The organism is Stenotrophomonas sp. 71799_Sma, assembly GCF_056482505.1.
The window spans coordinates 1,680,174-1,792,440 of the sequence record NZ_CM151202.1 but is presented as its reverse complement, the minus strand read 5'-3'; the positions used below and the strand labels follow the sequence as shown (position 1 = coordinate 1,792,440).

At 66.1% G+C, this 112,267-nt stretch carries 104 protein-coding genes and 5 tRNA genes (2 of these 109 only partly in view); 43 read left to right on the top strand and 66 right to left on the bottom strand.

Features of this window, described 5'->3' with window-relative positions:
• From ACZK4Z_RS08355 to ACZK4Z_RS08320, 8 genes are all read right to left on the bottom strand, one after another.
• On the bottom strand, positions 1-1,133 hold the 5' portion of the coding sequence (locus ACZK4Z_RS08355) for a lipoprotein-releasing ABC transporter permease subunit (RefSeq protein ID WP_125895117.1). It extends 109 nt beyond the left edge of the window; the window shows 1,133 of its 1,242 coding nt (coding positions 1-1,133); it begins with the start codon at positions 1,131-1,133; the stop codon falls past the left edge of the window.
• Between the two features lie 23 nt (positions 1,134-1,156).
• Positions 1,157-1,606, bottom strand: coding sequence for a hypothetical protein (locus ACZK4Z_RS08350; protein WP_125895115.1), 450 nt, complete (start codon positions 1,604-1,606; stop codon positions 1,157-1,159).
• A complete protein-coding gene (locus tag ACZK4Z_RS08345; RefSeq protein WP_005409080.1) occupies positions 1,557-1,805 on the bottom strand; it encodes an FAD assembly factor SdhE in 249 nt (82 codons plus the stop codon). The genes ACZK4Z_RS08350 and ACZK4Z_RS08345 overlap by 50 nt, the downstream gene beginning before the upstream one ends.
• A 98-nt stretch (positions 1,806-1,903) precedes the next feature.
• Complete coding sequence (locus ACZK4Z_RS08340; RefSeq protein ID WP_005409079.1) at positions 1,904-2,689, bottom strand: succinate dehydrogenase iron-sulfur subunit; 786 nt, start codon at positions 2,687-2,689, stop codon at positions 1,904-1,906.
• 66 nt (positions 2,690-2,755) lie between these two features.
• Positions 2,756-4,546: a succinate dehydrogenase flavoprotein subunit gene (gene sdhA / locus ACZK4Z_RS08335; protein WP_125895113.1), complete on the bottom strand. Its 1,791-nt coding sequence runs from the start codon at positions 4,544-4,546 to the stop codon at positions 2,756-2,758.
• 31 nt (positions 4,547-4,577) lie between these two features.
• Entirely contained in the window at positions 4,578-4,964 is a 387-nt protein-coding gene (gene sdhD / locus ACZK4Z_RS08330; RefSeq protein ID WP_032128865.1) for a succinate dehydrogenase, hydrophobic membrane anchor protein, read from the bottom strand.
• Positions 4,961-5,353, bottom strand: a complete 393-nt coding sequence (sdhC, locus tag ACZK4Z_RS08325; RefSeq protein ID WP_024958620.1) for a succinate dehydrogenase, cytochrome b556 subunit — start codon at positions 5,351-5,353, stop codon at positions 4,961-4,963. The genes sdhD and sdhC overlap by 4 nt, the downstream gene beginning before the upstream one ends.
• Before the next feature lie 56 nt (positions 5,354-5,409).
• Positions 5,410-5,580 (bottom strand): DUF1674 domain-containing protein, encoded by a 171-nt coding sequence (locus tag ACZK4Z_RS08320; RefSeq protein WP_005409075.1) that lies wholly within the window; start codon positions 5,578-5,580, stop codon positions 5,410-5,412.
• A 39-nt stretch (positions 5,581-5,619) separates the two neighbouring features.
• On the opposite strand from ACZK4Z_RS08320, the gene ygfZ reads away from it, so the two are divergent.
• Positions 5,620-6,495 carry a CAF17-like 4Fe-4S cluster assembly/insertion protein YgfZ gene (ygfZ, locus tag ACZK4Z_RS08315; protein ID WP_125895112.1) on the top strand — a complete coding sequence of 292 codons (876 nt, stop codon included), beginning with the start codon at positions 5,620-5,622 and terminating at the stop codon, positions 6,493-6,495.
• A gap of 88 nt (positions 6,496-6,583) precedes the next feature.
• On the opposite strand, the gene ACZK4Z_RS08310 is transcribed toward ygfZ, so the two are convergent.
• Positions 6,584-7,666, bottom strand: coding sequence for an ABC transporter ATP-binding protein (locus ACZK4Z_RS08310; RefSeq protein ID WP_125895703.1), 1,083 nt, complete (start codon positions 7,664-7,666; stop codon positions 6,584-6,586).
• Between the two features lie 352 nt (positions 7,667-8,018).
• Here ACZK4Z_RS08310 and zwf point away from each other — a divergent pair, with 352 nt between their 5' ends.
• The 5 genes from zwf to eda all read left to right on the top strand — a co-directional run bounded on the left by zwf (position 8,019) and on the right by eda (position 14,021).
• On the top strand, positions 8,019-9,455 hold the full coding sequence (zwf, locus tag ACZK4Z_RS08305) for a glucose-6-phosphate dehydrogenase (RefSeq protein ID WP_010484333.1): 1,437 nt from the start codon (positions 8,019-8,021) through the stop codon (positions 9,453-9,455).
• Entirely contained in the window at positions 9,452-10,459 is a 1,008-nt protein-coding gene (gene glk, locus ACZK4Z_RS08300; protein ID WP_049400948.1) for a glucokinase, read from the top strand. The genes zwf and glk overlap by 4 nt, the downstream gene beginning before the upstream one ends.
• Positions 10,456-11,181 carry a 6-phosphogluconolactonase gene (gene pgl, locus ACZK4Z_RS08295; protein WP_125895702.1) on the top strand — a complete coding sequence of 242 codons (726 nt, stop codon included), beginning with the start codon at positions 10,456-10,458 and terminating at the stop codon, positions 11,179-11,181. The genes glk and pgl overlap by 4 nt, the downstream gene beginning before the upstream one ends.
• A gap of 58 nt (positions 11,182-11,239) precedes the next feature.
• Positions 11,240-13,156, top strand: coding sequence for a phosphogluconate dehydratase (edd, locus tag ACZK4Z_RS08290; RefSeq protein WP_125895701.1), 1,917 nt, complete (start codon positions 11,240-11,242; stop codon positions 13,154-13,156).
• Positions 13,157-13,361: 205 nt separating this feature from the next.
• Positions 13,362-14,021 (top strand): bifunctional 4-hydroxy-2-oxoglutarate aldolase/2-dehydro-3-deoxy-phosphogluconate aldolase, encoded by a 660-nt coding sequence (gene eda / locus ACZK4Z_RS08285; protein WP_032128859.1) that lies wholly within the window; start codon positions 13,362-13,364, stop codon positions 14,019-14,021.
• A gap of 330 nt (positions 14,022-14,351) precedes the next feature.
• Here the strand turns inward: eda and ACZK4Z_RS08280 are convergent, their stop codons facing one another.
• The 3 genes from ACZK4Z_RS08280 to ispG all read right to left on the bottom strand — a co-directional run bounded on the left by ACZK4Z_RS08280 (position 14,352) and on the right by ispG (position 17,196).
• Complete coding sequence (locus tag ACZK4Z_RS08280; RefSeq protein WP_004153112.1) at positions 14,352-14,999, bottom strand: response regulator; 648 nt, start codon at positions 14,997-14,999, stop codon at positions 14,352-14,354.
• A 201-nt stretch (positions 15,000-15,200) separates the two neighbouring features.
• On the bottom strand, positions 15,201-15,950 hold the full coding sequence (locus ACZK4Z_RS08275; protein ID WP_032128858.1) for a phosphatase PAP2 family protein: 750 nt from the start codon (positions 15,948-15,950) through the stop codon (positions 15,201-15,203).
• Positions 15,931-17,196 carry a flavodoxin-dependent (E)-4-hydroxy-3-methylbut-2-enyl-diphosphate synthase gene (ispG, locus tag ACZK4Z_RS08270; protein WP_032128857.1) on the bottom strand — a complete coding sequence of 422 codons (1,266 nt, stop codon included), beginning with the start codon at positions 17,194-17,196 and terminating at the stop codon, positions 15,931-15,933. Before ispG ends, ACZK4Z_RS08275 begins: the two co-directional genes overlap by 20 nt.
• Before the next feature lie 114 nt (positions 17,197-17,310).
• Here ispG and ACZK4Z_RS08265 point away from each other — a divergent pair, with 114 nt between their 5' ends.
• Together ACZK4Z_RS08265 and ACZK4Z_RS08260 are read left to right on the top strand one after the other, a co-directional pair.
• Entirely contained in the window at positions 17,311-18,537 is a 1,227-nt protein-coding gene (locus tag ACZK4Z_RS08265; protein WP_094000016.1) for an ATP-binding protein, read from the top strand.
• Entirely contained in the window at positions 18,534-19,103 is a 570-nt protein-coding gene (locus ACZK4Z_RS08260; protein ID WP_012510702.1) for a response regulator transcription factor, read from the top strand. The genes ACZK4Z_RS08265 and ACZK4Z_RS08260 overlap by 4 nt, the downstream gene beginning before the upstream one ends.
• Before the next feature lie 18 nt (positions 19,104-19,121).
• Here the strand turns inward: ACZK4Z_RS08260 and ACZK4Z_RS08255 are convergent, their stop codons facing one another.
• From ACZK4Z_RS08255 to pcnB, 9 genes are all read right to left on the bottom strand, one after another.
• Entirely contained in the window at positions 19,122-22,019 is a 2,898-nt protein-coding gene (locus ACZK4Z_RS08255; RefSeq protein ID WP_125895699.1) for a type 2 lanthipeptide synthetase LanM family protein, read from the bottom strand.
• 80 nt (positions 22,020-22,099) lie between these two features.
• A complete protein-coding gene (locus tag ACZK4Z_RS08250; protein ID WP_049400943.1) occupies positions 22,100-22,306 on the bottom strand; it encodes a DUF6229 family protein in 207 nt (68 codons plus the stop codon).
• A gap of 316 nt (positions 22,307-22,622) precedes the next feature.
• The gene (pgi, locus tag ACZK4Z_RS08245) at positions 22,623-24,137 is read right to left on the bottom strand and encodes a glucose-6-phosphate isomerase (protein ID WP_478451358.1); all 1,515 of its coding nucleotides are present in this window, start codon (positions 24,135-24,137) and stop codon (positions 22,623-22,625) included.
• The gene (gene panD, locus ACZK4Z_RS08240; protein WP_032128853.1) at positions 24,134-24,514 is read right to left on the bottom strand and encodes an aspartate 1-decarboxylase; all 381 of its coding nucleotides are present in this window, start codon (positions 24,512-24,514) and stop codon (positions 24,134-24,136) included. The genes pgi and panD overlap by 4 nt, the downstream gene beginning before the upstream one ends.
• Before the next feature lie 87 nt (positions 24,515-24,601).
• Positions 24,602-25,099, bottom strand: coding sequence for a hypothetical protein (locus tag ACZK4Z_RS08235; RefSeq protein ID WP_049400941.1), 498 nt, complete (start codon positions 25,097-25,099; stop codon positions 24,602-24,604).
• Positions 25,100-25,165: 66 nt separating this feature from the next.
• Positions 25,166-26,005 carry a pantoate--beta-alanine ligase gene (gene panC, locus ACZK4Z_RS08230; RefSeq protein ID WP_346486844.1) on the bottom strand — a complete coding sequence of 280 codons (840 nt, stop codon included), beginning with the start codon at positions 26,003-26,005 and terminating at the stop codon, positions 25,166-25,168.
• Positions 26,002-26,817, bottom strand: a complete 816-nt coding sequence (gene panB / locus ACZK4Z_RS08225; protein ID WP_005416119.1) for a 3-methyl-2-oxobutanoate hydroxymethyltransferase — start codon at positions 26,815-26,817, stop codon at positions 26,002-26,004. The genes panC and panB overlap by 4 nt, the downstream gene beginning before the upstream one ends.
• Positions 26,818-26,851: 34 nt before the next feature.
• Positions 26,852-27,337: a 2-amino-4-hydroxy-6-hydroxymethyldihydropteridine diphosphokinase gene (folK, locus tag ACZK4Z_RS08220; RefSeq protein WP_478445667.1), complete on the bottom strand. Its 486-nt coding sequence runs from the start codon at positions 27,335-27,337 to the stop codon at positions 26,852-26,854.
• A 3-nt stretch (positions 27,338-27,340) separates the two neighbouring features.
• On the bottom strand, positions 27,341-28,720 hold the full coding sequence (gene pcnB, locus ACZK4Z_RS08215) for a polynucleotide adenylyltransferase PcnB (RefSeq protein ID WP_032128849.1): 1,380 nt from the start codon (positions 28,718-28,720) through the stop codon (positions 27,341-27,343).
• Positions 28,721-28,772: 52 nt separating this feature from the next.
• On the opposite strand from pcnB, the gene ACZK4Z_RS08210 reads away from it, so the two are divergent.
• A tRNA-Glu gene (locus tag ACZK4Z_RS08210) sits at positions 28,773-28,847 on the top strand.
• Between the two features lie 378 nt (positions 28,848-29,225).
• Here the strand turns inward: ACZK4Z_RS08210 and ACZK4Z_RS08205 are convergent.
• Positions 29,226-30,650 carry a sugar porter family MFS transporter gene (locus ACZK4Z_RS08205; RefSeq protein ID WP_125895933.1) on the bottom strand — a complete coding sequence of 475 codons (1,425 nt, stop codon included), beginning with the start codon at positions 30,648-30,650 and terminating at the stop codon, positions 29,226-29,228.
• Between the two features lie 192 nt (positions 30,651-30,842).
• On the opposite strand from ACZK4Z_RS08205, the gene fdxA reads away from it, so the two are divergent.
• Positions 30,843-31,166 (top strand): ferredoxin FdxA, encoded by a 324-nt coding sequence (gene fdxA / locus ACZK4Z_RS08200; protein ID WP_004153066.1) that lies wholly within the window; start codon positions 30,843-30,845, stop codon positions 31,164-31,166.
• 197 nt (positions 31,167-31,363) lie between these two features.
• On the opposite strand, the gene ACZK4Z_RS08195 is transcribed toward fdxA, so the two are convergent.
• Positions 31,364-31,879, bottom strand: coding sequence for a hypothetical protein (locus ACZK4Z_RS08195; protein ID WP_006432432.1), 516 nt, complete (start codon positions 31,877-31,879; stop codon positions 31,364-31,366).
• A gap of 32 nt (positions 31,880-31,911) precedes the next feature.
• Positions 31,912-32,805: a 4-hydroxy-tetrahydrodipicolinate synthase gene (gene dapA / locus ACZK4Z_RS08190; RefSeq protein ID WP_049423505.1), complete on the bottom strand. Its 894-nt coding sequence runs from the start codon at positions 32,803-32,805 to the stop codon at positions 31,912-31,914.
• A 164-nt stretch (positions 32,806-32,969) separates the two neighbouring features.
• On the opposite strand from dapA, the gene ACZK4Z_RS08185 reads away from it, so the two are divergent.
• The 10 genes from ACZK4Z_RS08185 to ACZK4Z_RS08140 all read left to right on the top strand — a co-directional run bounded on the left by ACZK4Z_RS08185 (position 32,970) and on the right by ACZK4Z_RS08140 (position 38,877).
• Positions 32,970-33,530 (top strand): glycine cleavage system transcriptional repressor, encoded by a 561-nt coding sequence (locus ACZK4Z_RS08185; RefSeq protein ID WP_005409051.1) that lies wholly within the window; start codon positions 32,970-32,972, stop codon positions 33,528-33,530.
• A gap of 79 nt (positions 33,531-33,609) precedes the next feature.
• A complete protein-coding gene (locus tag ACZK4Z_RS08180) occupies positions 33,610-34,089 on the top strand; it encodes a peroxiredoxin (RefSeq protein ID WP_032128846.1) in 480 nt (159 codons plus the stop codon).
• A gap of 84 nt (positions 34,090-34,173) precedes the next feature.
• A complete protein-coding gene (locus ACZK4Z_RS08175) occupies positions 34,174-35,574 on the top strand; it encodes a PhoH family protein (RefSeq protein ID WP_108764766.1) in 1,401 nt (466 codons plus the stop codon).
• The gene (locus ACZK4Z_RS08170) at positions 35,571-36,080 is read left to right on the top strand and encodes a hypothetical protein (RefSeq protein WP_313142211.1); all 510 of its coding nucleotides are present in this window, start codon (positions 35,571-35,573) and stop codon (positions 36,078-36,080) included. Before ACZK4Z_RS08175 ends, ACZK4Z_RS08170 begins: the two co-directional genes overlap by 4 nt.
• Positions 36,081-36,089: 9 nt before the next feature.
• Positions 36,090-36,758 carry a YoaK family protein gene (locus ACZK4Z_RS08165; protein WP_478451356.1) on the top strand — a complete coding sequence of 223 codons (669 nt, stop codon included), beginning with the start codon at positions 36,090-36,092 and terminating at the stop codon, positions 36,756-36,758.
• A 64-nt stretch (positions 36,759-36,822) separates the two neighbouring features.
• Positions 36,823-37,632, top strand: a complete 810-nt coding sequence (thiD, locus tag ACZK4Z_RS08160) for a bifunctional hydroxymethylpyrimidine kinase/phosphomethylpyrimidine kinase (RefSeq protein ID WP_049423499.1) — start codon at positions 36,823-36,825, stop codon at positions 37,630-37,632.
• Positions 37,629-38,555 carry an alpha/beta hydrolase family protein gene (locus ACZK4Z_RS08155; RefSeq protein ID WP_478451354.1) on the top strand — a complete coding sequence of 309 codons (927 nt, stop codon included), beginning with the start codon at positions 37,629-37,631 and terminating at the stop codon, positions 38,553-38,555. Before thiD ends, ACZK4Z_RS08155 begins: the two co-directional genes overlap by 4 nt.
• Positions 38,546-38,622: transfer RNA gene (locus ACZK4Z_RS08150), tRNA-Arg, on the top strand. Before ACZK4Z_RS08155 ends, ACZK4Z_RS08150 begins: the two co-directional genes overlap by 10 nt.
• A 69-nt stretch (positions 38,623-38,691) precedes the next feature.
• Positions 38,692-38,768, top strand: a tRNA-Arg gene (locus ACZK4Z_RS08145).
• Positions 38,769-38,800: 32 nt separating this feature from the next.
• A tRNA-Arg gene (locus ACZK4Z_RS08140) sits at positions 38,801-38,877 on the top strand.
• Positions 38,878-39,484: 607 nt separating this feature from the next.
• On the opposite strand, the gene ACZK4Z_RS08135 is transcribed toward ACZK4Z_RS08140, so the two are convergent.
• Positions 39,485-40,405: a LysR family transcriptional regulator gene (locus ACZK4Z_RS08135; protein ID WP_049461318.1), complete on the bottom strand. Its 921-nt coding sequence runs from the start codon at positions 40,403-40,405 to the stop codon at positions 39,485-39,487.
• 140 nt (positions 40,406-40,545) lie between these two features.
• On the opposite strand from ACZK4Z_RS08135, the gene ACZK4Z_RS08130 reads away from it, so the two are divergent.
• A complete protein-coding gene (locus ACZK4Z_RS08130) occupies positions 40,546-41,247 on the top strand; it encodes a pirin family protein (RefSeq protein ID WP_478451353.1) in 702 nt (233 codons plus the stop codon).
• A gap of 115 nt (positions 41,248-41,362) precedes the next feature.
• Here ACZK4Z_RS08130 and ACZK4Z_RS08125 read toward each other — a convergent pair whose 3' ends face one another.
• The gene (locus ACZK4Z_RS08125) at positions 41,363-43,567 is read right to left on the bottom strand and encodes a TonB-dependent siderophore receptor (protein WP_478451352.1); all 2,205 of its coding nucleotides are present in this window, start codon (positions 43,565-43,567) and stop codon (positions 41,363-41,365) included.
• Positions 43,568-43,720: 153 nt separating this feature from the next.
• Positions 43,721-44,416, bottom strand: a complete 696-nt coding sequence (locus ACZK4Z_RS08120; RefSeq protein WP_253146035.1) for an alpha/beta hydrolase — start codon at positions 44,414-44,416, stop codon at positions 43,721-43,723.
• Between the two features lie 184 nt (positions 44,417-44,600).
• Here ACZK4Z_RS08120 and ACZK4Z_RS08115 point away from each other — a divergent pair, with 184 nt between their 5' ends.
• Positions 44,601-45,740, top strand: coding sequence for an MFS transporter (locus ACZK4Z_RS08115; protein ID WP_253146036.1), 1,140 nt, complete (start codon positions 44,601-44,603; stop codon positions 45,738-45,740).
• Positions 45,741-45,823: 83 nt separating this feature from the next.
• On the opposite strand, the gene ACZK4Z_RS08110 is transcribed toward ACZK4Z_RS08115, so the two are convergent.
• On the bottom strand, positions 45,824-46,942 hold the full coding sequence (locus ACZK4Z_RS08110; protein ID WP_049400454.1) for an alpha/beta fold hydrolase: 1,119 nt from the start codon (positions 46,940-46,942) through the stop codon (positions 45,824-45,826).
• A gap of 183 nt (positions 46,943-47,125) precedes the next feature.
• Between ACZK4Z_RS08110 and ACZK4Z_RS08105 the strand changes: the two genes are divergently transcribed.
• Together ACZK4Z_RS08105 and ACZK4Z_RS08100 are read left to right on the top strand one after the other, a co-directional pair.
• Positions 47,126-48,472 carry a c-type cytochrome gene (locus ACZK4Z_RS08105; protein WP_180838742.1) on the top strand — a complete coding sequence of 449 codons (1,347 nt, stop codon included), beginning with the start codon at positions 47,126-47,128 and terminating at the stop codon, positions 48,470-48,472.
• Positions 48,469-49,395, top strand: a complete 927-nt coding sequence (locus ACZK4Z_RS08100) for a c-type cytochrome (protein ID WP_478451351.1) — start codon at positions 48,469-48,471, stop codon at positions 49,393-49,395. The genes ACZK4Z_RS08105 and ACZK4Z_RS08100 overlap by 4 nt, the downstream gene beginning before the upstream one ends.
• Before the next feature lie 12 nt (positions 49,396-49,407).
• Here ACZK4Z_RS08100 and ACZK4Z_RS08095 read toward each other — a convergent pair whose 3' ends face one another.
• Positions 49,408-50,937: an OmpA family protein gene (locus ACZK4Z_RS08095; protein ID WP_478451350.1), complete on the bottom strand. Its 1,530-nt coding sequence runs from the start codon at positions 50,935-50,937 to the stop codon at positions 49,408-49,410.
• Positions 50,938-51,087: 150 nt separating this feature from the next.
• On the opposite strand from ACZK4Z_RS08095, the gene ACZK4Z_RS08090 reads away from it, so the two are divergent.
• Complete coding sequence (locus ACZK4Z_RS08090) at positions 51,088-53,466, top strand: TonB-dependent receptor (RefSeq protein ID WP_478451348.1); 2,379 nt, start codon at positions 51,088-51,090, stop codon at positions 53,464-53,466.
• 8 nt (positions 53,467-53,474) lie between these two features.
• A complete protein-coding gene (locus tag ACZK4Z_RS08085; RefSeq protein ID WP_478451346.1) occupies positions 53,475-55,583 on the top strand; it encodes a phosphocholine-specific phospholipase C in 2,109 nt (702 codons plus the stop codon).
• Positions 55,584-55,696: 113 nt separating this feature from the next.
• Here ACZK4Z_RS08085 and ACZK4Z_RS08080 read toward each other — a convergent pair whose 3' ends face one another.
• The 4 genes from ACZK4Z_RS08080 to ACZK4Z_RS08065 all read right to left on the bottom strand — a co-directional run bounded on the left by ACZK4Z_RS08080 (position 55,697) and on the right by ACZK4Z_RS08065 (position 61,912).
• A complete protein-coding gene (locus ACZK4Z_RS08080) occupies positions 55,697-57,292 on the bottom strand; it encodes an alkaline phosphatase D family protein (protein WP_478451344.1) in 1,596 nt (531 codons plus the stop codon).
• A gap of 10 nt (positions 57,293-57,302) precedes the next feature.
• Positions 57,303-60,236: a TonB-dependent receptor gene (locus tag ACZK4Z_RS08075; protein WP_478451343.1), complete on the bottom strand. Its 2,934-nt coding sequence runs from the start codon at positions 60,234-60,236 to the stop codon at positions 57,303-57,305.
• A gap of 141 nt (positions 60,237-60,377) precedes the next feature.
• Positions 60,378-61,400, bottom strand: a complete 1,023-nt coding sequence (locus ACZK4Z_RS08070) for a FecR family protein (RefSeq protein ID WP_478451342.1) — start codon at positions 61,398-61,400, stop codon at positions 60,378-60,380.
• On the bottom strand, positions 61,397-61,912 hold the full coding sequence (locus ACZK4Z_RS08065; RefSeq protein WP_478451341.1) for an RNA polymerase sigma factor: 516 nt from the start codon (positions 61,910-61,912) through the stop codon (positions 61,397-61,399). The genes ACZK4Z_RS08070 and ACZK4Z_RS08065 overlap by 4 nt, the downstream gene beginning before the upstream one ends.
• Positions 61,913-62,050: 138 nt before the next feature.
• On the opposite strand from ACZK4Z_RS08065, the gene ACZK4Z_RS08060 reads away from it, so the two are divergent.
• Positions 62,051-62,350: a hypothetical protein gene (locus ACZK4Z_RS08060; RefSeq protein WP_088025618.1), complete on the top strand. Its 300-nt coding sequence runs from the start codon at positions 62,051-62,053 to the stop codon at positions 62,348-62,350.
• A gap of 244 nt (positions 62,351-62,594) precedes the next feature.
• On the top strand, positions 62,595-65,267 hold the full coding sequence (gene aceE / locus ACZK4Z_RS08055; protein WP_478451340.1) for a pyruvate dehydrogenase (acetyl-transferring), homodimeric type: 2,673 nt from the start codon (positions 62,595-62,597) through the stop codon (positions 65,265-65,267).
• A 51-nt stretch (positions 65,268-65,318) separates the two neighbouring features.
• On the opposite strand, the gene ACZK4Z_RS08050 is transcribed toward aceE, so the two are convergent.
• Complete coding sequence (locus ACZK4Z_RS08050; protein WP_121503747.1) at positions 65,319-65,801, bottom strand: LuxR family transcriptional regulator; 483 nt, start codon at positions 65,799-65,801, stop codon at positions 65,319-65,321.
• A gap of 189 nt (positions 65,802-65,990) precedes the next feature.
• Between ACZK4Z_RS08050 and ACZK4Z_RS08045 the strand changes: the two genes are divergently transcribed.
• The 4 genes from ACZK4Z_RS08045 to ACZK4Z_RS08030 all read left to right on the top strand — a co-directional run bounded on the left by ACZK4Z_RS08045 (position 65,991) and on the right by ACZK4Z_RS08030 (position 72,062).
• Positions 65,991-67,220 (top strand): MFS transporter, encoded by a 1,230-nt coding sequence (locus tag ACZK4Z_RS08045; protein ID WP_478451339.1) that lies wholly within the window; start codon positions 65,991-65,993, stop codon positions 67,218-67,220.
• On the top strand, positions 67,217-68,374 hold the full coding sequence (locus ACZK4Z_RS08040; protein ID WP_125895295.1) for an ROK family protein: 1,158 nt from the start codon (positions 67,217-67,219) through the stop codon (positions 68,372-68,374). Before ACZK4Z_RS08045 ends, ACZK4Z_RS08040 begins: the two co-directional genes overlap by 4 nt.
• A gap of 86 nt (positions 68,375-68,460) precedes the next feature.
• Entirely contained in the window at positions 68,461-70,956 is a 2,496-nt protein-coding gene (locus tag ACZK4Z_RS08035) for a TonB-dependent receptor (RefSeq protein ID WP_478451338.1), read from the top strand.
• Complete coding sequence (locus ACZK4Z_RS08030) at positions 70,956-72,062, top strand: YdcF family protein (protein ID WP_478451337.1); 1,107 nt, start codon at positions 70,956-70,958, stop codon at positions 72,060-72,062. Before ACZK4Z_RS08035 ends, ACZK4Z_RS08030 begins: the two co-directional genes overlap by 1 nt.
• 17 nt (positions 72,063-72,079) lie before the next feature.
• Here the strand turns inward: ACZK4Z_RS08030 and fauA are convergent, their stop codons facing one another.
• Both fauA and ACZK4Z_RS08020 read right to left on the bottom strand, forming a co-directional pair.
• Entirely contained in the window at positions 72,080-74,251 is a 2,172-nt protein-coding gene (fauA, locus tag ACZK4Z_RS08025; protein WP_478451336.1) for a TonB-dependent alcaligin siderophore receptor FauA, read from the bottom strand.
• A gap of 111 nt (positions 74,252-74,362) precedes the next feature.
• Entirely contained in the window at positions 74,363-75,301 is a 939-nt protein-coding gene (locus ACZK4Z_RS08020; protein WP_049422688.1) for a helix-turn-helix transcriptional regulator, read from the bottom strand.
• Positions 75,302-75,440: 139 nt separating this feature from the next.
• Here ACZK4Z_RS08020 and ACZK4Z_RS08015 point away from each other — a divergent pair, with 139 nt between their 5' ends.
• The 7 genes from ACZK4Z_RS08015 to hxsA all read left to right on the top strand — a co-directional run bounded on the left by ACZK4Z_RS08015 (position 75,441) and on the right by hxsA (position 82,888).
• Entirely contained in the window at positions 75,441-77,771 is a 2,331-nt protein-coding gene (locus tag ACZK4Z_RS08015) for a TonB-dependent receptor (protein WP_478451335.1), read from the top strand.
• 516 nt (positions 77,772-78,287) lie between these two features.
• On the top strand, positions 78,288-78,629 hold the full coding sequence (locus ACZK4Z_RS08010; protein WP_478451334.1) for a hypothetical protein: 342 nt from the start codon (positions 78,288-78,290) through the stop codon (positions 78,627-78,629).
• 151 nt (positions 78,630-78,780) lie between these two features.
• Complete coding sequence (locus ACZK4Z_RS08005) at positions 78,781-79,158, top strand: DNA-binding protein (RefSeq protein ID WP_478451332.1); 378 nt, start codon at positions 78,781-78,783, stop codon at positions 79,156-79,158.
• A 120-nt stretch (positions 79,159-79,278) separates the two neighbouring features.
• Positions 79,279-79,584, top strand: coding sequence for a hypothetical protein (locus ACZK4Z_RS08000; RefSeq protein ID WP_478451331.1), 306 nt, complete (start codon positions 79,279-79,281; stop codon positions 79,582-79,584).
• Positions 79,585-79,645: 61 nt separating this feature from the next.
• Positions 79,646-81,067, top strand: a complete 1,422-nt coding sequence (hxsB, locus tag ACZK4Z_RS07995; protein ID WP_478451330.1) for a His-Xaa-Ser system radical SAM maturase HxsB — start codon at positions 79,646-79,648, stop codon at positions 81,065-81,067.
• Positions 81,054-82,241, top strand: coding sequence for a His-Xaa-Ser system radical SAM maturase HxsC (hxsC, locus tag ACZK4Z_RS07990; RefSeq protein ID WP_197616351.1), 1,188 nt, complete (start codon positions 81,054-81,056; stop codon positions 82,239-82,241). Before hxsB ends, hxsC begins: the two co-directional genes overlap by 14 nt.
• Positions 82,226-82,888, top strand: coding sequence for a His-Xaa-Ser repeat protein HxsA (gene hxsA, locus ACZK4Z_RS07985; RefSeq protein WP_197616349.1), 663 nt, complete (start codon positions 82,226-82,228; stop codon positions 82,886-82,888). Before hxsC ends, hxsA begins: the two co-directional genes overlap by 16 nt.
• Before the next feature lie 183 nt (positions 82,889-83,071).
• On the opposite strand, the gene ACZK4Z_RS07980 is transcribed toward hxsA, so the two are convergent.
• The 15 genes from ACZK4Z_RS07980 to rlmE form a co-directional block, all read right to left on the bottom strand.
• Positions 83,072-83,164: transfer RNA gene (locus tag ACZK4Z_RS07980), tRNA-Ser, on the bottom strand.
• Between the two features lie 78 nt (positions 83,165-83,242).
• Positions 83,243-83,446, bottom strand: a complete 204-nt coding sequence (gene csrA / locus ACZK4Z_RS07975) for a carbon storage regulator CsrA (RefSeq protein WP_004152909.1) — start codon at positions 83,444-83,446, stop codon at positions 83,243-83,245.
• 147 nt (positions 83,447-83,593) lie between these two features.
• On the bottom strand, positions 83,594-86,242 hold the full coding sequence (alaS, locus tag ACZK4Z_RS07970; RefSeq protein ID WP_478451329.1) for an alanine--tRNA ligase: 2,649 nt from the start codon (positions 86,240-86,242) through the stop codon (positions 83,594-83,596).
• A gap of 109 nt (positions 86,243-86,351) precedes the next feature.
• A complete protein-coding gene (gene recX / locus ACZK4Z_RS07965; RefSeq protein ID WP_014036760.1) occupies positions 86,352-86,843 on the bottom strand; it encodes a recombination regulator RecX in 492 nt (163 codons plus the stop codon).
• Between the two features lie 110 nt (positions 86,844-86,953).
• Positions 86,954-87,991, bottom strand: a complete 1,038-nt coding sequence (recA, locus tag ACZK4Z_RS07960) for a recombinase RecA (RefSeq protein ID WP_049449560.1) — start codon at positions 87,989-87,991, stop codon at positions 86,954-86,956.
• 204 nt (positions 87,992-88,195) lie between these two features.
• On the bottom strand, positions 88,196-88,831 hold the full coding sequence (gene lexA, locus ACZK4Z_RS07955) for a transcriptional repressor LexA (RefSeq protein ID WP_110711851.1): 636 nt from the start codon (positions 88,829-88,831) through the stop codon (positions 88,196-88,198).
• Positions 88,832-89,044: 213 nt separating this feature from the next.
• On the bottom strand, positions 89,045-90,727 hold the full coding sequence (gene ubiB / locus ACZK4Z_RS07950) for a 2-polyprenylphenol 6-hydroxylase (protein WP_478451539.1): 1,683 nt from the start codon (positions 90,725-90,727) through the stop codon (positions 89,045-89,047).
• Positions 90,728-90,761: 34 nt separating this feature from the next.
• Complete coding sequence (locus ACZK4Z_RS07945; protein WP_010484249.1) at positions 90,762-91,256, bottom strand: CinA family protein; 495 nt, start codon at positions 91,254-91,256, stop codon at positions 90,762-90,764.
• 122 nt (positions 91,257-91,378) lie between these two features.
• Complete coding sequence (gene hflX / locus ACZK4Z_RS07940) at positions 91,379-92,689, bottom strand: ribosome rescue GTPase HflX (protein ID WP_478451328.1); 1,311 nt, start codon at positions 92,687-92,689, stop codon at positions 91,379-91,381.
• Between the two features lie 14 nt (positions 92,690-92,703).
• A complete protein-coding gene (gene hfq, locus ACZK4Z_RS07935; protein ID WP_004152891.1) occupies positions 92,704-92,979 on the bottom strand; it encodes an RNA chaperone Hfq in 276 nt (91 codons plus the stop codon).
• 96 nt (positions 92,980-93,075) lie between these two features.
• Positions 93,076-94,029 (bottom strand): tRNA (adenosine(37)-N6)-dimethylallyltransferase MiaA, encoded by a 954-nt coding sequence (gene miaA, locus ACZK4Z_RS07930; protein WP_478451326.1) that lies wholly within the window; start codon positions 94,027-94,029, stop codon positions 93,076-93,078.
• Positions 94,029-94,925: a dihydropteroate synthase gene (folP, locus tag ACZK4Z_RS07925; protein WP_478451324.1), complete on the bottom strand. Its 897-nt coding sequence runs from the start codon at positions 94,923-94,925 to the stop codon at positions 94,029-94,031. Before folP ends, miaA begins: the two co-directional genes overlap by 1 nt.
• A gap of 615 nt (positions 94,926-95,540) precedes the next feature.
• A complete protein-coding gene (locus ACZK4Z_RS07920; RefSeq protein ID WP_121503759.1) occupies positions 95,541-95,726 on the bottom strand; it encodes a hypothetical protein in 186 nt (61 codons plus the stop codon).
• Positions 95,727-95,828: 102 nt separating this feature from the next.
• Entirely contained in the window at positions 95,829-97,763 is a 1,935-nt protein-coding gene (gene ftsH / locus ACZK4Z_RS07915) for an ATP-dependent zinc metalloprotease FtsH (protein WP_010485966.1), read from the bottom strand.
• A gap of 69 nt (positions 97,764-97,832) precedes the next feature.
• Positions 97,833-98,465: a 23S rRNA (uridine(2552)-2'-O)-methyltransferase RlmE gene (gene rlmE / locus ACZK4Z_RS07910; protein ID WP_005409014.1), complete on the bottom strand. Its 633-nt coding sequence runs from the start codon at positions 98,463-98,465 to the stop codon at positions 97,833-97,835.
• Between the two features lie 65 nt (positions 98,466-98,530).
• Between rlmE and yhbY the strand changes: the two genes are divergently transcribed.
• A complete protein-coding gene (gene yhbY, locus ACZK4Z_RS07905; RefSeq protein ID WP_004152868.1) occupies positions 98,531-98,836 on the top strand; it encodes a ribosome assembly RNA-binding protein YhbY in 306 nt (101 codons plus the stop codon).
• A gap of 13 nt (positions 98,837-98,849) precedes the next feature.
• Entirely contained in the window at positions 98,850-99,224 is a 375-nt protein-coding gene (locus ACZK4Z_RS07900) for an Mth938-like domain-containing protein (protein ID WP_012510659.1), read from the top strand.
• A 27-nt stretch (positions 99,225-99,251) separates the two neighbouring features.
• Here the strand turns inward: ACZK4Z_RS07900 and ACZK4Z_RS07895 are convergent, their stop codons facing one another.
• The 5 genes from ACZK4Z_RS07895 to surE all read right to left on the bottom strand — a co-directional run bounded on the left by ACZK4Z_RS07895 (position 99,252) and on the right by surE (position 102,783).
• Entirely contained in the window at positions 99,252-99,740 is a 489-nt protein-coding gene (locus ACZK4Z_RS07895; RefSeq protein ID WP_478451323.1) for a YqhG/Tai3 family protein, read from the bottom strand.
• A gap of 174 nt (positions 99,741-99,914) precedes the next feature.
• Positions 99,915-100,700, bottom strand: a complete 786-nt coding sequence (locus ACZK4Z_RS07890) for a peptidoglycan DD-metalloendopeptidase family protein (protein ID WP_032130122.1) — start codon at positions 100,698-100,700, stop codon at positions 99,915-99,917.
• On the bottom strand, positions 100,697-101,311 hold the full coding sequence (locus tag ACZK4Z_RS07885; RefSeq protein ID WP_014036746.1) for a YqaA family protein: 615 nt from the start codon (positions 101,309-101,311) through the stop codon (positions 100,697-100,699). Before ACZK4Z_RS07885 ends, ACZK4Z_RS07890 begins: the two co-directional genes overlap by 4 nt.
• A gap of 18 nt (positions 101,312-101,329) precedes the next feature.
• Positions 101,330-102,007: a protein-L-isoaspartate(D-aspartate) O-methyltransferase gene (locus tag ACZK4Z_RS07880; RefSeq protein ID WP_010485977.1), complete on the bottom strand. Its 678-nt coding sequence runs from the start codon at positions 102,005-102,007 to the stop codon at positions 101,330-101,332.
• The gene (gene surE / locus ACZK4Z_RS07875) at positions 102,004-102,783 is read right to left on the bottom strand and encodes a 5'/3'-nucleotidase SurE (RefSeq protein ID WP_478057073.1); all 780 of its coding nucleotides are present in this window, start codon (positions 102,781-102,783) and stop codon (positions 102,004-102,006) included. The genes ACZK4Z_RS07880 and surE overlap by 4 nt, the downstream gene beginning before the upstream one ends.
• 209 nt (positions 102,784-102,992) lie before the next feature.
• Between surE and ACZK4Z_RS07870 the strand changes: the two genes are divergently transcribed.
• Positions 102,993-103,532, top strand: a complete 540-nt coding sequence (locus ACZK4Z_RS07870; RefSeq protein ID WP_032130120.1) for a Smr/MutS family protein — start codon at positions 102,993-102,995, stop codon at positions 103,530-103,532.
• Between the two features lie 69 nt (positions 103,533-103,601).
• Here ACZK4Z_RS07870 and truD read toward each other — a convergent pair whose 3' ends face one another.
• The 10 genes from truD to ACZK4Z_RS07820 all read right to left on the bottom strand — a co-directional run bounded on the left by truD (position 103,602) and on the right by ACZK4Z_RS07820 (position 111,495).
• On the bottom strand, positions 103,602-104,633 hold the full coding sequence (gene truD, locus ACZK4Z_RS07865; protein ID WP_180837495.1) for a tRNA pseudouridine(13) synthase TruD: 1,032 nt from the start codon (positions 104,631-104,633) through the stop codon (positions 103,602-103,604).
• The gene (gene ispF, locus ACZK4Z_RS07860) at positions 104,630-105,127 is read right to left on the bottom strand and encodes a 2-C-methyl-D-erythritol 2,4-cyclodiphosphate synthase (protein WP_005409005.1); all 498 of its coding nucleotides are present in this window, start codon (positions 105,125-105,127) and stop codon (positions 104,630-104,632) included. The genes truD and ispF overlap by 4 nt, the downstream gene beginning before the upstream one ends.
• 34 nt (positions 105,128-105,161) lie before the next feature.
• Entirely contained in the window at positions 105,162-105,860 is a 699-nt protein-coding gene (gene ispD, locus ACZK4Z_RS07855; protein ID WP_478451321.1) for a 2-C-methyl-D-erythritol 4-phosphate cytidylyltransferase, read from the bottom strand.
• Positions 105,857-106,210 (bottom strand): cell division protein FtsB, encoded by a 354-nt coding sequence (gene ftsB, locus ACZK4Z_RS07850; RefSeq protein ID WP_032130117.1) that lies wholly within the window; start codon positions 106,208-106,210, stop codon positions 105,857-105,859. Before ftsB ends, ispD begins: the two co-directional genes overlap by 4 nt.
• Positions 106,211-106,214: 4 nt before the next feature.
• Positions 106,215-107,507 carry a phosphopyruvate hydratase gene (gene eno / locus ACZK4Z_RS07845; RefSeq protein ID WP_032130116.1) on the bottom strand — a complete coding sequence of 431 codons (1,293 nt, stop codon included), beginning with the start codon at positions 107,505-107,507 and terminating at the stop codon, positions 106,215-106,217.
• Between the two features lie 96 nt (positions 107,508-107,603).
• Positions 107,604-107,933, bottom strand: coding sequence for a hypothetical protein (locus ACZK4Z_RS07840; protein WP_049400376.1), 330 nt, complete (start codon positions 107,931-107,933; stop codon positions 107,604-107,606).
• A complete protein-coding gene (locus ACZK4Z_RS07835; protein ID WP_125895670.1) occupies positions 107,933-108,280 on the bottom strand; it encodes a hypothetical protein in 348 nt (115 codons plus the stop codon). The genes ACZK4Z_RS07840 and ACZK4Z_RS07835 overlap by 1 nt, the downstream gene beginning before the upstream one ends.
• Positions 108,277-109,107 (bottom strand): 3-deoxy-8-phosphooctulonate synthase, encoded by an 831-nt coding sequence (gene kdsA / locus ACZK4Z_RS07830; protein WP_014036736.1) that lies wholly within the window; start codon positions 109,105-109,107, stop codon positions 108,277-108,279. The genes ACZK4Z_RS07835 and kdsA overlap by 4 nt, the downstream gene beginning before the upstream one ends.
• An 89-nt stretch (positions 109,108-109,196) precedes the next feature.
• Complete coding sequence (locus tag ACZK4Z_RS07825; protein ID WP_032130113.1) at positions 109,197-110,861, bottom strand: CTP synthase; 1,665 nt, start codon at positions 110,859-110,861, stop codon at positions 109,197-109,199.
• A gap of 400 nt (positions 110,862-111,261) precedes the next feature.
• Positions 111,262-111,495, bottom strand: a complete 234-nt coding sequence (locus ACZK4Z_RS07820; RefSeq protein WP_478451319.1) for a hypothetical protein — start codon at positions 111,493-111,495, stop codon at positions 111,262-111,264.
• A gap of 172 nt (positions 111,496-111,667) precedes the next feature.
• On the opposite strand from ACZK4Z_RS07820, the gene parE reads away from it, so the two are divergent.
• A protein-coding gene (gene parE, locus ACZK4Z_RS07815) for a DNA topoisomerase IV subunit B (protein ID WP_019338185.1) crosses the window boundary here: on the top strand, positions 111,668-112,267 show its 5' portion. The gene runs 1,290 nt beyond the window's last position; 600 of the gene's 1,890 nt are visible here — the first part of the coding sequence; its start codon is at positions 111,668-111,670; its stop codon lies beyond the right edge, outside the window.

Here is a 112,267-nt window from a genome sequence, read left to right as displayed (position 1 = left end):
TCGCCGGTCTGCATGTCGGTCGGCAGGCCGGTGATGTAGTACACATCCTCCGGCATCAGCTTGACGTTGAACACGCTCTCGATGGCACCGAGGATGCGCTCCAGGTTGAGTGTGAGGGTGATGCCACCGATCAGGCCGGCCAGCGTGCCGAAGATGCCGATCAGCGAACCCTGGACCATGAACACCTGCATCACCCCGCCCGGGGTCAGGCCGAGCGTGCGCAGGATGGCGATGTCGGCCTGCTTGTCAGTGACCAGCATCACCTGCGAGGACACCAGGTTGAACGCGCCCATGGCGATGATCAGCGACAGCAGGATGCCCATCACCACCTTCTCCATGCGCAGCGAGTGGTAGAGGTTGGCGTTCTGCTGGGTCCAGTCACTCACGCGGTAAGCGCCGCCAAGGCTCTGCGCCAGATCCACGCCCACTTCCAGCGAACGGTCCATGTCGTGCAGTTTCAGCCGCACGCCGGTAGCACCATCGGAACGCAGCACGCGCTCCAGGTCCTTCATGTTGGCGAAGCCGACACCTCGGTCGACCTCGTTGTAGCCGGCCTCGAAGAGGCCGCTCACGGTAAAGCGTTTCATCCGTGGCACCGCACCGGCAGGCGTGCCCTGCACTTCGGCGAAGGTCACCAGCACCTGGTCGCCAACGTCCACGCCCAGCCAGATCGCCAGTTCCTTGCCCAGAAGCAGGTTGAAGCTGCCCGGCGTGAGGCTGCCATAGCTCCCCTTGGTGACCTTCTTGTCGATCACCGATACCTTCGGCTCCAGCGCCGGGTCGATGCCCTGGATGATCGCGCCCTGCACGCGCGGGCCGCTGATCATCGACTGGATCTCGATGTACGGCGCAGCACCGGCCACGCGCGGGTCCTTGCTGGCCACGTCGACTACGCGCATCCAGTCCGGCATCGGCTCGCCGTCACGGCTGATGGTGGTGTGCGCGGTCATCTGCAGCAGGCGGCTGCGGATTTCCTTCTGGAAACCGCTCATCACGGCCAAGGTGGTGATCAGCACCGTGACGCCGAGCGCGATGCCCAGGATCGATGCCATCGAGATGAAGGAGATGAAGCCGTTGCGGCGCTTGGCGCGCAGGTAGCGCAGGCCAATGGCCACGGGAATGGGTTTGAACATGCAGGCACGCCGGTCAATTCAGCTTATGGTGCCATCGACCGGGGCCTACGGGAAACGCCACGTGCGGCCACGGCCAGTCGCAGTTCACGTCGCTGCCCGGAATCGAGCACATCCGGCCAGAACAGCAGGCGCCGGCGGCGCCGATCCTCACGCCAGAGCAACAACAGCCATGGGCCACGCACGACCAGCTGGGGTGCATCGGCGTCCTGCCCGGCCACCTGCAGCGGCTCAGGTGGTAGCGGCAGAAGCACCTGCACGCGTGGCCTGCGCTGGCGCCAGGCCAGTTCGGCCAACCCGATGACCCAGGCCAGCACCACCGCGGGCATCAGCAGCCGTGAAGGCAGATCCGATGCACGCAGCAGCCAGGGCGCAGCCAGCAGCACCGCCAACTGGGCGGCAGCCTGCAGCCGCGAGGGGCGCCACTCAAGGCTTGAGGGCGAGGATCTTCTGCATGAGGGGGATCGCGTGCGCATGTGGACAGGCCTCATAGCCCATGAACCAGCGCCACAACTTATCGTCCTCGCAGTCGAGCAGGAACAGGAAAACCTCGCGCTCTTCGGTCGGCGCAGTGCTCCATTCGTGGTCCAGGTAGCGACCGAACAGCTGGTCCAGCTCACGCATGCCGCGGCGGCAACGCCAGCGCAGCTTCTTCAGCAGAACGTCTTCTTCCATCATGTTTCTCCAGATACAGCAAAGCCACGCATGGCGTGGCTCTACTGGGGTGGCACAGCCACGCGTGGCGTGGCTCTACCGGGTACAGCCAGGCCTGATCAGGCGCGGCGTTCCATCATCAGCTTCTTGATCTCGGCGATCGCCAGCGCCGGGTTCAGGCCCTTCGGGCAGGTCCGGGCGCAGTTCATGATGGTGTGGCAGCGGTACAGCTTGAACGGATCTTCCAGATCGTCCAGGCGCGCACCGGTGTCCTCATCGCGCGAGTCGATGATCCAGCGGTAGGCCTGCAGCAGGATCGCCGGGCCCAGGTAACGCTCGCCGTTCCACCAGTAGCTCGGGCAGCTGGTCGAGCAGCAGGCGCACAGGATGCACTCGTACAGGCCGTCCAGCTTCTTGCGGTCTTCCGGCGACTGCAGGCGCTCACGATCCGGCGGTGCCGGAGTCTGGGTGCGGATCCACGGCTTGATCGAGGCGTACTGCGCGTAGAAGTGGGTCAGGTCCGGAACCAGATCCTTGACCACGTTCATGTGCGGCAGCGGGTAGATCGGCACTTCCTTCTTGCCGCAGTCCGAGATGGCTCGGGTGCAGGCCAGGGTGTTGGTGCCGTCGATGTTCATCGCGCACGAACCACAGATACCTTCGCGGCAGGAGCGGCGGAAGGTCAGGGTCGGGTCGATCTCGTTCTTGATCTTGATCAGGGCGTCCAGGACCATCGGGCCACAGGCGTCCAGATCGACTTCATAGGTATCGGTGCGCGGGTTGCTGTCGTCGTCCGGACTCCAGCGGTAGATCTTGAAGGTGCGCACGTTCTTGCCGCCGTTCTTGACGGGGAAGTGCTTGCCCTTCGTGATCTTGGAATTCTTGGGGAGTGAAAACTCGGCCATGGCTGCTCTCGTTGGCTCAGGCGGCCCGCGCCCGTGGGCGCGGATTGCATGGTAGGCGGGGTCGGATCAGTACACGCGCGGCTTCGGCGGCACTACGGACACGTCGTCGGTCAACGTGTACATGTGCACCGGACGGTAGTCGAAGCTGCACTTGCCCTTCTCGTCGACGCTGACCAGGGTGTGCTTCTGCCAGTTGACGTCGTCGCGGTCCGGATAGTCCTCGTGCGCATGCGCGCCGCGGCTTTCCTTGCGCTGTTCGGCCGAGTTGATCGTCGCCACCGCGTTGAGCAGCAGGTTGTTCAGCTCGTAGGTCTCGATCAGGTCCGAGTTCCAGACCAGCGAACGGTCGGAGACCTTCACGTCCTGGAACGAGTCGAAGATCTTGTCCATCTTCTCGCAGCCTTCCTTCAGCGTCTCGCTGGTGCGGAAGACGGCCGCGTCGGCCTGCATGGTGCGCTGCATGCGATCGCGGATGACCGAGGTCGGGGTATCGCCGTTGGCGTGGCGCAGCTTGTCCAGCAGGCCCAGCGCCTTGTCGCAGGCATCGGCCGGCAGCGGCTTGTGCGACGCGCCCGGCTTGATGGTCTCGGCGCAGCGGTTGGCCACCGCACGACCGAACACCACCAGATCCAGCAGCGAATTCGAGCCCAGGCGGTTGGCGCCGTGCACGGACACGCAGGCGGCTTCACCGATGGCGTACAGGCCCGGCACCACGGCATCCGGGTTGTCGCCGACCTTGCGCACGACTTCGCCGTGATAGTTGGTCGGAATACCGCCCATGTTGTAGTGCACGGTCGGGATGACCGGGATCGGCTGCTTGTGCACGTCGACGCCGGCGAAGATGCGGGCGCTTTCTGCGATGCCCGGCAGCTTCTCGTCGATCACGCCCGGGCCGAGGTGGGTCAGGTCGAGCAGGATGTGGTCCTTGTGCTCGCCGACGCCGCGGCCTTCGCGGATCTCGATGGTCATCGAACGGCTGACCACGTCGCGCGAGGCCAGGTCCTTGTAGTGCGGCGCGTAGCGCTCCATGAAGCGCTCGCCGCTGCTGTTGCGCAGGATGCCGCCTTCACCGCGGACACCCTCGGTGATCAGGCAGCCGGCGCCATAGATGCCGGTCGGGTGGAACTGCACGAACTCCATGTCCTGCATGGCGATGCCGGCACGCATGGCCAGGCCGCCACCGTCGCCGGTGCAGGTGTGCGCCGAGGTGGCGCTGAAGTAGGCACGGCCGTAACCGCCGGTGGCCAGCACCACGCCCTGGGCGCGGAACAGGTGCAGGGTGCCGTCGGACATGTCCAGAGCCAGCACGCCGCGGCAGGCGCCTTCGTCATCGAAGATCAGGTCGAGTGCGAAGTACTCGATCATGAAGCGCGCGTCGTGCTTCAGCGACTGCTGGTACAGGGTGTGCAGCATCGCGTGGCCGGTACGGTCGGCCGCCGCGCAGGTACGCTGCGCCGCCGGGCCTTCGCCGTACTTGGTGGTCATGCCACCGAACGGACGCTGGTAGATCTTGCCTTCGGCGGTGCGCGAGAACGGCACGCCGTAGTGTTCGAGCTCGATGATGGCCGGGATGGCCTCACGGCACATGTATTCGATGGCGTCCTGGTCGCCCAGCCAGTCCGAACCCTTGATGGTGTCGAAGAAGTGGTAGCGCCAGTCGTCCTCGCCCATGTTGGCGAGTGCGGCCGAGATACCGCCCTGGGCGGCAACGGTATGCGAACGGGTCGGGAAGACCTTGGTCAGGCACACGGTCTGCAGGCCCTTGGCGGCCAGGCCGAACGTGGCGCGCAGGCCGGCGCCGCCGGCGCCCACCACGACCATGTCGTACTTGTGTTCGGTGATCTTGTAAGCGGACATCTAATCTGGATTCCTGTGTAGGTGCCTGGGCTCAGGCAACGCCGAGGGCGATGCGGCCCACCGCAAACACACTGACGATCATGCCGAGCACGGCGACGAACTTCACCGCGGTCTGCAGCACCAGGGCCAGCAGCGATTCGTGGATGTAATCTTCCAGCACGACCTGCATGCCGAGCTGCGCGTGCCAGAACATGGCGATCAGCAGGCCGATCAGCGGCACAGCGTTCCACGGCTTGGCCACGGCGGCGGCGGCGGTCGCGTAGTCCGAGCCCAGCAGGCCCAGCACGAAGACCAGGAACCAGATGCCCAGGGCCACCAGGGCGGCGGCGGTCAGGCGCTGGTGCACGAAGTGCTCGGTGCCGGTCTTGGCCGAACCGAGGCCGCGTACGCTCTTCAACGGGGTACGGAACTTGCTCACGCGGCACCTCCGAACATCACATAGGCCCACACCAGCAGGGTGATCACCAGGCTGCCGATGACCGACAGCCAGCTGCTGCGGATGAAGGCGGGGATGCTGAAGCCGATGGCGAAGTCCTGCACCACATGGCGGATGCCATTGCACAGGTGATAGGCGAACGACCATGTCCACGCGAACAGGAACACGCGGCCATACCAGGCCCCGGCGTGGCCGGTGAAGCAGTTCCAGGACTCGGGCCCCATCATCAGGGCCAGCAGGCCGGCGGCGATGATGAGGGCACCAACAGACAGAAAGACGCCAGTGGCTCGATGCAGGATCGAGGTGGCCATCTGAATCTGCCAGCGATACACCTGAAGGTGCGGGGAAAGTGGGCGTTGTCTGGTCGCCATTCGCTGGGCTCGTTGTCTCGGCTGGGCGGCACACGGCCGCGTTGGCTCAATGCTGATCAGAAATCGATGCAGCGTCCGTTTTTCTCCCAATCGCCATACCGCACCGGATCAAGTCCGCCGCGGCCGCCGAATTCCTCTGCTTTTTCCTGTTCCACGGGCACGGGTGCCGCGGGGACCAGCGGGGCTTCAGATTCGTCGTCGGGAGTGGGGGTTGTTTGGCCTATCATGTTCGGTCTCGCAACGCACAAATTTTAGACCTCGTTCACGTGCCTGACAACCTGCCCCCTGCTTTCGTCGGATATCCGCGCCTGCCCGGCCACCAGCTGCTGAGCCTGCAAGGCCCGGATGCAGCTGTCTTTGCCCACGCCCAGTTCAGCAGCGATGTCACCGCCCTGCCCCTGCAGCACTGGCAGTGGAGCGCCTGGCTGAGCGCCAAGGGCCGCACCCTGGCGGTGTTCCAGCTGCTTCGGCTAGCGGACGACCACGTGATGCTGGTGCTGGCCGACGGCGATGCCGATGCGATTGCGTCGCAACTGCAGCGCTTCGTGTTCCGCCGCAAGGTGAAGGTACTGGTGCGCAGCGATCTGGCCGTGGCCGGTGCGTTCACTGCGCCCGAAGCCGCCAGCGGCGCTGCGATTGCGCAGACCGCAGGTGACGGCTGGGAACTGGACCTGGGCAGCGACGCCTTGCCGCGGACCCTGCGCATTGGCAGCGCCGATGCCTTCGCCGCCGGCAGTGAAGCCGATGAGGCCGCTTTCGCACTGGCCTGGCGCCAGGCCGACCTGCGCTACGGCCTGCCCCGGCTGCAAGAAAGCCAGCGCGAAGTGTGGACCCCGCAGCAGCTGGGGTTGGACCGCCTGAACGGTTACAGCGTGAAGAAGGGCTGCTATCCCGGCCAGGAAATCGTCGCCCGCACCCACTTCCTCGGCAAGGCCAAGCGTGCGGTGCAGCTGCTGCATACCGCGGCACCGGCGCAGGCAGGCGATGGCGTGCAGCAGGACGGCGCAGCGCTGGGCACGATTGCCTGCGTGGCCGGCGACCTGGCACTGGCGGTGCTGCCGCTGGAGGCCAGCGACGCTGATCTGCAGGTGGGTGATGCCATCGCGCAGCGCATGCCGTTGCTGGATGGCCTGGCGCGCTGAATCCGGTGGATGCAAGGAATGGTAGTGCCGGCCGCTGGCTGGCAACCACGCATGGTTGAAGTTGCCGGCCAGCGGCCGGCACTACCCGTTACAGGCGCTCGCCGGTTTCCGGGTTGAAGAAGTGCAGGCCCTGCGGGTGGATCGCCACACGGATCTGCTCGCCCACCGCCGGCAGCGACTGCGGCGCTACGCGCATGGTCAGCGCATGCTGGCCACTGCTCAGGTTGACGAAGATCTCGTTACCGACCGGTTCGATGCCTTCAATGCGTGCGGCAAATGCATGCGCATCATCGGCACGGGCCGGCTGCAGGTGTTCCGGGCGCACGCCCACCGCGATCGGCTTCTGCAGCCACGCCGGATCGATCGTGGCCTGGCCCAGCGGTGCACGCCATTCGCCGTCGACCACGGTCACGCCGCCGGCATCGCCCTGCAGCGTGCCACGCAGCACGTTCATCGCCGGGCTGCCGAGGAAACCGGCCACGAACAGATTGGCCGGGCGGTCGTACAGCGCCATCGGCGTATCGATCTGCTGGATGATGCCGTCCTTCAGCACCACGATGCGCTGGCCCAGGGTCATCGCTTCGACCTGGTCGTGCGTCACGTAGATCATGGTGGTGCCCAGCTTGCGATGCAGCTGCGCGATCTCGGTACGCACGCTGTGGCGCAGCTTGGCGTCGAGGTTGGACAGCGGCTCGTCCAGCAGGAACACCGCCGGCTCGCGCACCAGTGCACGGCCCAGCGCAACACGCTGGCGCTGGCCACCGGACATCGCCTTGGGCAGCTTGTCCATCATCTCGGTCAGGCCCAGGGTCTGCGCTGCTTCGGCGATGCGCTTGTCGATGGTCGCCTTGTCATGCCCGCGCAGCTTCAGGCCGAAGGCCAGGTTCTCGGCCACGGTCATGTGCGGGTACAGCGCGTAGCTCTGGAACACCATGGCGATGTCGCGGTCCTTCGGCGCCACGTCGTTGACCACGCGATCACCGATGGTCAGCGTGCCGCCGCTGATCTCCTCCAGGCCAGCCACCATCCGCAGCAGGGTCGACTTGCCACAGCCGGACGGACCGACCAGCACCATCAGCTCGCCATCGGCGACCTCGAAGCTGGCGTCCTTCACCGCGACCTGGCCGTTGTCATAGACCTTGCGCACACCCTGCAACTGCACTTTTGCCATATCACCTATCCGGTCCGCCCGAAGCCGGGCTGTCTTTTGGGACTGCCTCGGCCCTCCCGATGGCAGTGATGATTGCGCGCCTGCCGCATGACGGCGAGCACTGCAATCGAATACAGTTGCCCATTCTGCCATGTAAACGTTTTCACGTGGCACTATCCGATGATCGGTGCGCACCGATCTGCGTCGGCGGTTGAACGAAGGTTCCGCCGAGGCAGTGGTTTCGAATGGAACGGTCTTCCGCTACCCCGGAGATCGCCCCTGACGAACCTCGGACAGGCAGTTGCGCGGATGTCCCCCGAACCCAGCCATGAAGCGATTGACAACGATGTCACCCGGATCTGAAACTCGAGCGATGCACGACACCCTCTTCCTGTTCGGTGCCACAGGTGATCTGGCCCAGCGCTACCTGTTCCCTTCGCTGCTTCGCCTGCTTGGCGACGGCCTGCTGCCGGAGGACTTCCGCATCCGTGCGCTGGCCCTGTCCGGGCATGACACCGAAGCCTTCCATGACATCCTGCGGCCGCGCCTGCAGCAGGCCATGCCGATGGCCACGCAGGACGACATCAGCGCCCTGCTGCGCCGCATCGACTATCGTTCGGTGGACCTGCGCGACGTCGACTCGGTTGCCGCCGCAGTCTCCGACCTGGTGCACCGCAAGTGCGTCAGCTACCTGGCCATTCCGCCGGGCCTGTACATCTCCACCTGCGAAGGCCTGGCCAAGGGTGGCGCCCTCGCCGCACCGGCACGCCTGATGCTGGAGAAGCCGATCGGCAGCGACAGCGAAAGCGCCGAGGAAATCATCAGCACCATCGGCCAGTGGATCGACGAGGATCGTGTGTTCCGCCTCGACCACTACCTGGGCAAGGCGGCGGTGCAGAACCTGATCGCGCTGCGCTTCGGCAACACGCTGCTGGAAGCGGTGTGGAACCGCAACTACATCGAATCGGTGCACATCCTGGTCGCCGAAAGCGAAGGCGTGGATGGCCGCGACGCCTACTACGCCCGCTCCGGCGCGCTGCGCGACATGGTGCAGAGCCATATCCTGCAGCTGCTGTGCATGGTGGCGATGGAGCCGCCGGCCTCGCTGGAAGCCGACCGCATCCGCGACGAGAAGGTCAAGGTGCTGCGCGCCCTGCGCCCGCTCGATGCCAAGCACGCCGCGCGTGACAGCATCCGTGGCCGCTACACCGCCGGTACCATCAACGGCCAGCCGGCCCAGGCCTACCAGCCGCCGGAAGGCAGCGACGTGGAGACCTTCGCCGGGGTCACCGCGCATATCGACAACTGGCGCTGGAGCGGCGTGCCGTTCCACCTGGTCACCGGCAAGCGCCTGCCCGAACGCACCACCCGCGTGGTGGTCACGCTGAAGCCGGTCACCCACTGGCTGTTCGAGCGCCCGCAGCGCGCGCAGGCCGCACCGAACCGCCTGGTGTTCCAGCTGCAGCCGCAGGAAAACATCGAACTGGGCCTGATGAGCAGCCTGGCCGGCCCGGAATGGGGCGCGCTGGAGCTGCATCCGCTGGAACTGGAACTGTCGGTGCCGACTGGCCTGCACCGCCGCATCGCCTACGAACGCCTGTTCCTGGATGCCTTCAACGGCAACCACACGCTGTTCGTGCGCGACGACGAAGTGCGCGCAGCGTGGGCCTGGATCGACAGCGTCGCCGACGCCTGGAAGGACGCCAAGCTGCCGCTGGAGCCCTACCCCGCCGGCCAATGGGGGCCGAGCAATGCCGGCGAGTTCCTGCCGCAGGGCGTGGACGCGCCGGACAGCGGAGCGTCGGCATGAGCGCCAGCTCGCAGCCGGTGCTGGTCGCCGACATCGGTGGCACCAATGCCCGCTTCGCCCTGGCTGACACTTCGCAGGACGCACCACTGCAGAAGGACAGCATCCGCGAGTACGCGGTGGCGGAGTTCCCGTCGCTGGGTGATGCCGCGCGCCACCATCTGGAACAGATCGGCGCCACGGCCAGCCGCGGCGTGTTCGCGGTGGCCGGTCGCGTCGACGGTGACGAAGCGCGCATCACCAACCACCCGTGGGTGATCTCGCGCAGCCGCACCGCCGCCATGCTCGGCTTCAACGAACTGCACCTGATCAACGACTTCGCCGCACAGGCGATGGCGATTTCGCTGCTGCAGCCCGATGACGTGGTCCAGGTCGGCGGTGCCGCCTGGGTGCCGGGCAAACCCGGCCAGCCGCGCAACTACGCGGTGATCGGGCCGGGTACGGGCCTGGGTGTCGGTGGCCTGATCCTGCGCCACGGCCGCTGCTACCCGCTGGAAACCGAAGGCGGCCATGTCAGCTTCCCGCCGGGAACCCCGGAGGAGATCCGCATCCTGGAGATCCTGTCCGAACAGTTCGGCCGCGTCTCCAACGAGCGCCTGATCTGCGGCCCTGGCCTGGTCAACATCCATCGCGCGGTGTGCGAGATGGCCGGTATCGACCCGGGCCAGCTGCAGCCGGTGGACGTGACCGCCCGCGCCCTGCATGGCGATCCGCAGGCGATGCGCACCGTCGATGTGTTCTGCGCCGTGTTCGGCGCCATTGCCGGCGACCTGGTGCTGACCCAGGGCGCGTGGGACGGCGTGTTCCTGACCGGCGGGCTGACCCCGAAGATGCTCGATTCGCTGCAGCACTCCGGGTTCCGCCAGCGCTTCGAACACAAGGGCCGCTTCTCTTCGATCATGGCGCGGGTGCCCTCGTTGGCCGTGATGCATCCCCACGCCGGACTGCTGGGCGCCGCCGCCTACGCCGCCGACGCCGAACGTGACGCACCTGGAGTTGCCGCATGAGCCCCACCACCTTCCACGACGACCGCATCGAGTTCATCCAGCACGGCGATGCCGATGGCTGGATCGAGGCGGTGGCCGCTGAGATGGCGCAGACCCTCAACCACGACATCAACGAAGTGGGCCGCGCCCGCATCCTGTTGTCTGGCGGCACCACGCCGGCACCGGTCTACCAGGCGCTGGCCGAACTGGACGTGCACTGGGACCGCGTGGAAGTGAGCCTGGCCGATGAGCGCTGGCTGTCGCCGCAGGATCGCGACAGCAATGCCTGGCTGGTGCGCGAGAATCTGCTCAAGCGCGCCGAAGGTGCGCATTTCGATCCACTGGTGCGCATCGGCAAGCCGCTTCCGGAATGCGTGTACACCGCCAACCTGCAGGCGCAGCACAGCCAACCGCCGAGCCTGGTGGCGCTGGGCATGGGCAACGACGGCCACACCGCCTCGCTGTTCCCCGGCTCGAAGGACCTGGCCCGCGCACTGGAAAGCACCCTGCCCTACGCGGCGCTGGATGCCACCGGCTGCCCGGGCGCGAACCAGTGGCCGCTGCGCATCACGCTGACCCCGCATGGCCTGCGCCAGTGCCGCCAGCGCCTGCTGCTGCTGCGCGGCAAGCAGAAGCTGCAGGTACTGCGCCAGGCGCTGGACAGCAATGACGCCCAGCATTACCCCATCCTCAATGCGATCAACCTGGACGGCGCGCGCCTGCGCGTCCACTGGGCTGATTGATGTTGGCGGCGGCGCCGTGCCGCCGCTTGCCTCTCGCCACCACGAACGCCGGTAGCCAATGAGCCTCCATCCGCAACTGCAAGCCATCACTGAGCGTGTCATCCGCCGCAGCGCCGCCTCACGCGCCGCCTACCTGGCCGCGATCGACGCCTCCCTGCGTGAAGGCCCGTTCCGCAGCCGCCTGAGCTGCGGCAACCTCGCCCACGGGTTCGCCGCCTGCGGCGGCACCGACAAGAGCCGCCTGCGCGGCGGCGTGACGCCGAACCTCGGCATCATCACCGCCTACAACGACATGCTGTCGGCGCACCAGCCGTTCGAGACCTATCCCGAGCAGATCCGCGAGATCGCCCGCGAGCTGGGCGCCACCGCACAGGTGGCCGGCGGCGTGCCGGCGATGTGCGACGGCGTCACCCAGGGCCGCGGCGGCATGGAACTGTCACTGTTCTCGCGCGATGTGATCGCGCAGGCCACCGCGATCGGGCTCAGCCACGATATGTTCGACACCACCGTCTACCTCGGTGTGTGCGACAAGATCGTGCCGGGCCTGCTGATCGGTGCGCTGGCCTTCGGCCATCTGCCGGCGGTGTTCGTGCCGGCCGGCCCGATGACCCCGGGCATCCCGAACAAGCAGAAGGCCGAAGTGCGCGAGCGCTACGCCGCCGGCGAGGCCACCCGCGAGGAACTGCTGGAAGCGGAATCGGCCTCTTACCACGGTGCGGGCACCTGCACCTTCTACGGCACCGCCAACTCCAACCAGGTGCTGCTGGAAGCGATGGGCGTGCAGCTGCCGGGCGCATCGTTCGTCAATCCAGGCACGCCGTTGCGCGACGCCCTCACCCGTGAAGCCACCGAGCGCGCGCTCGACATCACCGCACTGGGCGACGATTTCCGTCCGCTCGGCCGGATCATCGACGAGCGCGCGATCATCAATGCGGTCATTGCGCTGATGGCGACCGGCGGCTCGACCAACCACACCATCCACTGGATCGCGGTGGCACGCGCGGCTGGCATCGTGCTGACCTGGGACGACTTCGACGAGCTGTCGCAGCTGATTCCGCTGCTGGCCCGCGTCTACCCGAACGGCGAAGCCGACGTGAACCGCTTTGCAGCTGCCGGCGGCCCGGCCTTCGTGTTCGGCGAACTGATCAAGGCCGGCCTGATGCACGGCGACCTGGTCAGCGTGGCGCGTGGCGGCATGGCCGACTACGCACGCGAACCACAGCTGCGCGACGGCAAGCTGGTCTACCTGCCGGGCCTGGAACGCAGCGCCGACGAAGAGGTGGTGCGTGGCGTCGACAATCCGTTCGAACACCAGGGTGGCCTGCGCCTGCTGCGCGGCAACCTCGGCAAGTCGCTGATCAAACTGTCGGCGGTGAAGCCGCAATACCGCACGATCGAAGCACCGGCGGTGGTGGTCGATGCGCCGCAGGTGTTGAACAAGCTGCATGCCGGCGGCCTGTTGCCCGAGCATTTCGTGGCGGTGGTGCGTTACCAGGGCCCGCGTGCGAACGGCATGCCGGAACTGCATTCGCTGGCGCCGCTGCTGGGCCTGCTGCAGAACCAGGGCCGGCGCGTGGCGCTGGTCACCGACGGCCGCCTGTCCGGCGCCTCGGGCAAGATTCCTGCGGCGATCCATGTGACGCCGGAAGCGGCGCGGGGTGGTCCGCTGGCCAAGGTTCGCGAGGGCGACATGATCCGCCTCGATGGCGAGGCCGGCACGCTGGAAGTGCTGGTGGACGCAGCCGAATGGGCTGCACGTCCGCTGGCGCCGAACACCGCGCCTGCCGCGCATGATCTGGGCCGCAACCTGTTCGCGATCAACCGTCGTGTGGTGGGTCCGGCCGACCAGGGTGCGATTTCGATTTCGTGCGGGCCGGCGGCGGCTGATGGTGGGCCGTGGGAGTACGACGCGGAGTATGAGCTGGGGCACGATGCCGCGGCGGCGGCGGCGCCGCATGAGGCGAAAGACGCCTGAAGCGAAAAGCCGCGGCAGGCTTCCCGGCTTGGGCAGTAGAGCGCCCTGGCCGGGACACGCCGTAAACCCATCCATGGGGGCTCGATCGCGGCATCCATGCCGCTCACGGTCCCGGCCAGGGCGCTCTACTGCCCTTGGACAATTCCCGGCGCGTCATTTGCGCTGCGGCCACTGAATCAAGAAGAGCAAAGGCAAGGGCAAAAGCATGGGTATCGAACAACATCAGGTGAAGGCGGCGGAGCTGTTGCGTGCGGCGGGCATCCTGCCGGTGGTGACGATTCATACGCTGGACCAGGCGCGTGCGGTCAGCGCGGCGCTGCTGGAAGGTGGCTTGCCAGCCATCGAGCTGACGCTGCGCACGCCGGTGGCGATGGAAGCGCTGGCGATGCTCAAGCGCGAGCTGCCGGACGTGGTGGTGGGTGCCGGTACGGTGCTGACCGTGGAGCAGATGCAGCAGTCCATCGATGCGGGTGCGGATTTCCTGGTGACCCCGGGTACGCCGCCGGCGCTGGCTGATGCACTGGCCGCTGCGCCGCTGCCGGTGGTGCCGGGTGCGGCAACCCCGACCGAGCTGCTGTCGCTGTACGCGCGCGGCTTCCGCGTGTGCAAGCTGTTCCCGGCCACGGCCGTGGGCGGGCTGGCGATGATCAAGGGCCTGGCCGGCCCGGTTGCCGACCTCAAACTGTGCCCGACCGGTGGCATCACCGAAAACACCGCCGCCGAATACCTCGAGCAGAAGAACGTGGTCTGCATCGGTGGTTCGTGGATGGTGCCGGGCAACTGGATCGCCGACGGCGAATGGGACAAGGTGCGCGCCAGCGCCGCAGACGCGGCAAAGATCATCAAGCGCGTGCGCGGCCACTGAGCCCGACAAAGGTGTAGAGCCGCGCCCACGCTCGGCTCCGGCATCATCAAGGGTCAGAGCCCTTTCCCACCGGGAAAGGGATCCGACCCCAGGCGACGAGCGCGCACAGCGCGCGACCCGCTCCTGCTCTTCCTTCTTCATTCCGCGGTGGACGCGTACGGAACCTGTCCGTGGCCATGCGGAGGGATTGCGCAGGGGCGTAAGCGCCATGGATGGCGCGCCCGAGCCTCCAGGGATGGATCCACGGCGTCCCCTGCGCAATCCCTCCGCAGGGCCAACCCCACGAATCCTGCCGCACACCGCGAGGGGCTCAGCCGTTGGCCGAAACCCTTACAGCGGCCGTGCCGGATCCACCAGCCCATACTGGCTGGCCATCCGCGCCAGCGCGATGTTGTCGTGGATTCCCATCTTCTCGAACAACCGCGCCTTGTGCGTGTTCACCGTCTTCGCACTCAGGCTCAGCCGCCGCGCGATGTCTTCCTGGCGCAGGCCCTGGGTCAGCAGCAGTGCCACTTCCAGCTCGCGCGGTGACAGGCTGTCGAACGGCGAACCGTTGCCCTCCACCGTCGACAACGCCAGGTTCTGCGCGATGCTGGTGCCCAGGTAGCGGCGGCCACCGGCGACGTCGCGCACTGCGCGCAGCAGTTCCTGCGCATCGCAGCCCTTGCCGATGTACCCGGCAGCACCGGCTTCCAGCAGGCGCTTCGGCAGCGGGCCGTCTTCCAGCACCGACACGATCACCACGCGGGTGTTGCGGTGGCTGCGGACGATGCGCTCGGTCACTTCCATGCCGCTTACGCCCGGCAGGTGCAGATCGCACAACACCACGTCCGGCAGCAGCTGGCGGACTTCACGCAGCGCGTCTTCGCCGGTCTCGGCTTCGCCCACCACCTCGATGTCGGTTTCCCCCGACAGAATCATCTTCATCCCGGTGCGGACCAGCGCATGGTCATCCACCAGGTAGACTCGAATCGTCATTCACGTACCTCTTCGAATGCGGCCATTGCAGGTCAAGCTAGGCAGGGTGCCGATACCCCTGCAAGCGCGTTCGGAATGCGACCCCGGCAATCTGCCTTGCGCATCACACTACCGCGCGTTGTGCTTGCCCCCTGTCTTGCAGAACCTGCTGCAACGAAACAACTGATCTATCACGTAGACGTCCCTCAAGGGCCATCCACGTCAATCCCCCTGTGATGATGCTTCGCTGGCCTTCGCTGGCGGCGAGCCGTGACGTCGCCATGGGTGCCGGCGACTGAACATGACCAGATAGCACCCTACCACCCAAACCAGCGCGGCACACCATCCGGCCAGGATATCGGAGGGGTAATGCACCCCCAGGTAGACCCGGGACACGCTGACCAGCAGGCTGAATGCCGGTGCCAGCAGCAGCACCGGCCAGCGCCAGCGGGTGTTCCAGGCCAGCAGTACCAGGGTCACTGCCAGGGTCATCGAGCCCATCGCATGGCCGCTGGGGAAGCTGAACGTCGATTCCGGCGCGATCGATTCCCACAGGCTGGGGCGCTGGCGCTGGAAGAAGTGCTTGCTGCCCATGTTCAGCAGCGCCGAGCCGACGAAGCTGACCGCCACGAAGGTCGCCTCGCGCCAACGCCGGTAGCCCAGCAGCACGCCGATGATCAGCACGTCGGCCGGGATCAGGAACCATTCGTAGCCCAGTCTGGAAATGAGCACGAAGAAGCGGTCCAGCAGCGGCGAATGCAGGCCATGCATCTGCCACAGCAGCGGCGCATCGAAATGGAACGATTCAAACTCGTGCACCTCGTCAGCCAGGGCGACGAAGCCGGCCAGCGGCAGCAGCACGCCACCGAACAGCAGGACCAGGCGCCAGGCATTGCGCGCCATCCAGTGGCGGAAGCCGGAGGCGGACTCCGGTGCAGCGAGGATCGCAGGCTTATCCGGCGCTTCGGACATACTTGTGTTCGACGTAATCGTCGATCAGGGCGACGAATTCCTGGGCGATGTTCTCGCCACGCAGGGTCACCTTCTTTTCGCCATCGACGAACACCGGCGCTGCAGGCGTTTCACCCGTGCCGGGCAGCGAGATGCCGATATTGGCATGGCGCGACTCACCCGGTCCGTTGACGATGCAGCCCATCACCGCCAGGGTCATGTTCTCCGCACCCGGGTGGTGGATCTTCCACAGCGGCATCTTCTCGCGCACGTGGTTCTGTACCACCTTGGCCAGCTCCTGGAAGAACTCGGAGGTGGTGCGGCCGCAGCCCGGGCAGGCCGTGACCAGCGGCGTGAAGGCGCGCTGGCCGGTGGTCTGCAGCAGCTCCTGGGCGACGATCACTTCCTGCGTACGCGACTGGCCCGGTTCCGGGGTCAGCGAGATGCGGATGGTGTCACCGATGCCCTCCTGCAGCAGCACGCTCAGCGCCGCGGACGAGGCGACGATGCCCTTGCTGCCAATTCCAGCCTCGGTCAGGCCCAGGTGCAGGGCGAAATCCGAGCGCTGGGCCAGGTCGCGGTACACCGCGATCAGCTCCTGCACGCCACTGACCTTGGCCGACAGCACGATGCGGTCGCGCGGCAGGCCGAGCTCCACCGCCTGCTCTGCCGAATCCAGCGCCGAGCGGATCAGCGCCTCGCGCAGCACGCGGCCGGCGTCCCAGGGCTGCTCACGCAGGTTGTTCTCGTCCATCAGCTTTGCCGCCAGGGCCTGGTCCAGCGAGCCCCAGTTGGCACCGATGCGCACCGGCTTGTTGTAGCGGATCGCGAACTCGATCAGCTGGGCGAACTGCAGGTCCTTCTTCTTGCCGAAGCCGACATTGCCCGGGTTGATGCGGTACTTGGCCAGCGCTTCGGCACAGGCCGGTTCGGCGGTCAGCAGCTGATGGCCGTTGTAATGGAAGTCACCGATCAGCGGCACGTCGATGCCCATCATCGCCAGCTTGTCGACAATGCGCGGGATCGCCGCAGCCGCTTCCACGGTATTGACGGTCAGCCGCACCATTTCCGAACCCGCACGCCACAACTCGGCCACCTGCTTCACGCTGGAGGCCACGTCGGAGGTATCGGTGTTGGTCATCGACTGCACCACGACCGGCTTGCCTCCGCCTACGGTGACCCCGCCGATCTGGACGGCATGGGTCTGGCGGCGGGGCCAGGCAGTGGCATCGGAAGGGGGCGTCGGGCGGGTAACGGCGTCGTGCATGGGCGCATTCTACCGCCCGCCTCCGCATTCCGGGTGACTCGCATTCAGCCGGCGGCACGGCTGCGGCCGATTGTCGCAGGCACGGTCACGCGTGAACGCATACGATGAGCGTGAATGACCGGTCCCGACGCCCCGTTTCTCCGAACCCTGTGCAGCCTGCGCTGGCTTGCCGTAGGTGGCCAGGCCGCCACCATCCTGGTTGCCACCTGGGTGCTGGGCCTGCCGTTGCCGCAACTGCCATTGTGGGCGGGCGTGGCCGTGCTGACCCTGTTCAACATCTACACCCAGCTGCGCCCGGAGGCGGCCGACACCGCGCCACTGACCGCGTTCGGCCACATCCTGGTGGACGTGATCATCCTGACCTGGATGGTGGGCTGGAGTGGCGGCATGGCCAACCCGTTCAGTTCGCTGTTCCTGATCCTGATCGCGCTCGCCGCGTTCGCCCTGCCCCTGCGCTGGGCACTGGCGGTGGCGCTGGCCTGCCTGCTCGGCTACGCCGCCAGCGGCATCTTCGGCCAGTCGCTGCCGGATGGCTATTTCCGCGCCCAGGACCTCAACCGCTGGGGCGTGGTCGCCAATTTCCTGATTTCCGCAGCGGTCGTGCTGACCTTCTCCACCCGCCTGGCACTGGCGCTGCGCCAGCGCGAACTGGAACTGTCGGCCCTGCGCGAACGCTTCGCCCGCAACGAGGGCATCGTCGCCCTGGCCACCCATGCCGCCTCGGTGGCGCATGAACTGAACACGCCTCTGGCGACCATGACCCTGCTCGCCGATGACGTCGCCGAGCGCAGCGAAGAGCCCGAAGTACGCGAAGACATGGAAACCCTGCGCGAGCTGCTGGTGCAGTGCCGCGAGCGCGTGCTGGCGCTGGCCGCACCGGCCTCGGCCGATGCACCGGGTCGCAGCCACTCCAGCGCCCAGCAGGTACTGGAACAGTGGCGCCTGGTGCGGCCGACCATCGACCTGCATCGCAATGACGATGCGCCGCTGCGGCTGCCACTCGACCCGGGCGTGGGTCATCTGCTGATGGTCCTGCTCAACAATGCCGCCGATGCCGGCGAGCAGGCCGGCCGGCCGCGCGTGGACCTGGACCTGCGCATCGAAGGCGACGACCTGATCGGCGAAGTCCGCGACTACGGCCACGGCTTCGACGCCCGTGCCGCGGTGCTGCCGGGCAAGCTGTTCGGCAGCAGCAAAAGCGAGGGCATGGGCGTCGGCCTGGCCCTGTCCCATGCCACCATCGAACGCCTCGACGGCGAGATGTGGATGCGCCCGGCCCAGGGGGCCGGCAGTCGCGTCGGCTTCCGCCTGCCGCTGGCCCCACGTGAGGACACCCCATGAGCCTTCATCACTCCACCCTGGGCCTGCTGGTCGACGACGACGAGCTGTACCTGCGCACCCTGCAGCGCAGCCTGGCCCGCAAGGGGCTTGAAACGCAGACCGCACAGGATGCCGCCAGTGCGCTGGCGCTGGCCCGCCAGCACCCGCCGGCGTTCGCGCTGATCGACCTGAAGCTGGGCAGCGATTCCGGCCTGGCACTGATCCAGCCGCTGCGTGCCCTGCGCGCGGACATGCGGATCCTGCTGGTGACCGGCTACGCCAGCATTGCCACCGCCGTGGAGGCGATCAAGCTGGGCGCGGATGACTACCTGCCGAAGCCGGCCACGGTGCCGATGATCCTGCGCGCACTCGGCGAGGAAGACGATGGTCCGGCCGACGATGGCGAGATGGAAGTGCCCGACGCGATGACGCCGATCAGCCGCCTGCAGTGGGAACACATCCAGCAGGCGATGCACGAGACCGGCGGCAACGTGTCCGCAGCCGCCCGCCTGCTCGGCATGCACCGGCGTTCGCTGCAGCGCAAGCTGGCCAAGCGGCCAAGCCCGGAACGCGATCCCAGCCGTTGATCACCGGACCCGTCCGGCTCAGACCTCGGCCAGCACTGCTCGGTCCTGCGCGGCGCTGGAGCGCGACGCCGACGCATCGACCCGCGCCGCTACCGTCTCCTGCAGCAGCGGCGACGGCAGCGTGCAGGCCGGATGCATGCGCAGGAAGCCATAGATCGTCCCTGCCAGACCGATCATCAGGCCCGGAGTAAAGGCCGCGCGGGTCAGCCCGCCGACCATGCCCTGGTGCTCCTCGATCGAAGAAACGATCTCGATGGCGGCCTCGTCCTGCGGATAGGGACACCCCTCCGGATCCAACGCAGCCGCCAGCACCAGCAACTCCCGGGTGGACACATCGCCATGGCACAGGGTGTGGCTGAACCCCCATTTGCCGCGCGCGTCGGCCACAGCCCGCCGCATGTCACGCAACTGCGCGGGATCGCCGGTGCGGGCATACAGATCCGCCGCCGCCAGACCGATGCCAACACTGCCATGGCACCAGGTCGGGAAATTCTTCTGCCCGTCCTCCAGGTGGATATCGCGCCAGCGCCCGGTATGCGGCTCGAACAGCGCCGCCTGGAACGCAAAGGCTCCTTCGGCCAGCTGCCGCCAGGCGGCCCGCTCAGGCACGCTGCCGGCATCCGAACGCGCCAGCCGTGCCAGCGCCCAGCCCATGCCCATCGCGCCGTGGCCAAAGCCACCGATCGGCTCGCGGAACTGTGGCGTCGGCCAGCGTGCGCCGTCGGCATCGACGATCGCTGCTTCCTGCATGCGGCGCCCGGCTGCAGCCGCCAACTCCAGCCAGCGCGATCTGCCGGTGGCCTCGGCCAGCGCCAGCAACGGCAGGATCATGCCGGACACGCCATCAATCAGTTCGAATTTCACCGGCCCCTGGAAACCACGACGTTCCACTCCTTCCGCACAGCGCTCGGCCAGCGCGAGCAGTGCGGGGCGCTGCAGCAGATCATGCAATGCCAGCAGGATCCAGATCTGCGAGCCCGAGCCGACGAAACCACCATCGATCCCGGCGGGATGGCGCTCGCACATGGTCTGGAACACCGCAATGGCGCCTTCGATGGCCGGATCCAACCCAGCCACCGGATCGGCACGTCCCTGCTCCACTTCCCGGCGGTAGGCCGCCAGCGCGAACGCAATGCCTCCCAGCCCGAAATACAGGTCGGGCTGCACCGGCTGGACGGTCCACCCGGTACGGGTCACCTCGGGTGTGATCCAGGTCATCGAACCGTCTTCGCCGTGCACCGCCAGCCGCAGCAGGCTCTCCACCGCGCGCGCGGCCAGCGTGCGACGGCGTGCATCCAGGTCGTCCGCACGCGGATGCTGTGCTGCATAGCTGTGGCCGGATCTAGCCTCGGCGCGGGCCAGCGCATGCTGGTTCAGGTCGGTGGCTACCAGCGTGCTGCGGATGGTCACGTCTTCCAGGTCGATGCGCATCGCACGCCAGTTGTCGGTGATGGAGCGGATGCGGGCCGCGTCCAGCTGCGATGCGAAGATCGGAATGTCACCGTGGCGCAGGTCGTCCACTTCGCCGCGCACGGTCTCCAGGTCCGATGGCGCGGCCGGTGACACCGCCGCATTGCGCACCAGCAGGTCGATCGCGCGTTCAACCGCCTGGGCTTCCTTGTGCAGCGATGCCGGATGCCAGAGCATCCGCCCGAGCTCGGCGTAGGCCATGGTCGGCCGCCGCACATCGCGCACCTGGCAGCCCTCGAAACCGGCCAGCAACGGCATCAGTTCGCCCCTGGCATCCAGCGCACGCAGGCGCCCGCTGGCATCGACGAAACCCTCGCTGATGTGATCCCAGTACAACGACACATCGGGCTGCGGGCTCGGATGGTTCTGTGCGATGGCGACCTCTGCCTCGACCAAGCCCAGCCGCGCCGGCGCCGTCCCGTCTTCGATGATCACCGGCACCTGCACGCGCGGCTGCTCGCCCGGCAGTGCGCCGGCGGCGGACAGGTCCACGCCTTCCATGCCGAGGCCGGTGGTGCGGAACGGCACGATACCGGTGCGCAGCACCGAATTGCGCATCAGCTTGACTGCCGTGTCATAGGCATCGCCCAGACCGGATGGTTCGACGTCGATGACCTGCGAGAACACGCTTTCGGCGTCGACCACCACCGGCACCGGCCCGACCGCGATCAGGTTCTCCAGATGGATGTCGGTCCCGCCCACCAGGCGCAGGATGGCCAGCCAGTGACCGAGACCGCGGTAGTAGGCGCGCAGCTCTTCGTCACCGGAACAATAACGGTGCTCAGCAAATGCAGCCCAGCCGTGGCTGCCACGATCCACCACGCGCGGCACGCGTACCCGGCCAGGGCCCTCGCCGAAGACGGCTTCAAGCAGGCCATCAAGCGTGGCATCGATGCGCAGCGAGCGCGGCTTGTACATCAGCGTACCGCCGTCGAACTGCAACCGCGCCACGGTCCGGCCGCCACCGTGCAGGTCACCGCGCCCCAGCGACACGGCACGCAGCGATCCTGCCGGACTGCCGAGCAGGTCCGTCAGCAGCGCACGATCACGGCCGATGCGCGCGGCCAGCTCCACCACAGCCGCACATTGTCCTTCGAGCATGCGCGACAGCCGCGGCAGCAGCACCGGGTAGCGTCGCTGCAGATGCTCATGGAAGCCCTCGCTGGTGGCGAGGGTTACGAATTCGTCCAGCGCACCGGCGCCCTCAAGCGGGCCGATGTCACCACCGCGCGCGGCCGCATGCAGTTCCAGCAGCAGTACGCGGTTGAGCTTGAGCTGGGCATGTTCACGAAGCGCCGCATCGCCCTGCTCATGCAGGAGTGCGCGCTCGTCTGGCCGCAGATCGATGGCGGGGTCATGCAGGCCAGCCGCCAACGCTGTGCGCGCGTCGACAAGAAAATGTTCGGTGATGCGCGCAAACGCGGCCGCAGCCGGAGAAGCGGTCATTACGCCCCCTGCAAAGTGTCCAGAGTCTGTTCCAGTCGCCGGCACGCAGCGCAAGCCGCTGCGTGCCGGCTCGGGCTACATCAACAGCACAGGCAGTGATTGACCACCGACATCGTGGTGGTGCACTCGGTACCGCCACCGGTGATCAGGGTGTCGGAGGCCGACGTGAGCGCGGACTCGGTGGCCCCAGCGCCATAGATGAACAGCGAACCCGCAGGGTTGGCGCATCCATCCACATCGTCCGAGCCATTGAGCCAGCCGGACACAACATCGTCGTTCAGATCCATTCGCAATCTCCTGTCATTCACAACATGAGGCGTTGAGGACATGGATCGATTCCACGTCCCTTCGGATACGGCCAGTCCCTGGCATCAACATCATGCTGCGAGCGATACTGGATGACAGGTACAGCCGCCTGTGCACACTGCATTGGCACGCGATGCACAGTCAAGCTGCGCTGCGGCAGGCACGCGGATGCGCTGCATGCGCAGCACGGTAACGACACGGAATGAGTGGCCGCGCAGACATTCATGCGCGACCGGATCGAAGGCAACCGGAGAGACATGGGATGGCCGGCCGGCGCCGGCACATCCGCAGGCCGGGTCAGCTCTTCAGCTGCGCCAGGATCTCGCGGGTCATCGGATCGGCAATCGCCACATCCTCACCCTGCAGCGCCGGCAACAGGCCACTGGCCAGCTGCTTGCCCAACTCGACACCGAACTGGTCGAACGCGTTGATGTTCCAGATCACCGACTGCACGTACACGGCGTGTTCGTACATGGCGATCAGCGCACCCAGCGCCTGCGGGGTCAGCGCGTCGAGCAGGATCAGCGTGCTCGGGCGGCCGCCCGGGTAATCACGGTGCGGGTCGTCGCTGCTCTGGCCATTGGCCAGTGCTTCGGTCTGCGCCAGCAGATTGGCCAGCAGGGCCTGATGATTGATCGTGTAGGGATCGTCGTTGTGTACGCAGCCGATGAAGTCGGCCGGAACGATGCTGGTGCCCTGATGCAGTGCCTGGAAGAAGCTGTGCTGCACATCGGTGCCCGCGCCGCCCCACCACACCGGCACGGTGTCGGTGGTGACCGGCTGGCCGTCACGCTGCACGCGCTTGCCCAGGCTTTCCATCACCAGCTGCTGCAGGTAGGCCGGCAGCAGCGCCAGGCGCTGGTCGTAAGTCATCACCGCGTGCGTGGCATGGCCCAGCAGGTTGCGGTTCCAGATGTCGGTCAGGCCGTGCAGCACCGGCAGGTTGCGCTCCAGCGGTGCATCCAGCGCGTGCGCATCCATCTGCGCGGCGCCTTCCAGCAGCTGCTCGAAGCGCTCGAAACCGATCGCAAGCGCGATCGGGAAACCAACGGCCGACCACAGCGAATAACGGCCACCGACCCAGTCCCACATCGGCAGTACGCGATCGGCGGCGATCGCGAAGGCCTTGGCGGCGCGATCCGGATTGGCGCTGACTGCATACAGGCGCTCGCTGCCACCCAGCCAGTCGTGCAGGATCTGGCCGTTGAGCAGGGTTTCCTGGGTACCGAAGGTCTTGGAGATGAGGATGCCGGCGGTCTTCGCCGGATCCAGCGTGGCCAGCGTACGCTGCATGGCCGCGCCGTCCACGTTCGATACGAAATGCACGCGCAGGCGCGCGCCGGTGACCGGGCGCAACGCATCGGCGACCAGGCGCGGACCGAGATCGGAACCACCGATGCCGACGCTGACCACGTCAGTGACGCCGCTGTCTTCCAGCGCACGCACCAGCACGCCCATGCGCTGGCGGATCCCGCGCGCGGTGGCATAGGCCTCGGCTGCAACCGGCGCATCGACCACGTCGCCGCGCAGCGCGGTATGCAGCGCGGCGCGACCTTCGGTCAGGTTGACCTGCTCGCCACGGAACAATCGGGTGATGGCACCACCGACATCACGGTCGGCGGCCAACGTGAGCAGGGCCTGCAACGCCGCGGCATCGTATTTCTGCCGCGCGAAGTTGACGTACAACGGACCGACCCGCAGCGCCAGGTCCTGCACGCGGCCGGGTTCGGCGGCGAGCAGGCTGGGAATGCTTGCGCCCTTCAGGCGCTGGGCGTGGGAATGCAGCGAGTCGAATCCTTTGTTCGTTGTCATGCGGCCTGGGTCGGGATCGTGTCGTTGGTGTGGGAGATCTGGTTCTTGCCATCAACGTACACCAGCTTCGGCTTGAAGCTGTCAGCTTCCTGCTCGGTCATGCTGGCGAACGCGGCGATGATGATGATGTCACCGACCTGCACGTGGCGCGCGGCACCACCGTTGAGCGAGACAACGCCGCTGCCGGCTTCGGCGCGGATGGCATAGGTCGAGAAGCGCGCACCGTTGGTCACGTCCCAGATGTGCACCTGCTCGAACTCGCGGATGCCGGTGGCAGCCAGCAGGTTGTCATCGATGGCGATCGAGCCTTCGTAGTTCAGCTCGGAATGGGTGACGGTGGCGCGGTGGATCTTGGTCTTGAGCAGGGACAGGTGCATGGGGGCGCTGCAACGGCAAAGGAAAGAGCGGATTCTAGCACCCGCTTGGCCATCGTCAGGGGGCCGCAACAGGACGCTGAAGGCTGTTCAGGCCCCCTCCCCCGGCGGCGGCGGCGCGGCATGCCCGGAACGGCCCTCCAGAGACAGCCGGAACACCGTATGGAAGGCCAGCCCGGCGACCAGGCCGAAGCCACCTGCGGCCAGCACCTGCAAGGCATAGCTGATCACGTCGAAGGTGTCGACATAGCGCAGGCGCTGCAGCAGCGGACCATTGTCCGCGCCCGGCCAGGTGCAGGTGGCCATGGCCAGCGCGCCCAACCCGAAGCCGACCAGCACGAATCCAGTCCGGCGCAGCCGCTGTTGAGACTGCAGGATCAGCGCCATCGGCAGCAACACCGCGATCGCATTGCACACGGCCAACACGAACATCAGCCCACCGCCTGTAAGCGCAGGCATCGGCGTGCGCCGGAATTCAAGCGCGAACAACAGGCCGCCAAACAACTGGGCCGGCAGCATGCCGGCGGCCAGCACCGCCAGGATCGAGGCCTGGGCAAGACGGCCGGTATCAGTGCTGGGGGTCTTCATTTCCGGTCTCCCGTCCGTGGGAAGTCGAGAGGCGCCCGTTGCGGGCGCCCCGGAGCCGCATGCGGCTCAGAACTCCAGGTTGTCGATCAAGCGGGTAGTACCCAGCCGCGCGGCGATCAGCGCCACGCGGCCACCGCCGTCGAAGGTCGGCTCGGCCAGCTCCGGGGTCCGCAGCACTGCATAGTCGACCTGGAAACCGGCCACCTGCAATGCCGCCGTGGCGTCGGCCTCGATGCGATCACGTGCCTGCCCGGCCACGTAGCCTTCGCGCATGCCCAGCAGGGTGCGGTGGATGGTGGTCGCAAGCGGGCGCTGTTCGGCGCTCAGGTACTGGTTGCGCGAACTCTTGGCCAGGCCATCCTCGTCGCGCACGATGTCCGCACCGACGATCTGGATCGGGAACGACAGTTCGGCCACCATCTGCTTGATGACGGCCAGCTGCTGGTAGTCCTTGCGGCCAAACACGGCCACGTCCGGCTGCACCTGCAGGAACAGGCGCGCCACCACCGTGCACACGCCATCGAAGTGCCCCGGACGGCTGGCGCCTTCCAGCACTTCACTCACGCCCGGCGCGTGCATGCGCGTGGTCTTGTCCACCCCCAGCGGGTACATCACCTCGACGCTGGGCAGCCACACCGCATCGCAGCCGGCCTGCTCCAGCCCGGCTACGTCGGCCTCGGGCGTGCGCGGGTAGCGGCTGAAATCCTCGTTCGGCCCGAACTGGGTCGGGTTGACGAAGATGCTCGCCACCACCTTGTCGGCGTACTGGCGGGCCAGGGTCACCAGCGAATGGTGACCCCCATGCAGGTTGCCCATGGTCGGCACCAGCGCCACGCGCAGGCCCTCGCGCTTCCACTGGGCGATCTGCCCGCGCAGTGCGCCGAGCTCGTTGAAGGTCTGGATCATTGGGCGTAGGCGTGCTGTTCGTCGGGGAAGCTGCCGTCGCGCACCGCGTCGGCATAGGCGCGGGTGGCACCGGCCACCGAACCGCCTTCGGCAAGGAAATCCTTGACGAACTTGGGACGGCGATGACCACTGTCCAGGCCGAGGAAATCATGCAGCACCAGCACCTGGCCATCGCACTGCGGGCCTGCGCCAATGCCGATGGTCGGCACATCCACCGCAGCGGTCACTTCGGCGGCGACCGGAGTCGGCACGCATTCGAGCACCATGATGCTGGCGCCGGCAGCGGCCACAGCCTTGGCATCTTCCACCAGCTGGCGCGCGGCATCGCCACGACCCTGGATCTTGAAGCCGCCCAGTCGCAGCACCGACTGCGGGGTCAGGCCCAGATGCGCGCAGACCGGAATCTCGCGCTCCACCAGGTAGCGGATGATGTCGACCTTGAAGCCGGCACCTTCGATCTTGACCATCTCCGCGCCCGCCTGCAGCAGCTGCAACGAGGCATCCAGCGCCCGCTCCGGGGTGGCATCGGCGCCGAACGGCAGGTCGGCCACCAGCAACGCACGCTGCAGCACGCGGGCCACGGCGCGGGTGTGGTAGACCATGTCGGCCACAGTCACCGGCAAGGTCGAATCATGGCCCTGCACGACCATGCCCAGCGAATCGCCGATCAGGATCAGGTCGACGCCGTTGGCATCGAAAGTGCGGGCGAAGCCGGCGTCGTAGGCGGTCAACATGACCAGCTTCTGGCCATTGCGCTTGGCCTCGGCCAGGGCGGGAACGGTCCAGGGCTTGCTGTCTGCGTGGGTGCTCATGTGCTGATAACCGGGGGAGATAACCTGGGCATTATCACCCTATCGGCGCAATCCCGCAGGCATCCACCCGCATCACTGCATCCCGCACGCGGCCATGGCCGGGAATGGCCAGATCCGGCGCGATTTCGGCCAGCGGCACCAACACGAAGGCACGCTCGTGCAGGTAAGGATGCGGCACCTGCAGACCAGGCTGGTCGAGCACCTGCGCGCCATACAGCAGCAGGTCCAGGTCCAGCGCGCGCGGGCCCCAGTGCACCGCCGGATCGCGTACGCGACCAGAACGCTGCTCCAGCGCCAGCATCGCCTGCAGCAGCGTATCGGCGGGCAGCGTGGTCTCGACCGCAGCCACCGCGTTGACGAACGGCGGCTGGTCTTCATTGCCCCAGGCCGGCGTGGCGTACAGCCTTGAGGCTTGGCGCAGGCGGGTATCGGGCAGGCCGTCGAGCGCGGCAATCGCCGCGCCGACGGTGACGGCCGCGTCGCCAAGGTTGGCGCCGAGGCCGATCCAGGCAAGGGTCATCGTTTACTCGCCAGCCGCACCGGCCGGGGCACCCGGACGACGGCGGCGACGGCGGCGCTTGCGCGGTGCCCCGCTCTCGTCATCCCCCTCTTCGCTGTGCATCACGTCCAGCGACGATTCCAGCTCGCGACCGGACTGCGCCTGCGCCTCACGCCAGAACTCGACATCGGCGGCGTGCTCGGCCGAGGCCACCTGGCGCAGGCTGAGGAAGTCGAACGCAGCGCGGAAGCGCGGATGGGTCAGGGTACGGAACACGCGCTTGCGCTGGCGCGAGCTGAAGCGCGACTGCAGCAGCCAGATTTCCTGCATCGGCAGCGAGAAGCGGCGCGGCAGCGCGATGGTGCTCAGCTGCTGCACCGTGACGCGATCGGCGGCACGGCGCTGCGCCTCTTCCGGTGCCACGCCCTGCTTGAGCAGGGTTGCCTGGGCGCGGCAGAACGCCGGCCACAGCAGCAGCGCAAACAGGAACGCGGGCGAGACTGGTTCATCGTTGGCCACGCGGGCATCGGTGTTGGCCAGGCCCTCCACCAGCATGCGGCGCAGCGCGCCGGTGCGGTTGGACTTCAGCGCCTTGGCGCTCTCCGGGAACAGCACGTCCAGCAGGCCGTAACGTTCGAGGCCTTCGAAGCTGGCCACGCCGTGCCCGGACAGGAACAGCTTGAGCACTTCTTCGAACAGGCGCGCCGGTGCGGCTTCGTTGAGCAGGCCCGCCAGGTGCGGGATCGGCGCGGCGGTGCCCTCTTCGATCTGGAAGCCGAGTTTGGCCGCCAGGCGCACCGCACGCAGCATGCGCACCGGATCTTCGCGATAACGCTGCTCGGGGTCGCCGATCAGCTTCATCAGGCGCGCCTGGACGTCCTCGAAGCCGCCGGTGTAATCACGCACCGAGAAGTCCTCGATGGCGTAGTACAGGGCGTTGCAGGTGAAGTCGCGGCGGATGGCGTCGTCTTCGATGGTGCCGTACACGTTGTCGCGCACGAGCATGCCGTTTTCCATCTCGCGGTCGCCGCTGCCGTCATCGCTGTTGGCACGGAAGGTGGCGACTTCGATGATCTCGCGGCCGAACACGACGTGGGCGAGGCGGAACCGGCGACCGATCAGGCGGCAGTTGCGGAACAGCTGCTTGACCTGTTCGGGCGTGGCGTCGGTGGCCACGTCGAAATCCTTGGGTTGGCCATTGACCAGCAGATCGCGCACCGCGCCGCCGACAAGGTAGGCGCCGAAGCCGGCATCGCGCAGGCGATAAAGCACGCGCAGGGCGTTCGGGCTGATGTCCTTGCGGGAGATCGTGTGCTGGTCGCGCGGGATGACGCGCAGGCTGAACGGTGATGTAGCAGAGGAAATGATGTTGGCGCTTCCGGTTGAAGTTTCGGGATTGCCCAATGGCATCGAGGTGCATATACTAGCGCTCCTGCCTCGGCAGCGACACAGTTACGCTCCCTTCGTCTAGTGGTTAGGACGTGGCCCTCTCAAGGCTAAAACAGGGGTTCGAGTCCCCTAGGGAGCGCCAGTCGCCGCAGCAGGAACCGAAAAAGCCCGCCTTTGTGCGGGCTTTTCTGTTTTCCGGGGATTGCATTGGCATCGGTCGGCCTGGTCGCAGTAGCGCCTTCCTGTTCCTGCGCGGGAGGGGGCGGGCCACCCCCTCCAGACGATTTCCCGCGACGGCGGCACGAACAGCCTCGCTCCTCCGCAGCCAATTCAATCCCGACGCGCAGACCTGCGTCCGCCACCCGCAATGTGTCGAGAGGCTGCAGGCCAGCCGATCCAGGACCGTTGGCGCCATGGATGGCGCCATCGAGCCCCCATGGATGGGTTTACGGCGTGTCCTGGATCGGCTGGCCTGCAGCCTCCCCACGGAGAAAGGAGGCGCTGAAACACAGGCCGGCCGTCAGCCTTCCATCTGCTCCAGCTCCTTGCCCTTGGTCTCGCGCACGTAACGGACCACGAAGAAGATCGAGAGGATCGCAACGACAGCGTAGATGCCGTAGGCCCCGGCCAGGCCGATGCCGGCCAGCAGCATCGGGAAGGTCACGGTGATCGCGAAATTCGACGTCCACTGCGCCGCACCGGCAACGGCCAACGCCGGGCCGCGGATCTGGTTCGGGAACATTTCGCCCAGCATCACCCACATCACCGGGCCCCAGGACATGTTGAAGAACACCACGTAGACGTTGGCCGCAACCAGCGCCAGCCGGCCCATGCCGTCGGACAGCTGCAGGCGACCATCGGCCAGGCTGCCACTGGCGAAGGCGACCACCATCAGCACCAGCGCCACCGACATCCCAACCGAGCCGATCCACAGCAGCGGCTTGCGCCCGATGCGGTCGATCAACAGCACCGTCAGCAGGCAGGCGCCGATGCTCAGCGCGCCGGACAGCACGTTGATCAGCAGCGCGTCGCTTTCCGAGAAGCCCACCGCCTGCCACAGCACCGCGCCGTAATAGAACACCACGTTGATGCCGACCAGCTGCTGGAACATGGCCAGGCCAATGCCTACCCAGAGGATCGGGCGCAGCTTGCCGGTGACCGTGTCGCGCAGGTCGCTGAAGCGCGGCTTGTGCTGATCCTGGGCCAAGCTGGCTTCGATCTCGGCCTGCTTGGTCGCCGCTGCCGCCTCGCCGTACAGCCGCGACAGTACCGCCCTCGCCTGCTGCTGACGCCCCTTCAGGACCAGGAAGCGCGGGCTTTCCGGAATCACCAGCAACAACAGCAGGAACAGCCCGGACGGCAGCGCCTGCATCCAGAACATCCAGCGCCAGGCCTCATGGCCCAGCCATAGCGGCTCGGTTGACGCCCCAGCAGCTCGGGCCAGCAGGTAATTGCTGAGGAAGGCGGCGAACAGGCCGCAGATGATCGCCATCTGCTGCACCGTGGCCAAACGCCCGCGATAGCGCGCCGAGGCCACCTCGGCAATGTAGGCCGGCGACATCACGCTGGCCGCGCCCACCGCGAAGCCGCCGAGCACGCGTGCGGCGATGAACAGCCAGGAAGCGTGAGCGGCACCGGCGCCCAGCGCCGAGACCAGGAACATCAGTGCCGAGGCGATCAGCACGCCACGACGGCCCAGGCGATCCCCCAGCCAGCCGGCCAGGAAGGCACCGATCGCGCAGCCCAGCAGCATCGAGGCCACTTCGAAACCGAGCGCCGCCTCGCTGGAGTTGAAGGCCTGGCGCAGGCCGTCGACCGTGCCATTGATGACACCACTGTCGAAGCCGAACAGGAATCCACCCAGCGTGGCCACGCAGCTGATCAGGACGATGAATGCGGTGTTCTCACCACCATGGGAGGCGATGTAGGGCTGAGCTGGGGACATGAACGATCCTGCTGGGAAGGGGTCCGGCCATCCAACGCAGCCGGCTGACCCGCAGCGTCGCACAGGCCTCACCCTGCCGCCAACGACCACCACGGCCGCGCCTGCCAGACGCCCGATTTCCGCCCCGCGCCGACACCGGGGGCCAACCTGTTCTAGAATTGGCGGGTTCAGGAATCGATCCACCCCCAGCCCATGCCCTTTGTCGTCACCGAAAACTGCATCAAGTGCAAACACACCGATTGCGTGGAAGTATGCCCCGTGGATTGCTTCCACGAAGGCCCGAACTTCCTGGTGATCGACCCGGATGAGTGCATCGACTGCACCCTCTGCGAACCGGAATGCCCGGTCAACGCGATCTTCCCGGAGGACGATGTTCCTGCCGGCCAGGAGAGCTTCGTCGCCCTCAACGCCGAGCTGGCGAAGGAGTGGCCGGTACTGACCGTGCGCAAGGACCCGCCCGCCGACGCCGGCGAATGGGACGGCAAGCCGGACAAGCTGAAGCTGCTGGAGCGCTGAGAAGCGCCTCTTGCGGCAACGAAAAGGGCGCCTATGGCGCCCTTTTTCGTTGCTCGGCAGATAGCATCCGCGCGATCCGATAGGTGCCAACCGCAAGATCCGGTAGGTGCCAACCTTGGTTGGCACAGAAGCGCCGACCAAGGTCGGCCTCTACCCGGGCACGTGCGGACCTGGGCCCGCACCCACCCGACCGGCCCTTACTGGGCCAGCTTTGCCTTGAGCGCGGCGATCAGCTTCACCGGCGCTTCTGCAGTGGCCGGCAGGCCACGCGGGTCGACCGCGGAGATGTAGGCGCCGGCATCGACGGCGACCACGCGGACCAGGAAGTTGCTGCCTTCGTAGGCCACGTCATACGAGCCCAGCAGCTGCGCGCGGCTGGCGATGGTCACGCCTTCCACGCCTTCCAGCGCGGTGCCGACCTTGGCGAAAGCCTCGTCCTTGCCGCCGGCGATGGTGAAACCGGTGTTGCCCACGGCCGGGGCCGCAGCCACCGGGGCCGCCGGCTTGGTCGCCGAGGCAAGGGTCGGCACCTTGTTGTCACTGGTGGCGTTGGGCAGGTTCAGGTCCGGCGGCACTTCCAGCGGACGCATTTCCGGGGCCAGGGCGTAGTCGCCCTTGACGCCACGCTTGAAGCAGCCGGTGGTGCCGGCGGCAACGGCCACCGCAAGCAGGGCGTAGGACAGCACGCGGACGGTGGATACGGATTGACGCATGTGAATCTCCTGGGTCAGACCAAGACGGAAGGTCAGTGGCTGGAAAGGGCTTCGAGGGCGGCGATGTCGCCGGCAAGGTGATCGGCCGCCGGATGGTGCGCCACCGACAGCGGCAGCAGCGGCAGGCGCAGGTCGTGACCGATGCCGATACGGCGCAGCAACGCCTTGACCGGAATCGGGTTCGGCTCAACGCCGCAGAAATCATGGAACGGCTGCAGGCGCGCATCCCAGGACCCGGTGGCTTCGTGGTCGTGGGCGGCAGCCAGCTCGCACATCCGGCGGTAGGCGCCGGGCAGCACGTTGGAGCCGACCGAGATCAGGCCATCGATACCGGCCTGGATCGAGCGCGCGGCCGTACCGTCGTCGCCACTGAACACGGCAAACTGCGGGCTGCGCAGGGCGAGCAGCGCCTGCACCCGGCCGGTGTCACCCACCGCCTCCTTGATGCCGACGATGTTGGGATGGCTGGCCAGTTCGGCCACGGTCTCCGGCTGCATGTCGCACCCGGTACGGCCGGGCACGTTGTACAGCACGACCGGTAGCCCGCCCTGGTCGGCAACCGCGCGGTAGTGGGCGATCAGGCCAGCCTGGGTCGGCCGCACGTACGGCGGGGTGACCACCAGCGCGTGGCTGGCGCCAAGCGCGGCGGCACGGCGGGTCTGTTCGATGGTCTTGGCGGTGCCCGACAGGCCGGTACCGGCCATGACCGGGATGCGGCCGCCGATGCGCTCGACCGCGCTGGCCAGCAGCAGGTCGTACTCGGCATCGGTGAGGGTCGCTGCTTCACCGGTCGAGCCGGCTACGACAACGCCATGGACGCCACCTTCCAGTTGCAGGTGCAGCAGGCGCTGCCAACCGTCGGGATCGAGGGCGCCGTCGGCCCGGAACGGGGTCGCCAGCGCGGTGATGAGGCCGGAAAGGGACAAGGACGTGCTGCTCTTGGCTGGAAAGGGAAAACGCCCGCCACGAAAGGCCGGGGGCGACCTGAATGTTACTTGCGGCGCGAAAGCACGGGCAAGTATGCTGGACACCGGTGGATCCCCGCCTCTGGCGGGCATTCAGACTAACGCATGCATTACCCGGAATCGCCTTGACCGACACCACCCCGCGCCCCGCGCCGAGCGAAAACCACCTCCTGATCAACGCCTACACGACGCATCCGGAGTCCCCCCTGCTGTCCGTCACCCGCCGCATTGCCGACAGCGGCTGCAATCTGGTGGACGCACGCCTGGCCACGGTCGGCCGCGATGTCTCGGTCACCGCCCTGGCCACCGGCTCCTGGGACTCGGTGGCCAAGCTGGAAGCGATGCTGACCCGGCTGGAGCGCGAAGAGGGCCTGAAGCTGGTCTGGTACCGCACTGCCGCCAAGCAGGCGCAGTCCAACCTGCTGCCGTACATCGTCGAAGTGATCGCCGCCGACAAGCCCGGCATCCTGTTCCAGCTGGCCGATTTCTTCGACCGCCAGGGCATCACCATCGAGAACCTGCAGAGCACGCGCTACCGCGCCATGCAGACCGGTGCGGAGATGTTCAGCGCGCAGGTCACCATCGGCGTGCCGGCCAACATGCACATCGCCGCGCTGCGCGACGATTTCCTTGAATTCTGCGACCACCTGAACCTGGACGCGATCATGGACCCGATGAAATTCTGATTCTTCGCGCGCCTCTCACGGGCGCGTGGCGTTTCATGCAATTGTCGTAGAAAGAACCCAGGCTCGACAGAAGGACCTCATGAACAACGGCGATACCCTGGACAGCACCACCCTCTCCCTGCCGCTGGCGCTGTCCGGTGGCGAACAGGCCACTCTCGGCGACTACGCCGGCCACTGGCTGGTGCTGTACTTCTATCCCAAGGACAGCACCCCCGGCTGCACCACCGAAGGCATCGACTTCAACGCACTTCTGCCCAAATTCAAGAAGGCAGGCGCGGTGGTACTCGGTGTCTCGCGCGACTCGGTGAAGTCGCACGACAACTTCTGTGCCAAGCAGGGCTTCAACTTCCCCTTGGTCAGCGATGGCGACGAAGCGCTGTGCGGCGCCTTCGACGTGATCAAGATGAAGAACATGTACGGCAAGCAGGTACGTGGCATCGAACGCAGCACCTTCCTGATTTCCCCCGACAGCCGCATCGTGCAGTCCTGGCGCAAGGTCAAGGTTGCCGGCCATGCCGATGCCGTTCTCGCCGAACTGAAGGCCTCCCAGTCCAAGTGAGTCCCACTGCCCACTGTGTCCGCCACCACCCTGCCCTGCAGCAGGTCATGGTGGTTTTTCCCTGTCCGTAACCAGGAAATGACGATGACCCGAGGCAAGCGCATCTACGTGCTGGATACCAACGTGCTGATGCACGATCCCACCGCGCTGTTCAAGTTCGAGGAACATGACGTCTACCTGCCCATGCAGGTGATCGAGGAGCTGGACAACGGCAAGAAGGGCACCTCCGAAGCGAGCCGCAACGCCCGCCAGGTAAGCCGCTTCCTCAATGAGCTGGTGCAGGAATCGGGCCTGGACAACCTGGCCGACGGCATTCCGCTGCAGCGCCCGAACGGCCTGCAGCTGCGCGGCAAGCAGAGCGCCGGCAAGCTGCGCTTCCAGACCAGCCATTTTGATGCGGGCAAGAGCTTCGGCAAGGTCATCCCGGACAACGCCATCCTCGGCGCGATCCTGGCGCTGAAGGAAGAAACCCCCGACCTGCCGGTGGTGTTCGTTTCCAAGGACATCAACCTGCGGATCAAGGCCGCCATCGCCGGCATCGTGTCCGAGGACTACGAGAACGACCGCGCGCTGGACGATTTCAGCCTGCTCTACACCGGCGCCACCGAGCTGCCGGAAGACTTCTGGAAGCGCCACGGCGAAGACCTGCGCAGCTGGAGCGACAAGGGCCGCACGCATTACGAGATCCTCGCGCAGGATGGCGAGGAGTGGTACCCGAACCAGTACGTCTACCTGCCCGGCGAAGACGAGGTCGAACTGCGCGTCAGCCGCGTGGTCGGCGATGGCAAGGTGGTGCTGTCGCTGGTCGATGATTTCCGCCACGGCAGCCACGCCGTGTGGGGCATCAGCGCGCGCAACCGCGAGCAGAACTTCGCGCTCAACGCACTGATGGACCCGGAGATCGACTTCGTCACCCTGCTCGGCACCGCCGGCACCGGCAAGACCCTGCTGGCGCTGGCCGCCGGCCTGGCGCAGACGATGGACCAGCAGCGTTACCGCGAGATCATCATGACCCGCGCCACGGTCAGCGTGGGCGAGGACATCGGCTTCCTGCCCGGCACCGAGGAAGAAAAGATGACGCCGTGGATGGGCGCGCTGACCGACAACCTGGAAGTGCTCACCCACAACCAGGAAGGCGGCACCTGGGGCCGCCAGGCCACCAACGACCTGCTGGCCAGCCGCATCAAGATCCGCTCGATGAACTTCATGCGCGGGCGCACCTTCCTGTCGCGCTACCTGATCCTGGATGAAGCGCAGAACCTCACCCCGAAGCAGATGAAGACGTTGATCACCCGTGCCGGCCCCGGCACCAAGATCGTCTGCCTGGGCAACGTCGAGCAGATCGACACCCCGTACCTGACCGAAACCACCTCGGGCCTGACCTACGCGGTGGACCGCTTCAAGAACTGGCCGCATAGTGCGCACATCACCCTGCGCCGCGGCGAACGTTCGCGCCTGGCCGATTACGCTTCGGAGGTGTTGTGAACCGTTGCACCCGCCTGCTGCTGCCTACGGCTGCGATCACCCTCGCAGCCGCACTGGCCGCCTGCACCACCACGCGCGGCCCGGCCAGCGTGCCGACCGCCGAGCGTACCGGCCAATCGTGGGTGGTGACCCGCCCCGCCATCGCCGCGCAGGTGCTGGACACCTGCTCGCGCACCAGCCCCGGCCGCGAGGCCGGGCGGGTGAGCGGCTACTGGGCACCCAGCCGGCAGCAGGTGGACCAGATGGAAGCCAAGCTGTCCTCGCTGGAAGCCCAGGTGCCGCGCGTACTGGATTTCGACCGCCAGTACGTGGGCATCGAAAGCGGTGGCCAGCAGCTGATCTACATCAACGCATTCCACCTGCCTGAAGGCGCCGGCACCAACCCCGCCCGCGAGGCGATCCGCGTCTGCGATGGCGGCCGGCAGTTCTGGGGTGCGGTGTTCGATCCGGCCACCGGCACCTTCAGCGACCTGCAGTTCAACGGCGGCAAAGTGCCGTCGCCCTGAGGCGGCGGCATGGGAATACGCCTGCCCACCTGGGTCTGGATCGGCGCGGTGGCGCTGTCCAGCGTGGCCGGCATGGTCAACGTGGTGGGCTTCCTGGGCTTCGAGCACCAGGCGGTGAGCCACATGACCGGTAGCACCAGCCAGCTGGGCATGGCCATTGCGCAGGGTGACTGGCGCGCGGTCGGCCATCTGTGGGGACTGCTGATCGCGTTCTCGCTGGGCGCGATGCTCAGCGGCCTGCTGATCCAGGACAGCGCCCTGCAGCTGGGCCGCCGCTACGGCGTCGCGCTGGCGCTGGAATCGGCACTGCTGCTGGTGGCCATTCCGCTGTTCGAACAGCATCAGATCTGGGGCGCACTGGCCGCCGCCATGGCCTGCGGCCTGCAGAACGCGATGGCCACCACCTTCAGTGGCGCGGTGGTGCGCACCACCCACCTCAGCGGCATGTTCACCGACCTCGGCATCGGCCTGGGCCACCTGCTGCGCGGACTGCCGCTGCAGGTACGGCGGCTGACCCTCAGCGGCCTGATCATCAGCGGCTTCCTCGGCGGCGGCATCCTCGGCGCCTGGTTGTTCATGCGCTGGCAATACGACGCCCTGCTCGCCCCCGCCCTGCTGACCGGCCTGACCGGGCTGGGGTATGTGGTGTACCAGCAGTGGGCGCGTTGGCGGCATTGAATCAAAGGCATCCACGCATGGCGTGGATCTACCTTCCCCTGCGGGACCACGGCACAATCAACTGATGAGCCCGACCACTCCCGTTTCCGCCCTCACCATCGCCGGCTCCGACTCCGGCGGTGGCGCCGGTGTCCCTGCCGATCTCAAGGCCTTCGCCGCGCACCGCGTGCATGGCCTGGCCGTGTTCGCCGCGCTGACTGCACAGAACACCCGTGGCGTCACCGCCGTGCATGTGCCACCGATCGCATTCCTGCAGGCGCAGATCGAAGCCTGCTTCGATGACTTCGATATCCATGCCGTGAAACTCGGCATGCTGGCCAACGCCGAGGTGATCCATGCCGTCGCCGACGCACTGGAAAAACATCGCCCGCCGCACGTGGTGCTGGACCCGGTGATGGTCGCCACCAGCGGCGCGCGCCTGCTGGAGGAAAGTGCGCTCAAGGCCATGCGCGAACGCCTGCTGCCGTTGGCGACGCTGGTTACGCCCAATACCCCGGAAGCAGAACTCCTGATCGGCCGGAAGATCGGCAACGGCGATGACGCCGAACAGGCTGCCTCTGCCCTGCTCGATCTCGGAGCCGGCGCAGTCCTGCTCAAGGGTGGCCACCTGCAGGAAGGCAACCGCGTGATCGATCGCTACTTCGACGGCGTCAGCAGCGAAGAATTCATCCACGCCCGCCTGCCGCTGGACGCACATGGCACAGGCTGCACGCTCGCCTCGGCCATCGCCGCGCAGCTGTGCAACGGCCTGAGCCTGGCCAATGCCTGCGAAGCCGGCATCGACTACGTTGCGCGCGGCCTGCAGCAGGGCTACGCGCCTGGCCGCAGCGAGGTGCTGGTGCTCGATCACTTCGGCGCGGCACCGCACGCATGAGCCTGACGTCGAGCGTCCTCGCCGTGCAGTGCGACGACGGCCATCGCTACGAAGTGATCGCCTGCGTGCCTGCACAGCCCATCGCGCGCCTGCTGTGGCTGCCAGCGCTGGGCGTGGCCGCGCGTCACTACCTGCCACTGGCATCGGCGCTGGCGGCGAAGGGCGTGGCGGTCTACCTGCATGAGTGGCGCGGCAACGGCAGCAGCTCACTGCGCCCGTCGCGCACGCAGGACTGGGGCTATCGCGAGGTACTCGAACAGGATCTGCCGGCCAGCCAGGCCGTCCTGGCCGCAGCCGATGACGCCGCCGACGCCCTGCCCTGGATCATCGGTGGACACAGTCTGGGCGGGCAGCTGGCCTGCGTGCATGCCGGCCGCAACCCGCAGCACTTCAACCGGCTGTGGCTGGCGGCCAGCGGCTCACCGTTCTGGCGCGGCTTCCCGCCACCGCGTGGCTGGCTGCTGCCACTGGTCTATCGTTTCCTGCCGTGGATCGCGCAACGCCAGGGCGTGCTGCATGGTCGGCGCCTCGGCTTCGGTGGCACCGAAGCGCGCGGGCTGATCGCCGACTGGGCGCGCGTTGGCCTGAACAACCACTACGCCGCGGCCGGCATGGACGAAGACCTCGATGCGCAGATGGCGCGCGTGCATGGCAGCGCACAGGCCGTGTTGATGGAGCACGACTGGTTGGCACCGACCGGATCGATGCAGACGCTGCTGGCGAAGCTGCCGAATGTGGACGCGCAGCTACGCGTGCTGTCCGCGCAGGAACTGGGCACGCGCGCCGATCATTTCGCGTGGCTGAAGGCGCCGGAGGCCGTAGCTGACAGCTTTTTCATTCAGTTGGATGAAAATTTTCACAAAACTGTTGACGGTACGCGCCGACATCCGCATAATTCCGCTCCTGTCGCAGGGCGCCCGTAGCTCAGTTGGATAGAGTACCTGGCTACGAACCAGGCGGTCGGGAGTTCGAATCTCTCCGGGCGCACCACTCGACAGGTTTCCAGCATCCGCCGCTGGAAATGCAGTAAAATTAAGCAGTAAGTTGATTGTGTACCGCGCGCCCGTAGCTCAGTTGGATAGAGTACCTGGCTACGAACCAGGCGGTCGGGAGTTCGAATCTCTCCGGGCGCACCATACACAGTCAGCACAACAAGTTTATGTAATTGGCGCCCGTAGCTCAGTTGGATAGAGTACCTGGCTACGAACCAGGCGGTCGGGAGTTCGAATCTCTCCGGGCGCACCATTACACCGAAACAGCAGGCCTCGGCCTGCTGTTTTTTTATGTGTGTTTTTCGGCAGGGCTGCGCCCTGCACCTGCAGATGCTTCAAGCCAAGGCAACGGCAACGGCAACAGCAAAAGCTGGCATTCCGTGGGTTGGCGGGGCGACATGGACAGGCAGGACACGCCGTAAACCCATCCATGGGGGCTCGATGGCGGCATCCATGCCGCCAACGGTCCTGCCTGCCCATGCCGCCCCACCTCTGACAGATTTCCGCGATCTGGTAGATCCACGCCATGCGTGGATGACTCCATCGAGTTCGAGTATTTCGATAATTGATCGAAGAGCATCCACGCATGGCGTGGATCTACCGTGTCGACCAAGGTCGACACCTACCAGAGCAGTACGCCGTTCCGACAGATCGCGGGACTCTGTCGAAGGCGGGGTGGGTCCGGTTGCGGGGGCGTGAGCCGCATGGATGCGGCGACCGAGCTTACATGGACGTACTTGCAGCGGCCCCCGCAACCGGACCCACCCCGCCTCCCCACAGGAAACCAGCTTCTGCTGTTGCTGTTGCTGTTGCTGTTGCTCCAGCTCGTAGCGGGTGCAGGGCGCAGCCCTGCCGTACCCCTACCCCCTGGCCATTGACTGCCACCACTGTGACAGCAGCTCCGGCCTGCGCAGGCGCTCTCGCCACCAGCGCAGTGCGGCACCATCCTCGCCGGTGCGCCAGGCCAGCCAGAAGGTCTCTTCCGGCTTGTGCTCCTCCACCTCGCGGATCACCAGCTGGCCACGCGCCACCGCCGCGCGCGCGCACGGCTCGGGCAGGAAACCGAAGCCCACGCCTTCGCACTGCAGCTTCAGCTTGCTGGCCATGTCCGGCACCGTCAGCATCTCCTGCCCCATCAACAGACCGACCGTGCGCGGCAGCAGCCGCCGTGCCGAATCGGAGACCGCGATCGCGCAGTGCTCGACCAGCTGCTCGCGTCCGAGCACGCCCGGCACTGCAGCCAACGGATGACCGGGGGCGACCGCGAACACGAACTCCACCGTACCCAGCGGCTCGACCACGTAACCGCCGCCGCTGGGACCCTCGCCCGGCGCACCAACCAGCAGGTCGGCACGGCGGTCCAGCAGGGCCTCCCAGGTGCCGGACAGGGCCTCGCCGATCAGCCGCAGCCGGGTCGGCGCCTCCGCCTCACGAAACGCGGCGATGTCCGGGCCGAGCAGCCAGGTCGGGAACACCGAGTCCACCGCCAGGGTCAGTTCGGTCTCCCAGCCCGACGCCACCCGGCGCACCCGCAGTTCCAGCTCCCGGGCTGCGCGCAGCAGGTGGCGGCCTTCGTCCAGCAGCGCGCGGCCAGCCTCAGTCGGCTCGGCGCGCGGGCCGACCCGGTCGAACAGCTGTACGCCCAGGTCCTCCTCCAGCTTGGCCACGGTGTAGGAGATGGTCGAAGGCACTTTGTGCAGGGCCTTGCCGGCGCCGGCGAACGAGCCGCGGCGGTCGATGGCGTCCAGGATCTGCAGGGCATCGAGACTGAGTTTGAGCATTCGAATTTTTCGATGATGGCTGTCAAAACTATCCGTTTTTCAAACCCCTATCGCAAGCGGATACTTCTCTCCAACGGGGAAACACAGCGGCTACAAGCCAACCCCGCCCCATCGAAACCATCGAACAAGGAGATTCCATCATGCTGCAGATCCGCAAGAGCGCTACCCGTGGCCTGGCCGAGCATGGCTGGCTGTCCTCGCGCCATACCTTCTCCTTCGCCAACTACTACGACCCCCGCTACGTCAGCTTCGGACCGCTGCGGGTGATCAACGAAGACAGGGTGATCGGCGGCCAGGGCTTCGGCACCCACAGCCACAGCAACATGGAGATCGTTTCCTATGTGCTGGGCGGCGCGCTGGAGCACAAGGACTCGATGGGCACCGGTTCGGTGCTGCGTTACGGCGACGTGCAGCGCATGAGTGCCGGCAGCGGTGTCAGCCACAGCGAGTTCAATCACTCCGCCGACGAGACCGTGCACTTCCTGCAGATCTGGATCTTCCCGGACGCGGAGAACATTACTCCGTCGTACGAAGAGACCCACTTCGCACCGGAAACCAAGCGCGGCCAGCTGCGCCTGATCGCCTCGCCGGACGGTGCCGACGGTTCGCTGCGCATCCACCAGGATGCCCGCATCTTCGCCACCATCCTCGATGGCGGCCAGAAGCTGCACCACGCCCTCGGCAACGGTCGTGGCGCCTATGTGCAGGTGGCCCGAGGCCAGCTGCAGGTCAATGGCATCACACTGGAAGCCGGTGATGCACTGCAGATCAGCGACGAAGCGCAACTGACCCTGGAAAACGGCAACGACGCCGAAGTGCTGGTGTTCGACCTGCCGCTGTAACGACAACGCCCGCGATGCCGAAAAGCATCGCGGGCGTATTTGTAGAGCCGAGCCATGCTCGGCTGCGGTTTGACAGCCAGCCGAGCGCGGGCTCGGCTCTACAGCACCACCGGCGTCAGAACTTGTACGTCATCGCCAGGCGCACGTTGCGCGGCTCACCCCAAGTATAGGTGCTGTACCAGCTGAAGATCGTGTAGTACCGCTTGTCCAGCAGGTTGTTGACGTTGAGCGTGGCCGACAGGCGATCGTTGAATTCATAGCGCGCCATTGCATCGAGCAGCCAGTAGGGTTGGGCGCGATGCACCACCTTGGCCTGCGTGGCCGGGTTGGTGATCTCGCCGAAAGTGGAATCCTGCCAGCGCGCGCCACCGCCCAGCGTCAGCCCCTTCCAGTCGCCGCGCAGGCGGTAGCTGGTGTGCAGGCTGAACTGGTTTTCCGGCTCCAGTGTGGTCACCTTGGCACCGGCCTGGCGGGCGATCTTGTGCGAGAACCCACCCTGCACCTGCCAGCCCTCGGCCAGCTGGCCCGACATTTCCAGCTCGTAACCCTTGGTACGCACGCCCATCAGGGCGCGATAGGCATCCTGCCCGTCCGGTGTCTTGCCACCAGTGGGCTGGGCGAAGTTGTCCTGGTCGAGCTGGAACAGCGCCGCACTGGCGTTGAAGCGCCCATCGAGGAACTCGGCCTTCAGGCCCATCTCGTAGCTGCGGCCTTCCAGCGGATCCAGTGCCTTGCCCTGCTCGTCGCGTTCGCTATGCGGTTTGAAGATGGTGCTGTAGCTGGCATACACCGAATAGTGCTCGCCAAGGTCGTAGACCACGCCGGCATACGGTACGAACACGCCGGTTTCGCGCGTCTGCGGCGAGCGGTAGCTGGCCAGGCGGCTGCCGACGATCACCTTCAACGGATCGGCCACGTCGAAGCGGCCGACCACGTACAGGCCGTTCTCACGCGTCACTTCGTTGTTGCTGTAGCTGCGCTGCCACTCCGGCTCGGGAATGTCGCCATTCCAGGTTCTGTAGTCCGGCACGGTATCCGGGAACCCCGCCTGCGGGCCGTAGCCGGTGTTGGTCCAGCGCTTGCGCGAGGCGCTGCCACCGACGACCAGCTCATGCTCGCGGCCGAACAGGCCGAAATGACCGCTCAGGTAGAAGTCGGCCGCATTGCTGACGGTCTTGCCAACGTACTTGCCGAGCCACAGGCTGACGCCCTCGCCGGTCAACGGATCGGGATTGCCGGCGGCGGCACCGGCCAGTGCCGCGTCATAGCCGTTGACCTGGTGGTTGAGCTGCAGCTTGGCCACCCAGTCGTTGGCGAAGGTGTGCTCGAGCGTGGCGAAGCCGGTGCGCACATACTGGCGCCAGCCACTCCAGCGCGTGCCGTTGTTGAACGAACGCGGCATGTCATTGAAGTTGCCGGCACTGTCCAGAAGAGGGATGCCACCCCAGGTCGAGCCCTTCGGGTCGCTGTCCATCGTATCGCCACCCACGGTCAGCAGCGTGCGCTCGCCCAGATCGGCTTCCAGCACTGCGTAGCCCACCTTGCTGGTGCGCTGGTAGAAGTCGAGATTGGAATGCTTGTCCTGCCAGGCGCCCACCGCACGACCGCGCACGCGTCCATCGGCGGTCAACGGGCCGCCAACATCGATCTCGGCACGATAGTCATCCCAGCGGCCCACACCCAGCGTCGCACTGCCGGCGAACTCCTTGCCCGGCTTCTTGCGCACCAGGTTGATGGTCGCGCCCGGATCGCCCATGCCGGTGAGCAGGCCGGTCGCGCCCTTGAGCACTTCGATGCGGTCATAGATCGCGGTATCGCTGAGCGTGTTGCCCGCCGAATAGGCCGAGTCACGCGACATCGGGATGCCGTCGTACTGGAAGTTCTGCACGGCAAATCCACGTGCGTAGTACTCGGTGCGCTCGCTGTCGTAGGTGACGATGCTGATGCCCGGGGTCACCCGCATCACGTCATCGATGCCGTTCAGGCCAAAGTCGTCCATCTGAGCGCGGGTAATGACGCTGATGGTCTGCGGGGTCTGCCGTGGCGTCAGCACCAGGCGGGTGGCGGTGGCGATGGTGCCGGGCGTGTACGCGCCGCTGCCCTCGGTGATGGTGCCGAGCAGGTTGGCGGTGACCTGCACGGTCTGCAGGGTCTGCGACGCCGGGGCCTCGGCGGCCTTGTCCGGCTCGGCGGCGGACTGCGCGACTGCGATGCCGCTGCTGGCCAGTGCGGTGATCAGCAGGCCCCGAGCAAGCGCCTGCGGCAACGCACGGCGACGCGGCAATGGGGACGGAATACGGGCATCAGGCACAGACAGCACGACGGGACCTCCACGATCGAGTGGGATCCTCTGGCGGCGGCTGGAGGGAAGACGGGGACGCGGCCGGATGGCCGCAGGCGCAGGCGCAGGAGTGTACTCCCCTGCGCCCCGGCTGTCGTGCGGTGTGCTGTGGTGCGGCGCGCTGCCGCAGGCTCAGCCGCCGATGGCGGCGCAGGCCTCCAGGATCAGTGCGGTCACGTCCTTCGGCTGCGAGGCCAGCGAGGCATGGCTGGCATCCAGCTCCAGCAGTCGCTTGGGCTGCATGCGCGTGGCCATGGCCCTCTGGTTTTCCGGCGCGATCATCCGATCATGGCGGGACAGCTGGTACCAGCTCGGCTTGTGCTTCCACGCCGGGTCGCTCACCGCATCACCGAAAGTGCTGGCCAGCGGCGCCTTCTGGGTCACCGCCATCACCCGGCCCTCATCGTCGCTCAGGTCCTGGCAGAAGCTTTCATGGAACTTGTCGGCGCGCAGCCACAGGTAACCATCACTGTCCGGCGCCAGGTTCGGTGCCGCTTCCGGCAGATGCTGCTGGGTGATGCCACCGGGGCTCTCGCCGGCATCCGGGGCGAACGCTGCGATATAGACCAGGCCCTTCACGTTGGCCTCGTTGCCGGCCTGGCTGATCACCGCACCACCGTAGGAGTGGCCGACCAGCAGCACCGGCCCGTCGATCTGCCGGATCATTTTCTGGGTGCGGCCGGCATCGTCGGCCAGCGAGGTGAGTGGCAGTTCCACCGCCTGCACGCGGTCATGGCCGTTGCGATGCAGCTCCAGGATCACTTTGGCCCAGTGTGCGGCCCCACCCCAGAAACCATGGACGAGGAGGATGGTCGGTGTCGTGCTCATGTACGGATCTCCGGCAGCGGCCGGCGGAATGCCGACCGTGTCGCCACTGTCCGTCTTTGGCGTTAATCAGCGGTGACGCATTCGGGTCACTGCAATCGTATGCGTCGCTGGATGTCATGCATGGCACTTGCCGATCCCGCTTGAAAACGTTTTCATAAATGATCCTTGGAGCTTCGTATCGCGCATGACGCCTTCATCCCCACGTGCCCAGCAGCACGCCACCCGTGCCGCCTTCTTCATTCCCGGATTCGCCACCGCCGCCTGGGCGCCGATGGTGCCCTACGCCAAGGCCAAGGCCGGGCTGTCCGACGCCAGCCTCGGCGCGGTGCTGCTGTGCCTCGGGCTCGGCTCACTGCTGGCGATGCCACTGGCAGGTGCGCTGACCGGGCGGCTGGGATGCCGCCGGGTGATGGTGATCACCTGCGCGATGATGCTGTGCGCCCTGCCCTTGCTGGTGCTGGCGCCCTCTCCGGTAGCGCTGGGCGCCGCCCTGTTCGTGTTCGGCGCCGGCGTCGGTGCACTGGATTGTGCGATGAACATGCAGGCGGTCGCGGTCGAGCGCGACGCCGGGCGCGCGATGATGTCCGGATTCCATGCCTTCTACAGCATCGGCGGCTTCGTCGGCGCCGGCTGCATGACCGGCATGCTGATCCTGGGTACGCCGCTGTGGCTGGCCGCGTTGGTTTCGGTGGCCGCACTGCTGCTGGTGGCAGTGCTGTCGGCACCGCACTGGCGCCCGCAACGGATCCTGCATGAAGGCCCCCTGCTGGCACTGCCGCATGGCGTGGTGCTGTTCATCGGCGTGCTGGCCTTCGTGGTGTTCCTCGCCGAGGGCTCGATGCTGGACTGGAGCGCGGTGTTCCTCGCCGAAGTGCGGCAGGTGCCACGTGACCAGGCCGGTGCCGGCTTTGCACTGTTCACCCTGGCGATGACCGCGATGCGCCTGTTCGGCGACGGCATCGTCGAGCGCCTCGGCCGGACCCGCACCCTGGTCTTCGGCGGCATCACCGCTGCTGCGGGTTTCACCCTGGCCACGCTGGTGCCATCGTTTCCGGTGGCGCTGGCCGGTTACATACTGGTTGGGCTGGGCTGCGCCAACATCGTGCCGGCGCTGTTCTCGATGGCCGGCCAACAGCGGGTGATGCCGGAGAGCATCGCCATCACTGCGGTCACCACGCTGGGCTACGCCGGCATCCTCGCCGGACCGGCAGCGATCGGCGCACTCGCACACGCTACCAGCCTCGGCTTCGCCTTCCTGTGCGTGGCAGCGCTGCTGCTGGGCGTCGCGGCGTCTGCGCGCTCGCTGGCAAGACGGGTGGCCTGACAGAAAAAAGGGGGACGGAGGGGATTAAGTCGTTTCTGGCCCAGCTGTGCGGGAAACGACTTAATCCCCTCCGTCCCCTTTTCTCAGCTGCGTGTCAGCCACTCGGCCTGGGCCGGCAGCTGGGGCGCCGGGCAGGCACTCTGCGGATGGTGCTCGTCGCGCGCCATCCAGTCATCGACCACGCCCGCCAGCAGGTCCAGTCGCAGCGGCAGGGTGATGTGGTCCTCGCCGCGCATCTCGATGTAGTGCGCGCGCGGATTGGCCTGCGCCAGTTCGCGGCCCTGGCTGACCGGAATGTGCTGGTCGCCCTGGCCGTGCAGCAGCAGTACGCAGGCGCGGGTATCGGCCAGCGCGCGCGCTACATCCACGCGGTCCAGATCGACGTCGATGCGGCGGCTGGCGGCGGCGATCACCTGGTTGATGTCCTGGCCGCCGTAGCGCCAGCGCGCGTACGACGCCACCGCCTGCGCCTTCAGGCCTTCCGGCTGCAGTCCCATCAGGTGCGGGATCATCGTGCGGATCGCCACACCGGCATTGGCGAACGATTCCATCGCCACCACGCCTTCCACCTGGTCACCGAGCTTGTCGGCGGTGAATACCGCTGTGGCGGCGCCATAGGACACGCCGAACAGGTACAGCGGGCCGGTTACTTCACCACGCGCGCGCAGCTCACCGATTACATCGACCACGTCGTCGGATTCATAGGTGCCGTATCCGGACGGACCTGCACCGGACTGCCCATGGTTGCGCAGGTCCAGCGTGATCACGCGGTAGCCGGATTCGGCCAGCTGCAACGACCACGGCAGCATCGAATCGCCGTTCATCATCCAACCGTGCAGCAGCACCACGGTGCCGCGCGGGGCCTGCGCGCGGAACGGCTGCGGTACTGCCAGGCTCAGGCCGGTATCCAGCGGCAGGCCGTTCTCGTGGCGCTGCGGCAGGTAGTGGTAACGCGCGCCGTAATCGCCGGGATCGAATACACGCCAGAAGATCGGCACGCCATCGCGGCCCGGCGCGAAGCCATGGCGGTTGGGCAGTTCGGCAATGGCCGCGGCAATGCGTGGACGATCGAGCAGCGTCGATACGCCACCCGGCGCGATCAGCCTGTCGGCGAGCGAGGTGGACGAGGCATTGATGGAGGAGGAGCATGCAGCCAGCCACAGGCCGGCGCACGCCAGCAACAACAGCAGCAGGCGCTTCATGGGCAATCGGGGAAAAGGTGCGACAGCGTGGCAGGTTAGCGACGCGGGCGTGGGTCATCTATCGCGCACGGATGACGGCTTGATGACAACGCAGGAACGATTCAGCTTGGTGTACAAGCTGTATCCGTTTAGTCATTGATCCGGATCAATGAACGCGCGCGCGGGATTGCCCACAGTGCCGCCATGCGCACCTCGCTCAAGCTCGCCATTGCCCTGGCCGCCACGTTTGCCGCCGCCTACGGCATCGCCCGCACCACGCCCTACTGGTTCGCACCGCGACAGACGGCGCAGGTCGACATCCACGATCCGACGCTGATCGCGCAGGGACAGTACCTGTCGCGCGCCGCCGACTGCGCCGCCTGCCACACTGCGCCGGGCGGCAAGCCGTTCGCCGGTGGCCTCGGTATGCAGACGCCGATGGGCACGATCTACTCGACCAACATCACGCCCGATCCGGACACCGGCATTGGCGCCTACGACTACGCCGACTTCGAGCGCGCGGTCCGTCGCGGCATCCGTCACGATGGGCAGCCGTTGTATCCGGCAATGCCGTATGCCTCATACGTGATCGCCAGCGATGCCGAGATCAAGGCGCTGTACGCCTACTTCATGGGCTCGGTGCAGCCGGTGAAGCAGGGCAACGCCGACAGCACGATTCCGTGGCCGGCCAACATGCGCTGGCCACTGGCCTGGTGGCAGCTGCTGTTCGCACGCCCGCGTACGTTCAACCCGGATCCGTCGCTGGATGCCAGCCAGCAGCGCGGCGCCGAACTGGTGGAAGGCCTGGCCCACTGCGGCGCCTGCCACACGCCACGTGGCCTCGCGTTCCAGGAAAAGGCGATGGCCGATGATGGCAGCCGCCAGTTCCTGTCCGGCTCGGTGCTGGAAGGCTGGTATGCGAAGAACCTGCGCAATGAATCAACCGGTCTGGCCAGCTGGAACGAGGGCGAGATCGTCGACTTCCTGCGCACCGGACGCACCGATCGCTCCGCGGCCTTCGGCGGCATGGCCGACGTGGTCGAGCACAGCACGCAGTACCTGTCCGACGCCGACCTGCTGGCGATGGCCCGCTACCTGAAACAGCTGCCGGCGCGCGAGGGCCGCAGTGCACAGTGGTCACCGGGTACCGACACCTCCACCGCCGCACTACGCAGTGGCGACTATCGCGTGGCCGGCTCGCTGGCCTATGCCGAGCATTGCCAGGCCTGCCATCGCGCCGACGGCCGCGGCATGCCACGGGTCTACCCGGCGCTGGCCGGCAACTCGATCGTGTTCGCCGATGATCCCAGCTCGCTGGTACAGGTAACCCTGATCGGCGGCCGCACGCCGCATACCCCGCACGACCGCATGGCCTTCACCATGCCCGGTTTCGAGCAGCTGCCGAATGCACAGCTGGCACAGATCCTGACCTTCATCCGCAGCAGCTGGGGCAACCAGGCCAGCGCGGTGAGCGAGGTCGACGTGGCGCGCATGCGCCGGGTGGTGCGTGACAAGCCGGTGCACTACGTTCCGCAGGAGGCCGCACGATGAAACGTTCGCGCAAACGCTCCCGCCTGCTGATCGGCAGCGTGGTCACCCTCGTGCTGCTGGCCGGCGCCGGCACCCTCGCCTATCGCCATCTGTACCCGGACCTGGATGCCGCCGTAGCCAGCACGATCGATATCCTCGATGCGCAGGGCAAGGTGGTCGGCCACTACCACGCACCCAGCGCCGAAGAGATCGCCGGGCTCGGCAATGCCGAATCGGTGATGCTTGGCCGCCGCATCCTCAACGAGACCGCGCGCCTGCTTCCGGACAACGTCGGCAACGATCTGAACTGCAATTCGTGCCACATGGCCGAGGGCAAGCGACCGTTCGGCAACCACTACTTCAATACGGGCGGCGGCGCCTATCCGCGTTACATGCCGCGCCCGGGCAAGGTGATCGGGCTGACCGAGCGCATCAATGGCTGCCTGCAGCGCTCAATGAACGGCAAGCCGCTACCGAAGGACTCACCGCAGATGCGCGCCATGCTCGACTACATGGCGTGGCTGAGCAGTCCCGTGCCAGACGGTGCAAAGGTGGCCGCCCCCAGCGAGGGCCCCATCGACAGCACGCTGACCCCGGACCCGATCCGTGGCCAGGCGCTGTACGCCGTGCAGTGTGCCGCCTGCCATGGCGACAACGGCGAAGGCCGGCGCGACGCCAGCGGTGATATCGCCTTCCCGCCGCTGTGGGGCGACCACAGCTTCAACATCGGCGCCGGCATGGCGCGCCTGTACAAGGCGGCCGGTTTCGTCAAGCACAACATGCCGCCGGCGGTGACCCGCGAGCCGCCACTGGGGCAGCAGGTGATGCCCGACCAGGATGCGGTGGACATCGCCAGCTACTTCATCAACCAGCCGCGGCCGGACTTCGCCAACAAGGCCAAGGACTGGCCGCGCGACCCGAAACCCAAGGACGCGCGGTACTGAGGAGGGCGTGGTTCAGCGCTTGACCAGCTCGACCCGGCGATTGCGCGCCTTGCCTTCCTCGCTGCCATTGTCGGCCACCGGCCTGTCGGCGCCGAAGCCGGCCGCCTGCAGGCGGTCGGCGTTGACCCCCTTGGCGGTCAACGCCGCCACCACCGACCGCGCACGATCCTCGGACAAGCTGCGGTTGTGCGCGGCCGCGCCGCTGTTGTCGGTGTGGCCTTCGATCGACAGTTTCAGCGACGGGTCGGCACGCAGCAGGTCCAGCACCTGCGCCAGTTGCGGTTCGGACGTCGACAGGATCTGCGCCTTGTCGGTGGCGAAGTTGACCTGGATCGCCACGCGGCCGTCGCTGTCCAGCTTCTTCTTCAACGCATCGGCCGGCAGCAGCGCCGCGGTCTGGGTGAAACCCTTGCGCTCGACCACGACCCAGCCAGCGCTGAGGTATTCGAGGCGAGCATGTACCCACACCTGGCGGCCGTCAGCCAGATCGACGCGATAGACAACGGTGTCGTAGTTGTCCCAGCTGTAGCTGGCCGCGTTGCCGTAGGACGACTGCACCTGCTTCGACACGCCCTCGGCCGCCTCGTGCGGGATGCGCCCCTCGAACACCTTGGTGCCGTTGACCTGGGCCATCATCGCCTCAAGGTTGCGACGGACTTCATGCATCGAGTATTCGCGCTCGCCCTTGTCGAAATCGGCAGCGAAGGTGCGGCCCTCGACCGGTTCGAAGTGATCTCCGGTCCAGAACGGGAAGGCATCGAAATCACGCTGCTCGGGCGTGTTCCGCTCGCGATAGCCGGCCGGCAGGGACAGGTGCGGGAAACGGTCCGACCACTGCGCGGTGGCCTTGAACGGCACGTCATCCACGACCACCAGACCGGCGCCGTTGCTGTCCACTGCCAGCTGCACCCACACGGTGCGGTTGACCTGGCGCAGCACGTAGACGGTGGTGGGTGCGTCCTGTTCACCGTTCACCGCATCGATGAAGCCACCCCCGATCTCGCCTTCCAGTTGCGGGCCGTAGTAGATGTCGCGCAGCAGCGTGCCTTCAAAGACCTTGCGGCCGCCGGCGGCGGTGATCACGCCGTCGAAGTTGCGCTGCACTTCCAGCGCGGAGAACGCCTTGTCGGGGGCCGCCTCACTGTCGGTCACGATGCGTGCCGACCAGCTCGGACCTTCCGCCCAATGCACACCCTCGCCCATCCGGAACGGGAAGCGCGCCCAGGCGCGCGGGTGCGGGGCGTTCTGCGGCGCGTAGCCCTGCGGCAGGCTGAAGAACGGCAGCTCACCCAGCGTGGTGTCGCTCAGCGGCACGCTGCCGGTGTCGAAAGGCACCAGCGGCACCGGCTTGCCATCGCGGTCGGTGAGTGCGGTGCCGTCGGCGGCGGCCGTTGAACCCGCTGGGGCGGCGGCCGGTGCTGCGGCCTCGTCCGCCGTGGCTGGCGCAGACGGTGCCACCTCTCCATCCGAGGGCGTCCGGTTGCACCCTGCCAGCAGCACCAGGGCTGCACCTCCCAGCCAGATCTTCGATCGCTTCTGCATCGCCACCACCTCAGGTCCATTGAAGCGCCGAGCATACCCGAAGGCCGTGACCGCCCCCACAGTGCCATCGTTCCTGCGCTGCCACGTCATGCCGATGTCATTGGCGCTGCCGACACTCCGGGGTTTCCTCCCTCTGAAGGTCCAGTTTCGATGCGAACGATTGCGCGTTTTCCCCGTGTCTCGCTGCTGGCCCTGCTGATCGCCCCCGCCCTGGACGCCCTCGCAGAAGCACCGCAGGGCGATACGGGCGAAGCGCGCAGCAGCGATGCGCGTACCCTCGACCAGGTACAGGTGATTGGTCAGGCCACCAGCTACGCGAAGACTTCGGTGCGCGCGGAAACACTGAACCGGCAGACCGTGATGAGCAGCGTCAACGACGCGCTCAACGAAGTGCCCGGCGTGGTGGTCAGCGAGGCCGATGCCACCGGCTCGTCGGTGTGGGGCACGCAGATCAGCATGCGCGGCTTCGTCACCAACCGTGACACCCAGCAGATCGGGACCACCATCGACGGCCTGCCCAATGGCGGCTCGGGCTACGGTGGCGGTTCGCTGGCCAACCGCTACATCGATACCCTGGACCTGGAAACAGTGGAAGTCAGCCAGGGCACCGCCGATATCTCCTCGCGCTCGAACGAAGCCCTCGGCGGCACCCTGAACTTCCTCACCAGCGATCCGCTGCAGGACAGCCGCCTGCGTTTCGTGGTCGGTGCCGGTGACAACGAAGCGCGCAAGTATTACGTGCGCTACGACACCGGCCTGCTCGGCGGCCATACCCGCGCCTGGGTCAGCGCTTCTTCCGCACGTGTGCACGACTGGATCGATGGCAGCGGCAAGACCAGCAATGACCACATCGCCGGCAAGTTCATCACCGAGCTGGATCGCTGGACGCTGACCGGCTACCTGTCCTACAACGATGCCGACGAGCCGGAGTACACCAGCGTCTCGCCGAAGGGCTTCGCCACCAATCCGGACCGCGACAACCTGGTCGGCACCCTCACCGGCATTCCGTACCTGGACCAGAACTACCGTTCCGGCTCGCGTGCGCTGCGCGAGAACACCTTCGGCTACCTGCGCGCGGCCTTCGACGGCGGCAACGGCTTCAAGGCCTCGGTGGCGGCTTACGGGCACCGCATGGAAGGTCGTGGCGACTGGCTGCCCCCCTACCTGGCGCAGGTCAGCGATGATGGTGCCGGTCGCCCGGAGTCGGAGTACACCGGTGGAAAGACCGTGTACGGCGGCAGTAACCGCGGCCAGATTTTCTTCGTCAATCCCGATGGCAGCGCCGCGCAGCGCCTGGCCAGCTGCACCCCACGGCTGGGCTTCACCGCCGAGTACGATCCGAACTGCTACGCCGGCAACGTGCTGGGCGCGCAGTCCTACCGCCACACCCACTACGACAACGACCGCATGGGCGTGACCGCCGACGTCGAATGGCGGCAGACCTTCGGTGCGGTCGACAACACGATCCGTGGCGGTCTGTGGGTGGAAAAGCTGGACCGCTCGGCGCGCCGCGACTGGCATCGCCTGCTCAACGTAGGCCAGGACATCGCCTTCGACCACCAGCCTTACTGGGTACAGTTCGAGGACAAGTACAAGGTCGACGAGCAGATGTACTACGTCGAAGACGTGGCCCGCTTCGGGCCGTTCAGCGCACGCCTGGGCGTGAAGCAGTTCTTCGTCGACCAGTCGCGCCGCCGCGTGATCGGTGCCAGCGAGCACGTCAAATCCGATTCCAAGTCCGATCCGCTGCTGTCCACCGGCTTCACCTGGGCGCCCGGTGTGGAAGGCATGGAGCTGTTCGCTGGCTTCTCGCAGAACTTCGCCGCCATTCCCTCCGGCGTGCTCGGCGAGACCGACCCGCAGCGCTTCCGCAACGTCGAGCCGGAGACCGCCGACAACATCGAAGTCGGCATGCGCATCAGCCGCTGGCCGCTGACCGCGTCGGTCACCCTGTACAACATCAAGTTCGACAATCGCATCGTCTACCTGCCGGCTGGCTTTGTCAGCGGCATCGACTACCTGGGCGAGACCGACGGTGTCTACGAGAACTTCGGTGGCGTGGAAAGCAACGGCCTGGAGGCGGCGTTCGGCTACGGCTGGGACAATGGCTGGCGCCTCAACGCCGCCTATACCTACAACCGCTCCAAGTACCTGGGCAGTGGCGATGCCGCACGTGATACCCAGCTGGGCATCGTCGACGGTGCCAAGGTGATCGGCCAGCCCGAGCAGACCCTGGTGCTGTCGGCCGACTGGCAGGGCGAAAACTGGAACTTCGGCCTGTCCGGTCGCTACCTGGGCACGCGCTACCTCGATGCCGCCAACGTCAACAAGCTGCCTTCGGCCACCGTGTTCAACGCCAACATCGGCTTCGACCTGCAGGGCCTGTCGCCGCGCCTGAAGGGCATGGGTGCCAACCTGGTGGTGAGCAACCTCACCGACAAGCGGTATCTTGCAGGGGTGGACGGCCGCGACAACGCCTTCATCGGCGCCCCGCGCACTGTCGGCATCTCCTTCCGTGTGGACCTGTGAGTGAGCCCGTGACTGATATCGGCCGACGCCGGTTGTTGCAGGCCGGCGTTGCCGCCGGCCTTTCCCCGCTGCTGCCCAGCATCGCCCGGGCTGCAGCGATCGCCCCCGCCGCGCAGACGCGCAGCCTCGAAGACCTGCAGCACATCGTGGTGTTCATGCAGGAGAACCGCTCGTTCGACCACTACTTCGGCACGCTGCCGGGCGTACGGGGTTTCGGCGATCGCTTCGTGGCTCCCGCGCCGGCACTGCAGACCGGCGGCCGCACGCGCAGCCTGTGGCTGCAACCCGATGCCAGCGGCACGCGCGCGATCGCACCGTTCCCGCTGGATACCGCTGCGCACTTCGGCTACATGCGCGTGGAAGGCACGCCGCACACCTGGCCGGACGCACAGCGCGCCTGGGACCACGGCCGCATGGGGCAATGGCCGAAGGCCAAGCAGAACCACTCGATGGGCTACTTCCAGCGCAGCGACCTGCCCTTCCAGTTCGCACTGGCCGATGCCTTCACCATCTGCGACGCCTACCACTGCGCGATGCAGGCCGGAACCAACCCGAACCGGGTGTTCCTGTGGACCGGTCACAATGATGCACACGCGCGTGCTGGCGGCCCGGTGATCGCCAACTCGCACGACAACTTCCCCGAGCACGGCGGGCATCCGGCGTCGTATCGCTGGACCAGCTATGTCGAACGCCTGCAGAAGGCGGGCGTCTCCTGGCAGATCTACCAGGACATGGCCGACAACTTCACCGACAACCCGCTGGCCGGCTTCGAGGCGTTCCGCCAGGCCTACCGCGCTGCGCCGGGGCATGACCCGCAGCTGCGCGCGCGTGGGGTCAGCTCGCGTGGGCTGGCACAACTGCGCCAGGACGTGGTCGACGGGCGCCTGCCGCGGGTCAGCTTCATCATCGCCGACGCGGCCGGCAGCGAGCATCCCGGCCCCTCCAGCCCGGCCCAGGGCGCGGCCTATACCGCACGCGTGCTGGATGCACTGACCGCCGATCCGGAGGTGTGGAGCCGCACCGCCCTGCTGCTGATGTTCGATGAGAACGACGGCTTCTTCGACCACATGCCACCACCGGCACCGCCTTCACTGGAAAACGGTGGCTGGGCGGGTGCGTCTTCGATCAGTACCGAAGGCGAGTACCACCGTCATCCGGCGCCGGGTGACGAGAAGTACGACGCCGCCGAGCTGCGCGGCCGCCCCTATGGGCTGGGCCCGCGCGTGCCGCTGTACGTGATCTCGCCCTGGAGCCGCGGTGGCTGGGTCGATTCGCAGGTGTACGACCACACCTCGGTCATACGGCTGATCGAACGCCGCTTCGGCGTGGCCGCACCGGATATCTCACCCTGGCGCCGTGCGGTCTGCGGAGACCTGAGCAACGCCTTCGACTTCGCCCAGCGCGATACCCGTCCGTTCGTACGCGGCCTGCCCGACGTGAGCGCGGCGGCCGCACGTGCCGCCGCCCTGCCAGGACGCACCGTGCCAGCGTTGCCGGAGGGGCTGGAACCGGCGCAACAGGAGCGTGGCGTACGTCCGGCGCGTGCCCTGCCCTATCGGCCGCAGGCATCGATTGCCGCGATCGACACATCGGGCGTGGAACTGGTGCTGTCCTGCGAAGGTGCGGCAGCGGTCCTGCATGTCTACGATCGGCTGCGGCTGGGTGCAGTGCCACGCCGCTATACACTGGTACCGGGCACGCCACTGCGGGAGCGCTGGCCGCTGGATGTGCACGGTCGCTACGACCTTTGGCTGCTGGGCCCGAACGGCTTCCACCGTCACTTCCAGGGCGCTGCCAAAGGACCCGTTGTGCAGGCGTCGGTCGAGCGCGCCGACGGCCAGCTGCGGCTGCACCTGCGCAATCTCAGCGATACCGCACAGCAGCTGCGCGTGCATGCCGGTGCCTATGCCGGGCACATGCCCGAGCAGACGCTGGCACTGCCGGCGCATGCAGAGACTTCGTTGGCGTGGGATGCAACGCCTACCGCCGGCTGGTATGACCTGCAGGTCAACGCCGGTGAGAGTGTGCTGCGCCTGGCGGGCCGCGCCGAGGATGGGCGTCCTGGCACCAGTGACCCGGCGATGGGCAGCGAACCACTGCGCTTCGAGCACGATTGAGCCGCTCCGCCCTTGTAGAGTCGAGCCATGCTCGACTGCTTTTTCCGGTCAATGATCGAAGAACGATCGAAAAGCAGTCGAGCATGGCCCGACTCTACAGTGGTGCTGGCTGATCAGGCCTCCTGCAACCCCGGCCGGCCGTGTTCCACCGCGTAGCGCTTCCAGCTCTGCACCGTTCCGTTCGGCTGCATCACGGTATCCAGCGTCTTCATGTCGCCGATCCACGCATCACGGGTGACATCGCACAGCACATAGCCACGCTTGTCGGTGGTCGCCCTCAGATAAGGGCTGTGCCGCAGCTGGTTCTCGGCATATGCATCCACACCCTGGCCATCGGCGCCGGAAGTAATCGAAGTGGCAAGGAACTCACTGGAGACCACGCCCGAATCACGATGGTCCTGCACCAGGTCGCTGGCGTAATGCCGGTGCGCGTCGCCACACGCCGTCACCACGTTGCCGAAGCCCACCTTCTGGATGTGGTCGAGCAGGCGCCGGCGGCTGTCCAGATAACCCGACCACTGGTCATCGGACGACTGCACCACGCCGTCCTTCTCGCGCATGTAGTTGCCCAGTGCCACCTGGTGGGCGATGGTGTGCCAGCGCGGCGCGGCATCGGCCAGGCCATCGAACAGCCAGCGCTCCTGCTTCGCCCCCACAATGCTGCGCTCCGACGATTCCACCTCCTCACGCAGCGCCATGTTCACCTGCTTGCTGCGGTACTGGCGGGTGTCGAGCAGGTGCAGGTCCATCAGCGTGCCGTAGCGTGCACGCCGGTACATCTGCATGTGGCCATCGCGCGGGAATGCCGATCGGCGCAGTGGCATGTTCTCGTAGTAGGCCTGGAACGCCTGTGCGCGGCGCAGCAGGAACACTTCGCTGGGCGTATCGTCCTGGTCTTCGGCGCTGGCCCAGTTGTTGTCCACTTCGTGGTCATCGAAGGTGACGAACCACGGCGCCGACGCATGCGCGGCCTGCAGGTCGGCATCGCTCTTGTACTGGGCGTAGCGGCGACGGTAGTCGTCCAGCGTGTAGGTCTGCGGCCCGACATGATTGCGCAGGTTGGTGAACGGCTGGCCGTTCATTCTCCGCAGGCCCGGCTGGCTTTCGCCTTCGTAGATGTAATCACCGTAGTGGAAAACGAAATCCAGCGATTCCTCGGCAATGCGCCGCCACGCGGTGTAGTGGCCTTCTTCGTAGTGCTGGCAACCGGCCACCGCAAAGCGCACGCGATCCACTGCGGCCGTGGCTGCGGGCAGCGTGCGGGTGCAACCGACCGCACTGGCGTGGCCGCCTACGGTGAAGCGGTACCAGTAAGGCCGTGCGGGCGCCAACCCACCCAGCTCCACGTGCACAGCGTGGCCGAGTTCGGGATGCGCCATCGCCGAACCCTGGCGTACCACCTTGCGCATGCCCTCGTCCGCCGCCAGCTGCCATTCGACCACCATCGGCCGGGTCGGCATGCCACCGCCGAACACCAGCGGCTCGGTCGCCAGCCGTGTCCACAGCACCATGCCATCGGCCGAAGAATCACCCGAGGCCACGCCCAGGGTGAACGGTGTACTGGCGAACCGCGGCGATGCCAGCAGGTTGCGCGGGTTCAGCGCGGTGGAATCGGTCTGCGCGGCCAGCGCCCGTGCCGTGCCCATCCAGGCGCCGGCGGCGGACAGACCGGCCAGGGCCAGGAATCGCCTGCGATTGATCGTATCCACGGATGCGCCCTCAGTTGTAGATGATGTGGAAGTAGAAGAAGCGGCCGTAGTCGTCGATCTCGGTGCGGAAGCGACCATTGGGACCAGTGCTGTAGGTCGGCTGCGTGTTGAACAGGTTCTTGGCCTCGTACTTCAGCGTCACGTGCTTGCTGACCTTGTGGCTGAAGGCCAAGTTGAAGGTCATGTATGGGTCGTAGTACGAGTCCAGCCACTGGGTATCACCGAAGTCGACCAGCATCCGGCTGCGGTAGGTACCGGACAGGCGCAGCTGTGCGCTCTTCCACGGCATGCGCCAGATCACCGACCCATTGAGCGACCAGTCCGGCTGGTACAGCAGGCGGTCCAGGCGGCGTTCGGTGCCATCACTGATGCGGTAGTTGGTCTGGCCTTCCAGCCGCGTGGCGTTGAAGTACATGTCGAAGCGCTGACGGCCCCACTGCAGGTTGCGATTGGCGACCGCGAACTCGACGCCGCGCAGCCTGGACTCATCGGTGTTCATCGGCTGGGTGACCCGGTAGCGCGTGTCACCCACGTTCTCGAAGGTGGTCAGGGTGTAGATGTCGTCCTTGATCACCTTGTCGAACAGTGCCACCGAGACCAGGCCGTTGTTGCCGTTGAAGTACAGGTCCCACGCCAGGTCGATGTTGGTGGAACGGCGCGGCTGCAGGTTGGCGTTGCCCTGCTTGATGGTGCAGAAGCCCCTGCCCTCCTCGTCATCACCACAGCTGGTGCTGGTGGCCTGGGCGATGTTGCTGGGTGTCGGCCGGCCCAGCGTGCGGCTGGCGGAGAAGCGCAGGCGCTGGTCCTCGCTCAACTTGAACGTCGCATTCAATGAAGGCAGCAGGTTGTTGTAGCCACCGCTCGTATTGCGGAAGGCAGAGGTATACGTAGTGCCGCCATCATCGCTGAATGGGCTGTAGGCATCGAAGCGGGTGTGGTCGTAGCGCAGGCCGCCGATCAGCAGCAGTCGGTCCCAGGCGTAGTGTGCGGACACGTAGGCATTGGTGATGTCCTCCACGTACTTGTAGTCGCTGGTGAAGTTGGCATTTGGATACGCCGCATTGTTGTTGCCCAGTTTCGGCAGCAGTTCCTCGTTCCACTTGCGGTTGTCGATCAGCGGGAAGCCCGGCACGCTGCCCAGCAGCGTCGAACCCGGATACAGGTAATCGTTGAGCGTGGCACTGCTCTTGAAGTAGTCGAAGTCGATGTCCTGCCAGATCTTCAGATGGCGGTATTCGGCGCCGGCGGCCAGGCCGAAGCCGCGCGCATCGGCATCAATGTTGTAGCTGAAGTCGGCGCGCAGGTTGTCGATGCTCTCCTTGGCATCACGCGGCGAGACATAGGCCTGTGCCGGGTTGAGCTTGAAGGCCGAGCTGGTCAACAGGCTGGAATCGGACACCGCCACCGCGTTGGGGAAGCCGTGACTGTCGTTCTCGTAGTCGACGAACAGGTTGCTCGGATAAGCGCGCACGCCCCAGTAGACCTGGCTGTTGTGGAAAGTTTCTTCGGTGTGGCCGCCACGCAGGGTCAACCGCGAACGGTCACCAATGTCCCAGTTGAAACTGGCGATGGCGCCGCGGTTGCTGCGATCCCAACGATCATGCCGGTTCTTGATGTAGATGCTGTTGATCTGGGTGGTGCCGCTGTCATCGGTCTGGTTGCGGATCGGAAACTTGGCGTTGCCATACAGATCGGTCTTGTTCATCGTCGAGTTCTCGTAGAACCGGTACGAGTACAGCAGCAGCGACGCGTAGAACGGATCGTCCGACGGTTTCCATTCCAGCTTGGCCGAGCCACCGAAGTTGGTGATGAAGTTGGTGTAGGTGCCGGTGCTGAAATTGCCGGGCGCACGCAGCCCGTTCCAGCCCTTGGCCTCGTCCGGCCCAGTGGTGCCGTCGGTGAGGTACTTGCCGGCGTCGTTGTAGTAGTAGTTCGACTCCACCCAGCGCTTGACGCTATTGCGCGAACGCTGCTCATAGCGGGCCACCGCAACGATGCCGAATTCCTGGTCGGCACCGAACTGGTTGGAGAACACCACCTTGGCGCTCTTGCCGAAGTGACCCAGGGTCTGGTGGTTGCCACCAGCGCTGCGCTCGACGTTGGTCTCGGCAGTAGAGTAGATACCGGCCACATCGGCGAACACATACTTGCCGGACCGGTCGAAGGCACTGCGGCTGATGATGTCGATCACGCCGCCGATGGCATCCGGCGCCTGCTCGGCACTGAAGCTCTTGTAGATATCGGTGCGGGTACCGATGTCGCTGGGAATCAGCTGCAGGTTGTTCATGCGCTCGCCCGAACCACTGCCGCCCACGCTGGCAATCGCGATGCCATCGATGGTCGTGTAGTTGAGGTTGGCCTGCACGCCACGTACCGTGACGTAACGCGGCTCGCCAGCGTCTTCCACCGCGCTCAGCCCCGGCGCGGCCATCAGGCTCTCGGCCAGGGTTTCGTCGCCGTAGCTGTCCATCTCGTCGTAGACCACCGAATCCTTGATCACCGGCGAGGTCTTCTTCTGGTCGATCACCTCATGCGCGGCAATCACCTTCACCGTGCCCAGGGTCGGCGCCACCACCGCCTCGGCCTCGCGCGGCTTCGGCGCGGCCGGCTTCGGTTCGTTGCGTGCGGGCGCCGGATCAATGGCGATGACGTTGCCGTCCACCACGGTGTAGCCCAGGCCGGTCCCTGCAAGCAACGCGTCCAGTGCCTGCTTGACGGTCGCACCCCGCGGCACCGCCCCGGCCATGCGCGCTTCACCGCTGCCCGAATACAGGAACTGTACGCCCGAACTGCGCGACAACTGCTCCAGCGCACGCGCCAGCGGCTGCGCCGCGATCGGCGCCGACACACGGGCCTCGAGGCCATCCGCAGTGGCGGCCGCCGCCACCGGCACGCTGCAGGGAGACAGGGCGAGGATGATCGACAGGTAGAGCGTGTTACGCATCACGGGTCCTTGGAAGAGAGAAAGCAGCAGGTGCCGCTGAGCGATTCGACAGCGGCTTCTCCCAAGTAAGAGCCCGCTTCCACCGAAGTGGAGAACGCGGATTCGATGAATCTTTTCTGACAGTGCATGGCCACGTCGCCTTCAGCGACTGCCGACCCGCACCGTATCGCCTTCGCGACGGACGACAAAGCGCGGATCGCGTTCGAGGAATGCCTGCAGCGCCCCAATGCGATGCGCATCCAGGCTGCCGGAAAGCCTTGCCGATGCCGCGCCCTCGTCCAGCACCCGCACCTGCACCTGGTTGTGGCGGTTGAAGGCGGCAGCCACTTCATCCAGCCGCTCATCAAGGAACGACACTTTGCGTTGCTGCCAGTCCAGCAACATCGACAATGGCACATCCAGCGACTCCACCACATGGCTGCGCGCGTCGACCTCCACCACCCGGCCTTCGCCCAGCTGCGCAAGACGCGTTGCATCCCTGCCCTGGCTCCACACCTCCACTTCGCCGGAGACCACGCCGATGCGCGTGCCCTGCAGCCGCCGCGAGACATCGAACACGGTGCCGATGTCACGGATCTGCAACCCGTTCACCTGCACCTCGAACGGGCGCCGGTCGCGGGCGATGTCGAACGTGGCCTCGCCCTGCAGCAGCTCCACCTTGCGGCTGAACCAGCCCATGCGTACCCGCAGGCGGCTGTCCGCGTTGAGCCGCACCTGGGTCTGGTCAGGCAGCACCAGGTCGCGCAGTTCACCATGGTCGGCGCTGTACAGCTGTTCGGTGGGCATCAACTGCGGAACCAGGCCCACGCCGAGCAGGGCGAAACAGGCTGCGGCAGCCACCGCCCACCGGCGCGCGCGGCCGCGACGCGGTACAGCGCGCGACGCGGCGGGTGCGCTACCGAACAGCGGCACCACCTTGGCGGCCGCCTGCCGTGGCGGCGCCTGCGCCTCTTCAGGCAATGGCGATTGCAGTGCCTCACCGACCTGCCGGTGCAGCGCGAGGGCGTGCATATAGGCGCGCACGTGTTCGGGCGAACGCTTCATCCAGTGCAGGAACGCAGCGCGCTCGGCCTCGCCCAGACTCCCCTCTCGATTGCGCAGGAACCAGTCCTCGGCCTCACGGGCGATCTCGTCGTCGGCCTCACGCAATGGATGCCAGTTCATGTGATCTCCCTGGCGCCCAGCGCCTTCCTGCAGGCTTCCAGCCCTTTGCCGATATGCTTGCGCACCATGTGCACCGACACCTGCAGCTGCTGGCTGATTGCCGGGCAATCCAACCCGTCGCGGTAGTGCAGCTCCATCACCCGCCGCGTCGTCGCCGGCAGCCGAGCGATGGTGCTGCGGATATCGTTCCAGCGCTGCGCGCGCTCGAACTCGCCTTCGATGTCTTCTTCGCTTTTCAGCACTTCCGCCAGTAGATCAACGTCTTCCAGCGGCGGCAGCGACGAACGTGAGCGTGCATGCTCACGCGCCAGGTTGGCCGCGACGGCGAACAGGTAGGCTTCCGGGTTCTCGATCGCTGCGGCATTCTCGCCGGTGCTGCGCAGCAGGCGCAGGTAAACCTCCTGCGCCAGGTCTTCGGCATCTTCGCTGGCAGAACCGCGACGCAGGAAGAAGCCACGCAGCAGCCGTCGCCGCAACGCATAGCTCTTCTCCCAGATCCTCACGCTGTTCACGGCCGGCCAACCACCCCGAGGCTGGAAAGCCCCGCAGGGTGACGGCCATCGATGACAGTGACGTTTCAACTGCCGGCAGGCAGCCGCTAGAATGCCGCCCCTGCAGTTTTCGGCAGCCGGCACAAGGAGTGCCCCGCAATGAACGCCCGCACCGCCATCAACACCCTCAGCAGCCTGCTGTTCCTGCTGCTGGTCGCACACACCACCGCCTACCAGCAGCAGATGTGGCCACCCAGCCGGGTCATCCACGTGCATCCGATGGTCGTCGCCCTCGCCTACGCGCTCGGCCTGCTCACCCTGCTGCTGTGGATCGGAGGACGCCGCTTGCCGGAACGCTGCCAGCAGCTCGCAGGTTGGCTGCCGGTTGTGGCCTGGTGCCTGCTGGGCATCGGCGTGGCGGTCATCCCGATGTTCTTCCCGGGCCTGTCCCCGGCCTGATCAGCGGCCGCACCCAGCACGCCCGCCCATGATACGGCGCGCCGTGCCAACCCTTGCTTGCCAGAGACCCAAGCCGGGCCCGCCTATCGAAGCCGGGAGGCCGGGCCTACGCTTGCCTTCTCGGTGACCGCCACGGTCGCCCTTCGCGTCACGGCCCCGCCGTTGCGACCCCGCTCCAGTGCTGTGCGCCCTGCCGGTGTTGTCGCCCAGGCAGAAGTCCGACCGGCGCCCTCTGGAGACAGTCATGAACCAAGCCCTGATCCCCTTCGATACCGACCCGCTGGAAACCCGCGAGTGGCGTGAATCGCTGGAGGCGGTGATGCAGGCCGGTGGCCGGCCGCGCGCGCACTACCTGATCGACCAGCTGAGCGAGCTGGACGCCCAGCAGCATGGCGACCTGCATACCCGTGCCTGGACCGCCTACGTCAACACCATCCCGCCCGAGCGCCAGCCGGCCTACCCGGGTGACCTGGCCATCGAGCGCCGCCTGAACGCGATGATCCGCTGGAATGCGATGGTGATGGTGCTGCGTGCCGGAAAGCATTCCAACGTCGGCGGCCACATCGCCACCTACCAGTCGGCGGCAGTGCTGTACGACGTGGGTTTCGATCATTTCTTCCGAGGCCGCACCGACACCTTCGACGGCGACATGATCTACATCCAGGGTCATTCAGCGCCAGGCATCTACGGACGCGCCTATGTGGAAGGCCGCATCGATCCGGCGCGGATGGACAACTTCCGCCGCGAAGCGGGCCGCGAAGGTCTGTCCTCGTATCCGCACCCTCGCCTGATGCCGGAGTTCTGGCAGTTCCCCACCGTGTCGATGGGGCTGGGGCCGCTGACCGCCGCCTACCAGGCGCGCTACATGCGTTACCTCGAGTATCGCGGTCTGAAAGAACACCAGGGCCGCAAGGTCTGGGCCTTCCTCGGCGACGGCGAGATGGATCAGCCCGAATCGCTGGCGGCAATTTCCCTGGCCGGTCGCGAGCGGCTGGACAACATCGTGTTCGTGGTCAACTGCAACCTGCAGCGCCTGGACGGTCCGGTGCGCGGCAACGCCAAGGTCATCCAGGAACTGGAAGGCACCTTCCGCGCGGCCGGCTGGAACGTGATCAAGCTGATCTGGGGCAGCGGCTGGGACGACCTGCTCGCCCGCGACCACAGCGGCCTGCTGCGCCAGCGCATGATGGAATGCGTGGACGGCGACTACCAGACCTTCAAGTCGCAGAACGGTGCCTACGTACGCGAGCACTTCTTCGGCCGTTACCCCGAACTGCTGGAGCTGGTCGCGCACATGAGCGACGACGACATCTGGGCGCTGGCGCGTGGTGGCCATGATCCGCAGAAGGTGTTCGCTGCCTATCAGCAAGCAGTGAACACCAGCGGCCGGCCCACCGTGATCCTGGCCAAGACGGTCAAGGGTTTCGGCATGGGTGAAGCCGGTGAAGGCCAGAACATCAACCACCAGCTGAAGAAGATGAGCGCCGACGCGGTGCGCGCCTTCCGTGACCGCTTCAACCTGCCGGTCAGCGACGACCAGCTGGAGGACATGCCGTACCTGCGCCCGGAACCGGGCAGCGCCGAAGCCATCTACTTCGCCGAGCGCCGCCGCATCCAGGGCGGGCAACTGCCCGCGCGCCTGGCCAAGGTCGATCCGCTGCCGCTGCCGCCGCTGTCGATCTTCAACACCCAGCTGCAGGGCAGCGGCGATCGCGGCCAATCCACCACCATGGGCTTCGTGCGCATCCTCACCAGCCTGCTGAAGGACGCGGAGCTGGGCAAGCTGGTCATTCCGATCGTGCCCGATGAATCGCGCACCTTCGGCATGGAAGGCCTGTTCCGCCAGATCGGCATTCACTCCTACCTGGGCCAGCTGTATACCCCGCAGGATGCCGGCCAGCTGAGCTACTACAAGGAAGCGAAGGACGGCCAGATCCTGCAGGAAGGCATCAACGAATCCGGTGCGATCTGTTCGTGGATCGCCGCCGGTACCGCCTACAGCAACCACGGGCTGGCGACGATTCCGTTCTACATCTTCTATTCGATGTTCGGCCTGCAACGCGTCGGCGACCTGGCCTGGGCCGCCGCCGATGCGCGCACCCGCGGCTTCCTGCTCGGCGCCACCTCCGGCCGCACCACGCTGATGGGCGAAGGCCTGCAGCACGATGACGGCCACAGCCACGTGCTGTCGTCGGTGATCCCGAGCTGCGTGTCCTACGACCCGACCTACAACTACGAGCTGGCGGTGATCATCCACGACGGCCTGCGCCGCATGTACGTCGAGCAGGAAGACATCTACTACTACATCACCGTGCTCAACGAGAACTACCCGCAGCCGGCACTCCCCGAGGGCGCCGAGGCTGGGATCCTGAAGGGCCTGTACCTGCTGCACCCGGCGGCCACCGACAGCGACTCGCAGCCACGCGTGCAGCTGATGGGCAGCGGTTCGATCCTGCGCGAAGTGGGAGCCGCGGCAGAACTGCTGCAGCAGGACTTCGGCATCGCCAGCGATGTGTGGAGCGCGACCAGCCTGACCGAACTGCGCCGCGATGGCCTGGCCGCCGAGCGCTGGAACCTGCTGCATCCGGCCGAGGAGCCCCGCGTGCCCTACCTGCAGCAGTGCCTGCAGGGCCATGAAGGCCCGGTGGTGGTGGCCACCGACTACATGAAGATCGTCGGCGACCAGATCCGTCCCTTCATCAACGACCGCCGCTTCACCGCGCTCGGCACCGATGGCTTCGGGCGCTCCGACACGCGTGAGTCGCTGCGCACGTTCTTCGAAGTGGATCGCCACTTCATCGTGCTGGCCGCCCTGAAGTCGCTGGCCGACGAAGGCCGCATCGAGCGCGCGCGGATGCAGGACGCCATCGACAAGTACGGCATCGACACCGGCAAGCGCGACCCGGCTGCGGTGTAAGGCTGCTGCATTCACCACGCCCGTTCTACGGGCGTGGTGCCGGCGGCAACGCTAGGGCATTCGCTTGAACAGATTGGTCTGCAGGATCGGCGTACCGTCGTGGCCGTAGAACGCCTTGGTCTCGGTCATCGTCGAGCGGTCGGCCGCGACGGTATAGATACGGGTGGAGGCCGGCGTGCCGTGGTCCACCAGCTGCATCACCAGCGTGTTCGGCGCCGGCAGTTTCAGGTTCGCCTTGTCCGCACCGTAGGTGCCTGACAGGGCGCCCGGCGTGCCATCCAAGGCCAGCGTGCCGTCGGATTTCATGGTCTTGCCGTCGTGCAGGACGATGTCCACATGTGAACTCCAACGCCCCGCACCGGCGTCCTTGAACTCCAGCACCACCTGCTTCGGGCGCTGCGCCTCGGGCAACGCAGACGTAGCGATATCCAGCGACCAGCGCCCCAACAGCGGTGAAGGAGACGCCTCCACTGCCAGCGCCGGAACGGCGGGGAATGAAAGCGCAGACAACAACACAGCGGACAACAGCTTCATACGTTGCTCCATTCGGCGAAGAAGGCTCTGCGTGAGGCGTTGTGGGGCGCAGCACGGTCAATGCTGCTCGCCCACGGCGTGTGCTGCAAGCCACTCGCTGAATGGCCGACCTCGCACCATGTCAGACCGCTGTCACACAGGGGTAGTAGAACGATCCCGGATCTCCGGCCTCCTCCCCCAAAAACAGCGTTGAACGCGCAGCCCTCGCCACGGCACCTCTATGCCGCCGGCCACTTCGCCCGCACTCTGGTCTGGTCGTTCGTGGACCTGGCACTCGGCTTCTACCTGCACGCGCGGCTGGGACTGTCGGCTGCCCACACCGGCCAGCTGCTGGCGATCTCCCTGGCCTACAGCAGCGTTCTCGACCTGCTGCTGGCCGCCGTATTCACCCGCCTTCGCAACCAGCAGCGCCTCGCCTTGCGCCTGCAGCTGGTCGGCGGCCTCGGTACCGCGGCCAGCGCCTGCCTGCTGTTCAGCCCGGGCACCGCGACCGAGCCCGCCTTCCTGCCGCTGCTGGCCGCCTCGCTGTTGTTCCGTACCTGCTACGCGGTTTACGACGTGGCCCAGAATGCATTGACTTCGCTGTTGCCCCGCGACGAGAACGAGGCCATGCGCTACGTTTCCGCTCGCGCGGTAGTGGTACCGATCTCCAAGCTGTGCATCGCTGCAGCACTGTTCGGCGTGGTCGGTGCACCTGCATCCGCAGGCAGTGGCAGCGCGCTGCTGATCTGCATGATCATCGGCATCCTGATCGCGGCCGCCGCGCTTCCCCTGGCCTGCGTCGCCACGCCCGCACAGCCCGCCACAACCAGCAGGCCCGTTGCCGGCGCCCTGCCGCTGCCGGCACTGCTGCCGGTTCTGCTGGCCGCGGCGGCGGAGACCGCGTTGGTTGGCCTGGCCGGGCGTCTGTTCCCCTTCGCCGAACATGGGGCAGCACTGACCTTCGCGATGGTGGCTGGCATGGTGGTCGCGCCTTGGCTCGATCTGCGCCTGCGCCCCCCGCTGTGCAGCGAGACAGGCCTGATCGCGCTGATGTCGGTGCTGGTCATCGCTGCCGTCTGCGTTTACCAGGCCAAGCCCTCCCTGCCTGTAGCGATTGCGTGTGCCGCTGTCCATGGGGCGGCGGTAGCCAGTGTCGGCCTGGTGCTGTGGCGGCGCACCGCGCTGATCGCCCGTCGCCATGCCGCCCGCAGCGGGCGCGAGGATGACCTTAGCTGTTTTGCGCTGCTCACTGGAACCATGAAACTGTCCATTGCCGCCTCCTCATTGCTGCTGGGCCAGCTGCTGCCCGGCATACAGGCCGGTGATCCGGGCACCTCTGCCGCACTGGTCTCGCTGGTTGCCGTCGGCAGTCTGCTGTCGCTGGCCGCATTGGCCTGGCCGGTCGCGCTGCCACGTACCGAGGGCCTGCACCCATGAACCTGGCTCCCACATCGCGGTTGCGCCGCAAACCGCTGATCGCGCTGGATGCCGACCACAAGCGCATCATCTGGCTGTTGCGCACGATGGGCGCCGTTCCCCGCATCACCATTGCCCACCAGCTGGGCATGCACAACGGCGCGTTGACCCGCCTGGCGCGTGAACTGCTGATGCTGGAGGTGATCGAGGAACAGGGGCAACTGTCCGATGGCCAGCGCGGCCGACCCTCGGTGCCACTGGCGCTGTCCGGGCGGGGCGGCTATGCCGCCGGTGCCACGGTACATCCCGGTTGGCTGGAGATCGCGCTGGTGGATTTTGCCGGCCAGGTCATCGCCCGCGATGCAACCGCATTCGACAGCGCAGATCCCTACGACTTCGTGCACGCAGTGGACCAGCGCCTGCGCAGCCTTACCAGCCGCACCGGGCTCATGCGCGCGCGCTTCCTGGGCCTCGGCGTGGCGGTTCCCGGGCCCGTGGTCGAAACCGGGCCGGCACGCAGGCACGCGGTGGACTGGCTGCACGGTTGGCGCGATATCGACAACGACCAGTTCTTCGAAGACTACTTCGGTTTCCCGGTCTGGGTGGAGAACGATGCGACCCTGGCGGCGCTGGCGGAGTACTACGACAGCGGACTGATCCGCGACTGCGCGTCGGCGCTGTTGCTGTATGTCGGCCACGGCGTGGGCGGTGGCGTGATCCATCGACGTGATGTGATGCGCGGTGAGTTCGGCAATGCCGGGGATATCGGTCGCCTGTTCCGCATGGACGCGCCGCGCCCCTCGGGCATCGACCTGCTGGCCACGCTGCGCGACGCCGGCGCCGGCATTCCTTCACTGTTCGAACTGGAGTCCTGCCTGGAAACCCATGCCGGCATCATCAATGCCTGGGCAGAACGTGCGGGCAACCAGCTGGGCGTGGCGGCCAATACCGGTGTGGCATGGCTCGATCCTGGCGCCGTGATCCTGTCCGGCTCACTGCCGAGGCAGGTGCTGGAAGTGTTGGGGCAACACCTGCAGCAACCGGCACGCTGGAGCAGTGCGCTGGACAGCCTGCGCCTGCCACAGGTGCATGTGTCACGGCTGGGAGGATCCGCGGTATCGGTGGGCGCGGCGCTGCTGCCGATCCATCAGCTGGGCGCCGACGCCATCGCTTAATTGTTTATTTCCGCTGAAGTAAACAATTCCGTCATCGCCCGGACCTACCGTGCAGCGGTCCCCCTTCCCTGCATGGCCGCCCTCCGATGAACATCAGCCCCCTGGTCCTGGGCATCTCCCTGGCCCTGATCTCCCTGCACGGCAGCGCGTCTGCGCAGGACGCCCCCGTCCAGAACAAGGACAGCGCCGATGCCGCAACACTTGATGCGGTGGTGGTCACCGGCGCGGCACGCACCCAGCGTCGCTTCGATGCGTCCTTCGCCGTCAATTCACTCAGCCGCGAAGACGTGCAGAAGCTCGCACCGAAAAGCTACGCCGACCTGCTCGGCTCGGTTCCCGGCATCCATGTCGAGGCCACCGGCGGCGAGGTGCAGAACATCACCCGGCTGCGCGGCATTCCCACCGATCGTGGCTTCATCGCCTTCCAGCAGGACGGCCTGCCGCTCTACCAGGAGCTGGATGGCCACTTCTTCAATTCCGGCGACGGCATGAACCGGTTCGACGTGATGAACCAGCGGGTGGAGATCGTGCGCGGCGGGCCGGCGCCGATCTATGCCAGCAGCGGCGGCGCCATCGTCAACAACATCCTGGCCGAGGGCTCGGAAGAGACCCACGGCAAGGCGCAGCTGACCATCGGCGATACCGGGCTGTACCGCGGCGAGATGTACCAGTCCGGCGCGCTGGGCAAGGACACCTTCTACGCCGTCGGTGGCTTCCTGCGCCAGCACGACGGCTACCGCGACAACGGCTTCCCGAACGACAAGGGCGGCCAGATCCGCGGCAACATCAAGCACTACTTCGACGACACCAGCTGGTTCAAGGTCAGCGGAACCTTCGTTGACGACCACAATACGTTCTACCTGCCGATCCCGGTCGCCGACCCTCGCAATCCCAGCGTCCCGCTGGATCCCTACATCGACTACTTCGACGGCACCCTGAACTCGCCCTCGCTGCGCAGTGTCAACCTGAAGTACCTCGATGGCGGCGGTGTCCTGCAGGGCATGAACCGCGATCTGGCCGATGGCCGCCACATGCGCTTCGGCAACATCGGCTTCCAATACGAGAACACCGCCACCGACTGGACCCTGTCGCTGAAATCCGGCTACACCAAGGGCCGCAATACCTTCGACGCGCTGTACTCGACCACCAATCCGGTCGACGCACGCAACTTCGCCAACGGCTATCTGGGCGCGGCCCGTACCGCCTTCGGTGCGGGTGTCGCGCGGATGGGCTACGCGCTGGCCGGTAGCAACGGCGCCACTGCCTACGATCCCTACGCCGATTCCGGCCTGGTGATCTCGGCCCAGTACCGCGCTGCTGATTCTGACTTCTACTCCGGTCAGGCCGATTTCAGTGCGACGCGGCTGTTTGAAACGGCCTGGGGCAACCACGATCTGAACATCGGCGCGTACACCGCCTTCTTCGGCACCACGTCCTTCAGCCTGTACCAGGACATGCTGATGGAGATGCGCGGCAAGCCACGCCTGCTTGATCTGGTGGCCTACGGTAACGATGGCGCCCCACTGGGCTATGTCACCGACAAGGGCACGCTGCGTTACACCACCACCCTCAATCGCGGCAAGGTCGATGCCCGCATGTTCGCGGTGTATGCCAATGACACCTGGGCACTGACGGATCGCTTCAAGCTTGATGCCGGCATCCGCCATGAACGCTACCGCTACGAAGGCTATGCGGAGCAGACCGCCCAGGTCGACCTCGGCGATCGCAGCACACTGGCCGACAACACCACACGCCGGTTCACCGGCGTCGTCCAGAACCATCGCCTGAATCCGTCCGCCACCAACTGGACGGTCGGTGCGAACTTCGACTTCACCCCTGCAGTGGGCGCCTACGCCCGCGTGTCGCACATGGAGATCGTTCCCAACTCGTCGGTGGCGCGCTCGATCGATCCGACCATCGTGCAGACCCAGCTGGACCAGTACGAGCTGGGCCTGAAGGCGGCTTTTGGCCGGTCCTACCTGTACCTGACCGCGTTCTACACGAAGTTCGATCCACTCAACGCGTCCTTCGTTGCCTTCAATCCGACGACCGGCCGCAATGACCAGTCGGTGCCCTTCATCGGTACCGCCGTCTCCAAGGGCATCGAACTGGATGGCCTGTTCCGGCCGCTGGACTGGTTCAGCATCGCCGGTTCGATCACGGTCAGCGATCCGCAGTACGACAGCCTGCAGAACGATTCCGGTGCCGATCCGGCGGCGGTCAATGGCAAGCAGATCGTTCGCGAACCCAAGCTCTACGGCAGCCTGCGACCGACTTTCAGTTTCCAGCACGGCCAGGACCAGTTCGAGACCTGGCTGCGCTATGACGTAGTCGGCAAGTCCTACGTCGATCTGTTCAACCAGACAGCGCTGCCTGCCTACCAGACCCTGGGCCTGGGCGTTTCATGGAAGCGCGGCAACTGGGGCGCACAGCTGGTGGGCGACAACCTGACCAATGAAAAGGGGCTCACCGAGGGCAACACCCGCACCGACGCCCTGGCCGGACAGGGTTCGGCCGAGGCAATCTATGGACGGCCGCTGTTCGGCCGCAACGTCCGCCTGATGGTCAGCAGGAGCTGGTGATGCACCGACGATTGAGCTTGTCCCTCGCCCTGCTGGCCACGGCTGTGCTGCCGCTTGCAGCGGCCGCTGACGACCGTGACAGCGCGGCACTGGCCGGGCGCTTGTTTCCAACCCTCGTGCAGCTGAAGCACGACGCACTGCCCGCCCCTGCGCGCGCCCTCATGGTCGAACGCACGCAGCGCATGACTGGCTGCCGGACGGCGGCCTGCACACTCGAGGCCGCGCGCTGGACGCCGGCGCAGGCCGATCTGCTGGCCACCACGGTTCCGGCGCGCGCCGATGCCATCGAAAGAGAGCTGGCGGGCCTCAACAACATTCTCTCCGTCTATGGCCAGGGCCAGCCGCCCCGCTACGACGCCATCGACGGCCCGGTCGGCGCGGCAGGCAGCACGCGACTGGCCGGAGTTGTTGCCATTGCCATGCAGATGAGCGAAGTGGACGCCGGCGCGGCCTACACCGCATTCGATCGCAGCATCGCCGTGGCGGTGGGCCTGCTTGATGCCAATGACCGCCTCGATGCGATCCGCTTCGAGCCCCTCAACGCGGGAATGAACGCCGCGCCATTCGCGCGCGCGCGGCAGTTCGATTGGAATGCGCATCCGTACACAGCGATCATCGTGCTGGGCCAGGGACCGGACGAGCTGACCACCCCACTCAGCGCTGGCAGCAAGCTGCGCCTGAAAGCCGCTGCGCAGCGCTATGCGGCGGGCGATGCACCTTTCATCATCGTCTCCGGTGGCGCCGTGCATCCACGCGGCACCCGAAGCGTCGAAGCCGTGCAGATGCGCGAAGCGCTGATCGCGCGCTTTGGCATTCCCGCAGAGGCGATCCTCATCGAGCCCTATGCCCGCCACACCACCACCAACCTGCGCAACGCAGCCCGGTTGCTGGCGGCCCTGCAGGCACCGCCACGGCAACCGGCACTGGTGGTCAGCAGTCCATCGCATATCGATTCGGTCGCCAGCAACGGGTTCAATGAGCGCAACCGTCGTGAGCTGGGCTACGTTCCCGGCAAGGTCGGTTCACGCATTTCGCCGTACGCGATCACGTTCGTGCCAGCGCCCGAATCACTTCGCATCGACCCGATGGATCCATTGGACCCCTGAAAGGCGCGACGTCATCCTCAGTAGCCGACCTTCAGCGTGAACATCACGTTTCGCGGTGCACCGTACCAGCCCTGGTTGTAGAAGCCGATCTGCGAGTAATAGTGGCGGTCGAACAGATTGTTGATGTTGACCGCCGCCGACACGTTGGAACTGAACTGGTAGCGCGCCATCAGGTTCACCAGTGCGTAGCTGGGCTGCTCCACGGGCACACGGCGATTCCCTGGCGCGGTGGCGGTCTGGTACATGCGGTTCTGCCAGTCAACGCCACCGCCGATCGTCAGCCGGTCCCAGGCACCCGGCAGCCGCCAGGTGGTGAACAGCTTGAACAGGCTGCGCGGCTTGGCGGTGTTGATCGCCCGTCCCTGTGCATCCTGCGCGATGAAGGTGGTGAAGCTGGTACCCAGGCTCCAGCCCGGTAGCGGCTCGCCGGCCAGCTCCAGTTCCAGGCCATCCACGGTTGCGCCCTTCACCGCACGGTAGGCCGCCTGCGTGCTGCCTTCGACCAGACCACCAGTGGCCTCGGCCAGGTTGTCCTGCTGGGTGCGGAACAGCGCGGCCGAAGCATTCAAACGCTCCTGCAGCCAGCTGCCCTTGAGGCCCAGCTCATAGCTGCGGCCACTGACCGGATCGAGGATCTGCCCGGATTCATTGCGGTTGTTCTGCGGCTTGAAGATGCCGGTGTAGCTAGCGTACACGCTGCTGTAGCTGTTGAGGTCCCAGACCACGCCGGCATACGGTACGAACTCGTTGCGGTAGCGGTACTTCCGCTTGGTGCCAAAGTAGACCTGGTCGGTCTCCCAGTTGCTCATGCGGCCACCGACGATCACGTGCAGCGGATCGGCCAGTGACAACCGCGCCACCGCGTAGGCACCGCTCTGATGGTTGTCCAGATCGTCGGCCTGGGTCTTGCTGCTGGCCCACGTCGGCTCCGGCGTGCCCGGCCCGTGCCAGTCCAGATAGCTGGCCAGCGGCGGCAGCGGCGCCAGCGCGCGGTACTGCCCCAGCGCGATTTCATCGCGTGAGCGCGACCAGCCGATGGACGCAGTGTGCTGGCGGCCGAACAGCTGGAACGGACCGGACAGGCTGGCACTGATCGCTTCTCGGCGCACCGGACCGTCGTAGCGGGTGAAGCTGTTGCCATTGGGCATGGCGCCGGTAACCGGATCGGGGTAGCCACCGCGATAGAGATGCTTCATTTCCATGTCGGTATGCGAGCGGCTGTAGGACACGCGCGCCTGCCAGTCGTTGCCGAAACGATGGTTGAAGTCGAAGAAGCCATTGCGGGTGTCGGTGGTCATCCGTGCCCACGGCGCGGTGGCTGATACCGAGCGGTCGAAACGGGTGCGCGTGCCATCGGCGTTGAACAGCGCGAAGCCGCTGCCGAAGCCACGGTTGTCGTTGCCTTGGTAGGAGATGCCGGCGATCAACCCGGTGTCCTCGCCCAAGTCCACGCTGACCACGCCGTAGAGCGTCTTCGCCGTACTGTCCAGGCCAGCGGTGTAGCTGTCGCCCTCTGCCTGCGCGGCCACCAGGCGACCACGCACACGCCCTTCCCGGCTCAGCGGGCTGGACACATCCGCCCACGCGCGCCGTGCGTCCCAGCTGCCGAGGCTGATGCCACCACTGGCAGCGAACTCGCGCAGCGGGCGCTTGCGCACGTAGTTCACTGCCGCCGAGGGATTGCCGGCGCCGGTCATCAGGCCGTTGGCGCCGCGCACGATCTCGATGCGGTCATACACCACCATGTCCAGGTTGTTCTCGCCGAAATTCCACGGCGACAGCACCGGCATCACCACGCCATCGAACTGGTAGTTGTCGATGTCGAAGCCGCGTGCGGAGAACGAGTAGCGGTTGGCGTCGCTGCGCGTGAGCGAGATGCCAGGTGCGGTCGCCAAGGCATCGGCGGTGCTGAGCAGGCCACGGTCCTCGATCTGCTGGCGGGTGACCACGCTGACGGATTGCGGGGTCTGCCGCGAGGTCAGCGACAGTCCGGTCGCCGTGCCCATCGAGTCGGTGGTGTAGGAACGCGACGTTTCGGTGCTGCCATCGAGGTCGGCCGTGACCTGCACGGTTGGAAGCTGGGAAGGCGTTACGGACGGAGTGCGTTCGGCGGCGTGGGCAGCGTTGAACAGCGCCAGGGTCGTGCCGATGGCGCTAGCCAGGGCACACGGGCGGAAACAGGCAGGCATGGGAGATCCAGCGGGAAGGAAAGGCTGGATGAGAATTATTGTCATTTGAGCGTGAGCGCACGTATGCGCGGACGCAGCAGGCGTATGCGCACTGCCGACGATGGTCCGGACTCAGCGAAGCTCGCTGGGCGCGATGCCGTAGCGCGCGCGGAATGCGGTCGCGAAATTGGTGGCGTGCCGGTAGCCGACGAAATGTGCGGCCTGCTGCACGCTGCAGCCCTGCCGCAGCTGCTCGCAGGCCAACTGCAGGCGCCGCTCGCGCAGCCAGGCGAACACCGAACACCGGTGCACCTGCTGGAACTTCAGCCGCAGGCTGCTCGGGCTCATGCAGGCCAGGCGCGCCAGATCCTCCAGGCTGTGGTCAGCCGCAGGTGATGCCTGCAGGCAGTCGATCACCCGTTGCAGCATGCGGCGATCACGTGCTGAAACACGCTGGTCCGGCGATGCCTCCTGGGCAGGCGCACCCAACGCCATCGCCAGCATCTGCAGGCCCACACCCTCGCACAGCAGCGCATGCATTGCGCCCTGCCAGGTCCCCGACAGCAACTGTTCGGCGGCATGTTCAAGATGCGCGGGTACCTGCCAGCTGTGCAGCCGCCGGCGACCATGGCGATGCGCCTGCAACAGCAGTTCGCTGATCACCGGATCATCCATCTCGGCCGGTGCATCCAGCGAGACATTCAGACTGCGCATCCGTTGACCGGCCGGATGAATCGCAGTCATCGGCGTGGCATCGGCCAACACCATCGCGCCGGCGCCGCGGTTCATGCCGATCACAGCCTGCCCTTCCAGGCGTGCTCCGGCACGACCTTCCAGCATCACGATCGCAGCGAACGGCGGGGGTGCCTCCGAAGTCGCCTCGAACGGCTGATGCGCGACCACGTCCGACAGCGCCAGGCTGATGCCAGGGCGCAAGCAGCGCTGTTCCACCCTGCCCTCGACCACGCACAGCGCGCCCGAATCGGCGGCGGACGCGAGTGCTGGCAGCCGATAGCGGAAACCACTGCTGCGGCCCAAGCGGTCCAGGTCGGCGAGGGTGAGGCTGTGCATGGTGCGCCCGTGAAAAATCACCCGCCATTCTCATATGAGAACCGTTCTCATATCCAGCCCTGGTGGCAAGGCCCAATCCGCCCTTGTCGATACAAATAGTTACGTTATAACATTTCACATCAACTTCACGGATCGTGTCATGCGCCGCCATCTCCTTGCTGCAGCCATTCTGTTCGTCGTCCACACCGCCCAGGCCGCGGACGAACCCACCCTCCCCACCCTCCAGGTCCAGGCCTCCCAACCCTCGCGCATCGACAGCCGGGTCACCGTCGACAATCCGCAGGCGCAGAACCGCACCCTCGGCGGCCTGCTCGAACACGTCTCCGGTGTGCAGAGCAGCGCCTTCGGGCCAAACGCGGGCGCTCCGGTCATCCGCAGCCTCAGCGGCAACCGTGTGCAGATCCTGCAGGACGGCCAATCGATTCTGGGCATGAACGCGATCAGCGGTGACATCAACATCCCGTTCGATCCGCTGTTCGTGCGCAGCGTCACCGTCAACAAGTCCTCCGACACCGTGCGCTATGGGGGCAATGCGATCGGCGGCAGCGTGGAGATCGACTCGGGCCTGATCTCGCGCAGCATGGAAGACAGGGATCAGTCGATGGAACTGGTCCTGCGCAAGGGCTTCAACGCGGCCGACGCGCAGGGCTTCCGCATGAACTTCAACAATCAGCGCAACATCTCCACCAATCTGCAGGTGTCGCGGCAGCGCATCTCGCACTACGACATCCCCGGCAACAGCAAGGCCAGCGTCTGCAACACCGGGCTGTTCCCGGCAGGCGGGGGCGTCAACTCGGCACTGGCCGACGCCTGCCAGAAAGAGGCGCGCGTCCAGCAGATCTACAACAAGGCCTCGCAGCCATACATCGACCAGTTCATGACCGAGAACCCGGACTGGGCCGATGGTGATTTCTCGTTCTACACCAACAATCCGACATCGGTCTGGCAGCGCCGTACCTACGTCAATCCGGTCAACCCGGCCTACGTCGCAGGCACGCCTTCATACGTGCAGAAGCAGATCAACAACGATGTGACTCCCGATTACCACCACCGGCTGGGCAACAGCTATGCACGCAATTCGCAGGTGGCCTTCGGTTCGACGCTGTTCTTCGACCGCGGTTACGTCGGTGTCAGCATTGATGCCAAGGACAGCGAGTACGGCGTTCCAGGCTTCTCGATGCAGAACCTGTCGTTCGGTTCCAACTATGCCGATGGCCTGCCGGTGGGCGTGGTGATCAAGCAACAGCGCTACGCGCTGGAAGCCCTGCTGCGTGATCCACTGCCGTGGTTCGAGCGCGCGGAACTCCGTGTTTCCAAGCTGGACAACACCTCAGGCGAGCGGCTGGGCGCCACCAAGGCCAACGACTACGATTTCGAGAGCACCCAGGCCGAGCTGCTGCTCAGCCATCAACGCATCGGCCCGCTCAGCGGCCTGCTCGGTTTCAGCCATCAGTCGCGTGATGTCACCGGCAGCGGCTCGCAGCGCTACCTGCCGGACGTGGACACCCGCAGCAATGCGGTGTTCCTGAAGGAAACGCTGGATTTCGGCTGGGCCACCTTCGACGCAGGCATGCGCCACGAGCGTGTGGATCACGAATTGCAGCCCAGCCGCTTCAAGACCGCGCGCAATGCCGCCAACACCAAACTGCAGGACCGCGACTACCGGCTCAACAGCTACAGCCTGGGTTCGTATGTCGAGCTGGGGCCGATGTTCGCGGCCAAGGTTCGCTACTCGTCTTCGCAACGTGCCCCGGAGATCAACGAGCTGTATGCCAGCAACGCGCACTACTCGGTGATGACCCAGGAAGAAGGCAACCAGAACCTGGAACCGGAACGCGCGAAGAACCTGGAGCTGACCGGCCTGTTCCACCTCGGTGGTTTCGAACTGTCGGCCACCGCGTACCGGATGAAGTACGAGAATTATCTCTACCTCGGCTACTCCGGCCTGCAGACCGCTAACCGCCTGCCGCTGAAGTACTGGAAGCAGACCGACACCACGGTGAAGGGCTTCGAGATCGATGCGTCGCAGGCATTGGACCTGGGCCGCTATGGCACGTTGAACGTCTCCGCCTTCGCCGACCTGGTGAAGAACAAGGCCGACCACCCCGATTCGCTGCGTGCCCACAACGACGGCGAGTACCTGCCGAACATGCCGACCAACCGTTACGGCGCCAACCTGCAGTGGCAGCGCGAAGGCTGGAAGGCACAACTGTCCAGCACCTACTACGACACGCAGAAGTACCTCGGCCGCAACGTCAGTGAGGAAGTGCCGCTGGATGCATTCAACCTGGTCGACCTGCAGGTCAGCCGCGAACTGCCGGTACGCAACAGCTACATCGCCGGCGTGGAGGTGTTCGTCAACGGCAGCAACCTGCTCAATGAAGAAGCACGGCCGCACAATTCGCCGTTGAAGTACATCGCACCGTTGCCCGGGCGGGGCTTCCAGGTGGGTGTGACGGTGAAGCTCTGAGTAAAGCCTGGGAAAAAGGCAAACCTGCAGGTGCGCCCCTGCAGGCGCCCGGCGCCATGGTCTGCTTGGTTGCGCCCCGAACCCGTGTTGATCCAACATCGGCCGGAATTTTCCTGCGCGGTACCCGCCACGCATGTGGCCCGCGCATGCCAGGCCAAACGTGCCCAACCGCCATCGATGAATTTTCCTGACGAAGGAATGCCACGCAACGAATCTACAGCACATAAAGCTCGGCCAACTTTCGCCGATATCTTCTGCTATAGATGCCTAAAGGGTGCCATGCTTCGACTGATATGCGCAGTATCACTGCTACTCTTGGGGTTGGGCGGTTGTGTACGAGAGCTGCTCAATAGCAACTATCTCATCGCTCTATCAGTAATGATGATAGCTATTGTTGCGGCCATCGGAGTGCTTTTATCGCAAAAGATGGTTGTAAATTCCACAACAGCTTAATTTTGCGTCCTTATCTCGGTCGCGGCCATCTACCACGACCATCGAGCTTTCAACACCGATCTCATGCAAGCCCAATCGGCGGCCACCGTCTTCCTAATCGCCGCCAGACCTGTATATGGATGCGACTACCAAGAGACCTCAAGGCTGCAGTCCTCCGCATTGCAGGCCTGTGCTGTAGGACCGTACGGTGATCTCGGATCGGCCACGCAAGCCTTCGGCAGCGCGATGTACTTTGGTCCGGTAAGCGGCACAATTGTCAGCGGCCGCGATGCACTCATCGGCGGCGCGGCGGCTCCCCCAACTTGTGAAAAAGTCATAAAAGAACTGCATTCGCGTTGCCAAGGCGCCATGGATGGATTTGACAGGAAGCTTCTGCAGTTTCTTCTTGAAGCCGCCGATAGGTGATCGACGCACATCTATCGACCCGCCATCAACAAGGATCCTTGGTTAGCGATAGATTTTCTCGGGCTCTGATTCACCTTCGAAAAACGGGCCCGCGTCCACATCGAACTCCATTTGGAATTACGCTAAAGCCCTCGGTGCTCGGATCAAAGAGATGACTATCGATGTCAGCGGCCTGTCGGCAAAAGAACTCAAAACCCTGATCGCTCACGCAGAAGAGCAGCAAACCAAGGCGTTGACTCGGCCCAAGGCTAGTGCCATGCGAGCCAAGATCAACCAGTACGTCAAAGACCACGTTTACACAATGGAAGAGCTGTACGGAGTGCTTTCAAATCCAGCCGCTGGAACGGTTAAAAAACCGGCCGACCGGAAACCGGTGAAGTCGGCCGGCAGCAAGGTGCCCCCCCCCCTGAGTACCGCAATCCGGCCAAATCTAGCAAAACCTAGCTCGGCCGCGTGCGCCAACCGAGGTGGCTGGCTGCGCTGGTCCAAAAGGGTAAAGAACTCAGTGAGTTTCTCATCAAGTAGTTGACAGCGTCGGGTTCCCAGCGCACTAATGGTAGGGTTGAGTCGAGGGAGAGCTTCGACTTCTGGCGACTTGCAACATGGGCTGCTCAGGAGCAAAGTTCACTCATCCAGGGGGGGATGAGCAATGGAACGCTCGCAATTCATTATCGATCGCGCACTGTATTCGGACGACGTGGCGGCTCGGGCCGCGCATCGCTATACCGGTCAGCTTGGTATCGAGGTGCGCAGCCAAGGCGCCAACCTCACCGTTGGCTTTTGGTCTCTGGACGGCTCTCAGTTGCCAGAGGACCTCTGGGCCCAGTTTTCCCGAGACTTGCTGGACGAGCGCCTGCGGGCGGCTGTCCGAGCGGAGACGAGCGGGCTGCAGCAGGAGCTGCTTCGCGCAGCGCTTAACCAGGCACAGCCGGTGATGCCCCATGTCTCGGTTTAGGCCCGCTGAGGCTTTCGCCGCCCCAGCGGACTACCAACTGTTGCCTCTGCGGTTCCGGCGCTTGCCGTGGGATCACGATCGGGCTTTTGTCTCGTCGATGGCCGGCGACTGGCTCTTGATGAAGATGGAGGACGTCCAGCGCCTAGTGACCCACCAGTTGCCGACCGAGTCCGCCCTTTTTGCGGATTTGGAAGCCCGGCACCTGGCCGTTGCCGGGACCGACCGAAGCAGCTTGGCTCCCCTGCTTAGCCAAATCCGTAGCCGAAAGTCCTACCTGATGGGAGGACCTGCTCTCCACATTTTCGTGGTTTCCCTGCGTTGCCACCACACCTGCAACTATTGCCAAGTTTCGAGACAGGAGACGAGCGCCACGGCGTTCGACATGGAAAGTGCGCACGTCGAACAGGCGGTGGAACGGCTGTTCGAATGGCCGAGCCAAGACCTGACGATCGAATTCCAAGGGGGTGAACCCCTGCTCAATTTTGAGCAAGTGAAGGCCATCACCCGGCTGATCGTCGAACGCAACCGGTCCGCTGGGCGAACCCTGCGCTTCGTCCTGGCTTCGACGCTGCATGACCTCACCAACGACCAACTGGCGTTTCTGGCCGAGCACCGCTTCAAGCTCTCCACCTCGCTGGACGGTCCCGAATGGCTTCACAACGCCAACCGTCCCCGGCCCGGCCGCGACAGCTACCGGCGGACTGTGGAGGGGATTGAACGCGGACGCCGTTGGCTGGGAGACGATGGCGTCTCGGCGCTGACGACGTTGACCCGCCAGAGCCTCGAGGTTCCTGAGGCCATCATCGACGAATATCGGAAGCTAGGTTTCCACAGCATTTCCTTGCGTCCTTTGAGCCCCTACGGGTTCGCCACCAAGACTGCTCGCCGCACCGGCTACCCCACGGAAGACTTCCTCGCCTTCTACCGGCGCGCCTTCGACCACTTGCTGTCGGTGAACCTGGCGGGCTACGCCATGGAAGAGTCCTACGCGTCTCTCCTCCTCTCCCAGCTCTTCACGTCCTTCGGGCACGGCTATGTCGATCTCCGATCGCCCTCCGGAGCCGGGTTGGGTGCCGTCATTTACGACCATGATGGGCGGGTCTATCCGTCGGATGAGGCACGCATGCTGGCCGCCATGGGGGACGGTGCCTTTGCCTTGGGCCACGTCAGCCAACCGGTCGGCCAATGGCTGTCCTCGCCTGCCATGGCCCGCTTGCTGGACGCCGGCGTCGCCGAGGCCCTGCCCACGTGCTCCGACTGCGCGTTTGTGCCGATGTGCGGGGCCGATCCGATCGAGCACTACGCCCGCCAAGGGGATCCCATCGGCCATCGGCCCAGCAGCGACTTTTGCCGGCGGAACATGGGGCTCTTTGATTTCCTTCTGGAGCGCTACGAAAAAGCCAACCGCCACGTCCAAGGGCTGATGCGCTCTTGGGCTGTCCCGAAGCCATCGGTTGGGGCCGCCGTCCATGCTGCCGCTTGAAGCCAGAGCCGAGCTGGCGCCATCGGCAAAAGCCGGCCTGCTAAAGGTAGTATCTCTGGCAGAGTTCGCCCAATCAGCGCTTCCCTTGGAGCGTCTGGCGCTGGACCTACGGGACGTCCCAGCGGGGCACTTCAGCAGTGACCTGCTGAACCTGCCATGGGGTGCAGTCTTGCCCTCACGCGGGTTGCGCTCTCCCGGTGAAGCTCCTCTCGTCCGCCTGGAAGGTCCGCCTGGTGTTTGCAAGCCTGGGGATGTGGTGGAGCTCAATCCCCTGCAGAAGAAGGTGGCGATCCGATATCGGCGCGGAGACACCGGTAATGTTTTGTTCGCGACCGAGCGCTGCAACAGCTACTGCCTTATGTGCTCTCAGCCGCCCCGAGACGTTCAAGACGATTGGCGGGTGAGGCACCTCTTGGACCTGATCGACCTCATCGATCCGGGCGAACCTTCGCTGGCAATCAGCGGCGGGGAACCGACCCTGCTGGGCGACGGGTTGGTCAACGTGGTGGCCAAATGCGCGCACATGCTGCCCAACACCCACCTGCACATCCTGTCCAATGGCCGATTGCGTGAGCCTGGCCTGCATGCCAAATTTGCAGGGCTCCATCCCAACCTGAGCTGGGGCATTCCGCTTTACGGCGACCGCTATGCTCTGCACGACTACGTCGTGCAGAGCGAGGGTGCTTTCGCTCAGACCCTTCGTGGGCTTTATGCATTGGAAGCCGCCCAGCAGCGGGTGGAGATCCGAGTCGTGTTGGTCAAGCCAACGGTCGAGCGGCTGGTACAACTGGCCCGCTACATCTGGCGGAACCTACCCTTCGTCGAACACGTCGCACTGATGGGCATCGAGCCCATCGGGTTTGCCAAAGCACATCAGCGTGAGCTTTGGGCCGATCCTGCGGACTACGGTGACGTCCTGTCCGAAGCGGTGGGGCTGCTGGCCGAGGGTGGAATTCCGGTCTCGCTCTACAACCTGCCCCTGTGTGCGTTGGACCGATCCCTTTGGCCCTACGCCGTGCAGAGCATTTCGCCTTGGAAGAACGACTACCTGCCCGCCTGTGACGGCTGCTCGGTTCGGCAGCGGTGCGGCGGCTTCTTCTCGTGGGTCACACCGGCTTGGACCAGCCGGTCCATTTCTCCCATCCTGGAAACCGGATCATGTCCAACACACTGATGATCGTCGGCGCCGCCACCTTGGGAGCCTTGGGTACGGAGCCGCCCAAGGGCCAGTCCGATCTTTCCAGGCTCTCCGAGATAGACGGGAAATACGCGACCGTCCTGAGCACGTCTTTGAATGCCGGCCGGCACAACCTGTATGCAGGGCACCGCAGCCACAGCTCACATCGCTCACACAGTTCCCATCGCTCCCATTCGTCCGGCTCGGGAAGCTCGTATCGCTCCTATACCCCGCCACCAGCCACTTACAGCCCACCGCCCACCCGTTACACCGCGCCTGCGGCACCGACGGCTCCCGCAGCTCCCCGGACCAGCGGTAATGGCGGCAGCAGTTTGAGTAGTTACCCAAGCCAGAACTTGCAGCCGACCACCCGAGCAAATTCACTGTCCACGAACGATCTGACCTTGGAACCGAGCACTTACGACAAGCCAGTTAAGGAGGGACGGGACGCCGACGCGCTCAAGCTGCTGATCATGCGCGTGCAGGCGGCGCTCTATTCCAGGGGCTACGACCCAGGCGCCATCGATGGAGTTCTTACCCCCGAAACCCAATCGGCATTGAGGATGTTCCAACTGGCCCACGGCATTCGGGTGACAGGAACGATGACAACCCCGACTCTGGACGCCCTCGGCGTGCGGCTCTAACCACGATCAGTAAAAGTGAGACCTCGGCTGCAGCTGGAACGCGATCTTCTGTAGCCTGCATGCGACATCAGCTCATAGGCGATGTCAACGCGCGCAGGTCGCCACCGTCTCGCATGACGGACTATCCAAGGTGGCAAAGAAAAACGCCTGCAGATCGAGGATCTGCAGGCGCTTCTTTGTATCTGGCGGAGTGAGAGGGATTCGAACCCTCGATAGAGCTTTTGACCCTATACTCCCTTAGCAGGGGAGCCCCTTCGGCCACTCGGGCATCACTCCGGGGTTTTCTCCGCGTCTGGTGCGTTGCACCTCAGCGGGGCGTGAATCATAACGTTAATCGAGTGCGAAGGTAAAGCGTTATTCGGCAGAATTTTCGCTACCGGTGCCACCGGCTTCATCACCACGCTGGATGCGCTGGTAGATCTCTTCGCGATGCACAGCGACGTCCTTCGGCGCGGTGATGCCGATACGCACCTGGTTACCCTTGACGCCAAGCACGGTGACGCTCACCGAGTCTCCGATCATCAGGGTTTCGCCGACGCGGCGAGTCAGGATCAACATTTTTGTAAGTCTCCATGGAACCGTGTGGAAGGGTATCCCCCACCGGCTTGACGCTCCGTCAAGAAGCGCTACCACGACAAAGGGAAAAGATTCGCAATGGTACCGTCAGCCGTCCCGCTCCTACAAGGAGGGGGACGGCCAGGTTCATCACAGGCGGGGGCTGACCCATTCGACGACTGCAGCCAGCGCAGTGGCAAGGGCGGGCCCGTCCTCGCCACCACCCTGGGCGAGGTCCGGGCGTCCGCCGCCCTTGCCCCCGATCTGACCGGCGATATGGGACAACAGTTCCCCGGCCTTGACCTTGCCCATTGCGCTGCCGTTCACACCCGCGACCAGGGCGGCCTTGCCGTCCTGGGCGCCGGCCAGCACGATCACCGCATCGCCCAGCTGCTGCTTCAGGCGGTCCATGGCGTCACGCAGGGCCTTGGCATCGAAGCCCTCCAGGCGGGCAGCCAGCACCTTCACGCCGGCAACCTCGACGGCCTGGCCGGACAGGTCGGCGGTAGCACCGGCGGCAACCTTGGCCTTCACGGCTTCCAGTTCGCGCTCCAGCTGCTTCTGGCGCTGGCCGAGGGCACGGATCTTCTCGACCACGTCGGCAGCGCTGCCACCGAGCAGGTCGGCGGCTTCGGCCAGGCGGGCCTCTTCGGCGTCCACGTAGTCCAGGGCGCCCTGACCGGTGACCGCTTCGATACGGCGCACGCCAGCGGAGACACCGCCCTCGGAGGTGATCTTGAACAGGCCGATGTCGCCGGTGCGGTTGACGTGGGTACCGCCGCACAGCTCGGTGGAGTAGTCACCCATCTTCAGCACGCGCACGTGTTCGCCGTACTTCTCGCCGAACAGGGCCATCGCGCCGAAGTCCAGCGCTTCCTGCATGCCCATGTTGTGCACTTCGGCAGCGTTGTTGGCACGCACCTGCTGGTTGACCTTGCGCTCGATCACGGCCAGCTCTTCCGCGCTGATCGGCTGGAAGTGCGAGAAGTCGAAGCGCAGGCGATCCGGCGCCACCAGCGAGCCCTTCTGCTGCACGTGGGTGCCGAGCACTTCGCGCAGGGCGGCGTGCAGCAGGTGGGTGGCGGAGTGGTTGAGGATGGTGGCGCCACGGCGCTCGCCATCGACCTGGCCGGACAGCACATCACCGACCTTCAGGCCGCCTTCGGACAGGGTGCCGACGTGGCCATGGAACTGGCCGGCGAACTTCTGGGTGTCTTCTACCGCCAGGCGCACGCCGTTGCCGGTGAGCACGCCGGTGTCGCCGACCTGGCCGCCGGACTCGGCGTAGAACGGGGTCTGGTTGGTGATCACGATGACCGCATCACCGGCATCGGCCGACTGCACCGGACGACCGTCCTTGAGCAGGGCCAGCACGCTCAGGCCGTCGGCCTGCAGGCGGTCATACCCCAGGAACACGGTCGGGCTGAGGGTCGCCACCAGCTCGGCCGGCAGCGTCACGCCGCCACCGAACTTGCCGGCCGCACGCGCGGTCTCGCGCTGCTGCTCCATCGCGGCGTCGAAGCCGGCAATGTCGACGGTCAGGTCGCGCTCGCGGGCAATGTCCTGGGTCAGGTCGAGCGGGAAGCCATAGGTGTCGTACAGGCGGAACGCGTCAACACCCGGGATCACACCATTGCTGGCCTTGCCGGCCACGTCCTCGAAGATCTTCATGCCGGCATCGAGGGTTTCGGCGAAACGCTCTTCCTCGGCCTGCAGCGCACGGGTGACGGTATCCACCGCCGCCGGCAGTTCCGGATAGGCCTCGCCCATCTGCTCGACCAGGGTCGGCACCAGCTTGCTGAAGAACGGCTGGCGCACGCCCAGCATCCAGCCATGGCGCAGGGCGCGGCGGATGATACGGCGCAGCACGTAGCCACGACCTTCGTTGGACGGCAGCACGCCGTCGACGATCAGGAACGAACAGGCACGGATGTGGTCCGCGATCACGCGCAGTGACTTGTTTTCCAGGTCGGCGGTGCCGGTCAGCTCGGACGCCTTGCGGATCAGCGCCTGGAACAGGTCGATCTCATAGTTGGTGTGCACGTGCTGCAGGATCGCCGCCAGGCGCTCCAGGCCCATGCCGGTATCCACGCACGGCGCCGGCAGCGGCACCAGGGTGCCATCCGGCTGGCGGTCGAACTGCATGAACACCAGGTTCCAGATTTCGATGAAGCGGTCGCCGTCCTCATCCGGGGAGCCCGGGGGGCCGCCGGCGATATGGTCACCGTGGTCGTAGAAAATCTCGGTGCAAGGGCCGCACGGACCGGTGTCGGCCATCTGCCAGAAGTTGTCCGAGGCGAACGGTGCGCCCTTGTTGTCGCCGATGCGCACGATGCGCTCTTCCGGCACGCCAACCATGTCGCGCCACAGCGCGTAGGCCTCGTCGTCGGTCTGGTAGACGGTGACCAGCAGGCGCTCGGCCGGCAGCTTCCAGACCTGGGTCAGCAGCTCCCAGGCCCAGGCGATCGCATCCTTCTTGAAGTAGTCGCCGAACGACCAGTTGCCCAGCATTTCGAAGAAGGTGTGGTGGCGTGCGGTGTAGCCGACCTGGTCGAGGTCGTTGTGTTTGCCGCCCGCGCGCAGGCAGCGCTGCACGTCGGCCGCGCGCACGTAGCTGCGCTTCTCCGCGCCAAGGAACACGTCCTTGAACTGCACCATGCCGGAGTTGGTGAACAGCAGGGTCGGATCATTGCCCGGCACCAGCGGCGCCGACGGCACGATGGTGTGGCCTTTGCCCTTGAAGAATTCAAGGAAGTCGCTGCGGATCTGGGAAGTCGTGAATTTGGCGGATGCGTTCATTGGGGGCTGGCAGTCTGCGGGCCGGCGGGCCCGGACCACCGGCCGCGTTGGCCAGGGTCGCGAGGGACCGCCGAAAACCTAAAGGGTATCAGGCCCGGCGCCGCCAGTCTCAGTCATCCGGGTCGTAGCGGGTCGCACGGCGGATGCTGTCGCCGTCGAAGCCCCGTCGGGCCAGCAGATCGGCGGCCTTGCGCCGCTGCGTCAGGTCCTGCGGACCGGCCTCGCCAAAGCGTCGGCGGACCAGATCACGGGCATTTTCCTGCCAGTCGCCTTCGTAGCTGTCCATCGCCGCGGCAATCGCGGCACTGTCCAGGCCGTGAGTGCCCAGCTCGGCGCGGACATGGATCGGCCCATAACCGGTGTTGGCGCGCATCCGCACCAGGTTCTCGGCGAAACGGGTGTCGTCCTGCCAGCCGGCCTCTGTCAACTTGGCCACAGCCGCCTGCGCGGCTTCGTCTTCGATGCCGCGTGCGGTCAGCTTGCGGGTGAGCTCCTTGCGCGAGTGCTCGCGGCGGACCAGCAGGCCCAGCGCTCGTTGCACGGGCGTCTGCTCGCGCGGCCGGCGTTTGCGGCCGGTGGGAATGTCGTCGGCGTCGGACATCGGTACTCCAAGGGTGGCGCCATCCGTGGCGCCCAGCCCATCCCTGGGCGATTCGAACCTGCGGGACAGGGCGACGTCACTGACGGCGCCGCCCTGCCCCACAGCAAGCCTTATTCGTCGTCGCCTTCGTCGTCGCCTTCCTCACGGGTGGCTTCGGTCGGCTGGAACTTCTCGCGCAGCTCGGCTTCAAGCTTGGCAGCGACCGTCGGGTTGTCGCGCAGGTAGCCACGGGCGTTGTCCTTGCCCTGGCCGATACGCTCTTCACCGTAGCTGTACCAGGCGCCGGCCTTCTCGACCAGCTTGGCATCCACACCCATGTCGATCAGCTCGCCCTCGCGGCTGATGCCTTCGCCGTACAGGATCTCGGTGATGACCTGCTTGAACGGAGGCGCCAGCTTGTTCTTGACGACCTTGATCTTGGTCTGGTTGCCAATGATCTCGTCGCCCTTCTTGATCGCGCCGATACGGCGGATGTCCAGGCGCACCGAAGCGTAGAACTTCAGCGCGTTGCCGCCAGTGGTGGTTTCCGGGCTCTGGCCCGGCATCATCACGCCGATCTTCATGCGCAGCTGGTTGATGAAGACCACCAGGGTGTTGGAGCGCTTGATGTTGCCGGTCAGCTTGCGCAGCGCCTGGCTCATCAGGCGGGCCTGCAGGCCCGGCAGCTGGTCGCCCATCTCGCCTTCGATTTCGGCCTTCGGGGTCAGCGCGGCGACCGAGTCGATCACCAGGATGTCCACCGAACCCGAACGGACGAGCATGTCGGCAATTTCCAGCGCCTGCTCGCCGGTATCCGGCTGCGACAGCAGCAGGTCGTCCACGTTCACGCCCAGCTTGGCGGCGTAGATCGGGTCCAGCGCGTGCTCGGCGTCGATGAAGGCCGCGGTGCCGCCCATCTTCTGGCATTCGGCGATGGCCTGCAGGGTCAGCGTGGTCTTGCCCGAGGATTCCGGCCCGTAGATTTCAACGACACGGCCCTTCGGCAGACCGCCAATGCCCAGCGCGATGTCGAGCATCAGCGAACCGGTCGGGATGGCTTCGACGGGCTCGACCACGCGGTCGCCCATGCGCATCACCGAGCCCTTGCCGAACTGCTTTTCGATCTGGCCCAGAGCTGCAGCGAGGGCGCGCTTCTTGTTCTCGTCCATCGGATTGGTCCTTGCAGAGGTCGTGTCGTTGGAGGTGCTGTCTTTGGGGGTCTTCTTTGCCATGGGTTCACTTTAAGTCGGACGTATCGCACAGGCTGAGATTCTGCCCGGCGCTCTGAAAAGAATTATCGGACATCCGTACCAACCTCAGTGGAACCAGAGAATCGCCACAAAAGACCGCGGAGTAATGCGCTATGGAACGGGTCAACGGTTGGGTCGCAACAGGCCGCAATAGAGGCCCTCGATCGAGAAGTCCTGGTCAGGCAGCACCTCGATCGGCTTGTAGTCGGGGTTACGCGGCAGCAGGCGGATACGATCCTTGGCGATCTTCAGCAGCTTGACGGTGATCTCGTCATCGATGCGGGCCACGACGATCTGTCCGGAATGGGCATCGCGGGTGCGGTGCACGCCGATCAGGTCACCGTCGAAGATGCCCTCGTCGATCATCGAATCGCCCTGCACCTTCAACAGATAATCCGGTGCCGGCGAGAAGAACACCCGATCCAGCACCACGAAGTCGTCCGAGCCGATATCAGCACCGATCGGCAGACCGGCTGCGACACGGCCCAGCACCGGCAGGCGCAGGACGTTGTCGGGCAGGCCCGGCTCGGCCAGCTTCTCGACCGGTGGCGCCTGTACCAGGCGGATGCCGCGGGCCTGGCCCGGGATGCGACGGATCGCACCGGCCTGCTCCAGGGCTTCCAGGTGGTACTGGGCCGCGCGCACGCCCTTGAAGCCGAACGCACGTGCGATTTCAGTCTGCGACGGCGGCGCGCCTTCGCTCTCGATACGCTCGGCGATCAACTGCAGGATCGCCTGCTGGGTGTCGGTCAGGTCCATGGTTAGTAGTATTACTACTAATGAGCGGGACTGCAAGTGCCGGGGGCGACACGGCGACAGCTGTGGTGCCGAGCTGTGCTCGGTAATCGTCGCCGGGCTTGGCCTGGCTGGCAGAGACAAAGGCGAGAGCAGAAGCAGCCGACCAGCGGTCGGCTCTACAGGAATCGCGCAGCGATTCCGCGGCTCCCGTTGGGAACCGCTGCGGCAAGCACACTATGTGTGCTTGCCGCTTCTCCAGATCGAAAACAGGATCCAGACGCCGCAGAAGCCGGCGCCGATGAAGCCGCATACGCCCAGCGCCAGCAGCCAGCGGCTGGAGACGCCACCTACACTGTGCATCACGATGGATGAGCCGATGATCAGGGCAGCAGTGACGATGCCCATCACCAGCCGGTTCGCCGCACGGTTGACCTGCTCGCCGAAGCCCTGCAGCGCCGTGGTTTCCACCTTCAGCTGCAGGCGCCCACGGCGGGCGGCCTGGACCAGCTTGCGCAGGTCGCGGGGCAGTTCACCGGCGAAGTCGACCAGGCCCAGCAAGCTGCGGCGGCCGCGCTTGAGCAGGGCCTTGGGCGCATAGCGCTGCAGTACCACCCGTTCCAGGAACGGGCGCGCGGCGCTGGCCATGTCGAAATCAGGGTCCAGCTGCCGCCCCATGCCTTCCAGGGTCAGGAACGCCTTGATCATCAGCGCCAGGTCGGCCGGCAGGGTCAGGCTGTAGCTGCGCAGCAGCTGGGTGATGTCGCCCAGCATCAGACCGATGCGCAGGTCCTTCAGCGGCACGCCACGGTACTGGTCGACGAACTGGCTGATGTCGTGCTGCAGCCGGTTCTCGTCCACTTCCACGCCGCCGGCCCAGTCCAGCAGCACGTCGGCCACACCCTGCGGGTCCTGCTCGACCAGCCCGTGCAGCAGCTGCGCGACCTGAAAACGACGCACTTCGGACAGCGCACCGACCATGCCGAAATCGATCACACCGATGCGGCCGTCACGCAGGTAGATGATGTTGCCCGGGTGCGGATCAGCGTGGAAGCTGCCGTCCTCCAGCACCATCTTCAGCACGATGTCCGCACCGCGTCGCGCCAGTTCGCGCCGGTCCAGTCCTGCGGCATCAACGCCAGCCAGATCACGCCCTGGAATGCCGTCGACGAAGTCCTGCACGTTCAGGCTTTCGCAGGTCCACTGCCAGTGCACGCGGGGAATCAGGATATCGTCTCGGCCTTTGAAGTTGCGCGCGATGCGCTCGGCATTGCGGCATTCGGCGGCAAAATCCAGCTCGCGACGCAGCGACACGGTGAACTGCTGCACCACCTCGGCCGGGCGATAGCGGCGCAGGTCCGGCAGGCGCGCCTCGACGATCTCCGCCAGGCGGGCCAGCAGCCGCAGGTCCGCTTCGACCACATCGCGGATGCCGGGGCGACGCACCTTCAGCACCACCTCGCGACCGTCATGCAGACGCGCGCGATGGGCCTGCGCCAGCGAGGCGGCGGCCATCGGGGTTTCATCAAGGAAGGCGAACACTTCTGAAGGCGATGCGCCAAGATCGGCCTCGAGCTGCTCACGGATATCCGCGTACGGCAGCGCCGGTACTGCGTTCTGCAGTTCAGAGAGCTCGGCGATCCATTCCGGCGGCAGCAGGTCGACGCGCGTCGCCAGCACCTGGCCGAGCTTGACGAAGGTCGGGCCGAGATCCTGCATCGCGCTGCGCACGCGCACCGGCGCGGTCATCCGCAACAGTTCCTGCCGCTCCTCGTTCCAGTGCAGCAGGCGCCCTGCCCGCTCCAGCGTGCTGGCCAGGCCGATGCGCCGCACCACATCGCCGAAGCCATAGCGGATCAGGACGACGGCGATTTCCTGCAGTCGGCCCAGGTCACGGACCGTGCCCAGCGTTTCCCACATCATGCGTGCTCCGGACGATTACCGGATCAGCATGTCACAGCTGGGCGTCGATACCGCGCAATGCCGCCGCCACGGTTTGCCGGCGGATGGCTTCGCGGTCGCCATCGAACTGGAACAGCTCGGCACGGGCGTAGCCACCGCGGCGCTTCCAGCCGATCCAGACACTGCCGACGGGCTTGTCCGGGCTGCCACCGCCGGGTCCGGCAATGCCGGTCACCGCCACGGCGATACCGGCGCCGGAATTGACCAGCGCGCCGGACACCATTTCCAGCACGGTTTCGCGGCTGACCGCGCCGAACTGCTCCAGGGTCTGCGCACGCACGCCCAGCAGGCGCTGCTTGGCCTCGTAGCTGTAGACCACCATGCCGCAGTCGAAGAACGCCGAGGAACCGGCGATATCAGTCATGCACTTGGCGATCCAGCCACCACTGCAGCTTTCAGCGGTCACCAGCTGCAGCGAAGCCTGCTGCAGGCGCTGCCCGAGCGCGGCGGACTGGGCATTGAGTTCAGCGTCGGTGGGAATGGACATCGGCATGACGGTGGGGTGAAGAACCTGCACGTTGTACCGCAGATGACAGCTGGATGTCGCGCCCCTCCGGCACGGTTGCGCTGCCGGCCAGCGGCCGGCACTACCGGGCATGGGCCGCTACCTCACCACTCCGGCAGTTTCTCCGGCAGCAGCGCCCGGATCGGCGCGCCGTCGGCACTGGCAGCCAGCTTTTCGGCTTCTGCGATCGGCAGGTCGACCTGCAGCAGCCAGCCGTCTTCGTCGGCCTGCTCGCTGCGGATCACTTCCAGCTGGTGCAGGCGCGCACGCAGGCGGCCGGCATCCGGCGGCAGGCGCAGTTCACCGGTCACGTGCTGCAGGCCCAGGCGCTTGCCCAGCACTGCCTGCAGCAGCTCAAGGCCCTGCCCGTCACGCGCGGAAATCCAGACGCGTTCACGACGCGACTCGTCGGGCACGCCATCCTGGCCATCGTGGCGAACGTCGGCGCCCTCGATCCGGTCAATCTTGTTGAACACCAGCAACTGCGGCAGGTCACCGGCACCGACCGCGGTCAGTACCTCGTCCACCTGGGCGATGCGCTCCTCGCGGTGCGGATCGGCGGCGTCGACCACGTGCAGCAGGAAATCGGCCTCGCGCGCCTCGGACAGGGTCGAGCGGAACGCAGCGACCAGGTCATGCGGCAGATCACGGACGAAGCCGACGGTGTCGGCCAGCACCACGTTGCCGCCCGGCACCGCGATGCGGCGCACGGTCGGGTCCAGCGTTGCGAACAGCTGGTCGGCGGCGTACGCCTCGGCGCCGGTCATGGCGTTGAACAGGGTCGACTTGCCGGCGTTGGTGTAGCCGACCAGGGCCACGCGCGGCAGCTCGCTGCGCACGCGCGCACGGCGCATCTGGGTGCGCTGCACCTCGACCTTTTCCAGCCGCTTCTGCAGCTGCTCGACACGCTTCTGCAACAGGCGGCGGTCGGTTTCCAGCTGGGTTTCACCCGGGCCACGCAGGCCGATCGAACCACCGCGCTGGCGCTCCAGGTGGGTCCAGCCGCGCACCAGCCGCGTGGCCAGGTGACGCAGCTGCGCCAGCTCGACCTGCAGCTTGCCTTCGTGGCTGTGCGCACGCTGGGCGAAGATGTCCAGGATCAGGCCGGTACGGTCGATCACCCGGCGCTCGAGGAAGCGTTCCAGGTTGCGCTCCTGGCCCGGGCTCAACGCATGGTTGACCAGGATCAGGTCGGCACCGCTGGCATCGGCCGCGGCCTTGATCTCGTCCAGCTTGCCGCTGCCGATCAGGGTCGACGGATTCGGACGATCCAGGCGTGCGGTGATCGTCGCGGCGATGCTGGCCCCAGCCGAGCGGGCCAGATCACCGAACTCTTCAAGCACATCGTCTTCCAGCTTGCCGAAATGGGGCTGGATCAACAGGGCGTGTTCGCCCTTCTTCGAGCGGTCAAACATTCACCGCTCCGGTATTACTCGTCTGCTTCATCACCTGCCTGACCACCTTCACCCGACTGCACATAACCACCGCCCGGACCGACCTTCACGTTGCGTGCCGGAACGACCGTGGAAATGGCGTGCTTGTAGACCATCTGACTGACCGTGTTGCGCAGCAGGACCACGAACTGGTCGAACGACTCGATCGTGCCCTGCAGCTTGATGCCGTTCACCAGGTACACCGAAACCGGCACGCGTTCGCGCCGCAGTGCATTCAAGAAAGGATCCTGCAGCGATTGCCCCTTGGACATTGCACACTCCTGATTATTGTTCTTATTGGGTTGCCGACGGTTGCCACGGCCCCCGAGCCGCCCGCCGACCGATGATGTTACACGGCTGGCGGGGGTTCAGCGTGCGACGAAGGTCGACACCGCGCCGGCCAGGCGCTCGTGGTCGATATGGGGGTCGAACCAGCGCGCATCAAGCTCGCCGCGCAGCCAGGTCAGCTGGCGCTTGGCCAGCTGGCGGGTGGCGAAGATCGCCTTGTCACGGAAGCGGGCGGCATCGCCCTCCCCCTCCAGGTATTCCCAGGCCTGCCGATAGCCGACCGCGCGCACTGCCGGCAGGTCCAGCGGCGCCTCCACGGCAGCCATTTCCGGCATCGCGCGCAACGCCCGCACCTCGTCGAGGAAGCCCTGCGCCAGCATGGCGTCGAAGCGCGCCTCGATGCGCTGGTGCAGCACCGCGCGGTCACGCGGCGCCAGGATCAGCTTGAGGGTGCGCACCGGCAACGGCGCCACGCCCGGCCGGCGCTGCCATTCAGTGATGGGGGTGCCGGTCAGGCGATAGACCTCCAGCGCCCGCTGGATGCGCTGCGGGTCGGTGGCATGGATGCGTGCCGCTGCTGCTGGATCGACCTTGGCCAACTCTGCGTGCAGCGCCGCCCAGCCACGCTCGGCCGCCTCGGCGCTGAGCGCTTCGCGCGTCGCCGGATCGGCCTCGGGCATCGGCGACAGGCCCTGCAACAGGGCGCGGAAGTACAGGCCAGTGCCACCGGCCAGGATCGGCATCTTGCCGCGTGCCACGATGTCGGCCACGACCCGGCCGGCATCGGCGGCGAATTCGGCTGCCGAGTAGGTCTGCCAGGGATCGCGCAGGTCCAGCAGATGGTGCGGCGCCTGCGCACGCTCTGCCGCATCGGGCTTGGCCGAACCGATATCCATGTGGCGGTACACCAGCGCCGAATCGACGCTGACAATTTCGCCATCCAGCTGCTGTGCCAGAGCGATCGCGGTGGCGGTCTTGCCACTGGCGGTCGGCCCCATCACGGCGATCGCCAGCGGCCGCCGGTCGATGCCCATCAGTCTTCGTCCGGCCAGCGGATCGTCGGCGTGGCGTCGGCGCGCGGCGTCGGCACCGCCTCGACCGCTTGCCAGATCTTCAGCGCATCGACGGTGGCCGCCACGTCATGCACGCGCACGATGCGCGCACCACGCTGCACCGCAATCAGGTGCGCGGCCACCGACGCGGCCACGCGTTCGGACGGCGTGTCGCGGCCGGTCAGTTCCCCCAGGCTGCGCTTGCGCGACAAGCCAGCCAGCATCGGCACGCCCAGTTCCAGGAAGCGTTCCGAGCGCGCCAGCAGGGTCATGTTGTGGGCCGTGGTCTTGCCGAAGCCGAAACCGAGGTCGACCAGCAGGTTCTTCTTCGCGATGCCGGCCATTTCTGCAGCGAACAGGCGCTGCACCAGGAAACCGTGCACCTCGGCGACCACGTCATCGTAGTGTGGGTCAGCCTGCATGTGGCCCGGCTCGCCCTGCATGTGCATCAGCACCACCGGCACGCCGGTTGCAGCGGCGGCGTCCAGCGCCCCGTCCTGGCGCAGGCCGAAGATGTCATTGATCATGCCGGCGCCGGCGGCCACGGCCGCACGCATCACCTCCGGCTTGAAGGTGTCGATGCTGATCGGAACCTGGGTTCGGGCGGCCAGCTGCTCGATCACCGGAATCACGCGGCGCAGCTCGTCCTCGATCGATACCGGGGCAGCGCCGGGGCGGGTGGATTCGCCACCGATATCGAGCAGGTCCGCGCCGTCCTCGACCAGTTTCAGGCCATGTGCGACCGCGGCCTCGGTGGTGTCGTGCGCGCCGCCATCGGAGAACGAGTCCGGGGTGACGTTGACGATGCCCATGACCCGGGCACGGTCGAGGCGCAGGATGCGGCCGGCGCAATCGAGCTGGGGCGAGGTATCGAACATGGGCAATCCTGCAGGGACAACGGCGGGTAGTTTAGTTCGGCAGGGCGGCGCCCTGCACCCGCAGAGGCCAGAGCTACAGCAAGAGCCGGAGCAACAGCGGGTTTACTGAGGGATGGCGGGGTGGGTCCGGTTGCGGGAGACGCCGTGAATCCGTCCATGGAGGCTCGGTCGCGCCATCCATGGCGCTCACGCCCCCGCAACCGGACCCACCCCGCCTTCGACAGTTTTCTGCGATCTGCAGTAGATCCACGCCATGCGTGGATGACTCATTCGATATCTGACAGATGTGTCGACCAAGGTCGACACCTACCAACAGCCGCGGAGATCTGTCAGAGGTGGGGCGGTGTCGGAGGGCGGGGTGTCAGCCGCATGGGCCCGAGGCATGCCTCGGGCGGGTTGGGCAGGACGCCCAACCCCGGTCTTGCCGTGTGCGCAGGAATGCGCACGCGAGCAAGCGGCTGCCAAGCTTACAGGGACGTACTTGCAGCGTCCCCGCACTCCGACACCGCCCCGTTATCCTACAGAAAGCCCGCTGTTGCTGTTGCTGTTGCTGCTGAGGTTGCCGGCCAGCGACCGGCACTACCGCGGGTGCAGGGCGCAGCCCTGCCAACACCCTTAACGGCGGCGGCGCTTTCGGTCCACGTACAGGGTCCTGACGATGCTCAGCACGATGCCGACACCGATACCCACCACGCAGCCCAGCAGCAGATTGTCGGCCCCCAGGCCCACACCCACGCCGACCACGGTGGCGATGACCATTTCGGCGGTGTGGGAAATCGGTTCGGGCTTCGGGGCGGACATGCGGGCTCCAGCGTCAGATCAGTTCTTCGGGATGGGCCAGTGGCCCGGAAACGACGAAGCCGGGTTGCCCCGGCCTCGTCTGGTGTCACGTGCAGCGGGCCGTCAGTGCGATTCGGCCGGGCCTGCGATCGGCGGCAGCGGACGGGCGTCGCCGCCCTTGTCGTTGCCACCATCCTTGTTCGACTTGTTCCAACCGGCCGGCGGCGGCGGATCGCGGCCTTCCATGATGGCGTCGATCTGCGGCGCGTCGATGGTCTCGTACTGCAGCAGCAACTGGGACATCGCGTGCAGCTTGTCCAGGTTGGCCGTCATCAGCTCGGTGGTGCGTGCGTAAGCCTCGTCAAGGATGTTGCGCACTTCCTCGTCGATGCGGCGCGCGGTGTCGTTGGAGACGCTCTTGTGCTGGGTGACCGAACGGCCCAGGAACACCTCGTCGTCCTCTTCGCCATAGGCGATCGGGCCGAGCTGGTCGGACAGGCCCCACTTGGTGACCATGTTGCGGGCCATCTTGGTGGCGCGCTCGATGTCGTTGGAGGCGCCGGTGGTGACCTTGTCGGCACCGAAGATCAGCTCTTCGGCCACGCGGCCACCGTACAGCGAGCACAGCTGCGACTTGATCGCCACGCGGTTCATCGAGTACTTGTCGCCTTCCGGCAGGTACATGGTCACACCCAGCGCGCGGCCGCGCGGAATGATGGTGACCTTGTAGACCGGGTCATGCTCGGGCACCAGACGGCCGACGATGGCGTGGCCGGCTTCGTGGTAGGCGGTGAGGGTCTTCTCCTCCTCGCTCATGGCCATCGAGCGGCGCTCGGCACCCATCAGGATCTTGTCGCGGGCACGGTCGAAGTGGTCCATGCGGACCTCCTTCTCGTTGCCACGCGCGGCGAACAGGGCAGCCTCGTTGCAGAGGTTGGCCAGGTCGGCGCCGGAGAAGCCCGGGGTACCACGCGCGATTACCATCGGCTCGACGTCGTCGGCCAGCGGCAGCTTGCGCATGTGCACCTTCAGGATGTGCTCGCGACCCTTCACGTCCGGCAGGCCGACCACGACCTGGCGATCGAAACGGCCCGGGCGCAGCAGCGCCGGATCCAGCACGTCCGGACGGTTGGTCGCAGCGATCACGATCACGCCTTCGCCACCTTCAAAACCGTCCATTTCGACCAGCAGCTGGTTCAGGGTCTGCTCGCGCTCGTCATGACCGCCGCCCAGGCCGGCGCCACGGTGACGACCGACGGCGTCGATTTCGTCGATGAAGATGATGCAGGGGGCGTGCTTCTTGGCCTGCTCGAACATGTCGCGCACGCGGCTGGCGCCGACGCCGACGAACATTTCCACGAAGTCCGAACCGGAGATCGAGAAGAACGGCACCTTGGCTTCGCCCGCGATGGCCTTGGCCAGCAGCGTCTTGCCGGTACCCGGCGGGCCGACCATCAGCACGCCGCGCGGAATCTTGCCGCCCAGCTTGGTGAACTTGGACGGGTCGCGCAGGAAGTCGACCAGCTCGCCCACTTCTTCCTTGGCCTCGTCGCAGCCAGCGACGTCGGCGAAGGTGACCTTGATCTGGTCTTCGCCCTGCAGCTTGGCGCGCGACTTGCCGAAGGACATCGCGCCCTTGGCACCGCCACCACCGCCCTGCATCTGGCGCATGATGAACAACCAGAAGCCGATGATCAGGATGACCGGCAGGAAATTCATCAGGATCGCGCCGAGGGAAATGCCGCTGGACGGCTCCTCCTGCACGATCTCCACGTTCTTGGTACGCAGCACGTTGATCAGGTCACGATCGAACGGTGCGGTGATGGTGGACGATTGCCCACCGCGGGTGGTGTAGGTCAGCTGGCTGGTGCCGCCGCGCATGTCGCCGCCAAAGGCGACCTTCTGCACGTTGCCGCTGTCCACCTGGTCCAGGAACTGCGAGTACGACGCGCCCTGCGCGCCGGCCCCCGAGGACTTCGGCGAGAAGCTCTGGAAGACCACCATCAGCACGACGGCGACGACCACCCATAGCAGGAGGTTCTTGGTCAAGTCGTTCATCCTCATTGGCTCCGGTGTTCCTCTCAGTGCTGGCGTTGCGTTGGGGTCGAACTTGCGTACGTTGCGAGCTTACTTCATGTGGGCGCGTTTTCCCTGACCCAAGGCATACACCTCGGGAGAGCGCTTGCGCGAGGCTTCCGGCTTGCGGATGGAGACCTTGTCGTACCGGCGGCGCATGTCGCGCACGTAGTCGTCAAAGCCCTCGCCCTGGAACAGCTTGATCAGGAATGCGCCACCGGTCTTCAGGTGGTTGTCGGCAAAATCCAGGGCCAGCTCCGCCAGGTGCATCATCCGCGGCTGGTCGACCGCGCCTACACCACTCTTATTGGGGGCCATGTCCGACAGCACAAGGTCTACCGGCTGATCCCCGAGCATGGCTTCAAACTGCGATAGAACGGCTTCTTCCCTGAAGTCACCATGAAGGAACTCCACGCCGGCCAGCGGCGGCATGTCCAGGATATCCAGTGCCAGCACGCGGCCGGTATCGCCGATCTGTCTCCTAACCTGCTGAGACCAGCCGCCCGGGGCCGCGCCAAGGTCGACCACCACCATGTGCGGCTTCAGCAACCGGTCACGTTCCAGCAGCTCTTCGAGCTTGTAGGCCGCGCGCGAGCGCATGCCTTCGGCCTGGGCCTTCTTCACGAAGGGGTCGGAGAAGTGTTCCTTGAGCCAGCGCTGGCTGCTTTTGCTGCGGGTAGCCATTGAAAATAGGGGCTGATGGGGTCCTCATGATACCCTGATCGCCCCATTCAACCGTGTTTTCCTGCATGTCCATCGCCCTGACCGCTTCCCAGACCCGTTTCCTGCGCGGCCAAGCCCACGACCTGAAGGCCCTGCTGCAGACCGGCGGCAAGGGCGTGACCCCGGCCTTCATCGCTGAGCTGAACGAAGTGCTGGAGCGCCACGAGCTGGTCAAAGTGAAGGTCGCTGCCGAAGACCGCGACGCCCGTGACGTGATGATCGGCGAGATCGTCGAAGCCACCGAGAGCGCGTTGGTACAGCGCATCGGCCACGTCGCCGTGCTGTACCGCCCGAGCAAGGAACAGCGCCAGATCGTGCTGCCGCGCGGCTGATCGTCTTACTGCCATGCAGCTGAACCACGAACCGCCCGATTACGCCTACAGCCTGCGCGCCGCCGATGGCCGCTCGGCCAAGGTGAATGACCAGGTGCTGGGCAGCAGTTTCTTCCTGACCCCGGACCAGCTGGTCACGCAATGGCCGGTAGTGAGCGCCACCGCGCTGCAGCTGGCTGACCTGGAGCCGATCCTGGCGCTGAACCCGGCGCTGATCGTGCTCGGCACGGGTGACCGCCAGGTATTCCCGCCGGCAGTGGTGATGGCTGCCTGCCTGTCACGCGGCATCGGCCTGGAAGTGATGAACAATCCGGCCGCCGCGCGCACCTTCAACATCCTGGCGGGCGAAGGCCGCAAGGTCGCGGCCGCTTTCATTCTGGAAGGCTGAGGTCGAGGCGTCGGGCGCGCCCCGGCGCTAGCCGCCAGAAGCGGTGCAGCGGAAGGCCGAGAACTGCTTCAGCCGCCCGATCAGGTTGCCGCCCTGGCCCCAGCGGATGTCCATGACATTCCAGTCCTGGCCCTGCCTTTGCAGCAGGACACGGTCGGTCCAGCGATAGTCGCCTATCGCCATTTCGACGGGTACCCAACTGCCATCGCCGCTCGTCGCGGGCAGCCCCACCTTTACCGTTTCCGGCCGATCCGGCGCCATGAGATACGGGCTCTGGTCCAGCATGTGCGGCTTCTCGTCATGCGCGGCCAGCACCGCACAGGTCCGCTCGTAAGCGCGCTGCGCATCGATGGCTGAGCGCAGCGCATCGCCCAGCAACGGCGGAATGGTCGCTTCGTCCGAAGCCGGCGCCTGGACGGCCGCGTAAAGACGGGTGACCACGTCGCGCGGATCGCTGGCTGCGGAGGCCAGCGGCGCGACGATGAGCAACGCGAGAGTGGAAGCAGGACGGAGCATGGGGCACCGGATCGACTGGGACCGCTCAAGAATGCCGGGTATCCCGTCCGCCGTGAAGGTGAGCCTGCGACACACAAGGTCGCAAATGACCACTCTGCAGTACCCGGGTCGAGCATGGCTCGCCTCTACAGGTCAGGAACGCCGGGCATGGCCCGGCGCTATCGCATCTGACGATCAGCGTGCCGGCAGGTACTGCTGCGGGTCGACCGGCTTGCCGTTGTAGCGAATCTCGAAGTGGACCATGTCGCGGTTCGCACCAGTACGGCCCATTTCGGCGATCTGCTCACCGGCCTTCACGCTCTGGCCTTCATTCACCAGGCGCTTGCGGTTGTGGCCATAGGCCGACAGCCACTGGTCGCTGTGCTTGATGATGATCAGCTCGCCGTAGCCGACCAGGCCGGCGCCGGAATACACCACCACGCCATTGGCGGTGGCCTTGACCGCCTGGCCGCTGGTGCCGGCGATGTCGACGCCCTGCTTGGTCGCATCACCAGCCACGTAGCGGCCAACGATGGCGCCATCAGCCGGCCAGCGCCAGGCGATGTTGCTCTTCACCGGACCGACCGGCGCCGGGGCCGGCGTGGTGCTGCCGCCACTGCTGCCACCGGAACGCGGCGGGGTGACCACCGTGGTGGGTGCGCGGCCGCCGCTGGCACCGGCCGGATACAGCCGGATCACCTGCCCCGGATAGATCGTCGAGGGGTTGTCCAGGCTGTTCCAGGCAATCAGGTCGGCCGGGGTGATGTCATGGATGCGGGCCAGCGCATAGATGGTGTCGCCCTTGCGCACCACCACGGTCTGCCCCGGCTTGGGTACCGAGGTCTTCGGCGTGGTCACACCACCACCGGTGCTGCCACCACCAGGACGAACCACGGTGGCGGTGCCGCAGGCGGCCAGGGTGGAAACCAGCAACGCCAGCGCGCCGATGCGCACTCCCTTGCTCAGACGATCAGGACTCATGCGAACTTCGACCTCCATACAAGCCAGGCGATCAGCACCACCACCAGCGCGGTGGCGATCCAGCCCAGCGGTTCAATCCAGCGACGCAGTGCCGCTTCAGCACGCGCACCACCGATACGGATGACCGCAGCCAGCACGAACACGCGCTTGCCACGACCGATCAGCATGCTCAACAGGTACTGCGGCATCGGTACACCGACGATACCCGATGCCCACGTGAAGACCTTCATCGGGATGGGCATGAATCCGCCCAGCACCAGGAAGGTGAACACTGCCCACGGCGACTCGGCCATCTTCGCCTGCACGGTGGTGATGCCCTGCTCGATGGCCGGCAGCATGCCCAGCGCCTCGAACAGCGGCTTGATCGCCTCGAAGGCGTAATGACCCAGCGCGTAGCCAACCAGTGCGCCGACCATCGAGCCGGCCAGGCTCAGGGTGGCGAACCACCAACCGCGCTTGGGCTGGGCCACGCACATCGGCGCCAGCATCACCTCCGGCATCACCGGGAAGATGATCGCCTCGAAGAAGCTCAACACCGTCAGGTAGGTCGGCGCGCGTTCGTGCGCCGCCCACTTCATCGCCCGCTCGTACAGCGGCCCGAAAATCTTCATGCAACCCTGCTCCGTGGATTAGTCGAGCATGCCAGACAGCAGCGGCACGAACGTGACCGGCGCCAGCACGTGTTGTTCGATGCTGCCGTCGGCCTTGCGGTCCAGCTGTACCAGCGACTGCGCCCCGGGGCCACCGACCGGCGCCACCAGGCGGCCGCCCTCGGCCAGTTGCTCGATCAGGGCGTCGACCAGTGCCGGCGCCGCCGCAGTGACCACGATGGCATCGAACGGACCGTGCTCGGCCCAGCCGACGCGACCGTCGTCATGCTTGGTGCGGATGTTCATTCCCAGCGCACGGAAGCGCTTGCGGGCCTGTCGCAGCAGATCGCCGATGCGCTCCACGGTGTAGACCTCCAGGCCCAGCGCACCGAGGATGGCGGCCTGGTAACCGGAACCGGTGCCGACTTCCAGCACCCGCTTCGGCGCGACCTGGAGCACCGCCTCGGTCATCCGCGCGACCACCCAGGGCTGCGAGATGGTCTGGCCGTGGCCGATCGGCAGCGCAGTGTCTTCGTAAGCCCGTGACGCCAGCGCCTCGTCGATGAACAGATGGCGCGGCACCACCCGGATCGCATTCAAGGTCGGCTCGTCAACGATGCCGGCTTCGCGCAGGCGGTCGACCAGGCGGTCACGCACACGCTGCGAGGTCATGCCGATACCGACGGCTTCCGGTTGCAGGCGCAGGCGTGGACTCATGCCGGCTGGTCCAGCGCGGCACTGAGGCCGCCGACCCAGCTGGCCACTTTCTCCAGTGCCTGGTAGCGGGTCAGGTCCACCTGGATCGGGGTGATCGAGATATGCCCGGTGCGCACCGCATGGAAGTCGGTACCGGGGCCGGAGTCCTGCTCACGGCCAGCCGGGCCGATCCAGTACACCTCGTTGCCGCGCGGGTCTTTCTGCGCGATGCAGCCTTCGGCGCGATGGCGGTTGCCGAGGCGGGTGACCTCGAAGCCCTCGACCTCGCTCCACGGCAGATCAGGCACGTTGACGTTGAGGATGGTGTCAGCCGGCAACGGATCGGCCTTGAGCCGGGCAACGATCTCCACGGCAGCGCGCGCGGCGGTCTCGAAGTGTTTCGGATCGTGATTGCGGGTAACCAGCGAGACCGCCACCGCCGGCAGCCCGAGGAAGCGACCTTCCATCGCCGCCGAGACGGTGCCGGAGTAGATCACGTCATCGCCGAGGTTGGCGGCATTGTTGATGCCGGACACGACAATGTCCGGTTCGAACTCGAGCAGCCCGGTCAGCGCCAGGTGCACGCAGTCGGTCGGAGTGCCGGCCACCGAGACGGTGTAATGGTCGATGCGCTTGAGGCGGATCGGCAGGTCCAGGGTCAGCGAATTGCTGGCGCCGGAGCGATCACGGTCGGGCGCGACCACCGTGACTTCGTGTCCGGCCTCGCGCAGCACCGAAGCAAGCATCCGGATGCCTGCGGCGTCGACGCCATCGTCGTTACTGACCAGGATTCGCATCTTCGATTTAACCGCTTGATTTTCCAAGAATTCGATTCCGTCACCGTGCAGTGTGGGCGGGACCGCCGTACTCCCCTGCGGAAGCCGTCGACCCTGCAAGGGCATCGTCTATTGTGCCGCATGCGAGCCGCCGGTCCTACCCTGTCGGCGGTCATGACCGACATCGAACCGTCATAGGCAGAGCTGCGCCGGCGGTTTACCCTGTGCGCATGTCGCACCCTGAAGACGAAGATCCGGCCGCATTGTTCCGTGCGGCCATCGGCGAAGTGACGCCGCTGCGCAAGGATGCCGAGCCGGCGCCTGCCGCGCCGCGGCCGAAGCCGCGCGCGCGCATGGCCGAACGTGACGAGGCCGAAGCCGCCGGCGAATTCGCCCGGTTGCTGCGCGACAGCACGCCGCTGGAAGCCGGCGACGTGGCCAGCTATCGCCGCGACAACCTGCCACCACGCTTGTTCCAGCGCCTCAAGCGTGGCCAGTACTCGGTGCAGGACGAGCTGGACCTGCACGGCGCCACTGCGTCGCAGGCGGAGGCGCTGCTGCGCCAGTTCCTGCTGGAGGCGCATGCACACGACTATGGCTGCGTGCGCATCATCCACGGCAAGGGCCTGCAGTCCGATGGCGGTGCACCGGTGCTGAAGAATCTGGTCGATCGCCTGCTGCGGCTGCGCAACGACGTACTGGCGTTCCATTCGGCGCCGACCGGACAAGGCGGCACCGGCGCGGTGCTGGTGCTGCTGGCCCGTAGATGAAAAAGGGGACGGAGGGAATTAAGTCGTTTGTGCTACAAACGACTTAATTCCCTCCGTCCCCTTTTTCTGTCAGGCCTGCGAGGCGTCTTCGACGGGGCCGAGTTCGTGCAGTACGGCGGTGGCGTAGCAGCCTGGCGGCAGCGCGAATGACAGTTCCAGCACGTCGTCGGCCAGCCACTGGTGCTGCAGCAGCGCCGGGCGCAGGCGCAACGCGCGGCGCTCCTGCTTCAGCCGTGCGTCTTCCAGGCCGGCCCGCAGTGCCTTTGACTCGTCGTCGTCCAGCGCGGCCAGCTCCAGCTCACGTGCCGCGTCGGCGCTGCGCAGCTCGCCTTCGCCCCACAGCGGTGCGCTGGGATGGATGTCGAAACGCGCCAGTCGCTCGGCCAGCACCTCGGTGTACGGCTCGGGTCCGAACACGCTGCGGCTGCCATCGAGCATCCACACTTCGCCATCGAGCGGCTGATCCCAGTTGCCCTGCTCCACGCGCGCGGCCAGCACGCGGTTGAACAGCGCCGAACGGGCTGCAGAGAGCAGCAGCGAACGCTGGTCCTTGCGCATGCGGCGGCCACCGAACATCGCCAGTGCCGCCGGCACATTGCCGCCGTCGCGGCCAAAGCGCTGCTCGCCGAACCAGTTCGGCAGGCCGCGCTCGGCAATCTGCTGCAGGCGCTCGCTGATCGCTGCAGCATCACCCTGCACCTCGCGCAGCACCAGCTTGAAGCGGTTGCCGGCCAGTGCGCCACGCTGCAGCTTGCGGTTGTGCCAGGTGGCTTCGAGCACTTCGATCTCGTCGCTGGCCAGCTCGGCCAGGTCCGGCGCGACGCGCTTGGGCAGGTGCACGCTGAAACGCTGGGTGGTGACCGCATGGCGATCCTTCATGCCGGCGTAGCTCACCGCCATTTCCGGCAGGCCTGCCCACTTGGCCAGCACCTTGGCCACATGCACGGTGTTGGCACCACGCTTGCGGATGTGCAGCAGCAGGTGTTCGCCTTCACCGGTCGCCTCGAAGGCCGGCAGTTCGTCAACCTGGAAATCGTCCGGCGTGGTGCGGATGCGCGCCGTCAGCAACGGTGCACCAAACGCCAACGGCAGCGGGATCATGCCGCCACCAGCAGCACCACCGCCTGTGCGGCGATGCCTTCGCCACGGCCGGTGAAGCCCAGCTTCTCAGACGTGGTGGCCTTGACGCTGACTGCATCCAGCGGCAACTGCAGCAACCCACCGATGCGCTCACGCATCGCCAGCGCATGCGGGCCGACCTTCGGACGCTCGCAGATCACGGTGATGTCGGTGTTGCCGACGCGCCAGCCACGCTCGCGCAGCAGGCTGTCGCAATGGCGCACGAAATCACTGCTGTCGGCGCCCTTCCAGCGGTCGTCACTCGGCGGGAAATGCTGGCCGATATCGCCCAGCGCCAGCGCACCGAGCATCGCATCGCACAGGGCGTGCAGGATCACGTCGCCATCGCTGTGCGCGAGCACGCCGCAGCTGTGCGGCACGTTCACGCCGCCGAGCATGATGTGATCGCCTTCACCGAAGGCATGGACGTCGTAGCCCTGGCCGATGCGGACGGGCGGGAACGGTGCGGTGCTCATGGATGCAACCCTTGCAACAGGGCCGCGCGGACGGTCAGCCGGCGCGGCGGGAAAGTACGAATTCGAACCGGTCCAGATCGGCCGGAGTGGTGACCTTGAAGTTGTCCTCGCTGCCTTCCACCAACAGCGGGCGCTGGCCCTGGCGCTCCATGGCCATGGCCTCGTCGGTGACGTCAACACCGGCGGCCGCAGCGTCAGACAGCGCGCGGCTGAGCTGGTGGCGGCGGAACAGCTGCGGCGTCAGTGCGCGCCACAGGCGCTCGCGTGGCTCGGTGCCATCGATGCCGCCGTCGTCGCCAGCGCGCTTGAGGGTGTCGCGCACCGGCGCAGCCAGGATCGCCCCGACCGGGTCGGCACGACCGACTTCAAGCAGACGACCGAGATCGGCCAGCGACAGGTTCGGCCGTGCAGCATCGTGAACCAGCACGAATTCATCGGCACGCACGGTGTCCGGCAGCGCCTGCAACCCGGCCAGCACCGAGGCGGCACGGGTCGCGCCGCCGATGCAGGTCAGCACCGGCTTGCCCGACCACTCATTCCAGCCCGGCCAGTCGGCATCGTCCTGGCCGATCACCACCATCGTTCCGGCCACGGCGGGGTGCGCCAGCAGCGCGTCCAGCGTGTGGGCGAGCAGGATCTGCCCGCCCGCCTGCAGGTACTGCTTGGGCAGCGGTGCACCGAAGCGGGTGCCACGGCCGGCCGCAGGAACAACGACCCAGATCGCCGCGCTCATGGCACGTCTGCCGGGTGTTCGCCCGCCTGGGCAGTGACGCCGGCAGCAGGCTGCGCCGGGTGGACCGGCGCATCCTCGACCACACGGTAGAACTTCTCGCCAGGCTTGATCATGCCCAGCTCGCTGCGCGCGCGTTCCTCGATGGCGGACTGGCCTTCCTTGAGGTCCTTCACTTCGGCAGCGAGCGCGTCGTTGCGCTGCTGCAGACCCTCATTGTCCCGCTCCTGGTTGGCGACCTGGGCTTCGAGCATCATCACTTCACCCGAGTTGCCCGGACCGAACCAGAAGCGGTACTGCAGCCAGCCCAGCAGCAGGGCCAGCACCAGCAGCATCCAGCGCCAGTCGCGCATCGGCTCAGCGCTTCAGCGAAACGAACGCGTCACGACCGGCGTAACGCGCGCCGGCGCCGAGGGCTTCCTCGATGCGCAGCAGCTGGTTGTACTTGGCCACGCGATCGCTGCGGCACAGCGAGCCGGTCTTGATCTGGGTGGCGGTGGTGGCCACCGAGATATCGGCAATGGTGGTGTCTTCGGTTTCGCCCGAACGGTGCGAGACGACGGCGGCATAGCCGGCGCGGTCGGCCATCGCGATCGCTTCCAGGGTTTCGCTGAGCGTGCCGATCTGGTTGACCTTGATCAGGATCGCGTTGGCGGTGCCCGAGTCGATGCCTTCCTGGAAGATCTTCGGGTTGGTCACGAACAGGTCGTCGCCAACCAGCTGCACCTTCTTGCCGATGCGGTCGGTCAGCAGCTTCCAGCCGGCCCAGTCGTTCTCGGCCAGGCCATCTTCAATCGTGATGATCGGGTACTGCGCGGCCCAGTCGGCGAGGAAGTCGACGAACTGCTCGGAGGTCAGGCGCTTGTTCTCGCCGACCAGGTTGTACTTGCCGTTTTCGAAGAACTCGCTGGAGGCCACGTCCAGGCCCAGCAGCACGTCTTCACCGGCGGTGTAGCCAGCCTTGCCGATCGCTTCGAGGATGGTGTCGAGCGCCTCGACGTTGCTGCGGAAGTCCGGTGCGAAGCCGCCTTCGTCGCCGACCGCCGTGCTCAGGCCGTGGCCCTTCAGCACCGACTTCAGCGAATGGAAGATTTCGGTGCCCGCGCGCAGCGCTTCGGAGAACGAGGTGAAGCCGACCGGCAGCACCATGAACTCCTGGAAGTCGACGTTGTTGTCGGCGTGCGCGCCGCCGTTGATGATGTTCATCATCGGCACCGGCAGCGACGGGGTCACGCCGGTCTTGGCAGCCAGGTACTGCCACAGCGCCTGCTTGTTCGATGCAGCGGCGGCGTGCGCGGCGGCCATCGAAACTCCCAGCAGCGCGTTGGCGCCGAGGCGGCCTTTGTTCTCGGTGCCGTCGAGGTCGATCAGGCGACGGTCGAGGCCGGCCTGGTCGGTGGCTTCGAAGCCCTTCAGCGCATTGGCGATGGTGGTGTTGACATTGTCGACAGCCTTGCGCACACCCTTGCCCAGGTAACGGGTCTTGTCGCCATCACGCAGCTCGACCGCTTCCTTGGTGCCGGTCGAGGCGCCGGAGGGAACCGCGGCACGACCGAACGAACCGTCCTCCAGGATGACTTCGGCTTCCAGCGTGGGGTTGCCACGGCTGTCGAGGATTTCACGGGCGTGGATGCTGCGGATCGTACTCATGGTCGGGCCGGTTACCTGTATGGAGAGGGGGCGACAAAACGAATGCCGCGTGATTATCCCCGGCTGCCCGCCACTTGCCAAATGGCGTGGGCGGCTTCAGCCCCAACTGGACCCGATCACGATCAGGATCATCGACACCAGCATCACCAGCAATGCACCGGCAATCGCTGCCAGGATGGGGCCACGCCGCCGTCGCCAGGCCAGCACCATCGCCACCGGACTGCCCAGGAAGGACAGCACCATCGTGACCAGCGCGCCCAGCAGCCACCACTGCGTGGCCTGCACGCCGTTGTTTCCATCCCCCGGCGGCCGGAAACCGGACGTGAAGGCCAGCACGCCCACCACCAGGGCGATCCAGGTCAACACGGACAGCCCCAGGGCGATCAGGCCCCAGGGCCAGCCACGCGCCGATGTGGTCGTATTCATCAGAGCAATCCGTAGAACAGGGCGCCCAGCCACAGCGAGAGCAGGATGATCGCCAGGCCAGCCGTGACCTTGCCGCGATTCAGCCGCCAGGCCAGCACAGCGGCAGCGACGCATCCCACCGCACCGAGCAGCTCCGCCATCAGCAGCGCAATGAAGTACGCCCGCAGATCGAGCGCACTGCTGCCATCACCGGGGGGCCGCACCGACGCAGCGCCGATCAGTACCAGCCCGAACATGCCCACGGTGAACAGCACGGCCAGACCCAGTGCGATCACGCCCCAGGGCCACTGTTTCCAGTGCCGGCGGTGACGCTGGGTTTCCAGCGCCAGCCACGGGTCACGACTCACGCGAAGCGCGAAAAGCCGTGCTTCTTGGTCACCGCATCGAGTTCCATCAGGGTCTCGAGCAACGCTTCCATCTGGTCCAGCGGCCATGCATTGGGGCCATCGGACAGCGCCTTGGACGGGTCCGGATGGGTCTCGGCGAACAGGCCGGAGATGCCCACCGCCACGGCGGCACGGGCCAGCACCGGCACGTGCTCACGCTGGCCACCGGAACTGGTGCCCTGCCCACCCGGCAGCTGCACCGAATGGGTGGCGTCGAACACCACCGGGCAACCGGTATCGCGCATCACCGCCAGCGAACGCATGTCGCTGACCAGGTTGTTGTAGCCGAAGCTGGCACCGCGCTCGCAGACCATGATCTGCTCGTTGCCGGTGGCCTTGGCCTTTTCCACGACCGGCTTCATGTCCCACGGCGCCAGGAACTGGCCCTTCTTGATGTTGACCGGCTTGCCGGCCGAGCACACCTTGCGGATGAAGTCGGTCTGGCGGACCAGGAACGCCGGGGTCTGCAGCACGTCCACCACCGAGGCCACTTCGTCCATCGGGGTGTATTCGTGGACGTCGGTCAGCACCGGCACGCCGATCTGCTTCTTGACCTCGGCCAGGACCTTCAGGCCCTCTTCCATGCCCGGGCCGCGGAATGCGGTGCCCGAAGTGCGGTTGGCCTTGTCGAAGCTGGACTTGAAGATGAAGTTGACGCCGAGCTTGTCGGTGACTTCCTTCAACTTGCCGGCGGTATCGAGCTGCAGCTGCATCGACTCGATCACGCAGGGGCCGGCGATCAGGAACAGGGGCTGGTCCAGCCCGACCTCGAATCCACACAGTTTCATGGCGTTTCCTTGTTGTCCGCGGCACCGGCCGGGCCGGTGCGCTGGGGGTTGAAGCGTGCAAGATGGGGGCCGGCGGCCCCCATCACAAGTCAGGCGCGGGCTTCCTGCAGCAGCTTGCCGCCGGCCTTGCGCTCGCGTGCGGCACGGATGAAACCGATGAACAGCGGGTGGCCGTCACGCGGCGTGGACAGGAATTCCGGGTGCGCCTGGCAGGCCAGGAACCACGGGTGCGCATCGCGCGGCAGCTCCACCACTTCCACCAGGGTGTCGTCCATCGACTTGCCGGCGATCACCAGGCCCGCATCCTCCAGCTGGGTGCGGTAGCGGTTGTTGAACTCGTAGCGGTGGCGGTGGCGCTCGGCAACCACGTCCTTGCCGTACAGCTCACGGGCCAGCGTGCCCGGCTTCAGGCGCTGTTCCTGCAGGCCCAGGCGCATGGTGCCACCGAGGTCGCTCTTGTCATCACGCTTTTCGACGTCGCCGGTTGCCGTACGCCATTCGGTGATCAGGCCGATCACCGGGTTCGGCGACTGGCGGTCGTTCTCGGTGCTGTTGGCACCTTCCAGGCCGACCACGTTGCGGGCGTAATCGACGACGGCCGCCTGCATGCCGTAGCAGATGCCGAAGTACGGCACGTGCTGCTCGCGGGCGAACTTCGAGGTCAGCACCTTGCCTTCGAAACCACGGTCACCGAAGCCGCCCGGCACCAGGATGCCGTCGACATCGGCCAGTGCAGCCATGTCGGTGCCTTCCAGGTCCTGTGCTTCCAGCCACTTCAGGTTGACCTTGGTGCGCTGGCGCAGGCCGCCGTGCTTGAGCGCTTCGCCGACCGACTTGTAGGCATCCTGGTGGTCGACGTACTTGCCGACCACGGCGATGGTCACTTCGTCCAGCGGATGCAGGGTCGCATCGACCGCGTCTTCCCACATCGACAGATCGACCGGACCGACCTTGTCGGCCAGCTTCAGCTGGTTGACCACGATCTCGTCCAGGCCCTGCGCATGCAGGCCCGACGGAATGCGGTACAGGACGTCCACGTCCGGCACGCTGATCACCGCGCGCTCGGAAACGTTGGTGAACTGGGCGATCTTGCGGCGCTCCGAATCCGGCACAGCCTGTTCCGAACGGCACAGCAGCACGTCCGGCTGGATGCCGATCGAGCGCAGTTCCTTCACCGAGTGCTGGGTCGGCTTGGTCTTCAGCTCACCGGCGGCGCCGATGTACGGCACCAGGGTGAGGTGCATGAACAGTGCCTTCTCCGGGCCACGCTCGGTGCGCACCTGGCGGATCGCTTCCAGGAACGGCAGCGACTCGATGTCGCCGACAGTACCGCCGATCTCCACCAGCGCCACGTCGTAGCCTTCGGTGGCTTCGTCGATGCAGCGGCGGATCTCGTCGGTGATGTGCGGAATGACCTGCACGGTCGCACCCAGGTAGTCGCCGCGGCGTTCCTTGCGGATCACGTTCTCGTAGATACGACCGGTGGTGACCGAGTTCTTGCGGCTCAGGCGGGTGCGCACGAAGCGCTCGTAGTGGCCCAGGTCGAGGTCGGTCTCGGCGCCGTCGTCGGTGACGTAGACCTCACCGTGCTGGAACGGGCTCATGGTGCCGGGGTCGACGTTGATGTACGGGTCGAGCTTCATCATCGTGACCTTCAGGCCACGGGCTTCGAGAATGGCGGCCAGCGACGCGGCGGCAATGCCTTTGCCGAGCGAGGACACCACGCCGCCGGTTACGAAAATCAAGGGAGTCATGGCTGCAAGCATCCTGTCTGGAAATGGAAAACGGCAGCACCACGCGCACCCGGAGGGCGGGCATGGTGCTCAGAGGGGGTTTTCCGGTTCGCTGGGACAGCGAGGGAGGTGCTGATCCGTGCGGCGGCAGGCGCCGGACGGGGACCACCGTGCGAGGTCGGGGCGACCGTGCCGGTCAAATCGACCGTCACCTGCGACCCGCCATGCTGGAAGCCACGCTTGGCCGCTCCAGCCCATTCGCAAATGGTGGACACGCACTTACTCCCGGAAAGCCATAGTTTACAGATTGATGGCCGCCAACCCAAGAGGCAGATGGCACGCCACTAAAAAGAAACGCCCCGCAAAGCGGGGCGTTCCGGAGCGCAACCCTTGTCGCAAGGGCGCCTGGCAGGGGGCGGGATCAGCGCTTCTTGCGCGCTTCCTCTTCCTCTTCCTGCTGCGGGGCCGGCTGGCCCTGCGCCTTCAATTCGGCATTGGCCTGGGCCCGACGCTTGGCCTTGGCATCGGCCTCGGCCTGCGCCTTGTCGGCCTGGTCACCCTGCTGCGGGGCCGGCTGGCCGGCGTTCTGCGCCACCACCAGCGGCACTGCAACGGCGGCAGCGGCCAGGATCGCAATGGTCAGCAACTTCTTCATGAGGTCCTCCTCGCGGTATGGCTTGGATGTTTCGACCCAACGGGGGTCGCCGGTGTTCAGATTCCAGCAGCTGCCATTTTACCCCCTCTGCGTCGCCGAGACTGAACCGCAGGCGTGCAAAATCCCGTGCCAGACCCCACACTTGCCCGTCGCTCCAAGCTTTCGAAGACAGATGAACGCCCGTTATAACGCCGCCGATATTGAAGTCCTGTCCGGCCTTGACCCGGTCAAGCGCCGTCCCGGCATGTATACCGACACCGCGCGCCCGAACCACCTGGCGCAGGAAGTGATCGACAACTCGGTGGACGAGGCCCTTGCCGGCCACGCCCGCTCGATCGAGATCACCCTGTACAAGGACGGCAGCGTGGAGGTCAGCGATGACGGCCGCGGCATGCCGGTGGACATCCATCCGGAAGAGAAGATCCCGGGCGTCGAGCTGATCCTCACCCGCCTGCATGCCGGCGGCAAGTTCAGCAACAACAACTACACCTTCTCCGGCGGCCTGCACGGCGTCGGCGTCAGCGTGGTCAATGCGCTGTCGACCCTGGTGGAAGTGCACATCAAGCGCGAAGGCGCCGAACACCGCATCACCTTCCGCAACGGCGACCGCGCCACCCCGCTGGAAGTGGTCGGCAGCGTCGGCAAGAAGAACACCGGCACCCGCGTGCGCTTCTGGCCGGACCCGAAGTACTTCGACACGCCCAAGTTCGCTGTGCGCGCGCTCAAGCACCTGCTGCGCGCCAAGGCCGTGCTGTGCCCGGGCCTGACCGTG

Excerpts from the sequence above, each read along its gene's own strand:
- ACZK4Z_RS08340 (WP_005409079.1), bottom strand. The coding sequence starts at position 2,689 with ATGGCCGAGTTTTCACTCCCCAAGAATTCCAAGATCACGAAGGGCAAG.
- ACZK4Z_RS08205 (WP_125895933.1), bottom strand. The coding sequence starts at position 30,650 with ATGTCCCCAGCTCAGCCCTACATCGCCTCCCATGGTGGTGAGAACACC.
- ACZK4Z_RS08250 (WP_049400943.1), bottom strand. The coding sequence starts at position 22,306 with ATGGATCTGAACGACGATGTTGTGTCCGGCTGGCTCAATGGCTCGGAC.
- ACZK4Z_RS08090 (WP_478451348.1), top strand. The coding sequence starts at position 51,088 with ATGCGAACGATTGCGCGTTTTCCCCGTGTCTCGCTGCTGGCCCTGCTG.
- fauA (WP_478451336.1), bottom strand. The coding sequence starts at position 74,251 with ATGCCTGCCTGTTTCCGCCCGTGTGCCCTGGCTAGCGCCATCGGCACG.
- ACZK4Z_RS07900 (WP_012510659.1), top strand. The coding sequence starts at position 98,850 with ATGCAGCTGAACCACGAACCGCCCGATTACGCCTACAGCCTGCGCGCC.
- folP (WP_478451324.1), bottom strand. The coding sequence starts at position 94,925 with ATGTTCGATACCTCGCCCCAGCTCGATTGCGCCGGCCGCATCCTGCGC.
- ACZK4Z_RS07820 (WP_478451319.1), bottom strand. The coding sequence starts at position 111,495 with ATGAAGAAGTTGCTGACCATTGCGATCCTGGCCGCTGCCGCCGTTGCA.
- ACZK4Z_RS08130 (WP_478451353.1), top strand. The coding sequence starts at position 40,546 with ATGCTGCAGATCCGCAAGAGCGCTACCCGTGGCCTGGCCGAGCATGGC.
- eno (WP_032130116.1), bottom strand. The coding sequence starts at position 107,507 with ATGAGTACGATCCGCAGCATCCACGCCCGTGAAATCCTCGACAGCCGT.
- ACZK4Z_RS07870 (WP_032130120.1), top strand. The coding sequence starts at position 102,993 with ATGTCGCACCCTGAAGACGAAGATCCGGCCGCATTGTTCCGTGCGGCC.
- ACZK4Z_RS08070 (WP_478451342.1), bottom strand. The coding sequence starts at position 61,400 with ATGAACTGGCATCCATTGCGTGAGGCCGACGACGAGATCGCCCGTGAG.
- ispF (WP_005409005.1), bottom strand. The coding sequence starts at position 105,127 with ATGAGCACCGCACCGTTCCCGCCCGTCCGCATCGGCCAGGGCTACGAC.
- ACZK4Z_RS08115 (WP_253146036.1), top strand. The coding sequence starts at position 44,601 with ATGACGCCTTCATCCCCACGTGCCCAGCAGCACGCCACCCGTGCCGCC.
- fdxA (WP_004153066.1), top strand. The coding sequence starts at position 30,843 with ATGCCCTTTGTCGTCACCGAAAACTGCATCAAGTGCAAACACACCGAT.
- ispD (WP_478451321.1), bottom strand. The coding sequence starts at position 105,860 with ATGAGCGCGGCGATCTGGGTCGTTGTTCCTGCGGCCGGCCGTGGCACC.
- surE (WP_478057073.1), bottom strand. The coding sequence starts at position 102,783 with ATGCGAATCCTGGTCAGTAACGACGATGGCGTCGACGCCGCAGGCATC.
- ACZK4Z_RS08280 (WP_004153112.1), bottom strand. The coding sequence starts at position 14,999 with ATGACGATTCGAGTCTACCTGGTGGATGACCATGCGCTGGTCCGCACC.
- ACZK4Z_RS07945 (WP_010484249.1), bottom strand. The coding sequence starts at position 91,256 with ATGTCCATTCCCACCGACGCTGAACTCAATGCCCAGTCCGCCGCGCTC.
- ACZK4Z_RS08265 (WP_094000016.1), top strand. The coding sequence starts at position 17,311 with ATGACCGGTCCCGACGCCCCGTTTCTCCGAACCCTGTGCAGCCTGCGC.
- ACZK4Z_RS08175 (WP_108764766.1), top strand. The coding sequence starts at position 34,174 with ATGACCCGAGGCAAGCGCATCTACGTGCTGGATACCAACGTGCTGATG.
- zwf (WP_010484333.1), top strand. The coding sequence starts at position 8,019 with ATGCACGACACCCTCTTCCTGTTCGGTGCCACAGGTGATCTGGCCCAG.
- glk (WP_049400948.1), top strand. The coding sequence starts at position 9,452 with ATGAGCGCCAGCTCGCAGCCGGTGCTGGTCGCCGACATCGGTGGCACC.
- recA (WP_049449560.1), bottom strand. The coding sequence starts at position 87,991 with ATGGACGAGAACAAGAAGCGCGCCCTCGCTGCAGCTCTGGGCCAGATC.
- ACZK4Z_RS08040 (WP_125895295.1), top strand. The coding sequence starts at position 67,217 with ATGAACCTGGCTCCCACATCGCGGTTGCGCCGCAAACCGCTGATCGCG.
- ACZK4Z_RS08165 (WP_478451356.1), top strand. The coding sequence starts at position 36,090 with ATGGGAATACGCCTGCCCACCTGGGTCTGGATCGGCGCGGTGGCGCTG.
- ACZK4Z_RS08060 (WP_088025618.1), top strand. The coding sequence starts at position 62,051 with ATGAACGCCCGCACCGCCATCAACACCCTCAGCAGCCTGCTGTTCCTG.
- ACZK4Z_RS08320 (WP_005409075.1), bottom strand. The coding sequence starts at position 5,580 with ATGATAGGCCAAACAACCCCCACTCCCGACGACGAATCTGAAGCCCCG.
- pgl (WP_125895702.1), top strand. The coding sequence starts at position 10,456 with ATGAGCCCCACCACCTTCCACGACGACCGCATCGAGTTCATCCAGCAC.
- ACZK4Z_RS08010 (WP_478451334.1), top strand. The coding sequence starts at position 78,288 with ATGCAAGCCCAATCGGCGGCCACCGTCTTCCTAATCGCCGCCAGACCT.
- ACZK4Z_RS08000 (WP_478451331.1), top strand. The coding sequence starts at position 79,279 with ATGGAACGCTCGCAATTCATTATCGATCGCGCACTGTATTCGGACGAC.
- ftsB (WP_032130117.1), bottom strand. The coding sequence starts at position 106,210 with ATGCGCGACTGGCGCTGGATGCTGCTGGTGCTGGCCCTGCTGCTGGGC.
- pgi (WP_478451358.1), bottom strand. The coding sequence starts at position 24,137 with ATGACAACGAACAAAGGATTCGACTCGCTGCATTCCCACGCCCAGCGC.
- ACZK4Z_RS08135 (WP_049461318.1), bottom strand. The coding sequence starts at position 40,405 with ATGCTCAAACTCAGTCTCGATGCCCTGCAGATCCTGGACGCCATCGAC.
- ACZK4Z_RS08180 (WP_032128846.1), top strand. The coding sequence starts at position 33,610 with ATGAACAACGGCGATACCCTGGACAGCACCACCCTCTCCCTGCCGCTG.
- hxsC (WP_197616351.1), top strand. The coding sequence starts at position 81,054 with ATGCTGCCGCTTGAAGCCAGAGCCGAGCTGGCGCCATCGGCAAAAGCC.
- ACZK4Z_RS07920 (WP_121503759.1), bottom strand. The coding sequence starts at position 95,726 with ATGTCCGCCCCGAAGCCCGAACCGATTTCCCACACCGCCGAAATGGTC.
- hxsA (WP_197616349.1), top strand. The coding sequence starts at position 82,226 with ATGTCCAACACACTGATGATCGTCGGCGCCGCCACCTTGGGAGCCTTG.
- csrA (WP_004152909.1), bottom strand. The coding sequence starts at position 83,446 with ATGTTGATCCTGACTCGCCGCGTCGGCGAAACCCTGATGATCGGAGAC.
- ACZK4Z_RS08075 (WP_478451343.1), bottom strand. The coding sequence starts at position 60,236 with ATGCGTAACACGCTCTACCTGTCGATCATCCTCGCCCTGTCTCCCTGC.
- ACZK4Z_RS08105 (WP_180838742.1), top strand. The coding sequence starts at position 47,126 with ATGCGCACCTCGCTCAAGCTCGCCATTGCCCTGGCCGCCACGTTTGCC.
- folK (WP_478445667.1), bottom strand. The coding sequence starts at position 27,337 with ATGACCCTTGCCTGGATCGGCCTCGGCGCCAACCTTGGCGACGCGGCC.
- ACZK4Z_RS08015 (WP_478451335.1), top strand. The coding sequence starts at position 75,441 with ATGCGCCGCCATCTCCTTGCTGCAGCCATTCTGTTCGTCGTCCACACC.
- ACZK4Z_RS07890 (WP_032130122.1), bottom strand. The coding sequence starts at position 100,700 with ATGAGTCCTGATCGTCTGAGCAAGGGAGTGCGCATCGGCGCGCTGGCG.
- ACZK4Z_RS08050 (WP_121503747.1), bottom strand. The coding sequence starts at position 65,801 with ATGAAGCTGTTGTCCGCTGTGTTGTTGTCTGCGCTTTCATTCCCCGCC.
- ACZK4Z_RS08120 (WP_253146035.1), bottom strand. The coding sequence starts at position 44,416 with ATGAGCACGACACCGACCATCCTCCTCGTCCATGGTTTCTGGGGTGGG.
- ACZK4Z_RS08310 (WP_125895703.1), bottom strand. The coding sequence starts at position 7,666 with ATGGCAAAAGTGCAGTTGCAGGGTGTGCGCAAGGTCTATGACAACGGC.
- ACZK4Z_RS08255 (WP_125895699.1), bottom strand. The coding sequence starts at position 22,019 with ATGACCGCTTCTCCGGCTGCGGCCGCGTTTGCGCGCATCACCGAACAT.
- ACZK4Z_RS08350 (WP_125895115.1), bottom strand. The coding sequence starts at position 1,606 with ATGCGCACGCGATCCCCCTCATGCAGAAGATCCTCGCCCTCAAGCCTT.
- hflX (WP_478451328.1), bottom strand. The coding sequence starts at position 92,689 with ATGTTTGACCGCTCGAAGAAGGGCGAACACGCCCTGTTGATCCAGCCC.
- ACZK4Z_RS07880 (WP_010485977.1), bottom strand. The coding sequence starts at position 102,007 with ATGAGTCCACGCCTGCGCCTGCAACCGGAAGCCGTCGGTATCGGCATG.
- sdhC (WP_024958620.1), bottom strand. The coding sequence starts at position 5,353 with ATGGCGACCAGACAACGCCCACTTTCCCCGCACCTTCAGGTGTATCGC.
- recX (WP_014036760.1), bottom strand. The coding sequence starts at position 86,843 with ATGTCCGACGCCGACGACATTCCCACCGGCCGCAAACGCCGGCCGCGC.
- ACZK4Z_RS08095 (WP_478451350.1), bottom strand. The coding sequence starts at position 50,937 with ATGCAGAAGCGATCGAAGATCTGGCTGGGAGGTGCAGCCCTGGTGCTG.
- aceE (WP_478451340.1), top strand. The coding sequence starts at position 62,595 with ATGAACCAAGCCCTGATCCCCTTCGATACCGACCCGCTGGAAACCCGC.
- eda (WP_032128859.1), top strand. The coding sequence starts at position 13,362 with ATGGGTATCGAACAACATCAGGTGAAGGCGGCGGAGCTGTTGCGTGCG.
- edd (WP_125895701.1), top strand. The coding sequence starts at position 11,240 with ATGAGCCTCCATCCGCAACTGCAAGCCATCACTGAGCGTGTCATCCGC.
- ACZK4Z_RS07840 (WP_049400376.1), bottom strand. The coding sequence starts at position 107,933 with ATGAATACGACCACATCGGCGCGTGGCTGGCCCTGGGGCCTGATCGCC.
- lexA (WP_110711851.1), bottom strand. The coding sequence starts at position 88,831 with ATGGACCTGACCGACACCCAGCAGGCGATCCTGCAGTTGATCGCCGAG.
- kdsA (WP_014036736.1), bottom strand. The coding sequence starts at position 109,107 with ATGAAACTGTGTGGATTCGAGGTCGGGCTGGACCAGCCCCTGTTCCTG.
- ACZK4Z_RS08275 (WP_032128858.1), bottom strand. The coding sequence starts at position 15,950 with ATGTCCGAAGCGCCGGATAAGCCTGCGATCCTCGCTGCACCGGAGTCC.
- ACZK4Z_RS08100 (WP_478451351.1), top strand. The coding sequence starts at position 48,469 with ATGAAACGTTCGCGCAAACGCTCCCGCCTGCTGATCGGCAGCGTGGTC.
- miaA (WP_478451326.1), bottom strand. The coding sequence starts at position 94,029 with ATGGGCATCGACCGGCGGCCGCTGGCGATCGCCGTGATGGGGCCGACC.
- ACZK4Z_RS07895 (WP_478451323.1), bottom strand. The coding sequence starts at position 99,740 with ATGCTCCGTCCTGCTTCCACTCTCGCGTTGCTCATCGTCGCGCCGCTG.
- panC (WP_346486844.1), bottom strand. The coding sequence starts at position 26,005 with ATGATCCAGACCTTCAACGAGCTCGGCGCACTGCGCGGGCAGATCGCC.
- ACZK4Z_RS08235 (WP_049400941.1), bottom strand. The coding sequence starts at position 25,099 with ATGAAGACCCCCAGCACTGATACCGGCCGTCTTGCCCAGGCCTCGATC.
- ACZK4Z_RS08035 (WP_478451338.1), top strand. The coding sequence starts at position 68,461 with ATGAACATCAGCCCCCTGGTCCTGGGCATCTCCCTGGCCCTGATCTCC.
- sdhA (WP_125895113.1), bottom strand. The coding sequence starts at position 4,546 with ATGTCCGCTTACAAGATCACCGAACACAAGTACGACATGGTCGTGGTG.
- ACZK4Z_RS08110 (WP_049400454.1), bottom strand. The coding sequence starts at position 46,942 with ATGAAGCGCCTGCTGCTGTTGTTGCTGGCGTGCGCCGGCCTGTGGCTG.
- ispG (WP_032128857.1), bottom strand. The coding sequence starts at position 17,196 with ATGCACGACGCCGTTACCCGCCCGACGCCCCCTTCCGATGCCACTGCC.
- panD (WP_032128853.1), bottom strand. The coding sequence starts at position 24,514 with ATGCACCTGTCCCTGCTCAAGACCAAGATCCACCGCGCCACCGTCACC.
- yhbY (WP_004152868.1), top strand. The coding sequence starts at position 98,531 with ATGTCCATCGCCCTGACCGCTTCCCAGACCCGTTTCCTGCGCGGCCAA.
- thiD (WP_049423499.1), top strand. The coding sequence starts at position 36,823 with ATGAGCCCGACCACTCCCGTTTCCGCCCTCACCATCGCCGGCTCCGAC.
- ACZK4Z_RS08260 (WP_012510702.1), top strand. The coding sequence starts at position 18,534 with ATGAGCCTTCATCACTCCACCCTGGGCCTGCTGGTCGACGACGACGAG.
- rlmE (WP_005409014.1), bottom strand. The coding sequence starts at position 98,465 with ATGGCTACCCGCAGCAAAAGCAGCCAGCGCTGGCTCAAGGAACACTTC.
- ACZK4Z_RS07825 (WP_032130113.1), bottom strand. The coding sequence starts at position 110,861 with ATGACTCCCTTGATTTTCGTAACCGGCGGCGTGGTGTCCTCGCTCGGC.
- ACZK4Z_RS08030 (WP_478451337.1), top strand. The coding sequence starts at position 70,956 with ATGCACCGACGATTGAGCTTGTCCCTCGCCCTGCTGGCCACGGCTGTG.
- ACZK4Z_RS07885 (WP_014036746.1), bottom strand. The coding sequence starts at position 101,311 with ATGAAGATTTTCGGGCCGCTGTACGAGCGGGCGATGAAGTGGGCGGCG.
- truD (WP_180837495.1), bottom strand. The coding sequence starts at position 104,633 with ATGATCCCGCTGCCGTTGGCGTTTGGTGCACCGTTGCTGACGGCGCGC.
- ftsH (WP_010485966.1), bottom strand. The coding sequence starts at position 97,763 with ATGAACGACTTGACCAAGAACCTCCTGCTATGGGTGGTCGTCGCCGTC.
- ACZK4Z_RS08020 (WP_049422688.1), bottom strand. The coding sequence starts at position 75,301 with ATGCACAGCCTCACCCTCGCCGACCTGGACCGCTTGGGCCGCAGCAGT.
- ACZK4Z_RS08195 (WP_006432432.1), bottom strand. The coding sequence starts at position 31,879 with ATGCGTCAATCCGTATCCACCGTCCGCGTGCTGTCCTACGCCCTGCTT.
- ubiB (WP_478451539.1), bottom strand. The coding sequence starts at position 90,727 with ATGTGGGAAACGCTGGGCACGGTCCGTGACCTGGGCCGACTGCAGGAA.
- ACZK4Z_RS08005 (WP_478451332.1), top strand. The coding sequence starts at position 78,781 with ATGACTATCGATGTCAGCGGCCTGTCGGCAAAAGAACTCAAAACCCTG.
- panB (WP_005416119.1), bottom strand. The coding sequence starts at position 26,817 with ATGAGCACCCACGCAGACAGCAAGCCCTGGACCGTTCCCGCCCTGGCC.
- ACZK4Z_RS08345 (WP_005409080.1), bottom strand. The coding sequence starts at position 1,805 with ATGGAAGAAGACGTTCTGCTGAAGAAGCTGCGCTGGCGTTGCCGCCGC.
- alaS (WP_478451329.1), bottom strand. The coding sequence starts at position 86,242 with ATGAACGCATCCGCCAAATTCACGACTTCCCAGATCCGCAGCGACTTC.
- ACZK4Z_RS08155 (WP_478451354.1), top strand. The coding sequence starts at position 37,629 with ATGAGCCTGACGTCGAGCGTCCTCGCCGTGCAGTGCGACGACGGCCAT.
- hfq (WP_004152891.1), bottom strand. The coding sequence starts at position 92,979 with ATGTCCAAGGGGCAATCGCTGCAGGATCCTTTCTTGAATGCACTGCGG.